Annotated in this window: 118 protein-coding genes, 2 tRNA genes and 1 pseudogene (2 of these 121 cut by a window edge); 54 read left to right on the top strand and 67 right to left on the bottom strand. The window is 40.6% G+C overall.

Annotation, left to right across the window (positions count from 1 at the left end):
- The 38 genes from OWEHO_RS15260 to OWEHO_RS15080 all read right to left on the bottom strand — a co-directional run.
- Positions 1-65, bottom strand: partial view of a hypothetical protein gene (locus OWEHO_RS15260; protein WP_014203392.1) — the 5' portion only. Its footprint begins 1,363 nt before the window's first position; the window shows 65 of its 1,428 coding nt (coding positions 1-65); the start codon lies at positions 63-65; the stop codon falls past the left edge of the window.
- 210 nt (positions 66-275) lie between these two features.
- Complete coding sequence (locus tag OWEHO_RS15255; RefSeq protein ID WP_041628313.1) at positions 276-1,583, bottom strand: citrate (Si)-synthase, eukaryotic; 1,308 nt, start codon at positions 1,581-1,583, stop codon at positions 276-278.
- Between the two features lie 23 nt (positions 1,584-1,606).
- Complete coding sequence (eno, locus tag OWEHO_RS15250) at positions 1,607-2,896, bottom strand: phosphopyruvate hydratase (protein ID WP_014203390.1); 1,290 nt, start codon at positions 2,894-2,896, stop codon at positions 1,607-1,609.
- Positions 2,896-4,005, bottom strand: coding sequence for a glutamine-hydrolyzing carbamoyl-phosphate synthase small subunit (carA, locus tag OWEHO_RS15245; RefSeq protein WP_014203389.1), 1,110 nt, complete (start codon positions 4,003-4,005; stop codon positions 2,896-2,898). Before carA ends, eno begins: the two co-directional genes overlap by 1 nt.
- Before the next feature lie 109 nt (positions 4,006-4,114).
- The gene (gene rplQ / locus OWEHO_RS15240; protein WP_014203388.1) at positions 4,115-4,648 is read right to left on the bottom strand and encodes a 50S ribosomal protein L17; all 534 of its coding nucleotides are present in this window, start codon (positions 4,646-4,648) and stop codon (positions 4,115-4,117) included.
- 6 nt (positions 4,649-4,654) lie between these two features.
- Complete coding sequence (locus tag OWEHO_RS15235) at positions 4,655-5,647, bottom strand: DNA-directed RNA polymerase subunit alpha (RefSeq protein ID WP_014203387.1); 993 nt, start codon at positions 5,645-5,647, stop codon at positions 4,655-4,657.
- Between the two features lie 29 nt (positions 5,648-5,676).
- Positions 5,677-6,282 carry a 30S ribosomal protein S4 gene (gene rpsD, locus OWEHO_RS15230; RefSeq protein ID WP_014203386.1) on the bottom strand — a complete coding sequence of 202 codons (606 nt, stop codon included), beginning with the start codon at positions 6,280-6,282 and terminating at the stop codon, positions 5,677-5,679.
- Between the two features lie 21 nt (positions 6,283-6,303).
- On the bottom strand, positions 6,304-6,699 hold the full coding sequence (rpsK, locus tag OWEHO_RS15225; RefSeq protein WP_014203385.1) for a 30S ribosomal protein S11: 396 nt from the start codon (positions 6,697-6,699) through the stop codon (positions 6,304-6,306).
- 12 nt (positions 6,700-6,711) lie between these two features.
- Positions 6,712-7,089, bottom strand: a complete 378-nt coding sequence (gene rpsM / locus OWEHO_RS15220; protein ID WP_014203384.1) for a 30S ribosomal protein S13 — start codon at positions 7,087-7,089, stop codon at positions 6,712-6,714.
- Positions 7,090-7,107: 18 nt separating this feature from the next.
- Entirely contained in the window at positions 7,108-7,224 is a 117-nt protein-coding gene (gene ykgO / locus OWEHO_RS18260) for a type B 50S ribosomal protein L36 (RefSeq protein ID WP_014203383.1), read from the bottom strand.
- A gap of 29 nt (positions 7,225-7,253) precedes the next feature.
- Positions 7,254-7,469: a translation initiation factor IF-1 gene (gene infA / locus OWEHO_RS15215; RefSeq protein ID WP_014203382.1), complete on the bottom strand. Its 216-nt coding sequence runs from the start codon at positions 7,467-7,469 to the stop codon at positions 7,254-7,256.
- 21 nt (positions 7,470-7,490) lie between these two features.
- Entirely contained in the window at positions 7,491-8,828 is a 1,338-nt protein-coding gene (gene secY / locus OWEHO_RS15210) for a preprotein translocase subunit SecY (protein ID WP_014203381.1), read from the bottom strand.
- An 11-nt stretch (positions 8,829-8,839) separates the two neighbouring features.
- Positions 8,840-9,289 (bottom strand): 50S ribosomal protein L15, encoded by a 450-nt coding sequence (gene rplO / locus OWEHO_RS15205; protein WP_014203380.1) that lies wholly within the window; start codon positions 9,287-9,289, stop codon positions 8,840-8,842.
- 20 nt (positions 9,290-9,309) lie between these two features.
- Positions 9,310-9,492, bottom strand: a complete 183-nt coding sequence (gene rpmD, locus OWEHO_RS15200) for a 50S ribosomal protein L30 (protein WP_014203379.1) — start codon at positions 9,490-9,492, stop codon at positions 9,310-9,312.
- Between the two features lie 13 nt (positions 9,493-9,505).
- Positions 9,506-10,030 (bottom strand): 30S ribosomal protein S5, encoded by a 525-nt coding sequence (rpsE, locus tag OWEHO_RS15195; protein WP_014203378.1) that lies wholly within the window; start codon positions 10,028-10,030, stop codon positions 9,506-9,508.
- A gap of 9 nt (positions 10,031-10,039) precedes the next feature.
- A complete protein-coding gene (rplR, locus tag OWEHO_RS15190; RefSeq protein ID WP_014203377.1) occupies positions 10,040-10,393 on the bottom strand; it encodes a 50S ribosomal protein L18 in 354 nt (117 codons plus the stop codon).
- 6 nt (positions 10,394-10,399) lie between these two features.
- Positions 10,400-10,951, bottom strand: coding sequence for a 50S ribosomal protein L6 (rplF, locus tag OWEHO_RS15185; RefSeq protein ID WP_014203376.1), 552 nt, complete (start codon positions 10,949-10,951; stop codon positions 10,400-10,402).
- Between the two features lie 29 nt (positions 10,952-10,980).
- Positions 10,981-11,382 (bottom strand): 30S ribosomal protein S8, encoded by a 402-nt coding sequence (rpsH, locus tag OWEHO_RS15180; protein WP_014203375.1) that lies wholly within the window; start codon positions 11,380-11,382, stop codon positions 10,981-10,983.
- Between the two features lie 15 nt (positions 11,383-11,397).
- Positions 11,398-11,667: a 30S ribosomal protein S14 gene (rpsN, locus tag OWEHO_RS15175; protein ID WP_014203374.1), complete on the bottom strand. Its 270-nt coding sequence runs from the start codon at positions 11,665-11,667 to the stop codon at positions 11,398-11,400.
- A 2-nt stretch (positions 11,668-11,669) separates the two neighbouring features.
- On the bottom strand, positions 11,670-12,218 hold the full coding sequence (gene rplE / locus OWEHO_RS15170) for a 50S ribosomal protein L5 (RefSeq protein WP_014203373.1): 549 nt from the start codon (positions 12,216-12,218) through the stop codon (positions 11,670-11,672).
- Positions 12,218-12,535, bottom strand: coding sequence for a 50S ribosomal protein L24 (gene rplX / locus OWEHO_RS15165; RefSeq protein WP_014203372.1), 318 nt, complete (start codon positions 12,533-12,535; stop codon positions 12,218-12,220). The genes rplE and rplX overlap by 1 nt, the downstream gene beginning before the upstream one ends.
- A 10-nt stretch (positions 12,536-12,545) precedes the next feature.
- Entirely contained in the window at positions 12,546-12,914 is a 369-nt protein-coding gene (rplN, locus tag OWEHO_RS15160; RefSeq protein ID WP_014203371.1) for a 50S ribosomal protein L14, read from the bottom strand.
- 2 nt (positions 12,915-12,916) lie between these two features.
- On the bottom strand, positions 12,917-13,180 hold the full coding sequence (gene rpsQ / locus OWEHO_RS15155; protein ID WP_014203370.1) for a 30S ribosomal protein S17: 264 nt from the start codon (positions 13,178-13,180) through the stop codon (positions 12,917-12,919).
- A gap of 7 nt (positions 13,181-13,187) precedes the next feature.
- Positions 13,188-13,391, bottom strand: a complete 204-nt coding sequence (gene rpmC / locus OWEHO_RS15150) for a 50S ribosomal protein L29 (RefSeq protein ID WP_014203369.1) — start codon at positions 13,389-13,391, stop codon at positions 13,188-13,190.
- 14 nt (positions 13,392-13,405) lie between these two features.
- Complete coding sequence (gene rplP, locus OWEHO_RS15145) at positions 13,406-13,828, bottom strand: 50S ribosomal protein L16 (protein WP_014203368.1); 423 nt, start codon at positions 13,826-13,828, stop codon at positions 13,406-13,408.
- Between the two features lie 23 nt (positions 13,829-13,851).
- A complete protein-coding gene (rpsC, locus tag OWEHO_RS15140) occupies positions 13,852-14,580 on the bottom strand; it encodes a 30S ribosomal protein S3 (RefSeq protein ID WP_014203367.1) in 729 nt (242 codons plus the stop codon).
- Between the two features lie 4 nt (positions 14,581-14,584).
- Entirely contained in the window at positions 14,585-15,013 is a 429-nt protein-coding gene (gene rplV / locus OWEHO_RS15135) for a 50S ribosomal protein L22 (RefSeq protein WP_041628312.1), read from the bottom strand.
- A gap of 10 nt (positions 15,014-15,023) precedes the next feature.
- Positions 15,024-15,305 carry a 30S ribosomal protein S19 gene (gene rpsS, locus OWEHO_RS15130; protein ID WP_014203365.1) on the bottom strand — a complete coding sequence of 94 codons (282 nt, stop codon included), beginning with the start codon at positions 15,303-15,305 and terminating at the stop codon, positions 15,024-15,026.
- Positions 15,306-15,310: 5 nt separating this feature from the next.
- Positions 15,311-16,135, bottom strand: a complete 825-nt coding sequence (gene rplB, locus OWEHO_RS15125; RefSeq protein WP_014203364.1) for a 50S ribosomal protein L2 — start codon at positions 16,133-16,135, stop codon at positions 15,311-15,313.
- 5 nt (positions 16,136-16,140) lie between these two features.
- Positions 16,141-16,431, bottom strand: coding sequence for a 50S ribosomal protein L23 (gene rplW, locus OWEHO_RS15120; protein WP_014203363.1), 291 nt, complete (start codon positions 16,429-16,431; stop codon positions 16,141-16,143).
- A gap of 2 nt (positions 16,432-16,433) precedes the next feature.
- The gene (rplD, locus tag OWEHO_RS15115; protein ID WP_014203362.1) at positions 16,434-17,063 is read right to left on the bottom strand and encodes a 50S ribosomal protein L4; all 630 of its coding nucleotides are present in this window, start codon (positions 17,061-17,063) and stop codon (positions 16,434-16,436) included.
- Positions 17,063-17,680, bottom strand: coding sequence for a 50S ribosomal protein L3 (gene rplC / locus OWEHO_RS15110; RefSeq protein WP_014203361.1), 618 nt, complete (start codon positions 17,678-17,680; stop codon positions 17,063-17,065). The genes rplD and rplC overlap by 1 nt, the downstream gene beginning before the upstream one ends.
- A 36-nt stretch (positions 17,681-17,716) precedes the next feature.
- Positions 17,717-18,022: a 30S ribosomal protein S10 gene (gene rpsJ / locus OWEHO_RS15105; RefSeq protein WP_014203360.1), complete on the bottom strand. Its 306-nt coding sequence runs from the start codon at positions 18,020-18,022 to the stop codon at positions 17,717-17,719.
- A 23-nt stretch (positions 18,023-18,045) separates the two neighbouring features.
- Positions 18,046-20,145, bottom strand: a complete 2,100-nt coding sequence (fusA, locus tag OWEHO_RS15100; protein ID WP_014203359.1) for an elongation factor G — start codon at positions 20,143-20,145, stop codon at positions 18,046-18,048.
- Positions 20,146-20,165: 20 nt separating this feature from the next.
- Entirely contained in the window at positions 20,166-20,642 is a 477-nt protein-coding gene (gene rpsG / locus OWEHO_RS15095) for a 30S ribosomal protein S7 (RefSeq protein ID WP_014203358.1), read from the bottom strand.
- 16 nt (positions 20,643-20,658) lie between these two features.
- The gene (rpsL, locus tag OWEHO_RS15090) at positions 20,659-21,039 is read right to left on the bottom strand and encodes a 30S ribosomal protein S12 (RefSeq protein ID WP_014203357.1); all 381 of its coding nucleotides are present in this window, start codon (positions 21,037-21,039) and stop codon (positions 20,659-20,661) included.
- Positions 21,040-21,345: 306 nt separating this feature from the next.
- The gene (locus OWEHO_RS15085; RefSeq protein WP_014203356.1) at positions 21,346-22,029 is read right to left on the bottom strand and encodes a hypothetical protein; all 684 of its coding nucleotides are present in this window, start codon (positions 22,027-22,029) and stop codon (positions 21,346-21,348) included.
- A gap of 38 nt (positions 22,030-22,067) precedes the next feature.
- Positions 22,068-22,778 carry a hypothetical protein gene (locus tag OWEHO_RS15080; RefSeq protein ID WP_014203355.1) on the bottom strand — a complete coding sequence of 237 codons (711 nt, stop codon included), beginning with the start codon at positions 22,776-22,778 and terminating at the stop codon, positions 22,068-22,070.
- 136 nt (positions 22,779-22,914) lie between these two features.
- Between OWEHO_RS15080 and OWEHO_RS15075 the strand changes: the two genes are divergently transcribed.
- From OWEHO_RS15075 to dnaJ, 6 genes are all read left to right on the top strand, one after another.
- Positions 22,915-25,293 (top strand): ATP-dependent helicase, encoded by a 2,379-nt coding sequence (locus OWEHO_RS15075; RefSeq protein ID WP_014203354.1) that lies wholly within the window; start codon positions 22,915-22,917, stop codon positions 25,291-25,293.
- A gap of 168 nt (positions 25,294-25,461) precedes the next feature.
- Positions 25,462-26,091 (top strand): DUF4290 domain-containing protein, encoded by a 630-nt coding sequence (locus OWEHO_RS15070; protein WP_014203353.1) that lies wholly within the window; start codon positions 25,462-25,464, stop codon positions 26,089-26,091.
- A 24-nt stretch (positions 26,092-26,115) separates the two neighbouring features.
- Positions 26,116-27,423 (top strand): UDP-N-acetylglucosamine 1-carboxyvinyltransferase, encoded by a 1,308-nt coding sequence (gene murA / locus OWEHO_RS15065; RefSeq protein ID WP_014203352.1) that lies wholly within the window; start codon positions 26,116-26,118, stop codon positions 27,421-27,423.
- 105 nt (positions 27,424-27,528) lie between these two features.
- Complete coding sequence (locus OWEHO_RS15060; protein WP_014203351.1) at positions 27,529-28,095, top strand: TlpA family protein disulfide reductase; 567 nt, start codon at positions 27,529-27,531, stop codon at positions 28,093-28,095.
- Positions 28,096-28,228: 133 nt separating this feature from the next.
- Entirely contained in the window at positions 28,229-28,795 is a 567-nt protein-coding gene (locus OWEHO_RS15055) for a nucleotide exchange factor GrpE (RefSeq protein ID WP_014203350.1), read from the top strand.
- A gap of 9 nt (positions 28,796-28,804) precedes the next feature.
- Positions 28,805-29,953 carry a molecular chaperone DnaJ gene (dnaJ, locus tag OWEHO_RS15050; RefSeq protein WP_014203349.1) on the top strand — a complete coding sequence of 383 codons (1,149 nt, stop codon included), beginning with the start codon at positions 28,805-28,807 and terminating at the stop codon, positions 29,951-29,953.
- Positions 29,954-30,030: 77 nt separating this feature from the next.
- Here the strand turns inward: dnaJ and OWEHO_RS15045 are convergent, their stop codons facing one another.
- Positions 30,031-30,684 (bottom strand): hypothetical protein, encoded by a 654-nt coding sequence (locus OWEHO_RS15045; RefSeq protein ID WP_014203348.1) that lies wholly within the window; start codon positions 30,682-30,684, stop codon positions 30,031-30,033.
- A 15-nt stretch (positions 30,685-30,699) separates the two neighbouring features.
- Complete coding sequence (locus OWEHO_RS15040; RefSeq protein WP_014203347.1) at positions 30,700-31,290, bottom strand: papain-like cysteine protease family protein; 591 nt, start codon at positions 31,288-31,290, stop codon at positions 30,700-30,702.
- A 221-nt stretch (positions 31,291-31,511) separates the two neighbouring features.
- On the opposite strand from OWEHO_RS15040, the gene OWEHO_RS15035 reads away from it, so the two are divergent.
- The 9 genes from OWEHO_RS15035 to OWEHO_RS18065 all read left to right on the top strand — a co-directional run bounded on the left by OWEHO_RS15035 (position 31,512) and on the right by OWEHO_RS18065 (position 39,745).
- Positions 31,512-32,408, top strand: a complete 897-nt coding sequence (locus OWEHO_RS15035) for an ABC transporter ATP-binding protein (protein ID WP_014203346.1) — start codon at positions 31,512-31,514, stop codon at positions 32,406-32,408.
- Positions 32,408-33,718 carry an ABC transporter permease gene (locus OWEHO_RS15030; protein ID WP_014203345.1) on the top strand — a complete coding sequence of 437 codons (1,311 nt, stop codon included), beginning with the start codon at positions 32,408-32,410 and terminating at the stop codon, positions 33,716-33,718. The genes OWEHO_RS15035 and OWEHO_RS15030 overlap by 1 nt, the downstream gene beginning before the upstream one ends.
- Positions 33,718-34,566, top strand: a complete 849-nt coding sequence (locus tag OWEHO_RS15025; protein ID WP_014203344.1) for a mechanosensitive ion channel family protein — start codon at positions 33,718-33,720, stop codon at positions 34,564-34,566. Before OWEHO_RS15030 ends, OWEHO_RS15025 begins: the two co-directional genes overlap by 1 nt.
- Positions 34,563-35,507, top strand: a complete 945-nt coding sequence (locus OWEHO_RS15020) for a Ppx/GppA phosphatase family protein (protein ID WP_014203343.1) — start codon at positions 34,563-34,565, stop codon at positions 35,505-35,507. Before OWEHO_RS15025 ends, OWEHO_RS15020 begins: the two co-directional genes overlap by 4 nt.
- Positions 35,486-36,649, top strand: a complete 1,164-nt coding sequence (locus OWEHO_RS15015; protein WP_014203342.1) for a sigma-54-dependent transcriptional regulator — start codon at positions 35,486-35,488, stop codon at positions 36,647-36,649. Before OWEHO_RS15020 ends, OWEHO_RS15015 begins: the two co-directional genes overlap by 22 nt.
- A gap of 33 nt (positions 36,650-36,682) precedes the next feature.
- The gene (locus tag OWEHO_RS15010; RefSeq protein ID WP_014203341.1) at positions 36,683-37,369 is read left to right on the top strand and encodes a hypothetical protein; all 687 of its coding nucleotides are present in this window, start codon (positions 36,683-36,685) and stop codon (positions 37,367-37,369) included.
- Positions 37,370-37,617: 248 nt separating this feature from the next.
- Positions 37,618-37,851, top strand: coding sequence for a hypothetical protein (locus OWEHO_RS15005; RefSeq protein ID WP_014203340.1), 234 nt, complete (start codon positions 37,618-37,620; stop codon positions 37,849-37,851).
- Between the two features lie 30 nt (positions 37,852-37,881).
- On the top strand, positions 37,882-39,216 hold the full coding sequence (locus OWEHO_RS15000) for an MATE family efflux transporter (RefSeq protein ID WP_014203339.1): 1,335 nt from the start codon (positions 37,882-37,884) through the stop codon (positions 39,214-39,216).
- Positions 39,209-39,745: a biotin transporter BioY gene (locus tag OWEHO_RS18065; RefSeq protein WP_014203338.1), complete on the top strand. Its 537-nt coding sequence runs from the start codon at positions 39,209-39,211 to the stop codon at positions 39,743-39,745. The genes OWEHO_RS15000 and OWEHO_RS18065 overlap by 8 nt, the downstream gene beginning before the upstream one ends.
- Before the next feature lie 9 nt (positions 39,746-39,754).
- On the opposite strand, the gene OWEHO_RS18060 is transcribed toward OWEHO_RS18065, so the two are convergent.
- Positions 39,755-40,288 (bottom strand): plastocyanin/azurin family copper-binding protein, encoded by a 534-nt coding sequence (locus tag OWEHO_RS18060; protein WP_169312801.1) that lies wholly within the window; start codon positions 40,286-40,288, stop codon positions 39,755-39,757.
- A gap of 70 nt (positions 40,289-40,358) precedes the next feature.
- On the opposite strand from OWEHO_RS18060, the gene OWEHO_RS14985 reads away from it, so the two are divergent.
- Positions 40,359-41,426: a glycosyltransferase gene (locus tag OWEHO_RS14985; protein WP_014203336.1), complete on the top strand. Its 1,068-nt coding sequence runs from the start codon at positions 40,359-40,361 to the stop codon at positions 41,424-41,426.
- Positions 41,423-42,511 carry a DUF1972 domain-containing protein gene (locus tag OWEHO_RS14980; protein WP_014203335.1) on the top strand — a complete coding sequence of 363 codons (1,089 nt, stop codon included), beginning with the start codon at positions 41,423-41,425 and terminating at the stop codon, positions 42,509-42,511. The genes OWEHO_RS14985 and OWEHO_RS14980 overlap by 4 nt, the downstream gene beginning before the upstream one ends.
- Positions 42,512-42,513: 2 nt before the next feature.
- On the opposite strand, the gene OWEHO_RS14975 is transcribed toward OWEHO_RS14980, so the two are convergent.
- Together OWEHO_RS14975 and OWEHO_RS18055 are read right to left on the bottom strand one after the other, a co-directional pair.
- Complete coding sequence (locus OWEHO_RS14975; protein ID WP_014203334.1) at positions 42,514-43,896, bottom strand: undecaprenyl-phosphate glucose phosphotransferase; 1,383 nt, start codon at positions 43,894-43,896, stop codon at positions 42,514-42,516.
- Positions 43,896-46,250, bottom strand: coding sequence for a M1 family aminopeptidase (locus OWEHO_RS18055; protein WP_014203333.1), 2,355 nt, complete (start codon positions 46,248-46,250; stop codon positions 43,896-43,898). Before OWEHO_RS18055 ends, OWEHO_RS14975 begins: the two co-directional genes overlap by 1 nt.
- A 97-nt stretch (positions 46,251-46,347) precedes the next feature.
- Between OWEHO_RS18055 and recG the strand changes: the two genes are divergently transcribed.
- From recG to OWEHO_RS14950, 4 genes are read left to right on the top strand one after another with little or no spacing between them, the layout of a single operon-like run.
- Positions 46,348-48,447 (top strand): ATP-dependent DNA helicase RecG, encoded by a 2,100-nt coding sequence (gene recG / locus OWEHO_RS14965; RefSeq protein WP_014203332.1) that lies wholly within the window; start codon positions 46,348-46,350, stop codon positions 48,445-48,447.
- A 3-nt stretch (positions 48,448-48,450) separates the two neighbouring features.
- Positions 48,451-49,206, top strand: a complete 756-nt coding sequence (locus tag OWEHO_RS14960) for a sulfotransferase family protein (protein ID WP_143764631.1) — start codon at positions 48,451-48,453, stop codon at positions 49,204-49,206.
- Positions 49,196-50,026, top strand: coding sequence for an ABC transporter permease (locus OWEHO_RS14955; protein ID WP_041628306.1), 831 nt, complete (start codon positions 49,196-49,198; stop codon positions 50,024-50,026). The genes OWEHO_RS14960 and OWEHO_RS14955 overlap by 11 nt, the downstream gene beginning before the upstream one ends.
- Entirely contained in the window at positions 50,023-51,201 is a 1,179-nt protein-coding gene (locus OWEHO_RS14950) for an ABC transporter ATP-binding protein (RefSeq protein ID WP_014203329.1), read from the top strand. Before OWEHO_RS14955 ends, OWEHO_RS14950 begins: the two co-directional genes overlap by 4 nt.
- Before the next feature lie 30 nt (positions 51,202-51,231).
- Here OWEHO_RS14950 and OWEHO_RS14945 read toward each other — a convergent pair whose 3' ends face one another.
- Positions 51,232-51,921, bottom strand: coding sequence for a sulfotransferase family 2 domain-containing protein (locus OWEHO_RS14945; protein WP_014203328.1), 690 nt, complete (start codon positions 51,919-51,921; stop codon positions 51,232-51,234).
- A 6-nt stretch (positions 51,922-51,927) separates the two neighbouring features.
- Between OWEHO_RS14945 and OWEHO_RS18050 the strand changes: the two genes are divergently transcribed.
- Genes OWEHO_RS18050 through OWEHO_RS14930 form a run of 3 tightly spaced genes read left to right on the top strand, consistent with a single transcriptional unit; the run spans position 51,928 to position 54,515 of the window.
- Positions 51,928-52,581, top strand: a complete 654-nt coding sequence (locus OWEHO_RS18050; protein ID WP_014203327.1) for a sulfotransferase — start codon at positions 51,928-51,930, stop codon at positions 52,579-52,581.
- 24 nt (positions 52,582-52,605) lie between these two features.
- The gene (locus tag OWEHO_RS14935; protein WP_143764629.1) at positions 52,606-53,652 is read left to right on the top strand and encodes a glycosyltransferase family 2 protein; all 1,047 of its coding nucleotides are present in this window, start codon (positions 52,606-52,608) and stop codon (positions 53,650-53,652) included.
- Positions 53,649-54,515, top strand: coding sequence for a glycosyltransferase family 2 protein (locus OWEHO_RS14930; protein ID WP_014203325.1), 867 nt, complete (start codon positions 53,649-53,651; stop codon positions 54,513-54,515). Before OWEHO_RS14935 ends, OWEHO_RS14930 begins: the two co-directional genes overlap by 4 nt.
- Here the strand turns inward: OWEHO_RS14930 and OWEHO_RS14925 are convergent.
- Positions 54,512-56,434 (bottom strand): O-antigen ligase family protein, encoded by a 1,923-nt coding sequence (locus tag OWEHO_RS14925; protein WP_014203324.1) that lies wholly within the window; start codon positions 56,432-56,434, stop codon positions 54,512-54,514. The two genes, OWEHO_RS14930 and OWEHO_RS14925, sit on opposite strands and share 4 nt — an antisense overlap.
- A 301-nt stretch (positions 56,435-56,735) precedes the next feature.
- Here OWEHO_RS14925 and OWEHO_RS14920 point away from each other — a divergent pair, with 301 nt between their 5' ends.
- A complete protein-coding gene (locus tag OWEHO_RS14920) occupies positions 56,736-57,179 on the top strand; it encodes a YqaA family protein (protein ID WP_014203323.1) in 444 nt (147 codons plus the stop codon).
- 18 nt (positions 57,180-57,197) lie between these two features.
- Positions 57,198-58,385 (top strand): aspartate aminotransferase family protein, encoded by a 1,188-nt coding sequence (locus tag OWEHO_RS14915; protein WP_014203322.1) that lies wholly within the window; start codon positions 57,198-57,200, stop codon positions 58,383-58,385.
- A gap of 184 nt (positions 58,386-58,569) precedes the next feature.
- Here OWEHO_RS14915 and OWEHO_RS14910 read toward each other — a convergent pair whose 3' ends face one another.
- The 5 genes from OWEHO_RS14910 to OWEHO_RS14890 form a co-directional block, all read right to left on the bottom strand.
- Positions 58,570-60,015, bottom strand: coding sequence for a T9SS type B sorting domain-containing protein (locus OWEHO_RS14910; RefSeq protein ID WP_014203321.1), 1,446 nt, complete (start codon positions 60,013-60,015; stop codon positions 58,570-58,572).
- A complete protein-coding gene (locus tag OWEHO_RS14905) occupies positions 59,984-60,643 on the bottom strand; it encodes a hypothetical protein (protein ID WP_041627661.1) in 660 nt (219 codons plus the stop codon). The genes OWEHO_RS14910 and OWEHO_RS14905 overlap by 32 nt, the downstream gene beginning before the upstream one ends.
- Positions 60,644-60,881: 238 nt before the next feature.
- Positions 60,882-62,456: a T9SS type A sorting domain-containing protein gene (locus OWEHO_RS14900; protein WP_014203319.1), complete on the bottom strand. Its 1,575-nt coding sequence runs from the start codon at positions 62,454-62,456 to the stop codon at positions 60,882-60,884.
- Between the two features lie 161 nt (positions 62,457-62,617).
- Positions 62,618-65,041 (bottom strand): T9SS type A sorting domain-containing protein, encoded by a 2,424-nt coding sequence (locus OWEHO_RS14895; protein WP_014203318.1) that lies wholly within the window; start codon positions 65,039-65,041, stop codon positions 62,618-62,620.
- 109 nt (positions 65,042-65,150) lie between these two features.
- Positions 65,151-66,554, bottom strand: coding sequence for an FAD-binding oxidoreductase (locus OWEHO_RS14890; protein ID WP_014203317.1), 1,404 nt, complete (start codon positions 66,552-66,554; stop codon positions 65,151-65,153).
- A 48-nt stretch (positions 66,555-66,602) separates the two neighbouring features.
- Between OWEHO_RS14890 and OWEHO_RS14885 the strand changes: the two genes are divergently transcribed.
- Together OWEHO_RS14885 and OWEHO_RS14880 are read left to right on the top strand one after the other, a co-directional pair.
- Positions 66,603-68,786, top strand: coding sequence for a S9 family peptidase (locus tag OWEHO_RS14885; protein WP_014203316.1), 2,184 nt, complete (start codon positions 66,603-66,605; stop codon positions 68,784-68,786).
- A gap of 73 nt (positions 68,787-68,859) precedes the next feature.
- Positions 68,860-70,416 carry a peptide MFS transporter gene (locus tag OWEHO_RS14880; RefSeq protein WP_014203315.1) on the top strand — a complete coding sequence of 519 codons (1,557 nt, stop codon included), beginning with the start codon at positions 68,860-68,862 and terminating at the stop codon, positions 70,414-70,416.
- A gap of 63 nt (positions 70,417-70,479) precedes the next feature.
- Here the strand turns inward: OWEHO_RS14880 and OWEHO_RS14875 are convergent, their stop codons facing one another.
- The gene (locus tag OWEHO_RS14875; protein ID WP_014203314.1) at positions 70,480-71,025 is read right to left on the bottom strand and encodes a hypothetical protein; all 546 of its coding nucleotides are present in this window, start codon (positions 71,023-71,025) and stop codon (positions 70,480-70,482) included.
- Between the two features lie 185 nt (positions 71,026-71,210).
- On the opposite strand from OWEHO_RS14875, the gene OWEHO_RS14870 reads away from it, so the two are divergent.
- From OWEHO_RS14870 to OWEHO_RS14845, 6 genes are all read left to right on the top strand, one after another.
- Positions 71,211-71,726, top strand: a complete 516-nt coding sequence (locus tag OWEHO_RS14870) for a thioredoxin family protein (RefSeq protein ID WP_014203313.1) — start codon at positions 71,211-71,213, stop codon at positions 71,724-71,726.
- A gap of 215 nt (positions 71,727-71,941) precedes the next feature.
- A complete protein-coding gene (gene pheT, locus OWEHO_RS14865; protein WP_014203312.1) occupies positions 71,942-74,368 on the top strand; it encodes a phenylalanine--tRNA ligase subunit beta in 2,427 nt (808 codons plus the stop codon).
- Positions 74,369-74,494: 126 nt separating this feature from the next.
- Positions 74,495-75,577: a serine hydrolase gene (locus tag OWEHO_RS14860; protein WP_041627659.1), complete on the top strand. Its 1,083-nt coding sequence runs from the start codon at positions 74,495-74,497 to the stop codon at positions 75,575-75,577.
- A 52-nt stretch (positions 75,578-75,629) separates the two neighbouring features.
- Positions 75,630-76,532 (top strand): histone deacetylase family protein, encoded by a 903-nt coding sequence (locus OWEHO_RS14855; RefSeq protein WP_014203310.1) that lies wholly within the window; start codon positions 75,630-75,632, stop codon positions 76,530-76,532.
- 80 nt (positions 76,533-76,612) lie between these two features.
- Positions 76,613-76,999, top strand: coding sequence for a hypothetical protein (locus tag OWEHO_RS14850; protein ID WP_014203309.1), 387 nt, complete (start codon positions 76,613-76,615; stop codon positions 76,997-76,999).
- A gap of 206 nt (positions 77,000-77,205) precedes the next feature.
- Entirely contained in the window at positions 77,206-78,243 is a 1,038-nt protein-coding gene (locus OWEHO_RS14845; RefSeq protein WP_014203308.1) for a COX15/CtaA family protein, read from the top strand.
- A gap of 10 nt (positions 78,244-78,253) precedes the next feature.
- Here OWEHO_RS14845 and OWEHO_RS18255 read toward each other — a convergent pair whose 3' ends face one another.
- Genes OWEHO_RS18255 through mutY form a run of 5 tightly spaced genes read right to left on the bottom strand, consistent with a single transcriptional unit; the run spans position 78,254 to position 81,904 of the window.
- A complete protein-coding gene (locus OWEHO_RS18255; RefSeq protein WP_014203307.1) occupies positions 78,254-78,457 on the bottom strand; it encodes a putative signal transducing protein in 204 nt (67 codons plus the stop codon).
- Positions 78,436-79,020 carry a gliding motility lipoprotein GldD gene (gldD, locus tag OWEHO_RS14840; protein ID WP_014203306.1) on the bottom strand — a complete coding sequence of 195 codons (585 nt, stop codon included), beginning with the start codon at positions 79,018-79,020 and terminating at the stop codon, positions 78,436-78,438. Before gldD ends, OWEHO_RS18255 begins: the two co-directional genes overlap by 22 nt.
- Positions 79,001-80,314 carry a gliding motility-associated protein GldE gene (gldE, locus tag OWEHO_RS14835; RefSeq protein WP_223252694.1) on the bottom strand — a complete coding sequence of 438 codons (1,314 nt, stop codon included), beginning with the start codon at positions 80,312-80,314 and terminating at the stop codon, positions 79,001-79,003. The genes gldD and gldE overlap by 20 nt, the downstream gene beginning before the upstream one ends.
- Positions 80,315-80,363: 49 nt before the next feature.
- Positions 80,364-80,804, bottom strand: coding sequence for a single-stranded DNA-binding protein (locus tag OWEHO_RS14830; protein WP_014203304.1), 441 nt, complete (start codon positions 80,802-80,804; stop codon positions 80,364-80,366).
- Between the two features lie 38 nt (positions 80,805-80,842).
- Positions 80,843-81,904 carry an A/G-specific adenine glycosylase gene (gene mutY, locus OWEHO_RS14825; RefSeq protein ID WP_014203303.1) on the bottom strand — a complete coding sequence of 354 codons (1,062 nt, stop codon included), beginning with the start codon at positions 81,902-81,904 and terminating at the stop codon, positions 80,843-80,845.
- A gap of 123 nt (positions 81,905-82,027) precedes the next feature.
- On the opposite strand from mutY, the gene OWEHO_RS14820 reads away from it, so the two are divergent.
- From OWEHO_RS14820 to OWEHO_RS14795, 6 genes are all read left to right on the top strand, one after another.
- A complete protein-coding gene (locus OWEHO_RS14820) occupies positions 82,028-82,333 on the top strand; it encodes an HU family DNA-binding protein (protein ID WP_014203302.1) in 306 nt (101 codons plus the stop codon).
- 67 nt (positions 82,334-82,400) lie between these two features.
- Entirely contained in the window at positions 82,401-82,844 is a 444-nt protein-coding gene (locus OWEHO_RS14815; protein WP_052301147.1) for a tetratricopeptide repeat protein, read from the top strand.
- Positions 82,845-83,076: 232 nt separating this feature from the next.
- Positions 83,077-84,624 (top strand): Rne/Rng family ribonuclease, encoded by a 1,548-nt coding sequence (locus tag OWEHO_RS14810; RefSeq protein WP_014203300.1) that lies wholly within the window; start codon positions 83,077-83,079, stop codon positions 84,622-84,624.
- A 250-nt stretch (positions 84,625-84,874) separates the two neighbouring features.
- On the top strand, positions 84,875-87,415 hold the full coding sequence (locus tag OWEHO_RS14805; protein WP_014203299.1) for a T9SS type A sorting domain-containing protein: 2,541 nt from the start codon (positions 84,875-84,877) through the stop codon (positions 87,413-87,415).
- A gap of 120 nt (positions 87,416-87,535) precedes the next feature.
- Positions 87,536-89,578: a S9 family peptidase gene (locus OWEHO_RS14800; RefSeq protein ID WP_014203298.1), complete on the top strand. Its 2,043-nt coding sequence runs from the start codon at positions 87,536-87,538 to the stop codon at positions 89,576-89,578.
- Between the two features lie 128 nt (positions 89,579-89,706).
- Complete coding sequence (locus OWEHO_RS14795) at positions 89,707-90,288, top strand: T9SS type A sorting domain-containing protein (RefSeq protein ID WP_014203297.1); 582 nt, start codon at positions 89,707-89,709, stop codon at positions 90,286-90,288.
- A 38-nt stretch (positions 90,289-90,326) separates the two neighbouring features.
- On the opposite strand, the gene OWEHO_RS14790 is transcribed toward OWEHO_RS14795, so the two are convergent.
- A complete protein-coding gene (locus OWEHO_RS14790; protein ID WP_014203296.1) occupies positions 90,327-91,742 on the bottom strand; it encodes a carboxypeptidase-like regulatory domain-containing protein in 1,416 nt (471 codons plus the stop codon).
- Between the two features lie 155 nt (positions 91,743-91,897).
- Between OWEHO_RS14790 and OWEHO_RS14785 the strand changes: the two genes are divergently transcribed.
- The 4 genes from OWEHO_RS14785 to OWEHO_RS14770 all read left to right on the top strand — a co-directional run bounded on the left by OWEHO_RS14785 (position 91,898) and on the right by OWEHO_RS14770 (position 94,068).
- Positions 91,898-92,782, top strand: a complete 885-nt coding sequence (locus tag OWEHO_RS14785; protein WP_014203295.1) for a M90 family metallopeptidase — start codon at positions 91,898-91,900, stop codon at positions 92,780-92,782.
- 154 nt (positions 92,783-92,936) lie between these two features.
- Entirely contained in the window at positions 92,937-93,146 is a 210-nt protein-coding gene (locus OWEHO_RS14780; protein ID WP_014203294.1) for a (4Fe-4S)-binding protein, read from the top strand.
- A gap of 43 nt (positions 93,147-93,189) precedes the next feature.
- Positions 93,190-93,816 carry a hypothetical protein gene (locus tag OWEHO_RS14775; protein ID WP_014203293.1) on the top strand — a complete coding sequence of 209 codons (627 nt, stop codon included), beginning with the start codon at positions 93,190-93,192 and terminating at the stop codon, positions 93,814-93,816.
- 57 nt (positions 93,817-93,873) lie between these two features.
- On the top strand, positions 93,874-94,068 hold the full coding sequence (locus OWEHO_RS14770) for a hypothetical protein (RefSeq protein ID WP_014203292.1): 195 nt from the start codon (positions 93,874-93,876) through the stop codon (positions 94,066-94,068).
- 390 nt (positions 94,069-94,458) lie between these two features.
- Here the strand turns inward: OWEHO_RS14770 and OWEHO_RS14760 are convergent.
- From OWEHO_RS14760 to mutS, 3 genes are all read right to left on the bottom strand, one after another.
- A tRNA-Leu gene (locus OWEHO_RS14760) sits at positions 94,459-94,544 on the bottom strand.
- Between the two features lie 105 nt (positions 94,545-94,649).
- Positions 94,650-94,725: transfer RNA gene (locus OWEHO_RS14755), tRNA-Gly, on the bottom strand.
- A gap of 65 nt (positions 94,726-94,790) precedes the next feature.
- Positions 94,791-97,349: a DNA mismatch repair protein MutS gene (gene mutS / locus OWEHO_RS14750; RefSeq protein WP_143764625.1), complete on the bottom strand. Its 2,559-nt coding sequence runs from the start codon at positions 97,347-97,349 to the stop codon at positions 94,791-94,793.
- 73 nt (positions 97,350-97,422) lie between these two features.
- Here mutS and OWEHO_RS14745 point away from each other — a divergent pair, with 73 nt between their 5' ends.
- From OWEHO_RS14745 to OWEHO_RS14735, 3 genes and pseudogenes are all read left to right on the top strand, one after another.
- Positions 97,423-97,950: an RNA methyltransferase gene (locus OWEHO_RS14745; RefSeq protein WP_014203289.1), complete on the top strand. Its 528-nt coding sequence runs from the start codon at positions 97,423-97,425 to the stop codon at positions 97,948-97,950.
- A gap of 140 nt (positions 97,951-98,090) precedes the next feature.
- A complete protein-coding gene (locus OWEHO_RS18670; RefSeq protein WP_014201344.1) occupies positions 98,091-98,516 on the top strand; it encodes a helix-turn-helix domain-containing protein in 426 nt (141 codons plus the stop codon).
- A pseudogene (locus OWEHO_RS14735) lies at positions 98,513-99,382 on the top strand (IS3 family transposase); the annotation flags it as partial. The gene OWEHO_RS18670 and the pseudogene OWEHO_RS14735, both read left to right, overlap by 4 nt.
- A gap of 74 nt (positions 99,383-99,456) precedes the next feature.
- Here OWEHO_RS14735 and OWEHO_RS18045 read toward each other — a convergent pair.
- Positions 99,457-100,839 carry an OmpA family protein gene (locus OWEHO_RS18045; protein WP_014203288.1) on the bottom strand — a complete coding sequence of 461 codons (1,383 nt, stop codon included), beginning with the start codon at positions 100,837-100,839 and terminating at the stop codon, positions 99,457-99,459.
- 384 nt (positions 100,840-101,223) lie between these two features.
- Positions 101,224-101,730, bottom strand: a complete 507-nt coding sequence (folK, locus tag OWEHO_RS14725) for a 2-amino-4-hydroxy-6-hydroxymethyldihydropteridine diphosphokinase (RefSeq protein WP_014203287.1) — start codon at positions 101,728-101,730, stop codon at positions 101,224-101,226.
- A gap of 75 nt (positions 101,731-101,805) precedes the next feature.
- Between folK and sppA the strand changes: the two genes are divergently transcribed.
- The 3 genes from sppA to OWEHO_RS14710 are packed head-to-tail and all read left to right on the top strand — an operon-like array spanning position 101,806 to position 105,259.
- Entirely contained in the window at positions 101,806-103,572 is a 1,767-nt protein-coding gene (sppA, locus tag OWEHO_RS14720) for a signal peptide peptidase SppA (RefSeq protein ID WP_014203286.1), read from the top strand.
- A 9-nt stretch (positions 103,573-103,581) separates the two neighbouring features.
- The gene (locus tag OWEHO_RS14715; RefSeq protein WP_014203285.1) at positions 103,582-104,271 is read left to right on the top strand and encodes a queuosine precursor transporter; all 690 of its coding nucleotides are present in this window, start codon (positions 103,582-103,584) and stop codon (positions 104,269-104,271) included.
- Between the two features lies 1 nt (position 104,272).
- Positions 104,273-105,259, top strand: coding sequence for a lysylphosphatidylglycerol synthase domain-containing protein (locus tag OWEHO_RS14710; RefSeq protein ID WP_014203284.1), 987 nt, complete (start codon positions 104,273-104,275; stop codon positions 105,257-105,259).
- Here OWEHO_RS14710 and OWEHO_RS14705 read toward each other — a convergent pair.
- Positions 105,219-106,016 carry a DUF2797 domain-containing protein gene (locus OWEHO_RS14705; RefSeq protein ID WP_014203283.1) on the bottom strand — a complete coding sequence of 266 codons (798 nt, stop codon included), beginning with the start codon at positions 106,014-106,016 and terminating at the stop codon, positions 105,219-105,221. The two genes, OWEHO_RS14710 and OWEHO_RS14705, sit on opposite strands and share 41 nt — an antisense overlap.
- A 39-nt stretch (positions 106,017-106,055) precedes the next feature.
- On the opposite strand from OWEHO_RS14705, the gene OWEHO_RS14700 reads away from it, so the two are divergent.
- The 4 genes from OWEHO_RS14700 to OWEHO_RS14685 all read left to right on the top strand — a co-directional run bounded on the left by OWEHO_RS14700 (position 106,056) and on the right by OWEHO_RS14685 (position 110,490).
- Entirely contained in the window at positions 106,056-107,588 is a 1,533-nt protein-coding gene (locus tag OWEHO_RS14700; RefSeq protein ID WP_014203282.1) for a GH3 auxin-responsive promoter family protein, read from the top strand.
- A complete protein-coding gene (locus tag OWEHO_RS14695; RefSeq protein WP_014203281.1) occupies positions 107,585-108,400 on the top strand; it encodes a hypothetical protein in 816 nt (271 codons plus the stop codon). The genes OWEHO_RS14700 and OWEHO_RS14695 overlap by 4 nt, the downstream gene beginning before the upstream one ends.
- A 114-nt stretch (positions 108,401-108,514) precedes the next feature.
- The gene (locus tag OWEHO_RS14690) at positions 108,515-109,129 is read left to right on the top strand and encodes a deoxynucleoside kinase (RefSeq protein ID WP_014203280.1); all 615 of its coding nucleotides are present in this window, start codon (positions 108,515-108,517) and stop codon (positions 109,127-109,129) included.
- Positions 109,130-109,194: 65 nt separating this feature from the next.
- On the top strand, positions 109,195-110,490 hold the full coding sequence (locus OWEHO_RS14685; RefSeq protein WP_041627657.1) for an O-antigen ligase family protein: 1,296 nt from the start codon (positions 109,195-109,197) through the stop codon (positions 110,488-110,490).
- On the opposite strand, the gene OWEHO_RS18040 is transcribed toward OWEHO_RS14685, so the two are convergent.
- From OWEHO_RS18040 to OWEHO_RS14670, 4 genes are all read right to left on the bottom strand, one after another.
- A complete protein-coding gene (locus OWEHO_RS18040) occupies positions 110,458-111,228 on the bottom strand; it encodes a class I SAM-dependent methyltransferase (protein WP_014203278.1) in 771 nt (256 codons plus the stop codon). The two genes, OWEHO_RS14685 and OWEHO_RS18040, sit on opposite strands and share 33 nt — an antisense overlap.
- 131 nt (positions 111,229-111,359) lie before the next feature.
- Positions 111,360-113,846, bottom strand: coding sequence for a sodium-translocating pyrophosphatase (locus OWEHO_RS14675; protein ID WP_014203277.1), 2,487 nt, complete (start codon positions 113,844-113,846; stop codon positions 111,360-111,362).
- A 243-nt stretch (positions 113,847-114,089) separates the two neighbouring features.
- A complete protein-coding gene (locus OWEHO_RS18520; RefSeq protein ID WP_014203276.1) occupies positions 114,090-114,263 on the bottom strand; it encodes a hypothetical protein in 174 nt (57 codons plus the stop codon).
- A gap of 301 nt (positions 114,264-114,564) precedes the next feature.
- Positions 114,565-115,343, bottom strand: the 3' portion of a protein-coding gene (locus OWEHO_RS14670) for a pyruvate dehydrogenase complex E1 component subunit beta (protein ID WP_014203275.1). The gene runs 205 nt beyond the window's last position; only the last 779 of its 984 coding nucleotides appear in the window; its start codon lies beyond the right edge, outside the window; it ends in the stop codon at positions 114,565-114,567.

Here is a 115,343-nt window from a genome sequence, read left to right as displayed (position 1 = left end):
ACACCAAGTAATGTATAAAGGCTTGCCAAAGCAAGTGAAAAAAATGCATTAGTTTTTAGTAACATGTTTGATGATTTAAAAAGGGTTAAAACTTGCGATGCCCTTTTCCAAAGACTAGGCCATATTTAGCCTCTTAACAATTTCTTCATACATAAAAAACCAAACACCATTACGTATCAAGCATTTAACCATTTTTTAACTTAAAATAAAACAATAAAAACCAAAAAAGCCGCCACGAAATTTCGAGGCGGCTTAATATTTATATCAGTAGAAAATTACTTCTTTCCGTACTGCTCTTTCAAAAGTTCAGTAGTAGTACTTCCTGGTCTTTCAAGTGGGAAACCAAGAGCTCTATCCCAAATAAGGCTAGCCAAAGTACCCAATGAACGACTCACTCCAAATAATACAGTGTAGAAGTCATATTGAGTAAGACCATAATGCATCAACAGTTGACCTGAATGTGCATCTACGTTTGGCCAAGGGTTTTTCACCTTTCCAGTTTCCTGAAGGATTTCCGGAACTACTTCATAAACACGACTCACAATCTGGAACAAGTCATCATGCGGCATGTGCTTTTGAGCAAAATCACGTTGCGCAGTGTAGCGAGGGTCTGTTTTACGCAATACAGCATGACCAAATCCTGGTACTACTTTACCATCATTCAAGGTTTGACGCACATAGTTTGCAATCTGCTCTTTTGATGGAAGTCCACCACCTAATTCATCACGCATAGCAAAAATCCAGCGTATTACTTCTTGGTTTGCCAATCCGTGCAATGGGCCAGCAAGTCCGTTCATACCAGCAGCAAATGATTGGTATGCATCAGAAAGTGCAGAACCTACCAAGTGAATAGTGTGTGCTGATACGTTTCCACCTTCATGGTCTACGTGAATGGTCATGTACAAACGAAGCAATTCATGGAACTCTTCATTATCAAAACCAAGCATGTGAGCAAAGTTACCTGACCAATCTAAAGATGGATCTGGCTCAATATGATCACCATTGTGGTACATTCTTCGGTAAATATATGCTGCCACACGTGGAAGACGAGCAATAAGGTTCATCGCATCTTCATATGTAGGCTCCCAATATTCTGATTTGTTGATACCGTTGCGGTAAGCTTTTTTAAACTCACTCTCGGTGCGAAGAGCCATAATACCAACAACAAACTGAGTCATTGGATGTGTGTGCATTGGCAAAGCATCAATCACCTTAAATACGTGCGGTGGAATTTGCGCTCTACGTGCCCAGTTATTACTTACTCTACGTACAGTATCATCATCTGGTAGCTCATTGTAAAGCATCAGATAAAAAATACCTTCTGGCAGAGGCTGCTCGCCACCAGGGTATTTTGGTAATTTTTCCTGCAACTCAGGAATGCTATAACCTCTGAAGCGAATACCTTCAGCTGGATCCAACTTAGAAGTTTCGGTAATCAAAGCTTGCATACCTCTCATTCCTCCGTATAGTTGGCTGATTTTAATTTCGCCAATTACAGTATCACCGTGAGCGGCAATAAAGTCCTTTACTTCTTTTTGAGTTGATTCAATTTTTTCGCTAAAAAGTTCTTTTAATCTCTGCATCTTAGACGTATTTTCTTGTGCCATTACTTAATATACTTAAATTCTTTACCAGGATATTTTGCCGTATCATTTAGCATTTCTTCAATACGAAGAAGCTGGTTGTACTTTGCAATCCTATCGCTTCGAGAAGCTGATCCTGTTTTTATCTGTCCACAGTTCAAAGCTACTGCAAGATCTGCAATTGTGCTATCTTCAGTTTCGCCCGAACGGTGACTCATTACACAGGTGTATCCGTTTACCTGCGCTCGTTGTACGGTATTGATGGTTTCGGTTAAAGTACCGATTTGGTTCACTTTTACAAGAACCGAATTAGCAATACCTTGTTCGATACCACGCTTCAATCTTTCTTCATTGGTTACAAAAAGGTCATCACCCACCAGCTGTACTTTATCGCCAATGGCATCGGTAAGTTTTTTCCAACCTTCCCAATCATCTTCTGCTAGTCCATCTTCAATAGATATAATCGGATATTTTTCTACCCAGCTAGCCCAGTAGGCTACCATTTCATCTGAAGTAAGCTTTAGACCACTACTTTTATGAAAGCTGTACATTCCGGTTTTTTCATCGTAAAACTCAGTTGCCGCAGCATCCATAGTAATGAATACATCATCACCAGGCTTATATCCTGCTCTCTCAATAGCGGTAAGCACCGTTTCTATAGCCTCTTCGTTTGACTTGATGTTTGGTGCAAAACCACCTTCATCACCTACATTGGTGCTATATCCTTTTTCTTTCAACACTGCTTTTAGGTGATGAAAAATTTCCGTTCCCATTTGAAGACCTTCTGCAAAAGTGCTGGCGCCAAAAGGCATCACCATAAATTCCTGAAAATCGATAGAGTTATCAGCATGTGCTCCTCCGTTCAAAATATTCATCATTGGAACCGGTAACACGCGAGCATTAACACCACCAATGTAATTAAACAAAGTCTGTCCACTTGCTTGTGCAGCAGCTTTAGCCACAGCTAATGAAACCGCAAGGATAGCATTTGCACCAAGATTTGCTTTGTTTGGAGTTCCGTCCAAATCAATCATGGCCTGATCAACACCTGCCTGATCATTCACATACATACCCACAACTGCCTCGGCAATGGCCTCATTGATATTATTGACCGCTCTTAGCACACCTTTACCAAGGTAAGTTTTATCATCACCGTCTCTAAGTTCTACCGCCTCGTGAATTCCAGTTGAAGCTCCAGATGGCACTGCTGCGCGGCCCATGTGACCACGATCTGTGTATACATCTACTTCTACAGTTGGGTTTCCCCTACTATCCAAAATTTGTCTGGCGTGAATTCCTGAAATAATTGCCATTACTTTTTATGGGTATTAATTAAGTTAATGAAGTCGTCAAAAAGGTAGCTAGAATCATGAGGTCCTGGGTAAGCCTCTGGGTGGTACTGCACCGAGAATACCGGCTTATCCTTAATTCTAATTCCTGCCGGAGTATTATCATTCAAATGAATATGTGTAAGCTCTACTGTTTCGCTTGCTTCTACATCTTCCATTTTTACCGCAAAACCATGGTTTTGGGTAGTAATCTCTCCTTTTCCGGTAAGGAGATTTTTTACAGGGTGATTGATACCACGGTGACCATTAAACATTTTGTATGTACTCAATCCCATTGCTTGTGCAATAAGTTGGTGCCCCATACATATTCCGAATACTGGAAGTACGCTGTCTATCATTTGCTTTACCACCTTCACTGTATTCATCATTGCGGCAGGATCTCCAGGGCCATTGGTTACAAAAAGACCATCAGGATTCCACTCCATCATTTCTTCAAAAGAAGTGGTCATTGGGAACACTCGCATTGAAGCACCGCGCTTGGCAAAGTTTCTAAGGATGTTTAGCTTTACGCCAAGGTCCAAAACTGCAATTTTCACATCGCCATTTTCTTCACCATAGTCAAAGGCCTCTTTTGTAGAAACTTTACTTGAAAGCTCTAACCCTTCCATAGATGGAACTTCGCTAAGCTTTTGCTTAAGCTTATCAATATCTTCTGTATTGGTACTGATGATTGCGTTCATCGCACCTTTGTCTCTAATGTGACGCACCAAAGCTCTGGTATCCACATCAGAAATAATCAGCTTATTCTGATCATCAAAATAATCGTACAAGCTTCCATCGGCAGATGGACGGCTCTTGTATTCGCTGAAGTTTTTACAAACCAGTCCGGCTATCTTAATGCCTTCTGATTCCACTTCATCAGCTTTTACACCATAGTTACCAATATGAGCATTGGTAGTCACCATGATTTGCCCAAGGTAACTTGGGTCAGTAAAAATTTCTTGATACCCGGTCATCCCGGTGTTAAAACATACTTCTCCGGTAGCCTCTCCTTCAAGCCCGGTTGATTTACCCCAAAATAGGGTTCCATCTTGCAAAAGTATTACTGCTTTCTTTTTTTGGTAATGTGCCATTATTCTATTTGTAGTCGCCTTTACTATCGAAAAAAATTTCCAAAAAAAAAGGATAAGAATGTATACACCCTTATCCTTTCAATATCAAATCAGATTAACAGTCCAACTATTAGTCTTTCTTGTCTTCACTGCTTGTATCTTCAGTCTTAGCCTCTTTTTCAGCTGGTGCTTCTTTTGTAGCCTCCACAGCTTTAGCCTCAGTAGCTGCTGCTTCGGTTTTCTTTTTACCCCCTCTACGGCTACGACCTTTAGCTTTGCTAGCTTCTTTGCCGTTGGTGTAGATGTCGTTAAAGTCAACAAGCTCGATCATACACATTTCTGCGTTATCACCAAGACGGTTACCAGTCTTGATAATACGAGTGTATCCACCCGGACGATCGCCAACTTTAGCAGCTACTTCTCTGAAAAGTTCAGTTACAGCATGCTTATTTTTAAGGTAGCTAAATACAGTTCTTCTACTGTGAGTACTATCATCCTTTGATTTTGTAATCAAAGGCTCCACATATTTTTTAAGCGCTTTGGCTTTAGCAACAGTGGTATTGATACGCTTGTGCTCAATCAGTGAAGATGCCATATTCGCTAGCATCGCCTTACGGTGAGCTGCCGTACGACCGAGATGATTTATTTTCTTTCCGTGTCTCATCGATCCTTATTCCTTATCCAATTTATACTTTGCGATGTCCATACCGAAGTGAAGACCTTTGCTTTCTACCAATTCATCCAATTCAGTAAGTGATTTTTTACCGAAGTTTCTAAACTTCATCAAGTCACTCTTAGTAAAGGTTACCAAATCTCCCAAAGTCTCTACTTCGGCAGCTTTTAGGCAGTTTAATGCTCTTACTGAAAGATCCATATCTACCAGCTTAGTTTTAAGCAACTGACGCATGTGAAGAATTTCTTCATCATAGTTATCAGTTTCGGTAGTCTTACTGTCCTCTAAAGTGATCTTTTCGTCACTCACCAACATAAAGTGGTGGATCAAAATCTTAGCAGCTTCAGTAAGGGCTTTCTTAGGATGAACACTACCGTCTGTGGTAATTTCAAAAATCAACTTTTCATAGTCAGTCTTTTGCTCCACACGATAGTTTTCAATGCTATACTTTACATTCTTAATAGGAGTGTAGATAGAGTCAATAAAAATAGTACCGATTGAGGCATTACTTTTCTTGTTCTCTTCAGCTGGTACATATCCTCTACCTTTTTCTACGACAAGTTCCATTTCCAGCTTTACAGAAGGATCCATGTTGCAGATAACCAAGTCAGAGTTTAACACCTGGAATCCTGAGATAAATTGTCCCAAATCACCAGCAGTTAATTTGTCTTGACCAGAGATGCTAACGTTAATCTTTTCCTCCTCCTGATCTTCGATTTGTCTTTTGAAACGAACCTGCTTCAGGTTAAGGATGATTTCAGTTACATCTTCTACCACCCCTTTGATAGTAGAAAACTCATGCTCAACACCTTCTATTTTTACTGAAATAAAAGCAAAACCTTCAAGCGAAGAGAGCAATACTCTGCGAAGAGCATTACCTACGGTCAATCCGTATCCTGGTTCTAAAGGTCTGAACTCAAACTGACCTTCAGTCTCAGAAGCGTGATTCATTATAACCTGATCAGGCTTTTGGAAGTTTAAAATTGCCATAGCAAAATTTATAGAAGTTTATATTATGATTATTTAGAGTACAATTCCACAATAAGCTGCTCCTTGATGGTCTCAGGGATCATTGCTCTTTGTGGCGTACTAAGGTAAGTACCAGTCATGGTTGAGTTATTCCACTCTACCCACTCGTACTGATCCTTGCGGCTGCTTATCGCATCCGTAATTACTGAAACTGACTTTGACTTCTCACGAACGCCAATTACATCCCCAGGTTTTACATGATAAGAAGGAATATTTACCAACTCACCATTTACGGTAATGTGGCGGTGTGATACCAACTGACGGGCAGCACGTCTTCCTCCAGCGATTCCAAGTCTGAAAACCACGTTATCTAAACGAGCTTCACAAAGTTGCAAAAGAACCTCACCAGTAATACCTTTTGAGCTAGATGCTTTCTTAAACATGTTAGAAAACTGACGCTCAAGGATACCGTAGGTATATTTTGCCTTTTGCTTTTCAGCAAGCTGAATAGCATATTCTGACTTTTTACCTCTTCTACGTCCGTTACCATGCTGGCCGGGAGGGTAATTCTTTTTCTCAAAAGAACCGTCAGGTCCGAAGATAGGATCTCCAAACTTTCTTGCGATTTTCGTTTTTGGGCCTGTATATCTTGCCATTTCTTCGCTTTCTTAATTTACTTAAACTCTTCTTCTTTTCGGAGGACGACAGCCGTTGTGTGGCATTGGGGTAACATCTACAATTTCTGATACCTCGATACCATTATTGTGTAGGGTACGAATCGCTGATTCTCTACCGTTACCTGGACCTTTCACATAAACCTTCACCTTCTTAAGGCCTAGTTCCATCGCTGTTTTTCCGCAATCCTCAGCTGCCATTTGAGCTGCATAAGGAGTGTTTTTCTTTGATCCTCTAAAACCCATTTTACCGGCAGAAGACCAACTGATTACCTGACCTTTGGTGTTGGTAAGAGAAATAATGATGTTGTTGAAAGTAGCATTGATATGGGCTTCACCCGTTGCTTCAATGATTACTTTTCTTTTCTTGGTACCTTTACCTGACGCTTTCTTTGCCATTACTCACACAAATTATTTAGTTGCCTTCTTCTTGTTGGCAACTGTTTTACGTTTTCCTTTTCTGGTACGAGAGTTGTTTTTGGTTCTCTGTCCACGAAGTGGTAGTCCATTTCTGTGACGTACACCTCTGTAGCAACCGATATCCATCAAACGCTTGATGCTCAATTGTACTTCAGAACGAAGTTCACCCTCTACTTTATACTGCTCAGTAATTACGTTTCTGATAGCTGTAAGCTGATCATCATCCCAGTCCTGAACCTTAGTGTTGTAGTCAACACCCGCTTCGTCTAGGATTTGTCTTGAGCGACTGTTTCCTATACCGAAAATGTAGGTAAGGCCAATCTCACCTCTTTTGTTTTTTGGTAAATCTATACCAGCAATCCTTGCCATAGGTAATCCGTTATAATATTATCCTTGTCTTTGTTTGAACTTAGGGTTCTTTTTGTTGATCACATAAAGAACTCCCTTCCTGCGCACGATTTTGCAATCTGCACTTCTCTTTTTGATTGATGCTCTTACTTTCATCTCTTTATTCTCTCTTTATTGGGGCACACCTAGTATCTGTAGGTGATTCTTGCTTTAGTTAAATCATAAGGAGACATATCAAGCTTCACTTTATCTCCTGGTAATAATTTTATATAGTTCATCCGCATCTTACCGGATATATGAGCTGTAACTATGTGTCCGTTTTCCAACTCTACACGAAACATCGCATTAATCAATGCCTCTATAATTGTTCCGTCTTGCTCAATCGCAGATTGCTTAGCCATAAGTTCCTTTATACTCTATTTTTAAAATGCGCTTACTGTACGTCCTTTTAGCTTACCTGACTTCATCAAGCCATCGTAATGACGGTTTAGCAAGTAACTTTCTATTTGTTGCAGAGTATCCAAAACCACTCCTACCATAATCAGCAAGCTCGTACCTCCGTAGAAATAAGCAAACTGAGTATTTACACCAGCTACCATTGCGAATGCTGGCAAAATAGCTAGCAAGGCAAGGAATATAGATCCCGGTAGCGTAATTCTTGATAGAACCGTATCTAAGAACTCAGCAGTACTTTTTCCTGGCTTAATACCTGGAATGAATCCACCATTACGCTTAAGGTCTTCCGCCATTTGGTTTGTGTTTACCTGAATAGCCGTATAGAAGTAAGTAAACAAGATGATCATTACAGCAAACACGAAGTTGTACCAGAAACCTTGAATATCACTAAACATAGAAACTAACCAGTTAGCATTTCCGCTTTCCAAACCTGCATAGCTTAATACAGTTACAGGGATGAACATAATTGCTTGTGCAAAAATGATTGGCATTACACCAGCAGCATTCACTTTAAGTGGAATGTACTGACGAGCCATATTTCCTGAGTAAGTTCTTCCGCCTGTAGTACGCTTGGCGTATTGCACAGGCACTCTTCGTACTCCTTGTACTAAAGCTACTGATAGTAGAATTACAAATAATAGAACTGCAATTTCTACGATGAATAGTACAAGACCACCACCTCTATCAATTTTTGAAGCAAACTCCTGAAGGAAAGCCTGAGGCAAGCTAGCGATGATACCTACCATAATAAGTAGTGAAATACCATTACCTACACCTTTATCAGTAATTCTTTCTCCAAGCCACATTGCAAATACAGTACCTGCAGTAAGAACAATGATAGAGGTAAACCAAAACAAACTAGGTGAAATGGTAACCCCAACATTCTGACTCATAAGGTTAGCAATGTATCCAGGAGCCTGTGCTGCTGTAATTGCTATAGTAAGAAAACGAGTGATCTGGTTGATCTTTCTTCTTCCGCTTTCTCCTTCCTTCTGCATTTTCTGTATAGTAGGTACAGCCATTCCCAGCAACTGAATAACAATAGATGCTGAGATGTAAGGCATGATACCTAATGCCAAAATTGAAGCGTTTGCAAAAGCACCACCGGTGAAAGCATTAAGGATTCCTATAATACCACCATCGGCCTGATTCTGAAGGTTAGTTAAACTTTCAGGATCAATTCCTGGAAGAACTACGTTTGAACCCAAACGGTATACGAGCAAAAGACCCAGAGTAAGTAGGATCTTTTCTCTGAGTTCTTCAATCTTCCAGATATTTTTTAATGTTTCTATAAAACGCTTCATTCAATAATCTCTTAAAGAGTTGTTGCAACACCACCTTGCGCTTCGATAGCAGCTTGGGCAGTTTTTGAATAACCGTGGGCTTCGATGGTAAGCTTAGCTTTAAGCTCTCCTCTACCCAAAATTTTAATGCGATCGCTCTTGTCAGCAAGACCATTGTTTACCAAAGTAGCAACATCAATCTTATCTGTAGCTTTTCCTTCGTCAACCAAAGTTTGCAAAGTATCAAGGTTGATACCATGGTATTCTACACGGTTGATGTTACGGAAACCAAACTTAGGTACACGTCTTTGCAATGGCATCTGACCACCTTCAAAGCCGATTTTGCTTTTGTATCCACTTCTAGACTTGGCACCTTTGTGACCACGTGTTGAAGTACCACCATGACCAGAACCCTCACCGCGAGCAATACGCTTGCGAGATTTGGTTGATCCTGATGCTGGTTTTAAATTACTCAAACTCATAACTTAATATCTTAAGAGTGTTACTTTACTTCTTCTACTTCGATAAGGTGAGAAACCTTTCTTACCATACCCAAAACCTGTGGAGTAGCTTCGTGCTCTACCACTTGATTCATTTTGCGCAATCCTAGAGCCGCCATAGTTCTTTTTTGAACTTCCGGACGGTTAATTTTGCTGCGCACTTGCTTAATTTTTATAGTAGCCATGTCGGTTCTTTCTTTATCCGTTGAATACCTTTTCTACACTAATACCGCGAGTTCTGGCGATGGTTCCTGCGTCACGCATCTTTAGCAAGCAGTCAAAAGTAGCCTTTACCACGTTGTGTGGGTTAGAAGATCCTTTTGATTTTGCCAATACATCGTGTACACCTAAACTTTCAAGTACAGCTCTCATTGCACCACCTGCAATTACTCCTGTACCATTTGAAGCGGGGCGCAAAAATACTCTAGCTCCACCAAATTTCCCACTTTGTGGGTGAGGAATTGTGTTTTTTACCAAAGGAATACGAACCAAGTTCTTTTTAGCGTCCTCAATTCCTTTCTGAATCGCTTCAGAAACTTCCTTAGATTTTCCAAGACCAAAGCCTGCAACACCTTTCTCATCTCCTACTACAACGATAGCTGAAAATCCGAAAGTTCTACCACCTTTAGTTACCTTGGTTACCCTTTGAATACCTACCACACGGTCAGTCAATTCCAATCCGCTAGGCTTTACTCTTTGTACGTTCTTATGACCTTTAATCATCTCGGTATCTTAAAATTTTAGTCCTCCTTCTCTGGCACCCTCAGCCAATGATTTTACTCTTCCGTGGTAGAGGTATCCTCCACGATCAAAAGCACATACTTCAAAGCCTGCAGCAGTAGCTCTCTCAGCTACCTTCTTGCCTACAGCTTTCGCCATATCGCTCTTATTTCCTTCTTTGGCAAAGTCTTTTTCAAGAGACGAAGCAGAGGCTAACGTTTTTCCATCAACATCGTTGATAAGCTGAGCGTAAATCTCCTTGTTACTTCTGTATACAGCCAATCTTGGGCGGTCAGCAGTTCCGTTAATGCTTTTTCTAACCCTGCGCTTAATGCGCAATCTTTTTTCTGATTTGGTAAGTGCCATCTTCTATTATTTACTAGCGGTTTTACCGGCTTTTCTTCTAATGTATTCGCCCACGTATTTCACACCTTTACCTTTGTAAGGCTCTGGCTTACGGAATCCGCGAATCTTTGCCGCGATCATTCCTACTAGTTGCTTATCGTGGCTCTTCAATATCACGATAGGGTTCTTTCCTTTATCTGAAACTGTTTCCAATTTCACTTCACTTGGAATTTCAAAAAGAATGTTGTGAGAGTATCCCAAAGAAAGATCTAATTTTTGACCTTGATTTGATGCTCTATAACCTACCCCTACAAGCTCAAGCTTCTTTTCAAAACCTTGACTTACACCTTCTATCATATTAGCGATCAACGCGCGGTACAATCCGTGATAAGCACGGGTTTGTTTCTCTTCGTTTGCACGCAATACGGTAAGTTCAGTTCCTTCTTGAGAAATAGTGATGCTTTCTGGCAAAGTTTCTGACAACTCACCTAGCTTCCCTTTTACAGAAACTACGCTTCCAGAAACCTTAATCTCTACGTCTGCTGGAACATTAATAAGTGCTTTTCCTACTCGTGACATTGTAAAATGCTTTCTTTAATTTCTCTTAATTAGTAAACGTAGCAAAGTACTTCTCCACCTACGTTTTCCTTACGGGCCTGCTTATCTGTCATCACACCATGAGAGGTAGAAACGATAGCAATACCTAGTCCGTTAATCACCCTTGGTAAATCTTTACCAGATGAATACTTTCTCAAACCTGGCTTACTTACTCTTTCAAGTGAGCGAATAGCTGGCTCTTCAGTAACACGATCATACTTCAAAGCAATTTTGATAGTGCCTTGAGGACCACGATCTGCGTCCACTTTATAATTTGTAATGTACCCTTGGTCTAGCAAAATCTTGCTCAACTCTACCTTCATATTTGAAGATGGAATTTCCACAACTTTGTGTTTCGCTAGCATCGCGTTTCTAACGCGGGTAAGGTAATCTGCAATAGGATCTGTAACCATTGTACTAAATATAATTTACCAACTTGCCTTTTTAACTCCAGGGATCAAGCCTTTGTTAGCCATCTCTCTAAACATAACTCTCGAAAGTCCAAACTGACGCATGTAGCCTTTTGGACGTCCGGTAAGTTTGCAACGGTTGTGCATTCTTACTGGAGATGCATTCTTAGGAAGCTTTTGTAAAGCTTCATAATCGCCTGCAGCTTTAAGAGCAGCACGCTTTTCAGCATATTTTTCAACAGTTTCTTTCCGCTTCACTTCGCGGGCTTTCATCGATTCTTTAGCCATGTCTATTTCTTAAAGGGAAGTCCGAATTTTTGTAATAATGCTTTTGCCTCCTTATCGGTTTTACCGGTGGTTACAAATGTAATGTCCATACCTGTAATACGATTAGTTTTATCGATATCAATCTCTGGGAAGATAATCTGCTCAGTGATACCTAAAGTATAGTTTCCACGTCCGTCAAAACCATTCTTTTTGATACCGTTAAAGTCACGAATACGTGGCAAAGAAGACCATACAAGACGCTCAAGAAATTCATACATTTTCTCACCTCTCAAGGTTACTTTTGCCCCAATAGGCATACCTTTTCTCAACTTAAAGTTTGAGATATCCTTTTTGGAGTAAGTAGCTATCGCTTTTTGTCCAGCAATACGGCTCATCTCATCGATGGCGTAATCTACCAGCTTCTTATCAGCAGTAGCAGCTCCAATACCTTGTGAAAGTACAATCTTCTCCAAGCGAGGTACTTCCATTACATTAGCGTAGTTAAACTCTTCTTTAAGAGCCACAGCGTACTCGCTATTGTACTTTTCTTTTAGTGTGGGAACGTAATTCATTACTTAATGATATCTTCTGTTTTCTTAGAATATCTTACAAGCTTTCCATTCTCATCAGCCTTACGACCAATTCTTGAAGCCTTACCATCTGCATCTACATACATCAGGTTTGACAAGTGAATAGGAGCTTCTTTCTCTATAATTCCTCCTTGAGGATTTGAAGCACTAGGCTTCTCGTGTTTTTTCACCACGTTGATACCTTCTACCAATGCTTTGTTTTTTTCACCAAGCATTTCGATTACCTTACCAGTTTGTCCTTTGTACTCACCAGCAAGAACCTTTACGGTATCTCCTTTTTTAATGTGAAACTTTGCCATCTTCAATTATTTACAGTACTTCTGGTGCCAGAGATACTATTCTCATATATTGTTTATCACGAAGCTCACGGGAAACCGGTCCAAAAACACGGGTACCGCGCATTTCGCCCTGGGCGTTTAACAACACGCAAGCGTTGTCATCAAAGCGGATGTATGATCCATCTGCTCTGCGTACTTCTTTACGAGTACGTACAACTACTGCGGTAGAAACAGTTCCTTTCTTAACGTTACCAGCAGGCGTAGCTTCTTTTACAGAAACAACGATCTTATCGCCTACAGAAGCATACCTTCTTTTGGTTCCGCCTAACACTCTGATACAAAGTACTTCCTTTGCTCCGGTGTTATCTGCTACTTTTAATCTTGACTCTTGCTGTAACATTATTACTTAGCCCTTTCAATGATTTCTACTAGTCTCCAATTCTTCGTTTTGCTCAACGGACGAGTTTCCATAATGCGAACAGTGTCGCCAATGTTGCACTCATTCTTGTCATCGTGAGCATGGAACTTTTTAGTAAGCTTAATAAACTTACCGTAAATCGGGTGCTTCTTTTTACGTTCTACAGAAACAGTGATAGATTTCTCCATCTTGTTACTGGTCACTACACCAATTCGTTCCTTTCTTAAATTTCTTTTAATTTCTTCCATCAGAAATTTATTGCTGTTCACTGGTTAATTGACGACTGCGCAACTCAGTGGACAGTCTTGCGATATTCTTACGAGCCTTCTTCAATTCCAAAGGATTTTCCAAAGGTGAGATGGTGTGTCCCATCTTAGTTTTTGAGTAAGTCAACTTAAGCTCCTCAAGTTGCTCTTTTATCTCCTGGGTGGTCATTTCTCTAACAACAGATGCTTTCATAGTTCTATAGTGTTTTAGGCACCTACGTAATCCCTTCTAGTTACAAACTTAGTTTTTACCGGAAGTTTTTGAGCCGCCAATCTAAGGGCTTCTTTTGCGATTTCTGAATTCACACCATCCAATTCAAAGATGATTCTTCCAGGTCTTACAACAGCTACCCAGTGATCCAAAGCACCCTTTCCTTTACCCATACGTACTTCAGCAGGCTTCTTGGTGATAGGCTTGTCTGGAAAAATTCTAATCCATAACTGACCTTCTCTCTTCATGTACCTCGTAGCAGCAATACGGGCGGCCTCAATTTGGCGTGAAGTGATGAACTTTTCGTCCAACGCCTTGATGGCAAAACTTCCAAAGGCTATCTGAGATCCGCGTTGTGCATTTCCCTTCATTTTGCCTTTAAACTGCTTTCTGTGCTTTGTTTTCTTAGGTTGTAACATTGTAAAATGCCCTCTTTAAAATCCTATTTTCTTTTTCTTCTACCTGCGCCACGGTTATCTCTACCGCCACCACCTTGTTGCTTACCACCTTTACCGGCAGTACCAAGTAGGTTGCTTAGGTCTCTCTTTCCGTATACTTCGCCTTTCATAATCCATACTTTGATACCAATGATACCGTATGTTGTATGAGCTTCAGCTAAAGCATAATCAATATCTGCTCTAAATGTATGCAGAGGAGTTCTTCCGTCTTTGTACATTTCAGAACGTGCCATCTCTGCACCGTTCAATCTTCCAGAGGCTTGAATCTTGATACCTTCAGCACCCATTCTCATGGTTGCAGCGATACCCATCTTAATTGCTCTACGGAAGCTAATACGACCTTCAATCTGGCGAGCGATGCTATCTGCTACTAATTTCGCGTCAAGCTCTGGTCTTTTAATTTCGAAGATGTTGATTTGAACTTCTTTCTTGGTAAGCTTTTTAAGCTCTTCCTTCAGTTTATCAACTTCTTGTCCACCTTTACCGATAATAATACCAGGACGACTAGTGGTAATGGTTACGGTTACCAATTTTAGTGTACGCTCAATAATGATACGTCCTACACTTGCTTTTGATAGACGAGCGTAAAGATACTTTCTGATCTTATCGTCTTCGGCAAGTTTATCACCATAATCTCTACCACCATACCAGTTACTGTCCCATCCGCGGATAAAACCTAATCTGTTACCTATCGGGTTTGTCTTCTGTCCCATTCGGTTATGAATTACTATCGTTAACTACTTCTTCTTGCTTCACTTTCGCATCTACAATCACAGTTACGTGGTTGCTTCTTTTGCGAACGCGGTGTGCACGACCCTGGGGAGCCGGCTGAATTCTCTTAAGCATACGAGCGCTATCTACTGAAATTTCTTTCACATATAGTTTAGCCTCTTCCATACGCTCACCTTCATTCTTCTGTTCCCAGTTGTTAAGTGCAGAAAGCAACAGTTTTTCTAACCTGCCACTAGCTTCTTTACTGCTATGCTTTAGCAAGAAAAGTGCTTTTTCTACTTCTAAACCGCGAATCATGTCAGCCACTAATCTCATCTTTCTGGGAGATGTAGGGCAATTGTTAAGCTTTGCGATGGCTACGGTTTTCCTAGCCTCCTTTATAGCTTCTGCTCTGTTTCTTTTTCTGGCACCCATGTCGTGAAAATTAGCGCTTACCTTTATCTTTTTTATTACCTCCATGGCCTCGGTACGTTCTGGTTGGCGAAAATTCACCAAGCTTATGTCCTACCATGTTTTCTGTTACAAATACAGGCACAAAAGTTCTACCGTTGTGTACTGCTATTGTTTGTCCTACAAATTCTGGAGAGATCATTGAAGCTCTAGAGTAAGTTTTTACAACTGACTTGCTACCTGCTTCAACATTCGCAAGAACTTTACGCTCCAGCTTATAATGTATATATGGACCTTTTTTAAGTGACCTTGCCATCTTAATTATTTTTTCCTTCTTTCAATAATGTACTTGCTAGACTCTTTCTTTGGTGCACGAGTTTTGTAACCTTTTGCAGGTATACCATTTCTCGATCTTGGATGACCACCTGAAGCTCTACCTTCACCACCACCCATTGGATGATCTACTGGGTTCATCGCTACACCACGTACTCTTGGTCTTCTTCCTTGCCATCTCTTACGACCGGCTTTTCCGCTTACCTCTTGAGCATTGTCAGAGTTACTAACCGCACCAATCATTGCCATACAGGTAATCAAGATCATTCTAGTCTCTCCACTTGGCAACTTAATGATAGCGTATTTACCATCTCTTGCTGCAAGCTGTGCAAATGAACCAGCACTACGAGCAATCACAGCTCCTTGTCCAGGTCTCATTTCGATACAGCTAATTACAGTACCCAATGGAATATCAGAAAGGTACATTGCGTTACCAATCTCAGGTGCTGCTTCTCTACCGCTTACTACAGTTTGACCTACTTGCAAACCGTTTGGCGCTATCATGTATCTCTTCTCACCATCAGCATAGTAAAGCAAAGCAATACGAGCTGTACGATTCGGATCGTATTCTACAGCCTTTACAGTTGCAGGAACACCTTCCTTATCACGTTTGAAGTCTACAACACGGTATTTCTGCTTATGACCTCCACCTACATTGCGGATTGTCATTTTACCTGTGTTATTTCTACCACCGCCTTTCGATTTCCCTTTTACAAGAGATTTTTCAGGTTTAGCAGCTGTAATAGTACTGTTGTCATTTACAATTCTAAAACGCTGGCCGGGGGTTACCGGATTTAATTTTCTTACTCCCATTGGTCTTAAATATTACTATAGAGATCTATGGTTTCACCACTTCTTACTTCTACAATAGCTTTTTTGTACATTCCGGTTGAACCAGATACTACACCATTTTTAGTGAAGCGGCTTTTCTTTTTTCCTGGAACCAACATAGTGCGTACCTTTTCGATATTCACACCATAAAGCTCCTCTACAGCTTTCTTAATCTCTACCTTGTTTGCCTTTTTATCAACAACAAAGGCAAATCGATTGCGATCTTCGCTATCAGCTGTTGCTTTCTCTGTAATTACAGGTCTAATCAAGATGCCCATTGTTATTTGCTTAAAAGGTTTTCAAGTTTTCCTAACGAATCTTCAGTTAAAACCACATTTTGAGCATTCATAATGCTGTAAGTGTTTAATTCTGAAGCGATTACAACGTCAGACCCCTTAAAATTTCGGGACGACAAATATACATTTTTATTTGAGTCTCCAAGTACTATGATAGACTTTTTTGCATCAAGCCCTAAAGCAGTGATGATATTGATGAAGTCTTTCGTCTTTGGAGCGGCCATTTCAAGGTTTTCAATTACTTGAATTTTCTTGTCAGAAGCCTTAAGTGTAAGTGCTGATTTACGAGCAACAGCTTTCACTTTTTTATTCAATTTGAAACCGTAGTTTCTTGGACGTGGACCAAAAGCGGTACCACCACCTCTTTGCAACGGAGATCTAAGTGATCCTACACGTGCATTACCAGTTCCTTTTTGGCGGAAAAACTTTTTGGTAGTACGAGAGATTTCTCCTCTTTCTTTCGACTTGTGCGTACCCTGGCGTTGGTTAGCCAAGTATTGCTTCACATCAAGGTAAATAGCGTGATGATTTGGCTCCACAGCATAAAGCTCTGTGCTCAAGGTCACCTTACGACCTGTTTCCTTTCCTTCTTTGTTTAATACTGCTAATTCCATCACTTGGTAATTATTACGATTGAATTTTTAGCGCCAGGTATAGAACCTTTTACTACCAAAAGATTTTTGTCTTTATCAACCTTAAGAACTTGAAGGTTTTCTACCATAGTTCTTTTTCCTCCCATACGGCCGGCCATTTTCATGCCCTTAAATACACGTGATGGATCAGAACCAGCACCAATAGAACCAGGTGCTCTTAGACGGTTGTGCTGACCGTGGGTAGATTGACCTACTCCACCAAAGTTGTGACGCTTTACAACCCCTTGGAATCCTTTTCCCTTAGAGTTACCAGCTACATCAACAAACTCTCCTTCAGCAAACATATCTGCTGCAAGCTCGTCTCCGAGTTTTACTTCTCCGTCAATCGAATCAATTTCGATAACGTGTTGCTTTGGAGTAATGCCAGCTTTTTTGAAATGTGCAATTTGTGCTTTTGCTACATTTTTCTCTGACTTGTCACCGTAAGCAATCTGAACTGCTTCATAACCATCGGTCTCTGTGGTTTTAATTTGAGTAACCACACAAGGACCCACTTCGATGACAGTACATGGTAAATTTTTACCATTTGCATCAAAGAGGCTTGTCATACCGACCTTTTTACCGATCATTCCAGGCATTTGATTTCCTTTTTAAAGGTTAATTATTTAAAAAACTTAAACTTTTATTTCTACTTCTACTCCACTTGGCAACTCTAATTTCATTAGAGCGTCAATTGTTTTTGAAGAAGAAGAGTAGATATCCAATAGTCTCTTGTAAGATGACAATTCGAACTGCTCTCTAGCCTTCTTATTCACGTGTGGTGAACGAAGTACCGTATAGATTCTCTTGTTTGTAGGAAGAGGAATTGGTCCGTTTATAATGGCACCGGTACTCTTTACGGTTTTTACGATTTTTTCAGCAGACTTATCTACCAAGTTGTAATCGTATGATTTTAATTTAATCCTGATCTTCTGACTCATCTTCAATTATTGTCTTATGCAGGTTACTTACTACCTTTTACTGTTGCTATTACTTCATCGGCCACATTCTTAGGAGCTTCTGCAAAGTGCGAGAATTCCATAGTTGATGTTGCACGTCCAGAAGACATGGTTCTCAAAGCTGTTACATATCCAAACATCTCAGACAATGGAACTTTTGCTTTGATTACTTTAGAACCGCTTCTATCACCCATACCTTCCATCACACCTCTACGTCTGTTAAGGTCACCTACTATATCTCCCATATTTTCTTCTGGAGTAAGCACCTCAAGTTTCATAATAGGCTCAAGCAATACTGGGTTTGCTTTTGGAAGAGCTTCTTTGTAGGCAAGTTTAGCTGCCAATTCAAATGAAAGCTGATCAGAATCCACCGCGTGGAAAGATCCATCCTTTAAAGTAACCTGAAGGCTATCTACAGGGAAACCTGCCAATACACCATTCTTCATAGCTTCTTTAAATCCTTTCTCTACAGATGGAACAAATTCTTTAGGAACGTTACCACCTTTAATAGCGTTCACAAAGATCAAACCTGGCTTTTCTGGATCTCCTGGCTCGATAGTTACAACGATATCTGCAAATTTACCACGACCACCAGACTGCTTCTTATAAACCTCTCTGTGATCAACTGTACCGTTGATAGTTTCTTTGTAAGATACTTGTGGGGCTCCTTGGTTTACTTCCACCTTAAACTCACGCTTAAGACGATCCATAATAATATCCAAGTGAAGCTCACCCATTCCGCTAATTACTGTTTGACCAGAATCTTCGTCAGTCTTTACAACAAACGTTGGATCTTCTTCAGTAAGCTTAGCTAAAGCCATACCTAGTTTATCCACATCAGCCTGAGTCTTAGGCTCAATTGCCAATCCGATTACTGGATCTGGGAAGTCCATTGACTCAAGCACAATTGGGTGCTTTTCATTACAAAGTGTATCCCCAGTCTTAATATCTTTAAATCCTACCAATGCACCAATATCACCAGCACCAAGGGTGTCAATCTGGTTTTGCTTGTTAGCATGCATTTGGAAGATTCTTGAAATTCTTTCTTTCTTACCCGTTCTGGTGTTCAATACATATGAACCAGACTCAAGAGTACCTGAATAAGCACGGGTAAAACATAGACGACCTACAAATGGATCTGTTGCAATCTTAAATGCAAGACCTGCAAAAGGATCATCAAATGACGGCTGTCTCTTTTCTTCTTCTTCTGTTTCTGGGTTGGTACCAACGATAGCCTCAACATCCATTGGAGAAGGAAGGATTTCCATTACCATATCAAGCATAGCCTGTACACCTTTGTTTTTAAAGGCAGAACCACACATCATAGGCACCACTTTACCAGAGATAGTAGCTTCACGCAATGCGTCAAGAATTTCTCTTTCAGTAAGTGATTCAGGATCTTCAAAGTATTTTTCCATCAAAGTATCGTTAAACTCAGCTACTGCTTCCAATAACTTTTCACGGTACTCTGTTGCTTCTTCTAATATATCTGCAGGAATCTCAATTTCCTGAAAGGTCATTCCTTGATCCTCATCATTCCAAGTAATTCCACGGAAGTTGATCAAATCAACCACTCCTTTAAAATCAGCTTCTGCACCGATTGGAATTTGAAGAGGAAGTGCATGGCTACCAAGCATCTCTTTTACCTGACGGGTTACGTTAAGGAAATCTGCTCCCTGACGATCCATCTTGTTCACGAAACCAATACGTGGAACATTGTAGTTGTTAGCAAGTCTCCAGTTAGTTTCTGATTGTGGCTCTACACCATCAACAGCACTAAACAAGAAAACCAAACCATCCAATACACGAAGTGAACGGTTTACCTCTACGGTAAAATCAACGTGTCCCGGAGTATCAATAATGTTTACGTGATATTCAGTACCACGGTAAGGCCACTTTAGGGTAGTAGCAGCAGAAGTAATAGTGATACCTCTTTCTTGCTCTTGCTCCATCCAGTCCATAGTAGCTGCACCATCGTGCACCTCACCAATTTTGTGACTTACACCACCGTAATAAAGAATACGTTCCGTGGTAGTGGTTTTACCCGCATCAATATGCGCAGCAATACCAATGTTTCTTGTATATTTTAGATCTCTTTTAGCCATGGCTTATAGTAACCTTCTAATTATTTAAATCTACCAAAGTGAGCAAATGCTTTATTCGCATCCGCCATTTTATGAGTATCCATTCTTTTCTTCACAGCAGCTCCCTCTTCTTTGGCAGCAGCCATTACTTCGTTAGCCAATCTCAAAGCCATAGACTTTTCGTTGCGCTTACGTGAGTAGCTAATCAACCACTTCATTGCTATAGAAACTTTGCGATCCGGACGAATCTGCATAGGAATCTGGAAGGTCGCACCCCCTACTCTTCTACTACGCACTTCTACATGAGGCATTACGTTATTCAAAGCTTCTTTCCAAAGCTCTAAACCGTTACCTTCCTGAGTTTTCTCAGATACGATTTCAATCGCATCGTAGAATATTTTGTAAGAAGTACTCTTCTTACCGTCCAACATCATCATGTTTACAAAACGAGTTACCAACTGATCGCTAAACTGCGGATCTGGCAACAGGGGTCTTTTTTTTGCTCTGGTCTTTCTCATGGTACTCTATCGAGAATTATTTCTTATCCTTTGGTTTCTTAGCACCGTACTTACTTCTACGCTGAGTACGACCAGTAACACCGGCTGTATCCAATGCACCACGTACGATATGATATCTTACACCCGGAAGATCTTTTACTCTTCCTCCGCGTACTAATACAATACTGTGCTCCTGCAAATTGTGTCCTTCTCCTGGAATGTAAGCGTTCACCTCATTACCATTTGTCAACCTTACCCTTGCTACTTTACGCATAGCTGAGTTAGGCTTCTTAGGAGTAGTTGTGTATACACGAGTACACACTCCTCTTCTTTGTGGCGAAGATTGAAGGGCTGCAGACTTGCTCTTCTTAGTGAGCTTTACCCTTCCTTTTCTTACTAATTGCTGTATCGTTGGCATATACCTTTTATCTATAAGCTGTTAAAAATCAACAGATACCCGTTTTTTCGGGGAGTGCAAATGTAAAACTATTATTTATACCCACAATAGCTTGATAAAAAATGTTTTAGGAATTTTAAAATCAACCTTTAATGCAAAAGCTCAACCCGCCCAAATTACTGGCATTACAAAAGGTTTCACGCATCTCAACTTTAGCTCCTCAACATTTCTAACATCACTTATCAACACCCCTCCAGATATCCTTTAAATAAATGAAGCCCGCAAAAGTACACTTTGCAGGCTTTACTATTATATATTAAGGAGTGATTAAAGCGCAACCCCAAAAACCAGATTCGCACTAACACCTCCCGAAAGGCTTACACCCTCCAACTTAGAACCTCCAGCACTACGCCACTTCTGCTCACCTAGTCGTGGAGTATAGCCAGCATGAATACCTAGCGTAAAAGCAGCGTCATCAGATTTAGACGAAAAATCCCATAAGGCATATAAACCAGCCGAGCCGAGAAATCCCCATACATCCATATTTTGAGAATAAGGAGCATTCGTAATATATCCAGGTACTGTATTTACCGAGGGGTCTTCCATTTGAACCAATTCCAAACTACCATAATCAAAGCCTACTCCTAAATATGGAATAAGAGACAAATGCTCGCGCTGAATGACCCCATAACCTAAACTAAGCGCAAAATCCCCAGTCTCATATTTTGTAATTGCGCCATTTTCAGCTTGACGAGAATGTGATCCAAAATCATATATAAAATGAAGTCTATCTGAAGATATCCATAGCTTGATCGCCCAGTCCCATCCAATATTATCTAAAGAAGGATAGCCAGATTGATCAAGGGCTTTATTCAATTCACCAAAATCCATACTTGCAGCACCAATGCCAAACATTATGCGCCCCTCAATTTCATCCTCATCCTCTTGCGCAAAAGCAAAAGTGCTGACCCCAATAAAAATCAGCAGAAAAAAATACCTTGAGTTAATCATAGCTGTAGTTTTTTGATTTATGGGTGACAAACTTAATATTAAAAAGAAAGTCCGATCAATGTGCTTAAGGCAAATACACCACCCACGCTGGCTCCATTAAAATCCAAAGTAGGAAGCCAAGCTCTAACCCCGTAATGACCTTCGTTTAATGCAGATGTAAAGCTTCTTGAATACTGAGCTTGAGCTCCTAATAAAAACGAAAGCGTTTTAGGTTTCAACTTAATCCGATAGCATGAGCTAAACCCAAGTTGCCCTGTAAGATTTCTTACAGCATAATCTCCCTCAATTTGGTAATCATAGGTCGTTCCATCAGGGTTAACCATCCGGCCAATTCCATTGAGCCTTAATTTCTCAAATTGGCCACCAACACCCACAAATGGCACAATTGAAACCTTTCCTTCTTTAAGTAAGTTATAACCAACTGAAGCCCCCAAACAAGTGATTCCCCACCAGTTGTAATTATTGTCTTCTGAAAAATGCTCCTGATTACTCCCAGTCATGCTTAGTTTTATAAAAATCCGCTTAATGGGTATCACTCCTTCAAAGCCTGCATTTGCTGACCAATTATTCAACTTGGCAAATACATTATTTGTCAAAACCTTATTGTATTCATCATGATTAGCGTAAATAGCTCCACCCACAGCAAACACAGCCACTTCCTTTTCGCCAAGCACATACTGAGCATGCATTTCACCAGCCAATAGAAACAACCCTATAAATAGGTTAAGCGCTCTCAAAACAGAAATCATTTTTATGGTACTTAATTATCCGGTTTGATAAACGAAGCTTCTCATCCCTTATTACTGCACCATGCAACTTTAACATTTCGCTGTTCATTTGATGTTCACATCCTATCCACAAACTATTTGCCCCTTACCTATATATATGAGTACTTTGCGCCTGCAAAAGAATACATGCGTGCAAGATTATATTAAACAACTCAATCCATCACAGCGCGAAGCTGTAGTAAACACCGAAGGCCCCGTAATGGTAATTGCTGGTGCTGGTTCCGGAAAAACCCGTGTGCTCACCTACCGCATTGCCTATTTGATGGACGAAAAAAAGGTAGATCCTTTCAACATACTTTCACTCACATTTACCAACAAAGCCGCCAAAGAGATGAAGGAGCGTATTGGCAAAATCGTGGGTGGCAATGAGGCCAAAAACCTTTGGATGGGAACCTTCCACTCGGTGTTTGCCAAAATACTTCGCTTTGAGGCCGACAAACTGGGTTTCCCTAGTAACTTCACTATATATGATGCTGAAGATGCCCGTAAGGTGATTGCCAATGTGATCAAGGAAAAAAACCTTGATAAGGAAGTATATAAAGTAAAGAGTGTGGCCTCACGTATTTCTTCTTTCAAGAATGCCTTGATTACGCCAAAGGAATATTTACGCAGCCCCGAGCTTCAGGAAAATGATGCCGCAGCTCGGATGCCCATGATGGGCGACATTTATCGCGCTTACGCGGAAAGATGTTTTCGCTCCGGAGCCATGGACTTTGACGACCTCCTGCTCTATACCTTTATATTATTGCGCAAGTTTCCAGATGTACTGGCGAAGTACCAAGACCGCTTCCGCTACATAATGGTAGATGAGTACCAGGATACGAACCACGCGCAATACCTTATTGTAAAGTCACTGGCTAACCGCTATGGAAACATTTGTGTAGTAGGTGATGATGCGCAGTCGATTTATGCCTTCCGTGGTGCTAACATTAGAAACATCTTAAACTACCAGCGTGACTATGAAGATGTACGCGTATTTAAGCTGGAGCAAAATTACCGTTCTACAAAAACTATAGTTGGTGCCGCCAATAGCCTTATCAAAAAGAATAAAGAGCAGCTAGACAAAAATGTATGGACTGACAATTCTGATGGTGAGCAGATTGTAATTAATAAAACGGTAAGCGATACAGACGAGGCTAGTTATGTAGCCCGCACCATTTTTGAAAAGAACATGCAGGAGCATATTCCCTTTTCTGACTTTGCTATTTTATATCGCACCAATGCCCAGTCGCGGGCGATGGAAGAATCTTTTAGAAGAAGAAACATTCCTTATAGAATATATGGAGGACTTTCATTTTACCAACGCAAGGAGGTAAAAGACCTTTTGGCCTATGTACGCCTAACAATTAACTCCAATGATGAAGAAGCTTTCCGTAGGGTGATAAATTACCCCAAGCGTGGAATTGGAGATACCACTTTAGAAAAAATAACTGTGGCAGCTAATGCCAATGGAGTTAGCGTTTGGGAAATTTGCAGTAACCTGGGTTACTACCAAAGCGTGGGATTGAATAAACCTACCACTGTTAAGATTCAGGATTTCGTTACCAAAATTCAAAGCTTTAAGGCCTTGGCTAAAGAAGCCGAAGCATTTGATTTGGCCACGCATATTGCTAAGACTTCAGGATTACTGCGTGAACTCAGTCAAGATAAAACCCCTGAAGGAATAAGCCGCACGGAAAACATTCAGGAACTTTTGAACTCGGTAAAAGAATTTACCGAAAACCAGAAGGAGATTGAAGATGGCAACCCCAGTCTTTCGGGCTTTATGGAAGATGTGGCCTTGCTTACAGACTCTGATAATACTACGGACGAAGACAACGAAAAAGTATCCCTAATGACCATTCACCTGGCCAAGGGGCTTGAGTTTCCAATTGTATTTATTGTGGGCATGGAAGAAAGTCTTTTTCCAAGTATGATGGCGATGAGTAGCCGAGCCGACTTGGAGGAAGAGCGTAGACTTTTTTATGTAGCCCTTACCCGTGCCGAAAAGGAAGCTTACCTTACCTATGCACAAATGCGCTATCGCTGGGGAAAGTTGATCGATTGTGAGCCAAGCCGCTTTTTACAAGAAATTGATGAATCATTCCTTAATATAAACACTCCTGATTTTTCTCCCTTTACCGGAGCGTATGGTGATAGTGATGAACCTTCAGCTTCAAGAAGACCTTCGCCACGAAGAGCGCCTACTTCATCTGCACCATCACGAAGCAGGCAACCGCAACGCACCATGCCGCAGCGTAAAAACCTGAGAAAAATAGAAAGTTCACTACCTTCGGCCAATTCTGACTCGGTAGCCGACACCAATCCATCCGACATTAATGTAGGTGATAGAGTAAAGCATCAACGCTTTGGTCATGGTAAAATAAAAGAAATGGAAGGTGCCGGCCCCAACAAAAAGGCTGTTATACAGTTTGATAATGTTGGTGAAAAGAAATTATTACTCAAATTTGCCAAACTTGAAAAAGTAAGTGGCTAGAAAAAGTATTTAGTAGTTAGTAATAAGTATTTAGACAGCTACACTTTTCGAAAAAGTACTGTGGAGCGAGTATTAATACAGCTTCTCTTTGAAGGAAAGCACAACTGACCCAATACTAACTACTCAATACCAATAACCCATTACCCTCACCGGTAACACAGATAAAAAATGGAATACAACACAAGCTTACCCCACCTTATAATACCGGAATACGGTAGAAATGTACAGAAAATGGTAGGGCATCTTTTGACGATAGAGGACAAAGAAGAGCGCAATAGACAAGCTCAAAACCTCATTGATATTATTGGTAACCTGAATCCACAAATCCGCGATGTGCCGGATTTTAAGCACAAGCTTTGGGACCACCTTTTTATAATGTCTGATTTTAAATTGGACGTTGACTCTCCATACCCAAAACCTTCTGAGGAATCCTTAAAGGAAAAGCCAGAGCTGGTTCCTTACCCACGTAACAACCGCAGGTATCGCCATTACGGAAACGTTATTCGCAAGATGATTGACTACGCTGTGGAGCAACCTCCGGGTGAGGAAAAAGAAAAGCTGAAAATTGCTATCGCCAATCATATGAAAAAAACCTACCTGATCTGGAATAAGGATACGGTGGATGATGAAGTGATTTTGATGGAAATGAATGCTTTGGCCAATGGTAAACTAAAGCTTGATGACATGAACCTGAAGCACAAGCAGGAATTGGTAAAAGACATGCCAAACAACAAGCGTCAGCACCATAGCTCAAACAATAAGAACCGCAGAAGCGGCAAGAAGAGATACAAGAAATAATCACCCCAATAAACTTCAACACCCTTGGGAACATTTCAAATTACTGGCGGAAAAAAACTTAAAGGAAACATCATCCCGCAAGGCGCCAAAAACGAAGCACTACAAGTAATCTGTGCAGTGCTCCTTACCGATGAAAAAGTAACTATCAGCAACATTCCTGACATCAGGGATGTAAATAAGCTAATTGATTTGTTGGCTGATCTTGGCGTAAGCATTCAGCGCCAAGGACCGGGCAGCTACAGCTTCAAAGCTGATGACCTCAATTTAGATTACATGACATCTCCTGAATTTAAGGAGAAAGGTGGTGCCCTTCGTGGCTCCATCATGATTGTAGGTCCACTTTTGGCAAGGTTCGGCAAGGGTTTTATTCCCAAGCCTGGTGGCGACAAAATTGGAAGACGCAGATTGGATACCCACTTTATAGGTTTCCAAAAGCTTGGCGCAAAATTCCGCTACAATCAGGATGAATCATTTTACGGTGTAGAAGGCAAAAAATTGAAAGGTGCCGATATGCTGCTTGATGAAGCTTCTGTTACCGGAACTGCCAATATCATAATGGCCGCTGTTTTGGCCGAAGGCACCACAACTATTTACAATGCCGCTTGCGAACCATACATTCAGCAGCTTTGTAAAATGCTAAATAGCATGGGGGCTAATATTAAAGGTATCAGCTCCAACCTTCTTACCATTGAAGGTGTAAAAGAATTAGGTGGTTGTGAGCATCGCATTTTGCCAGACATGATAGAGATTGGATCATGGATTGGTATGGCAGCCATGACCGGCTCAGAGATTACCATTAAAGATGTGTGCTACGATGAGCTTGGCGTAATCCCTACCATGTTCCGCAAGATGGGAATTAAGCTTGAGCGAGTAGGTGATGATATTCACATCCCGGCACAAGATCACTACGAAATAGAAAACTACATTGATGGTTCCATTTTAACCATTGCCGATGCACCATGGCCAGGTTTCACACCTGATCTTTTGAGCATTGCTTTGGTAGTTGCCACACAAGCCAGAGGTAGTGTTTTGATTCATCAAAAGATGTTTGAGAGTCGTCTTTTCTTTGTAGACAAACTGATAGACATGGGTGCCCAGATTATACTTTGTGATCCACACCGTGCTACTGTGATTGGTATCGACAAGCAAGTTCCGCTAAAAGCGACCACCATGACCAGCCCTGATATACGTGCGGGTATTTCACTTTTGATTGCTGCGCTTAGCGCAGATGGCGTGAGTACCATTCACAATATTGAGCAAATCGATCGTGGTTACCAAAACATTGATGAGCGACTTCGCGCAATTGGCGCAGAAATTGTAAGGTTGGATTGATCGTCTATCCTGCTATTTCCACAAACTCATTTTAATTTTGAAAAATCAACTTGTGGTTGTATGTTGCGATAGACATTTGAAATCATTTGAAATAAACATATTTACATGAACGTATTTAAGAAACCATTATCACTTATCGCTTTAGCTTTTGTCACTTTCGTGGGATTAGGATTTGCTTCTGATTGGAACTCTCACCCTGAAAGATATGGCAACGAAGACCAAAGCAAAGTGCTAAACATTGGCGACCCAGCCCCTGAACTTTCATTTACCGATCCTGAAGGAAATGTGCGCAAACTTTCTGACCTTAAAGGCAAAATTGTATTAGTAGATTTTTGGGCCAGCTGGTGCCGACCATGCAGAATGGAAAACCCTAATGTGGTAAAAACCTACAATAAATTTAAAGACGTAAAATTCAAAAGCGGAAAAGGTTTTGAAGTATATAGTGTGTCTTTAGACCGCAACAAAACAGACTGGACAAAAGCAATTGCAGCTGATGGTTTGGTTTGGGAAAACCACGTAAGCGACCTTAAATTTTGGCAATCTGCAGCAGCAGCTACTTACAATGTAAATGCTATCCCTGCTACTTTTTTGGTAGATGCTGACGGAGTAATTATTGCAAAAAACCTTAGAGGTGCAGCTTTGGAAAACACACTTTCCAAGTTGGCAAAGTAGAAGAATCATATTTACATAAATGACACTCAGACACCGGTGGATAATCCATCGGTGTTTTTTTATGCCACACTGACATTTTTTAAGTGATGGCAAGGCTTTTGACTATAGGTGTCCTTTGAAAAATAAGCTGAAAATGAGCGATAATCAGGAAGTGAAAGATCAACACAACGAAGAAACGGCTACACAAGACCAGCCGGTGAATGAGACTACAGAAGATACCAATGATGCTTCTGAAACCTCTGATAGCAAGATAGAAGAAGATCCTTTAGCAAAAATGGAGCAAGAGCTCAAGGATGCTAAAGACCAGCAGTTGAGACTATTTGCCGAGTTTGAAAACTTTAGAAAGCGTACTGCAAAAGAGCGCATTGAAATGTTTAGCACTGCCAATCAGGAATTGATGACAGCTATGCTACCTATTTTGGATGATTTTCAGCGTGCCATAAAGGCACAAGGTGATGATGCATCTGTAGAGGGCTTGAAGCTAATTTCACAGAAGTTTGAAAACACCTTGAAAAACAAGGGGCTTAAGCCAATGGACGAGACTACAGGAAAAGATTTTGATGCTGACACTATGGAAGCTGTAACTCAAATTCCTGCGCCAAGCAAAAAGCAGAAAGGCAAAGTAATAGACGAGCTAGAGCGTGGATACATGCTAGGAAATAAGATTTTGAGATACGCCAAAGTAGTAGTTGGTCAGTAAAATATAGCAATGGCAAAGAGAGATTATTACGACATATTAGGCATCAGTAAGGGTGCTTCGGCAGATGAAATAAAAAAGGCATATCGCAAGATGGCCGTGAAATTTCACCCGGACAAAAACCCTGATGACAAAGAAGCTGAAGCCAAATTTAAGGAAGCAGCAGAAGCCTATGAAGTACTGAGCAATGCTGACAAACGTGCACGCTACGACCAGTTTGGCCATGCCGGAATGGGCGGAGCAGCCGGAGGTGGCGGCTTTGGCGGTGGCGGAATGAACATGGAAGACATCTTTGAGCAATTCGGAGATATTTTTGGTGGAGCATTTGGCGGAAGCCGCGGTGGCGGTGGATTTGGAGGTTTTGGTGGTGGCCGTGGAGGCGGTGGCCGCAGAGTCTTCAAAGGAAGCAACCTGAGAGTACGCGTAAAAGTTACTCTTGAAGACATTGCCAATGGTGTAGAAAAGAGACTTCGTATTAAGCGCCAGGTTCCTGCCGACAATATTAGCTTTAAGAACTGTACTACCTGTAATGGAACTGGACAAACGTACCGCGTTACCAATACCATACTTGGGCAAATGCAAACCAGCACGACCTGCCCTACTTGTAATGGTTTAGGACAGACAATAGATAAAAAGCCTGCCGAAGCTGACGAGTATGGAATGATTCGCAAGGAAGAAACCGTATCTGTAAAAATACCTGCCGGAGTAATGGATGGTATGCAGCTTAAGGTTTCTGGCAAAGGAAATGCTGGCCCTATGGGCGGTGTAAATGGTGATCTTATTGTAGTAATAGAAGAGGAAAAACATCCAGACCTTGAAAGGGATGGTAACAACCTTCACTACGAACTATACATCAGTATGCCGGATGCTGTTTTGGGAACCAAAGCCGAAGTAAGTACGGTGAGTGGTAAAGCTCGCATTAAACTAGATGCCGGGACTCAACCAGGAAAAGTACTTCGCCTGCGCAACAAAGGTTTGCCAAGTGTAGAAGGCTACGGAACAGGTGATCTTTTGGTACACATAAATGTGTGGATACCTAAAGATATTACCAATGAGCAAAAGCGCATTTTCGAAAAAATGCAAGGAGAAACTGAGTTTGTACCAAACCCAGGAAAAGGTGAAAAGTCATTCTTTGATAAAGTAAAAGAGATGTTTACCTAAAAGGTAGATTCATAAATACAATAAGGGCGCTCAAATGAGCGCCCTTATTATTTACATCAAAATGCCTCGCAAATTATTTATTTCACCAACTCTCCTTTTTGAAGAGCCGCGCCATATTCTTTTTGGAAGCGAGCTGCTGCCTTTTGCACAGCAGGCAGCAACAAAGCTACCGTCATAGGCCTTTGCAATGAGTTACCTTCAAAATTGGTATAGTACATTTCCTTCCCTTGCTGATTCACAGCATAAATCACAGTTTGAAGATTGGGTACTTCATACGCAGTTATCGTTTTACTACCAGAAGCTTTCATAACTGTATTCAGATCATTGGCAAATGACATACCTCCAAGGCCCACAACTTTATATTCGCCCTTCATATTTCCCACGGTTATCACTGTTACCACATTTCCTCCATTCATCAATGGCACAATAGAAGTCGCAGAGGCTTCTTTATCTACCATATCACCAAGGCGGCTTGTACTATCCGCCTTGGTTAGTTTGTCAAACGAAAGTACCTGATGCGCTACAGGGGTTCCTGCTTGCGCACTTCCTAATTCATCTGCACTAACGCCCAGATTGATATCACGCCCGCTTTTCAAGACTTCCATCAAATCTTGCTTGCCCTTGTTAGCAGCTTCCATTATTGCTTTGTCATTATTTTGCCCGCTTAGCGCTGAAGAAACACATACCACAACAGCCAAAAAGCCAAATTTTATTTTTCTATACGTCTTCATCTCTCAAGTTTTTAATTAAGGTTTTTTAGCTAAATCATACCACGTCCTCCAGTGTGTGCTACTTCCTGCAGGATCCATATAGTGAGAATAGGTAATCAATCTTTCTTCTCCCACACATGGGCTCCAAGGATCGTTCAAAATCACATAATCAGTACCTGCTACAGTTATGTAACCTTTTACAACCAATACATGCCCCACCACTCCAGGTGTACCGTAAGCATAGCCCATTGGTTTCTTTTTGCAATAAATCTGCTTTTTGAGATTATCCCATGATAGGGCCGTGGTGGTCTCACTAAAAGTGAGTCCGGCAAAATCAAGCTCTAACCAGCCCGGTCTGTTACAGTCACTATTTTTGGGACATGAAGAGCCTTCATTGGCTGGGTCACAGCAATCGGTTTCACCAAAACGATGATTAGCCAAATCGCATTGCTTTACAGAAATGTCAAAATGCTCGGCAAGCATTTGCGTGGTAGCCGCCCAACACCAGTTGTTGGTTTCCTGATCGCGGAGTGTGTTGGGCACACTTCCAACAACTTCGGGCGTACAGCAGCTTGACAAGGCCATGCTGCCTATAAACATTGTTAAAAAAATTACTAGCTTTTTCATAGTAGATATTTGGATTGGTTTAGTGTAAAAGTACCCTATCTACTAGATCTATTCAAGTTTGATTTTCCATAAAGATCTAAATAACAACAAACTAACACTTTCGAAATTGAGTATTTGGACAAAATTGTAATGTAACCCGCAAGCTGTCTGCAAGTATCTTTTATTAATGCGTCATACTTGCATCACACTTCTTAAATTCACCTCCCAAAATAAAACAGCACATGAGCATCCTTTCCATTCGAGAGGTTTCAAAATATTACGGCAGCTATGCCGCTCTCAACAAGGTAAGCATCGAAATTCCCAAGGCCAGTATATTCGGTTTATTAGGGCCCAATGGTGCCGGAAAAACTTCCTTAATCCGAATTATAAACCAGATAACCGCGCCCGATAGTGGCGAGGTGCTACTTGATGGCAAAGCTTTAAAACCTGCGGACATTGCCCGCATTGGTTATTTACCGGAAGAGCGTGGCCTTTATCCCAAGATGAAAGTTGGTGAACAGCTCTTGTATTTGGCCAGACTTAAAGATTTGGACAAACAGGAAGCCATCAAAAGAATTAAGGATTGGTCAGAGCGATTTGAAATTGAGTCGTGGTACAATAAGAATATTGAAGAGCTCAGTAAAGGAATGGCGCAAAAGGTGCAGTTTATCGCCACCGTAATTCATCAGCCAGACTTGTTGATTTTTGATGAACCCTTTACGGGATTTGACCCCATCAATACCAATCTTATAAAAAGTGAAATCCGCAGATTGAGGGATGAAGGTGCCACCATCATTTTCTCTACCCACCGCATGGAGTCTGTAGAAGAAATATGTGATGAAATAGCACTAATCAATAAAGGAAACAAAATATTAGAAGGTCGTATAAAGCCCATCAAAAAGGAATTTGCTACCAATATATTTGAAGCTGAGCTAGAAAACTATACTGCATTCAGCAATCTGAATTCTGCTGACATTTTACAGCAAACTGAAGTTGACGGACATCTCTCGCTTCGCCTTTCGGCAAAAGCGGAAGCAAACGATTTAGCGCAAGAGTTGATGCAGTTTGGAAAGCTCACCCTCTTTAAAGAAGAAGTGCCGAGCCTCAATGATATTTTCATTCAAAAAGTACAAAACTGATGAACAAGACTTGGCTAATAATACAGCGTGAATTTAAAACACGCGTTCGCAAAAAGAGCTTCATCATCATGACGATTTTGGGCCCCATACTTTCGGCAGCACTATTCATACTTCCCGCTTACTTGGCTACCCTTCCGGAGGATACGCGCACCATTATGGTTTTGGATGAGCCTATCCTTATGGATTTTGACAAAGGGAAAGAAGACGTGAAATTTCGCTACCTCCCCCCCGACCAGTTTGATTTGGATAGAGCCAAAGACTTCTTTTCTAAACAAGAGGATTACGCATTTTTATACATCCCTACCAGTACCAATCCTGACCCGGATGTGATTGGCAGAAATGTGATTCTCTTTAGCAAAGGAGATGTAAATATGGGTGTGGAGAATTACGTAGAAAACATCCTTGAAAAGTACATTCAGCGCGAGAAAATGAAGGCTCAAGGCGTGGATCCGGCCATACTCGCTCAAACCAAAACCAATGTAAAATTACGAACCGTAAACATGGACGAAGGTGGCGAAACTGCCAGCCTGGCTCCCGTAAAAATGGGTATCGGCTACATTGCTGGTTTCCTGATTTATCTTTTTGTATTTGTATACGGAGCTCAGGTTATGCGTGGAGTTATTGAAGAAAAAACCAGTCGCATTGTAGAAGTTATGATTTCTTCCGTAAAACCATTCCAGCTAATGGCAGGTAAGATTTTTGGACTGGCAGCCGTGGCACTCACTCAGTTTTTAATTTGGGTGATTTTTGGAATAGGCCTTTATCTGGTTGCCGTTCATTTTATTTTAGGTAATGAAATTGATGCCGCAAATGTTGCCTCCCAAGGCATGATGACGCCTGATAATGACAATATGATTTTTAGCATCATCAACACTATTGATGCCATTAACTTCCCATACATCATCGGCTGTTTTATTTTCTATTTCCTTTTTGGATACTTGCTTTACGCAGCCATGTTTGCCGCCATCGGCTCTGCTGTAGACAAGGAATCAGACACCCAACAGTTTATGTTTTCAGTGAGCTTGCCGCTGATTGCAGCCATCATTGTTTTAATCAGAGCTTTGGACAACCCTGATGGCAGCATTGCCTTTTGGTTTTCGATGATTCCACTCACCTCCCCTATTGTGATGATGGCTCGAGTGCCGTTCAATATTCCTATTTGGGAGCTGGCACTTTCAATGTCTATTTTAATAGCCTCATTTATATTTATGACTTGGCTTGCCGGACGCATTTATAGAACCGGAATTTTGATGTATGGCAAAAAGCCTACTTTCAGAGAACTACTAAAATGGATCACCTATAAAAAATAATGGAGAGGTTTAAGCACTTTTTGGAATACACCATTTTTGAACTTGGAGAATTTTCGCTCCATGTGTTCAATATTTTCAACCTATTGGTAATATTCCTTCTTGCGCGCTTCGTACTATGGATTATCCACTTATATTTTAAGCGAAAGCATAAAGAAGGTAAAATTGACCACGGTAAGAAGTACGCCATTATTCAGCTGCTCACCTACCTTATTTATGTAATTGCTATTATTGTTGCGGTTGACAGCCTCGGCTTTAAAATCACCGTTATACTTGCAGGGTCCACAGCTCTGCTTGTTGGTCTGGGCTTAGGTCTACAAGATTTCTTTAGAGATTTAGTTGCCGGATTTATCATCCTTTCTGAAAGAACAGTAACCTCTGGCGATATTGTAGAGATAGGCGGAATAGTGGGGAAAGTAAAGGATGTGGGGCTGCGGACCACGAGCCTCATTACCCGCGAAGATATTGTAATGATAGTACCCAACACAAGACTCACCAACGAGCATGTTATCAACTGGTCTCAAAACAACAGTAAAGTAACCCGTTTTGAAATTAGAGTAAATGTGGCATTTGGGAGTGATACACAAAAAGTATGCACGCTTTTGACACAATGTGCCGAAAATCATGAGGATGTCATGAAGATTCCTGGGCCGGACGTATTGTTTCGTGAATTTGAAAAAGGCTCTTTAGACTTTGGTCTCACTTTTTATTCCAATAACCTATTTAGAATAGAACGAACCAAAAGCGATCTACGCTTTGCCATTGATAAGGCATTCCGTGAAAACAATATTGTTATTCCCTTTCCTCAGCAAGATGTTTGGGTTCGCCAATTTCCACAAAAAGAAGAATGAAAACAGCTGTAATAGATTTAGGCACCAATACTTTTAACCTCCTTATAAGAGATAATGAAACTGCGGAAGTATTAATAAATACCAAAATTGCAGTAAAACTTGGTGAAGGAGGCCTCAATAAAAATGAAATTGCCAAGCCAGCTTTTGACCGAGGCATTGCCGCTTTGCGCAAACATAAAAAAACCATCCTTGAATTTGGAGCGGATCAAACCTATGCTTTTGCCACCTCTGCTATCCGATCTGCAAGTAATGGCAATACTTTTGTAAAGGAAGCCTTAAAAGAATGCAACATTAGCGTGAATGTAATTGATGGACAAAAGGAAGCTGAACTGATATACTTTGGCGTAAAACAAGCTTTACCCCTACCTGTGTCTACTTCTCTTATTATGGATATTGGTGGCGGCAGTACCGAATTTATAATTGCTGACTCTAGCAAAGTTCATTGGATACACAGCTTTAATTTGGGCGCCAGCCGACTGTTGGAAAAGTTCCAACCTTCAAACCCAATTACCACTGCTGAAATCAAGTCAATTGAGAAATACTTAGACACAGAGCTTTCTCCTTTGTGGGAGGCATGTGCCGATCATTCAGACATCACACTCATTGGTAGCAGCGGTTCATTTGATACCATGGCGGCAATGGTGCAAGCGGCATTTCCCAATGCAGGATATAACCCCTTGAATACTACTTATACTTTTGAAATAGGCCAGTTTGAAGCTGTGGCTCAAAAAATGCTAGACTTTACTTTAGAACAAAGATTAGCGACTCCAGGGATGATTCCAATGCGAGCCGACATGATTGTAATGGCCTGCATTCAAATAAACTTTGTACTGCAAAAGCTGGGAGTAAAATCCCTCAAATTATCAACTTACGCTTTAAAAGAAGGCGTATTTTTTACTTTAAACGAAACTAAAAACCCATGGCAAAAATCCTTATTGTAGAAGACGAAAAGGCCATTAGAAATGTGCTCAAAAATATTTTGAGCGATGAGGACAAAACCTTTGAAATAGATGAAGCCGAAAACGGCAAAATGGCCATTGACATGGTAGAAGAAAAGGAATATGACCTTTTGCTTTGCGACATAAAAATGCCGGGAGTTGATGGCATCGAAGTGCTTGAACATGTACGTGAAAAACATCCAGACACAGCCATCATTATGATTTCCGGACACGGAGATTTAGATACAGCTGTGGACAGCATGAAAAAAGGGGCTTATGATTATATCTCTAAGCCACCAGATTTAAACCGATTACTTACCACTGTTCGAAGAGCCTTAGACCGAACCGATCTTGTAAAAGAAAACAAAACCCTAAAAAAGAAGATTGCCAAAGGCTTTCAGATGATTGGTGAATCAGACGCTTTGGAGCAAATTAAAAGCATGATTGAAAAGGTAGCTCCCACCGATGCCCGTGTTTTGATTACCGGCCCAAACGGTACAGGGAAAGAGCTGGTAGCACACTGGGTTCATCAAAAAAGTGAGCGCAACAAGCAACCACTAATTGAGGTAAACTGCGCGGCCATTCCTTCTGAACTTATAGAGAGTGAACTTTTTGGACACAAAAAAGGAGCCTTTACCTCAGCAGTAAAAGACCGTAAAGGAAAATTTGAGCAAGCCAATGGTGGTACCCTGTTTTTGGATGAGATAGGCGATATGAGCCTTAGTGCTCAGGCCAAAGTGCTCCGAGCTTTGCAAGAAGGTAAAATCACCCCTGTAGGTGGAGACAAAGAAGTAAAAGTAAACGTACGCGTGCTAGCTGCTACCAACAAAGACCTTACTGAAGAAATAAAAGAAGGAAGGTTTAGAGAAGACCTTTACCACCGTCTTAGCGTAATTGTGATAAAGGTGCCTGCATTAAACGATAGAAAAGAAGACATACCTTTACTAACAGAGCATTTTGCTGGCAAGATTGCTGAAGAGCATGGTAATGCAGCCAAACAGTTTACTGAAGATGCAATCGTTGAACTTCAAAAGATAGACTGGACAGGTAACATCAGGGAACTTCGTAACGTGGTAGAGCGCCTGATAATATTGGGTGGCAAAGAGATTAATGGTTATGACGTGCGAACATTTGCTAGCAAATAGTGTAATTTACGTTGTAATCAACATCAAGTAAATATGAAATCTAAGCTACTAGTATTCGTGCTTTTTGCAGCATCCACAGCCGCATTTGCACAAATCCCTGGAGGCACATGGTTTGCCTCAGGCGGAATCTGTTTTGACAACAGTAAATCCACGAATCCAACCTTTAATGGAACAGACTTCACTGACTTGGAGAATAGCACAACTCAGTTTCAACTCAAACTTGGAGCGGGTTATGCTTTTAAAGAAAACCATGCTGCAGGATTGGGGTTTGGTATTGATAACACCAAAAACGTGAATGAATCCTTGAGCCAACCTGGTTCAGTACTTGTCACTAGCACAAATAAAACCAATAGTTTTTTTGTTGCTCCGTTCTACCGCTATTATTATTTCTGCGCTCCGCAATTGGCCATCATTGGCCAGGTTCATGTACCTATAGTATTTAGTGGAGGTGAACAAGTAACAGACTTTAGTGACAACACACCCTCTATCCGAAACGAAAGCCCGGGAAGCTTTGGAATTGGAGGGTGGGTAACTCCAACCTTTGCTTGGTTCCCTAAAAACACATGGTCTCTGGAAGCCAGTATAGGTCAAGTTGGTTTTTACAACGAAAGTTACAAAGATGATAATGACAACAGGCATAGCGATTCAGACTTTACCGCAAAACTTTGGTTGTTTCAACCTACACTAGCCTTTACTTATTATTTTAGAAGCAATGATTAAAACCTAATTATCTAAGATACATCTAAATAAAAGTGGCGTATGCAAATTGAAGTATGTGCCACTTTTTTTTGTTAAAAATATTTCAATAAAATCGCGGCCCCAGGTATTCTTGGCACCCGTTTTGAATTAGGTTTACCAACTATAAATTTTTGATTATTTACCCTAAAAAACAACCGCTCTGAAAAAATTTTCATCATCGGTTCAACCTGTTAGGGGTTTTATTATATTTAATGACAATACTGTAAATCATGGAGATACCTCACTTTTTATTAGCCGACAATACCGACATGCCAGATGATATCTTTATCGTGCATACTGAGTACCCTCGTTTTATATGGAATGTAAACCATGATGAGCTTGAATGGATTGATGATATTGAAGGCGAAGAAGAAGAGTTGGTAAATGATATCGCTTATCTTTTGGAGTGTGCCGAGTCTTTTTACGAACGTGAAATGAAACGCCACGAAGCCGAATTAATCTAATACTTTCGCAGGATATTATATCATCCTGCTTTGACCACAAAAGAACATATTAGCAAAAACTTCCATTTGGCCTGGCCAGTAATGCTTGGGCAATTGGGGCACGTAATGGTTGGCCTGGCCGATAGCATCATGATTGGGCAGATTGGTACTATTCCACTGGCGGCCGCTGCTTTTGCTAATTCCATATTTGTAATCCCCATGGTTTTTGGGATGGGCATGGCCTTTGGGCTCACTACACCTATTGCCAATGCTGATGGTGAAGGGCGCGCAGATAAAGCTGGAAGTTACCTGAGGCATGGCTTGGCGCTAAATATGTTTGTGGCGCTACTTATATTCTTGATTCTTCTCGGCTTTTCACAAATCACCCATCTATTGGGCCAAGAGCCTGAGGTGGTATCACTTTCAGGGTCTTACCTGATGATTATTACGTCCAGCATATTTCCCTTCATGCTATTTCTCACCTTCAAGCAATTTGCCGAAGGACTTTCACTTACTCGATTTGCCATGGTAGCCTCCATACTGGCAAACCTCCTCAATGTTCTATTTAATTATATCCTGATTTATGGCCATTGGGGCTTCCCTGCCTTAGGGCTTGATGGTGCTGGAATCGCCACCCTTACCTCAAGGATAATAATGGCTGCGATGATGTATTTATATGTTTTTAAGGGAAAACAATTCAAAAGCTATTTACAGCATTATAAGCACATAGAGTGGAAGCGCAAGCAGTTTAGAAAAATTACTCAAGTTGGGGTTCCTTCGGGACTGCAATACATTTTTGAAGTTTCAGCATTTGCCATTGCAGCCGTAATTGTTGGTCAAATTAGTGCCGAAGCTTTGGCTGCCCACCAAATTGCGATAAGCTTAGCCTCACTAAGCTACATGATGGCTACAGGCCTTGGTGCTGCCGCGGCTGTAAGAGTAGGCAACCAATTAGGAAAACGAGATTATCCAACTCTGCGTGCTGCTGCACGTACCACCTTTGCTATGACACTTGTTTTTATGGCGGCATGTGGCCTCCTATTTTTCTTTGGCAGAAATATGTTCCCTCTTTTCTACACAGATGATCTTTATGTAGCTGGCATTGCTTCTCAACTTTTGATTATTGCTGTGGTCTTTCAGCTGTCCGATGGAGTTCAAGTGGTAGCTCTTGGCGCTTTGCGCGGAATGAGTGACACCAAAATACCAACTTTCATTTCCTTCTTTTCGTATTGGGGAATGGGGCTATTACCTGCCTATTTTATGGGGATAACATTAGATATGGGACCACAAGGTGTGTGGTACGGATTGGCACTCGGCCTAACTGTGGCTTCTATCCTGCTCTATTGGCGCTTTGAACATAAAGTAAAACAATTGATTCATGAATAAAACTCAAATAACAGTTGGCCTTGTAGCCTTACTCATCACCTGCCTTTTGGCGCCCTTCTTCTTTTACATAGGTCCGATTCCTATGACTTTGCAAACGCTTGTTTTATTTACTATGGCAGCCGTGCTTGGCAAAAGAATGGGATTTTTAATAGCTTCCATATACCTAATTCTTGGTGCGATTAGCCTACCTGTATTTGCAGCTTGGCAAAGTGGCTATGAGCACTTGTTAGGACGCACAGCAGGTTTCCTTTGGGCTTTTCCTTTTGTATGTTACTACATAGGCTGGCAAGTAGAAAAAGGAGAAAAAACTTATATCCACACCATTATTTATTTTTTTAGGGCGCATCTCATTTTATTAATCCCTGGGGCCATTGTAGCTTACGGTAATTATGGTGGTGAGCTCGTAGACGGAATAATCAGGCTTTTGCCAGGCTTACTTATAAAATCTGGTGTTGGAGGACTTTTGAGCTTTTGGCTCATAAAAAAACTCCCATCCAAATGGACGGGAGCTAGTTCTATTCAGCAGTAAACTACTGTTTTACTTTACCAAGAAAACACCTTTCATAGCGGTGTGTCCCGGATAAGTACAAATGTATTGGTATGTACCCGCTTTAGTAGGAGCTGTAAATTCCACTACCACAGTTTCGCCTGGATTAGCCATACTAGTAGCAGCTAGCACATTGCTATTTTCTGATATATAATCTTTATCAGGGCCAGCTTCCAGGGCTTGCGTAGCCACTTCTTCTTGAGTACCGGCATTGATAAGCACAAAATTGTGAATCATTGCCTCACTTTTAGCCGTATTCATAAGAGTTACTTTCACCTTGGCTCCTGCCGGAACCTCCAATCGCTTAGGCTCAAAAGCCATATCGGTCATCAGTTCTCCGGTTGTTTTCACTTCCAAAGATACTTCTTTGGCCTCCATGGTTTCAGTTTTCACTGGAGTTGTTTCTTCCATTTTAGTCTCCGTTTGGTCGGTAGACTTTTCTTGGGTTTTGTTAGCATCTGCATCACCACCTCCACAAGAAGCCATGAATGCTGTAATTACCAACATTGAAATTATTCTTTTCATTTGTTTGAAATTTGATTTAATAGATTCGTACTCTTGAACACCCCACATCAAGTAAGGTTCAAGCAAACTTATGAATGTTTTATTTACAAGCCGATCTACATTATTTACCCAGCCCGGTGGCGATACTTTGCAGGTAGAGCAAACCGCCAAATATTTGAGAGACTTGGGGCATACGGTGGATATAAAACTGTGTGGAGAGAGGATTAATATTAATGATTATCAGTTAGTTCATTTTTTCAACATCATTCGCCCTGCGGATCTTAGGCTTAATATTCCAAAACAGATTCCTCTGGTGGTAAGTTCCATCTATCATGATTATTCTGAATATGACAAACTGTATCGAAGCACTAGCAGCAAACTCTTGTACCGCTTGTTTGGAAAATTCGGGCTGGAATATATAAAGGTAAACCTGCGCTGGCTGAACGGTAGCGATACATTTCCTGGTTTGAAATTTCTCCTTTCGGGTAACCGAAAAAGCATAAAAGCATTGCTCAAGCAATCACAATATATGTTTACCACTTCTCACCAGGAAGCTGAGTTGATAGAGAGAGAGATAGGTTTGGTCCCTCCATATAAAAAGGTAAATCTAGGTAGTGAGCACATTTCCGTTTCTCCATCAAGTTCCCGTGAAGGGGTGCTTTGTGCAGCGCGCATTGAAGGTTTCAAAAATCAGCTCAACCTCATCAAGGCATTAAAAGACACCAACATTCCATTAACCATAACAGGAGCGGCAGCGGCAAATCACTCAGCATATTATGAAGCATGCCAGCAAGAAGCAGGTGAAAATGTGTCTTTTTTAGGAAGGGTATCAAAGGAAGAATTGGAAAAGCAGTTTGGAAAAGCAAAGGTTCATGCACTCATCAGCTATTATGAAACCACAGGGCTTTCCACTTTAGAAGCTTTAAAAGCCGGCTGCAATGTGGTGATTACGGATAGAGGAGCACAAAAAGAAATATTCGGAAACCATGCGTATTACTGCGAACCCAATGACATTGCTTCCATAAGAGAGGCTGTGGAGACCGCTCTGGCAGGTGAAAGTAATCATCAACAATGGGTAGAAGAAAACTTTAGCTGGAAGAAAGCTGCAAAGGAAATTTCTGATATTTACCAATCTCTAATGAAGGACTCTACAACATGAAAATTGGGATAATTGGCACCCGAGGTATTCCGAATTACTATGGTGGTTTTGAAGAATGTGCGCAGCAAATTGCTACACGCATGGCTTCGCGCGGACATCAAGTCATTGTGTACAATTCGCATAGCCATCCCTATCAGCAAAAAGATTTTGAAGGTGTTGAAATCATTCACAAATATGACCCAGAGCACAGAATAGGAACAGCCGGTCAATTTATTTATGACTTAAATTGCATACTTGATGCCCGATGGAGAAACTTTGACGCCATACTTATGTTGGGCTATACTTCAAGCAGTATTTGGCAACGTTTGATTCCTCATAAATCGGCTATCATTACCAATATGGATGGCTTGGAGTGGAAGCGCAGCAAGTATTCACCGCGGGTGCAGCGATTTTTAAAAAGAGCCGAAAAATGGGCTGCCAATGGTAGTCATGTTTTAATAGCCGACTCCGTAGAAATTCAAAATTACCTCAATAAGAAATATAAAAATCAGGTAATCTTCATTCCATACGGAGCTGAAAAATTCAAAAGTGCCAACCCGAACATTCTAGAAAAATATGGTGTAGAACCCGGAGAATATAACTTGGTTATTGCTCGGCTGGAGCCAGAAAATAATCTGGAAACTATATTGGGAGGCATTCAAAAAAGCAAATCTCCAAAAGTAACCTTGGTGGTAGGAAATCACGAAACCAGCTATGGCGAGTACCTTAAATCAACCTTTAAAGACAGCCGAATTCGCTTTATAAAAGCTACTTACAAAAAGGAGAATATTTACAACCTCCGTTATTTTTCCCACATTTTCTTCCATGGCCATTCAGTGGGGGGAACAAATCCATCATTACTTGAGGCCATGGGCTGTAGTTCCATGATTTGTGCCCATGACAATCCTTTTAACAGAGAAGTGCTAGGCGATGATGCCACCTACTTTATGGACGTAAACGATGTGGCCAATGCAGCTGATTTATTGGAAAGAAACGACATCCAGATTCAAAAGATTAAAAACAATATTGGGAAGCTAAATAACCGCTACAACTGGGATTTGGTGAGCGAACAGTACGAGTTGGTTTTTCAGCAGGCTGCTATTTAAAACTATTCGGAACTACCTTTCAAAGTGCTGAAAATAGTAAGCCCAATTATCTTCACATCTAATAGCACAGACCAATTTTCAATGTAGTACACATCTGTTTTTACACGAGCTTCCATCTCTTCCGTAGTTCGGGTTTCCCCTCTGTATCCACTTACCTGCGCCAATCCGGTAATTCCTGGTTTAGCAAAATGGCGCACCATGTATTTATCAATTAGTGCTGTATATTTTTCGGTATGTGCCAACATGTGCGGTCTTGGCCCTACTACAGACATTTCTCCTTTCAATACATTAAAAAACTGAGGCAACTCGTCAAGATTATGCGTGCGCATAAAACGCCCAAAGGACGTCACTCGCGCATCGCCTACCGTAGCCTGAAGCGAATCCGCAGCTTCATTTACCACCATACTCCTAAACTTATAAATAGTAAAAGCACCATCCTTGAGCCCTGTTCGCTTTTGCTTAAAAAATACCGGTCCTTTTCCAGAAAGCTTTACACCAACAATCAATATCGAAAATAGCCATGGGAAGATTGTGAATATTACAAATAGAGAAAAAGTAATATCCCCAAAACGCTTTAAAAGTCTGCTGTGCAAATACTCTAGCGGTTCTTTACGTTGCACTAAAATCGGCACATCGTGGTAAAAATCAATTTCTACTCCTGTGGCGTGTTCCACTCCCAGGTCTGGCACAATTCGGAAACGAATCAAATTTTCATCAGCAAAATGCAGCCACTTTAAAAGCCTCGGATCTCCCGATGGGTAGGCACAAAATATTTCGTCCACCTCATTCTTTTTCAAAAAAGCCAACACATCTTCTTCCCTACCCTTGGTGGGAATGCCTTCAATGGGAGAATCTGAAAAATAACCGCTTATGGCCAAACCATACTCTGGATGGGATTCTACAGCTTTGTAAAACCGTAACAAACCTGCTCCAGAACCTAAAAGCAAAACAGGTCTAAAGTGAGATCCCCTTTTGCGATAAGCACGTAAAAAGCGCAGAAAATAAAATCGCCAGGGAAGCACACTCACAAAAAAAGCAATGTAAAAATACGTGAGGAATAATCGCGAGTACTCGTCTTTTTTGAGACTTACCAATAAGAGCAAGAGTATAAAGAGATGAATGAAGAATACATTCAGCACTTTGGATGTAGCCTTTCGTGGCTCCATCGTTCGGTGCATATCGTAGGTGCGAAATAAGAAAGCAAGAAGCACCCATGAAAAATTGAAGAATACCGCCAGCTGCACATAATAGTCGTAATACTCGGTATTTTGAAGCTTAAGCTCATCAAAACGGAAAGCCACCGCCAAAAGGTAGCAACCATTCAGCAGGAGCAAATCGCCAAGTATAATTATGAACTGAAAAAAACGTGCGTAGCGCGACTGCATTATTCGAGATTTAGGCCAAATGTACGGTTGACCAAGCGTTTCTGGAAATCATCCCAAACATTCATTTGGCTTTCAACATATTTATCAATCACCTCCTTGCCCGATTCTGTAGAATAATTGGCATTTAAATTTTGTCTGGCATTTCGGCTTAAAGTTCGGTTTAGACTAAAAAGTGCATCAAAATAATTGGCCGCAACCTCATCATCAAAATACTGTAATGCTCCCAAAGCTTGCATGGCATTGATGCGCGTTAAAAAATCATAGCCCGAAGAAGTGTAATCAATCAAATCCTGTAAAGCTTCTTTATCTTGAAAAATAGCCGTGCGATAAAGCAGAACGACCACCGCTATTTTATTATCCGGTACCCCTGGGTTTTCCATCCAAAACTCATCGTTTAGCCATGCATTTTCTTTTGGGTCAGCTCCTGCTATACTTGTATTTATTGCGCTTTCGCGTAATTCATAAGAATCACCTTTTCGCAATTCAGCCACAGCTTTCATTAATTTCCCTTCTGGATTCTTTACAAGCTTAATTGCTTCTTTTTGAAGTTGCACATCTTTGCTTTGCAAAGCCAGCAAAAGCAGTTCATCTGATTTTGGGTAATTGGCTTCTACCAATTGTTTAAGGGCTTCTGCTCGTACCGAGAAAAACTCGCTTTCGTTTTTTGTAACCTCTATCAAAAAGGTTTCTTTTTCTTCAAGAGAATGCTGCTCTGCATTTCTCACAGCATAATACCTATCAAGTAGCGCCAATGATTCCTCGTATTGAATTTGTAAATATTCAATTGGCTTGTTTTCTGTTATATCAGCTAATACGTGCATATTAGGATTGACAATCCAGTATTTGCATCTATGATTTTGACCCGGCATAGATGTAAACTCCGTACTAGCACTATCTGTAATCAGCCATAGTTCATTTTTCGATGGTTCCTGACCTTCAATCGCAAGCTTCATATCAAAAAACATATTCAAGTATGAATCACTTGTATGATTAAAAACCATTACACCATCTTCTTTGACCTTTGAGGTTACTTTTGCTGCTGGTTCGCCCGAAGAGTAAACCCATTTTTGAAAAAAGTAAGAATAATCTGTTCCAGCAACCTGTTGAATCGCACTATTCAAAGAATCCGTGGTGACCAACCCAAAAGCATTTTGCTCCAAATAGTATTTAATAACCTTATCAAACTTTTCTTTACCCAAACTTTCGCTCAGCATATAAAGCACCCAAGCCCCTTTTTGATAAAACCGAGCTGAACCCGCTTTTCCACTTCCCAAAGGCACCGTATCAATTTTTGAAGCTTCAAAAACCATTTGAGCGGCTTTGTATCGCTCCCAGTCAAAAAAGTCTTGACCATACAAGTGCTTCTCTGAAAGCCATTGGTAATATGTTGCAAAACCTTCGTGCAACCAATGTTCGTCACTACCTGTGGCTGTCACCAAATTGCCAAACCACTGATGCGCCAGTTCGTGGGCATTCACGTAGGTGTAGTTTCTATCGTTAAAAGCTACCTCATCCACCAAAAAGAAATCGCCAAAAATGGTGGCCGTGGTATTTTCCATCGCCCCATGCTGAAAGTCCTGAACGGGCACTTGCTTGTAGTTTTCCCATGGATAAGGCACGCCTATTTCCTTTTCCAGAAAATTGAAGATCTCTTCATTTTTATAATAGTACCACTTGTAATCTTCCTCCCTATCGGGGTAATAATATTGCCAAAGCGAAACACCTGATTTGCTCACGGTTTTCCTCAAAGCGTATTTCCCAATTGCCAACATCATAAGGTAGCTACTGTGTGGTTTAGCCATTTTATAATGCCAGCGAATTTGATCGCCTTCTTCTTCCTTTGAAACCAAGGAGCCATTCGAAATCACCTCGTACTTGCTATCAAAAAGCACTTCAATCTCGGTAATTAGTTTGTCCGTTTGTTCATCAAAATGTGGTACCCAGTGGCGATTGTCTATCCCTTGGCCTTGCGTCCAAACTTGCCTGCGGCTTAGCCCCGTTTCATCATTCCAGCCAATAAAAAACATTCCTCTTCGCGGGTGAGCGGTGTATTTTATAGAAATAGAATTGGAATCTAACAGCTCTTCTGGCCACAGCCAAATACCTTTGTTATCTGAAGCATATTTCACCTCTGCATTATTTACCGTCACTTTTTCAAACTCCATATTCACGCCATTCAAGTAAATAGAATCAGTTGTAGTGTCCGCTTTAAAAGCTAACTGAACCTTGCCATAGACAGCGCTTTTGTTTGTATCTAGTTCGAGAGAAACATGGAGATGGGTGAAATCTATTGACTGGGCAATAAGAAATCTAATAGCACCCAAAAGGAATAAAAAGCAAAATCTAATTTTCATGTGGCTAAATTTAGCTTTTGTAGTAAAGATGATAATGTGGAAAACAACATTTTTCCAACATCCTCCATTCCATTGCTCTTCCTATTTTTGACCATCTATGCAAATCCTTCAAACACCCATAGAATATTTAAAGGGAGTAGGTCCGGCCAAGGCTGATCTGCTGAAGAAAGAATTGCGCATTTTCACCTATCGTGATTTGCTCAATCTCTTCCCTTTTCGCTATGTGGATAGAAGTCGGTTTTACAAAATCAATGAAATTTCTTCTACCGAAACAGAGGTTCAGATAATTGGTAAAATCACCAAATTGGAAGAAGTGGGCGCGGCTCGTACCAAAAGGCTTACCGCTCACTTTGTGGACGAAACTGGGAGTGTAGAATTAGTTTGGTTTAAGGGTGTTAAATGGCTCAAAAATTCGCTGAAGCTTAATCAGCCCTATGTGCTATTTGCCAAGCCGAGTATGTTCAACAACCGCTACAACTTTGCGCATCCTGATATAGAATTATTAGAAGAATTTAAAGCTAGTCCGCTACAAGGATTGCAGCCTGTATATCCTTCTACTGAAAAGCTGAACGGCAGAAACATTAACGCGAGGACGCTGGCCAAGCTTACGCAAACATTGCTTCCACAGCTCAAAGGTGCATTGCCAGAAATCTACCCCCCAGAATTTCTTAAAGAAAACGGACTCGCCCCTCGCGAGGCCTCTTACTTTGAAGTTCACTTTCCTAAAAATGTGGAGCGGCTTGAGAAAGCAAGATACCGCTTGAAATTTGACGAGTTCTTTATGCTTCAGCTGGATATGATTCGCCAAAAGAAAATACACCAGATAAAGCAGCGGGGTTTTGCTTTTTCCGCTTTAGGCGAAAACTTCAACAACTTTTACAATAATGAATTGCCTTTTGAGCTTACCGGAGCACAAAAAAAGGTACTAAAGGAAATCCGTAAGGATATAATGCATGGTCTGCACATGAACCGCTTGGTACAAGGAGATGTGGGAAGTGGCAAAACCATAGTGGCACTGATGTGTATGCTGATGGCTATTGACAATGGTTTTCAGGCTTGCCTAATGGCGCCCACTGAAATACTAGCCACCCAGCATTATAACGGTTTGAAAGAGTTGGTTGAAAATTTACCAGTAGAAATTGCTTTACTCACTGGCTCTACTAAAGCTGCTGCTCGAAGAGAGCTTCATGCCAAATTGGAAGACGGAAGCCTAAACATCCTCATTGGCACCCATGCTTTGATAGAAGACAAAGTGAAGTATAAAAATCTGGGCATGGCGGTAATTGATGAACAGCACCGTTTTGGCGTAGCCCAACGTGCTCAACTTTGGAAAAAGAACACTCTTCCTCCGCACATTCTTATCATGACAGCCACTCCTATTCCGCGCACATTGGCCATGTCTGTTTATGGAAATCTTGATATTTCGGTGATTGATGAATTGCCTCCTGGAAGAAAACCCATAACCACGGTGCATCGCTATGATTCCAACAGGCTAAAGGTTTTTGGTTTTATGAAAGATGAAATTGCCAAAGGCCGACAGGTGTATGTAGTGTACCCCCTAATTGAAGAATCCAAGCAAATGGATTACAAAGATTTGCAGGATGGCTATGAAAGTATTGTTCGAGCTTTCCCCAAATCAGATTATCAAGTAAGCATTGTACATGGCAAAATGAAAGCCGCTGACAAAGAGTGGGAAATGCAGCGATTTGCCAAAGGTGAAACCCAAATTATGGTGGCCACCACTGTAATAGAGGTTGGTGTGAATGTTCCCAATGCATCGGTAATGGTAATAGAGAGTGCTGAGCGATTTGGCTTAAGCCAGCTGCATCAGCTACGTGGACGAGTAGGTCGTGGTGCGGAGCAGTCTTTCTGTATTTTGATGACCAGCCACAAACTGAGCAGCGATGCCAAAACAAGGATTAAAACTATGGTAAGAACCAATGATGGTTTTGAAATTTCGGAAGTAGACATGAAGCTTCGTGGACCTGGAGATTTGATGGGAACACGTCAAAGTGGAATTTTAAACCTCAACATTGCTGACCTGATGAAGGACGGAGCCATTTTGGAACAAGCCCGAAATGCCGCTATTACCCTTTTAGAAAAAGACCCACAGCTACGACAGCCTGAGCATTATGGTATTTTACAACACTTTAACAGCCAAGTGAAACGTAAAATGCAGTGGGGAAGAATCTCCTAAATCTTGACTACTTTCGAAGCCATGTTTAAAAAGCGAAAAATTGACTTCCTGGTAATCGGTGCCCAAAAGTCGGGGACAACTTCGCTTTATGAGTATTTAACAGCACACTTGCTTATTGATTCTGCTAAAAAAAAAGAGGTTCATTACTTCGACTTCAACTATGACGAAGGAGTAAATTGGTATCATAAGCGATTCCTATGGAAACGTAATCACTTGCAGGGGGAAGCAACACCTCATTATCTTTTTGATGCAAATTGTGCAGCTCGAGCCTTTAAATACAATCCAAACCTAAAGCTCATTACTATCTTGCGGAATCCAATTGGCCGTGCTTTTTCACATTATAAAATGAACGTCAATCGAGGAGCCGAAAATTTATCCTTTTTAGATGCTTTAAACAAAGAAGATGAGCGTATTTTGGAAACTAAGAAGCTGGAATATGGAAGTTCGAAGGCCGTGTATTCGTACAAATCGCGAGGACTTTATGCCAAACAGCTGAACGGGTGGTTGGAACATTTTCCTAAAAACCAATTGATGGTTTTAGACTACGAACGGTTCTTCAAAAACCCATGGGACGAAATCCAAAAGGTGTATCGTTTTTTAGGCTTACCAGATTATCATGGCTGTTTGAAGGATTTTACCTCCAATAAGAATGTTGGTAACATGAGTATACCTGAGGATGCAGAAACCCAATTAAGGCAGTATTTTGCAGAACCTAATAGAATTCTTGCTCAGCAATACGGGATCAATTTTGAAGAGTAATACAAAAACCATAATTACGTCCAAAGGGTCGAGTATTTCAAATGCACTTACCGAACTTTGGCGCAGCCCTGCCCTTATTAGAGCATTTGCCTCAAGAGACCTTTATGTCCGTTATGCTCAAACCTATTTGGGTTTTGCCTGGAGTATCATTCAACCCCTATTTGGCCTTGCCACATTATTTGTCTTATTCAACAAAATTGCAGGCATACCTACTGATGGTATTCCATTTTTAGCCTTTGCTTTAAGCGGTTTGATTTTTTGGAATTACTTCAATTATGTGCTTTCACAGTCAGCGGGGGCAATAGTAGCCATGCAAGCCATGGTGAAAAAAATATACCTCCCAAGGTTAAGTATCCCTACCGCCAAAGCACTTGTAGGACTTGTTGATTACTCCGTTGGACTTGTTTTACTTATCGGCACCTGCCTGTATTATGATATAAGCTTGAAAGGATTGCTTTTCCTTCCAATTATTTTAGCTGGCACTGCCATGGGAGCTTTGGGTATTGGTCTCACTATTAGTGCCATTTCGTTACGATATCGCGATTTACAGCAAATTATTCCATTTGCTCTTCAGCTATTATTTTTTCTCACTCCAGTAGCTTACCCTACTTCTATGCTGGTCTCACTCTTAGGTAAAGAGTGGCAATGGTTAGTGTACCTCAATCCTTTGGCTGGAATGCTAGAGCTATTTAGAGGTTTTTTGTTTGGTACCGATTTTAGTACCATGGCCTGGCTTTCAATTATCATAACTCCCGTATTGCTTTTTATAGGTTTATTGAGCTTTGTAAAGGCAGATAAAAAAATGGCAGATATTGTATGATAGAAGAGTTTGGCATACATATCAAAGACCTTGTAAAGGAATACGAAATTAACAAAGGGGGAAATAAACGAAAGTTTAAAGCCCTGCAAGGGGTTAGCTATTCAGTAAAGCGAGGAAAGATTACAGGGATAATTGGCAGCAATGGCTCTGGAAAATCTACCCTTCTAAAAATACTTTCGCGCATCACCTACCCCACATCTGGTTCGGTAGAAATTACCGGAAATGTTGCTTCTCTTCTTGAAGTTGGCACAGGCTTTCATCCAGAGCTAAGTGGTAGGCAAAATATTTTCCTCAACGGCTCTATCCTTGGGATGTCACGCTCAGAAATAAAAGCCAAGTTTGATGATATTATAAATTTTAGCGGTGTAGCCGATTTTATTGATACCCCTGTAAAACACTATAGCAGCGGCATGTACGTTCGTCTAGCATTTTCTGTAGCTGCAAACCTTACCCCAGATATACTTTTGGTGGATGAAGTACTGGCAGTGGGAGATGCCACGTTTCAGCAAAAATGTTTGGAGAAAATGAATGACGCCAGTACAAAGGATCATCGAACGGTGGTGTTTGTAAGCCACAATATGAGTGCCGTACGCCAACTATGTGATGAAGTAATTTGGCTAAAAGAAGGACAAATTGTTCAGGTTGGAAGTCCTGATGAAATAACAGCAGCGTACCTTCAAAGCATGGATATCCTGAGCAAGGAGCTACCCATTGGTTTACGCACAGACAGAAAAGGTGTAGGAGGAGCAAAAATCACTAAGCTTCAATGGAAGAATCAGGAAGAACTTTTGCAATCTGGAAAGCCTGCAGCGTTAGAAATTGAATATGAAGCAACCGAAATGCAGGAGATAGCCAATCTAAATTTCAGACTTAATATTTTTAATGAAAATGGCGAGTATCTTACTTCACTGAGTAACCAAATGGCTAATTTTCCTTTTCAGCAGGTTGCGGCCAAAGGCCGCTCTGTGTGCCGTTTTGATAGGCTTCCATTAGCTGAAGGCTCCTACTATATTACTACCAATTTGTTTATTAATGGAATAAAGTGCGACCGGGTTGAGCGCGCCTTAAGCTTTAAGGTTATTCAAGGAGATTATTACGGAGCCGGCCTAACAAGCTTTAGAGATAGTCCTGGGGTATTTATTGATCAGGATTGGATTTATGGGAAAGAGCTTTAGAGTTGGCCCTTATTAAGGTGGTTGATTGTATCAGCACAAATTTAACCTAGTTAAGCCCGCTTCATAAAGCTGCAAATCATATTGGTTTTTCGCTAAAATGACCGCCTCATATTTTAATGCCATTTCATGTTCTTTTGCTTTTTCGGGATTTACATTTTTTCGTTTTACATCGCCAATATCAATAGAAAGTTTTTTGCTTAAAATAGCTGCACTTTTATCCATCTCTTCGGTAATCCCTACAAATTCGAAACGAGACTTCACGTTTTTTAAAGCCTCCTCGAAACAAGCTTTACTAGTAAGGGAAGTGTCATACAAGCCGCCACCCAATCTTTTTGTTTGCCAATCTTGGGCAAAGGATGTTTCCAAAAAATCTTCAAAACTCATCCCTTTCAAATATTGATCACCCTCAAGAGTAGAACGCTGAAAATGCCAGTAGTGTGAAATAACTCTAGCAACAGGATGCCTTAAGAATGTGATTTTAAAGGCATCTTTAAACATGTTCTCCATCTCTGGTTCCCACCCAAAATGACCAATACCTAAGCTCTTTTTGTTTGTCGCAAAATCGCGCACACCCGTTTTAAAGTTTTCAAATCCATAAATAAGCTGAAGTTCTTTTGGCTTAAATTTTTTCTTCAGCGCTTTTTTTACTGCCGTCCCCCCTGTTTTAGGTATATGCAGAAATAGTACTTTCGTCTTGTTTCTAAAAATCTTTAAAATCATTGGCGTATTAAATCACCCATTATCATAATAGGAATGCACCGAAGCGGTACTTCTTTGGTAGCTAAAGTACTTGAAAAGGCCGGAATTTTTATGGGCGTTATCAAAGACCATAATTATGAGGCTATGCACTTTTTGAGTCTCAACCAACAGACTTTATGGGCGGCAAGCGCTAGTTGGCTGGAACCCAAAGTACCAGAAAAATTATTTTGGAAAACCATTCCTGCGAAAGCTTTATATAATGAACATTTTAAAATAAACGGGAAACTTCAGCAACTGAGTTATGCGTTAAAATCTCCAGCTTGGGGATGGAAAGATCCGCGAAATACATTTACATTAAATATGTGGCTAAGCCTTTTCCCTAATGTAAAGGTGATACATGTAACACGTGATTGCGAAGAAGTAGCTAAAAGCCTTTCCAAGCGAAACACTGTAAAAGGTGAAGTAAATGATCCACGACTAAATGATATGAACTTTAACCGTGAGCTTTGGAAAAAGTACATTGATCAAGGAAGAAGTTATAAAAACCTACTTGGAGATAGATATTTCGAAATTGACTATCACGAGATTTCTACATTAAATAAAACTGCCATTACTCAACTTGAAAAATTTACAGGAAAGCAACTCAGCCAACTTTTTGCTCATTACGTAAAAACGTCATAAACCTTTGTTTGTAAATCACGTATTTTGCCCTCTTTAGCCACTATGCCCAAAGTATCTGTAATAATTCCAAACTATAACCACGAAGCCTATTTGCCGCAGAGGATTGAAAGTGTGCTTGCACAAACTTTCACCGACTTTGAGCTTATCATATTGGATGATAAATCACCAGACAATAGCCGTGAGGTAATAAATGAATATGCTGGATTAAATCCGAATATCAAAACCGTTTTTAATACCGAAAACACGGGTAGCACTTTTTCTCAATGGAATAAAGGTGCGGAGATGGCTAAGGGCGAATATCTTTGGTTTGCTGAAAGTGATGACTATTGCGAGTCCACTTTATTGGAAGAGCTAGTCCCACTTTTGGATAATAACCCTGATGTGGGTATTGCTTACGCTCAAACGTATTTGGTAAACGAAGAGAGTCAGATAATGAATAGCTACTCCAAAAATTTGGAGTTTATCTATAAAACTAAAGAGTGGGAAAAGGATTTTGTAAAACCAGGGAAGGAAGCAGGGAAAGACTGGTTGTACTTCCATAATCCGATCCCCAATGCTAGTGGAGCCATTATCCGTAAATCTGTTTATATGGATATTGGCATGGCTGACACTTCCATGAAACTCAACGGAGACTGGTTTCTCTATGCTAAAATATTAACACATAGCAACCTTGCATTTTGCGCTAAGCACCTCAACTATTTTAGAGTACATGAGCACACGCAGCGTCACCGTGCTCGAGCTACAGGACAAGTTTACAATGAAATAATTACCATCAACAACTATTTGCGTGAGCACATCCCAGGTAGTGATGAAAATGCAGATAAAGCCATGGCTATAGTAGCTAGATGGTGGATTGGTAGCTTATTTTTTCAAAAGCGAAATGCGGGCTATGTGCGCACCAACTGGAAACTGTACACTACTTTCAGAAAATACTATCCCTGGCTCCTGCCTCGCATTTTGTATCACATCCTCTTTTTGATGGTGCGATTTGTTATTAGGGCAACCGGATTGCTCAAGCTTGCCAAGCAGCTCAGAAACTGGTTATTCCCTAAAAAATACTTTCAACATTGAGTGTAACTTTCTCCATTATAATTCCAGTGTACAATGCCGCGAAAACTTTAGCGGACACGCTGCAAAGTATCGCTGCCCAAACTTATCCTCACTTTGAAGTGATTTGCGTGAATGATGGAAGTACCGACAGATCTGCGGAGATTTTACAAAAGTGGAACAAGGCCAATCCCAAAATAGATTTCACATTAATAAATCAGGAAAACGGAGGGCTCGGCAATGCACGTAACCGTGCTATCCGTGCTTCTAAAAACCCTTGGGTGGCTTTTATTGATGCCGATGATATTTGGCTTCCAAATAAGCTAGCCGAAATATCCAGCAATCTCACCAAAAATCAAGCAGATGTTATTTATCACAGTTTTACCACTTTTGGCGGCAGCCGTGATAGAAACAGGGATATCTTTCCTATTCACTCAATCGAAGACCTTCTTACAAAAGGAAACCCATTAATGCCTTCGGCTGTGGTGATTCGAACTGGCTTACTTTTAGAATTTCCATTTAGCGAAAATCCAACTGTGCATGGAGCTGAAGATTTTGACCTATGGTTAAGGTTGCTGCAAGCCGACAAAAAATTTAAACACCTCGATAAGCCCCTAACCAAATACCGAGAGACTGGTGGTATGAGCACTCGTATTTTGGAGCATTTAAAGCACGTGGTGAATGTGATTTCAAAATACCACGAACTAGCTTGGTTTGATGATTCAATTTATCAGAAAGCCATAGCTCGCAAAAACTGGGAGGTAGGCCGATTTTATCACAAAAACGGAAAATTTGAAGAGGCAAAAAAGTTTTATAATAAAGCCGGTCTCCTTACTCAAAACCAAAAGCTAATTCAACTTTTAGCTATATTAAAAATCTCCCGTTAATGCTTTTTCCACTCCCGATAAAAGGCAAGCATTTGTGCAGGTGTTTTAGGGTTTTTACTTCGTAAGTATTGAACCAAAGAATTATATTCACCATGCTCTTCAAAATTACCAACCAGAGCTGGAAGTATGGCTTCCATTATTTTTTGATACCTCGGCCCTTTGGTGTTTCTAAACATATATTTCATTTCGCCATAAGCAGAAATATAATCGCCTTTGTCCAAATATATTTCTGCTGAGCTCATGCGCGCAGCTTCCATCACTGGCGATATTTCGGTAGCTTTATCATAAGTTTCCAAAGCCAAATCTGTTTGCTTTTGGGCCTTGTATACATTGCCTAATTGGTTAAGCGCAATAATATTGTAAGGGGCCACATCCACAGCTTCTAAACCATCTTGCATAGCACCATTAATGTCTTTCAACACTAACTTGCCTAAAGAGCTGTAATAGCGAATTGGGTTGGCGAAATTATCCATGTTGTAGTAAGGGTTCAGGGCTTCTTCCGCAGCGGGAATCATGCGCTGAGCATTTCGCTGAGAGTTGGCGTCCAGTACCTTCACACTTGCCTTTTCACCTTGCCAGCGATAAGCACAAACCGTGGTAGAAAACACCCCCAGCCCCAATATTATTACCATAAGTGCTCTTGCCGAAACATTGGATCCCTTAACCTGATCAAGCTGAACGTTTCTAAAAACCAAAGCCAGCATAGCAACCACCAAAAGCCCATGACTCGTACGTTCAAGTGGAAAATCTGTTAATGAAAAAACAAGGTATGCCATCAAGCCAAAGCCAACCGAAATATCTATTGTCAAATCCTTTTTATTGAGGGGCTGCTTAAAGCTTTTAGCTAATTGTAAAAAAGCTAAAGCAAAAATTCCAACATAGAAAATAAGCGCCAATGGACCCGCCTCGGTAAGCACCCATAGATAGTCATTGTGTGGTCGCTGAACATGAGTTATCCCTTGGAGCACACTATTCTCAAGACCTTGTAAGCCATATTTTGGAAAGTTGATTTTCCAGTTACCAGGCCCTACGCCAAGTACAGGGTTTTCTTTCAGCATTTCCAGGCTGTTGTTCCAAAAAACAAATCGGTTCTCCAAGTTAGTCGTATCAGAAACAGAACTGCTCACTTTAGCTGCAGAAAACAATGCTATCAAGAGCACAACCGCCATACCCGCAGCCAACCCAATTTGTTTGATAGGAAATTTAACATCCAAAGATTGGCGTTTACGTAAAGTGAAAAACATTAAAAGAAATGCAAAGGCCGAAATAAAAACTGCCAACCATACTCCACGAGTACGGAGCACGAAAACTTCCGCTATCAATAAGAACGTTAGAAAAAGACTTAAGCTCTTCCATCCTTTTTCTAGAATAACGGCTCCCATTATAGCGAAAGGCAGACAGAGCATTATCACCGATGACAAAAGGTTTTTATGACTAAAAGTACCGGACACCACATATATATTAGAAATGAAATCTCCACTACCAAGCGCTTTCAATATTTCAAATAATGTGATTACACCGGCAATAGTGCCAAAAATAACAACACCTTTTATTAAGCTTTCTGGGTTCAGTTTTTTTGCTTGAAACAAAACAGTAAGAGCCGTAAGCACACCAAACGACAGCATATATCTACTTATTGTAGCCCAGCTTTCAACTGGGTTTATGGCTGCGGAAACAGCTATCATATTTATTACTAAAAAACCAACAAAACTCAGAAGCATCCAACCAACCTTAGCTTTAGAAATACTCTTATTTGCCAACATAGCCAAGATCAAAAGCACAAGCCCCACTGAACCAAACAATTGGTGCGGAATTAAGGTTTTATCTACTAAAGTCTTTACATACACCAATGGCATTAGTGCAAAAAGGAGCATAGTAATTGTGGAAAGAATGTTGTTTTTTTGCTTCGCTTGAGCCATAAAAAATTCAATTTGCGGCTAAAAGTAAACATTGCGGAGCATTGTATTAATTTTGAAAGCTTAGTTTTTCACTTTCGCCCATTTACCCTCATTTAGATAAAAATTTGAAGCCATAGGCAACGAGAAATCAAATAGAAACAAAGAACGCACCTGGAAGGAGCATAGTTACCGCGTTCACAACTATTATAAGCGTACTGGGCGATATACTTTTATTGGTAAAAACCTGCTTCGCCTATTTGCTGTTTTAGTAGGGTTTGCACTTTTTGTATGGCTCTTTACCCGCTACGTAATTGATTTGGATATGATGGAGGAGCTTATCTTTTCACATCTTCCCAATTGGCTTATTGTAGGTACACTTTTTATCAGCGAATGTTTTACAGGCATACTCCCTCCAGATATGTTTATACTCTGGGCCAAAACCTTTAAGCATCCCTATTTGGTGGTTTTTATTTTGGCATTGAGTTCTTACATCGGTGGAATTGTGTCATGGACTATTGGCACTCGTCTCCATCACCTGAAAAGGGTAAAAAGATGGGTAGATGGAAAGTTTGCAGAGCAGTTTAAAATCTTTAGAAAATACGGAGGTCTTGTTATTTTCATTTCAGCTCTCACTCCCCTGCCTTTTTCACCAATCAGTGTAGTGGCTGGTATGGTTGATTACCCTTTCGGGAAATACCTTCTCGTAGCTTTGAGTCGCTTTTTAAGGTTCTTCCTTTATGCCTATGTTTTTTATCAGGTGCTTTAGTACACTTACATTTGCCAAATGGCAATTACACAAAGACAACTTTTTTTAGATCACCTTGCACAAACCACTGATTTCCCGATGAGCTTGGAAATAGTGCGTGCCGAAGGTTCGTATATGTATGATCCTGATGGAAAATCGTATTTGGATTTAATCTCAGGAATTTCAGTAAGCAGCATTGGTCACCGCCATCCCAGGGTGGTGGAAGCTATCAAAAATCAAGTGGACCAATACATGCACCTGATGGTGTATGGGGAGTATATTCAAACTCCACAAGTAGCGCTTGCACAAAAATTGGCAGAGCTATTAGGCGAAGGCTTAGACTCTACCTATTTTGTAAACTCTGGTTCAGAGGCCAATGAAGGTGCAATGAAATTAGCGAAACGCGCCACAGGACGTGCTGAAATTATCAGCATGAAAAAGGCTTACCACGGTAGCACCCAAGGTGTGCTTTCCATCATTGGTGATGAAGATTTTAAACGTGGATTTCGCCCTTTACTTCCCGGAACGCGCAGTATACAATTTGATTCTGAAGAAGAACTTGAGCGTATCACAAATAAAACCGCAGCCGTAATTGTAGAACCTATTCAGGGTGAAGCCGGGTACAGTCCCCCATCGCAGGAGTACCTTGGTGCTTTGCGCAAAAAGTGCAACGATACTGGAACTTTACTAATTTTTGATGAAGTGCAATGTGGTTTTGGGAGAACAGGGAAAATGTTTGCTCATCAGCATTATGGCATTAAGCCAGACATAATTACCCTTGCCAAAGGAATGGGCGGTGGTATGCCCATCGGTGCATTTATCGCTTCACGCGAGTTGATGGCGCACTTTAAAGACAATCCTATCCTTGGACACATCACCACATTTGGGGGCCACCCTGTTTCTTGTGCAGCCTCTTTGGCTTGTGTAAATGTGATCGTTGACGAAAAACTTGCTGAAGGGGTAAAAGTCAAAGAGCAACTTTTTCGAGAGCTACTGGTTCATAAAAACATTAAAGAAGTACGGGGCAAAGGACTCATGCTAGCCGTGCAACTAGACACTTTTGAAAATGTACAAACGGTAATTGATCATTGCCTTAAAAATGGTGTGATAAGCGATTGGTTCCTATTCTGCGACAATGCAATTCGCTTGAGTCCACCATTAAATATCACCGAAGTAGACATTCGCAAGGCTTGCAAAATTTTGCTTGAAGGAATTGATTTAATATAAGCCAAAGTCCTGTCAGGTTTTGAAAACCCGACAGGTCTCTTAAATACAAAACCCTCGCTCTAAAAGATTTCGAAGCGAGGGTTTTTCAATCATGGATTATTTCAAAACTACTTAAATAACACCTTTTGCAGTGATGTAGTATTTGAATTGCACATTTTAACAAAACATAATCCTTAAGGCAAACTCATCTATTCAACAAAAGATGCCCTTTAAACTCTTCCTTCCCTATTCTCAGCACATAGAAATAAGTTCCATCTGAATGTTCTTCACCTGTCCAGCAATCTTCAGGGTTTGTTGATTCAAATACTCTTTCTCCCCAGCGATTATAGATGCTCAAATCAAAACACTCCGCAAAACCTTCCTTACCCGAAACGTAGAAGCAGTCATTTATTCCATCGCCATTAGGCGTAAAAACATTAGGCACAATAAGCTCATTCAAACCCTGTGTATCTGGTTTTACATTTTTTGCGATTTCATTACTACATCCTGCGTCATTTTCTACGCTTAGACTAACAGTTAAGTCATCACTATTCTCAACTAAAAACACGGGCGATTCGTCATTACTAACTTCTCCATCCGGCAGCTGCCATTCATATTTGGTAGCACCCTGAGATTTATTTACAAACTGAACCTCCAAACCATCACAGGTCATTTGGCTGGTATAATCGAAATCGGCTACTGGCGAATCCACCACTTCTACTTTTACGCTATCAGGCGGTGAGCAGCCAGCGGTATCATTTACATAAATCCAATATGTACCGGGTATAGTATAACTATGCGAAAAACCCGCGCCCTGCTTTTCATTAATTACCTGCACGGTATCCTGGCCATCATCAAAACTCCACTGCCAGCTTACATGGCGTGCCGCTGGTGGGTACACCAGCAATTGCTCGCCCACGCATACAGGGCTATCAAAGTCTTCAAACTTTACTTTTTCGCCTTCTTCTCTTTTTATATAAAAAGAAAGCGAATCCTGGGGAACAGGTTTGCTCTCCACAAGACAATAACCATAGGATGGCATATAATAATAGTTGGGTGTTTTTTTCATGTAGCTGTAGTGATAGCCTACAAAACCCTCACCCGTACTTTCCAGTATATGTGTTTTGTCGCTGATCTCTATTTGGGCATGGCTCCAGCCCGGGCGGGTGGCATAGGCCTGCCAACTACCAGCCGGCAATGGCTGCCCATTTACAGTAAAATCAGCAGTGGAAGCCGTAGGCGTAAACAAAGCCACTACATAGGTCATCCCATAATCGCCACCAAAAGGTTTTAGCACACTGCGCTTGATGAGCTCATTGCTGCCGGCAAGGTTTATGGTAAAAGGAGACAAAAGTGATGAATTAGGGCTATTGGTATCCACTATACCTGGTGCGCTACGGGTAAGCATTACCTGTACTGGTTTATTGGCAGTAATCACCACATCGCCTGCCCAGCAGGTATCCACTTGGTAACTCCTATCCCTTATATCAAGCAACTGCCCATTAATATAAACAGCCGTACTATCCTCCACCGGCATTATGCTATACAGGTTGGGATAATTGTCTTGTATTTGCGCAGCCATAAACAAGGTATCTCCCACATTATCCGGCTTTACCTGCTCAAAGGTTTCTTGCCCCCCCCAAAAAATCACTAACGTTATTTACACAAAACCTACCCCATACCCATGATGGTGTTCCTGCAAAAAGCAAAATGGGCTCATTAAGCCCTATTACATCACTACCGGAAAAGCTCCTTCCCCAATCCAATGGGGCGGGTGGCATACTAGCCTGCGAGAACAAGTAATATACATCACCCTCATCTAAATCCTTATAAAAAAAAGTATCTATAGGGACACCATTGAAAGAAGTTGTATTCAACCGCATACCCAATCTGGTTGAGTCGTCAATAGCATAGGCCCAAAAATGCATTTGTCTCTCCCTTTCATCCGCCAATTTAAAGTTGGGTCCATTAACCATATAATTACTTTGCGAGGCTAAAACAGGACTAATTGCCGTTGCCTCTGATATGACACAATCTCTTGGCCAGGTATGCATCCCTTTTAGGGAATCAAGCAAGCCCACATCCGTAACCTGTACCACCTGTACCGGGTATTTGCTCGTGACTTTTATGCCAGCCTCAAGTACCTGATTTCCCCCCAGAGTAAATCCCGGTAATAGCACTAACATGGAGCTGTCTTTCTCTATGCTGAAATCTAATCGGTATCCTTTGGATGGAACCTCTATACTGCCACAGGTAGTATTGGCAGCCGTTACTTGCACATATCTATCTGTATGTAACGCATTAAGCCCCCCCTAAAAAAGGCAAAGAAAACTCAGTATCCGAAGTAAAGAAAGGCTGGTTTTGCCCACAAGAGGTAAAAGCTATAAGCAATAAAACCCCTATCCTAAGAAAGGATAGGGGTGTGATATGTGAAGCTTTTGAAGTCAATTATTTAAAGAGAGTGGTTTAGATTGAACGCAATACTGCGAAAGTATACTAAATGATTAGTTTTTAAACTTACTCAAACATCACCTTTTGTATAGATGTAGTATTTGAATCTGATATTTTAACAAAGTACATTCCGGCCGGTAAATTTTCTCTTTGTACTTCAAGGTTCCTCTCCGTACCTGTATAGCTTTTAATAAGCTTCCCTTGAACATCTAACAGTTGAACCACACTTTTACCAACAAGCCCGTCTATCGTAAAACTTTCTTTAGCTGGGTTTGGGTAAATATTCACATTGGTATCATAAAATTCACTTACTCCAACACCTGAAGAAGTTGTGTCTTTTAATGCCTCTAATCCTATTACTACAGAAATACTTGTACGCCCATTAAAGTCACAATTATTGTCTGTAAAGCTAAACTTAAAAGTGTGATAAGCATTACTTATACTATCCACCAAATCTGGAGATATAAACCATTTAAAATCTACCACATTATTACCAGAAGACACAAAACCTGTTTGACCTGGCCCAGGTGTTATTTCAGGAATACTGCTATATAATTCCCAGCCACCCCAAGTACTATCCAATGCCGCTCCACTTGCCTCAAAAGTGGTTGTTTGTAAAACAAAGTTAGAATCCAAATCAGTATCAATAGCCTGTATCCTGAACCGAACTGTATCGCCGACAGAAGCCTTTACCCCATAAGCAGATGCTGTTCCTTGATAAACATTTCGATATAGGGCCGTATCAATAGATACAAGAGGAGCTGTATTAACTGAAGAATTGTTAGTTATGACTGGTATCAAATTATCTTTTCTTACCTCGCTCACTTTTACCGGTAAGGTCATTTGCCCATTATCTATTATCTTCCACTGTTCTACCGCCACGGTGTAGCCGTAGTAACCATCCGTTGCATTTTGAACATCTACTTCAATTTCTCCTGTATATGGATTAAATACCATGGGGCCGTTTGCCGGATCATTCGTAGCAGTAGGAAAAGGTGTTAAATAATTGTAGCCAGATGTAAATGTGTAAGGACTACTATTATTCGAAATAGGCGCTACCAGTTTGTAATACAGAGAGTCTCCACTTTGATTTGAAAATGCTTGATTTGTGAGTGTTTGATTATAGGGAGTTATACTTTCAGCATAGGTATCCACAAAATCAGGAGATGACAAATTATGCAATACAGTTTCGGGATACATCATTGCAAAAATGTCGGTTTGAACTGAGGCTCCTACCTGCAGGTTTATAGTACTTGAAGGGCGGCTTTCCTCTAAATAATAAATTTTCCATCCCGATGCCGGAGGAGTACCGCTCACAGTAATTGTATCGCTGTAATAAACCATTGTGGTAAGTGCCCAAACCGAGTTAAATGAATAGCACCACAAACCTGGAGCTAATTCACAAGTGGGGGTATAACCCTTAGATTCTTTTAGAGTTAGCTGTATTACCCCAAAAGGAGTCTGTAAATCTCGAACACTGGCAGGGTATGCTGTTGGTCCTAAACATTTCTGCACTCTTTTTAACTGAAACACAAATTGATTAGGACCTACGTTTTCCCACGAAATCGTTCCGCCTATGGAATGGGACCCAGAGGCAAATGCGCTAAAAAGAATAAATACCGAGGCATAAAAATTTTTCATAATATAGGACTATGGTTGTTTGTGATAACATAATTAAGCATTTCAATGAGATATTTACAAGCAGATTATTTTAAGCCCAACATTGATAAGCAGACGTTAATAAAAGACGTCCTGATCCGATTGCTCGAAGCAGGACGTTAAATAAAGTTCAAAAACTAGTCTTACTCAAACATCACCCTCTGTATCGATGTAGTATTTGAATCTGATATTTTAACAAAATACATTCCTGCAGATAAATCGCCTCTCTCTACGGTTATCGCATTTTCTACAGAGCTTATTTCAGAAACCAACTTTCCGTTTACATCCACAATTTGAATTTCACTTTTTCCTATTAATCCTTCCACGGTAAAATGGTTAGCTACAGGATTTGGATAAATCCTAAAACTTGGAGCCTCATTTTCATTTATGCTTACCACCTGAACATCTGTATTTAATGTAAATGGGAGTAGATAGCTTGAAGGCTGTGTTGGGAATTGCTCAAAGCTCCCTTCATATGACCCCTTTACTGTAATTCCATTATTAAATGGAGTCATCGGATAGCTTAAGTTTTCGAGCATACTAAAAGTGTATGCGGAATCACCACTTATTACCACGGTATAATCTGTATTTGCAGAAAGGCTATAATTCACCGGAATAGTAACCAGCCCATTCATAGGGCGTTGTAGAGTAACATCAGTAGTATAAACCTCCGTTTGATTAGCATCATAAACCTTAAGGTTTAAATTATAACCGCTGGATTTTTTTGCAAACAAATCCATCAAACCAGGAATACTTACCGACTGTAAGTTGGCCGATTGACTCAAGTTGAAAGTCATTCCATGACTTCCCGCAACTGGTAAATTAGTACCATTATAGTTTCCCATACTTGGGTCAGAAACTGAAAAGGAAGAACCGGTATTAATAGTTACTGTATCAGAGAATAAGGTACATGCTCCTACCTCACCCTTTACCCAATAGTTACCATACCCTAAAATGGGCAGAGTATCATGGGGATAGTAAAATGGAACACCATTATAATACCAAATAGTGCTAGTAGAAGGATTAGCATCAGTCAGTTCAATTAAGCCTCCATTTTGGACTAGAGTAAATGCAGCCGGACTTGTTACTTCCACGTACACCGAGTCACTAACACCATTTACCGGATCATTCAAATAATAATAACCCGATGCACTTGGTGATGCCTTTGGGCTAGCCACAGTTGGATCAGACAAGCCTGCAGTTGGCATCCAAGAATAATTACCGCTTTTGGTATATCCTTCAAGCATCACTGAATCTCCCAAACATATTGATAGAGTATCTGCAGAAATTTCGGCAGCTTTCCGCACAACCACCTGAAGGGTTATGTTGGAAACTCCCGGATACGGGCAATGATCGTCTCTAAAACTAAAATTAAAAAAGTGTGAATTGTTGGAAGCACTATAATGAGCTGAAGTTACTGCCCAATTGAAGTTGATATTATTATTTAAACTTTTAACATACCCAACTTGCGGAGCTACAGGGCTAACTAATGCTCCTCCTGAAATTCCAGTAAAACTGTACGAAACATCTAAACTTGAGCCAAAGGCATCAAACGCAATTTGCTGTGGAAGCAATGTAGATTGATTTATATCCGTGTCAGTACTTCCCATGCTAAAGTCCAAAGTATCACCAACAGTTACAATAGCTTTATAAGCGTATGGAGACAATTGTGTCACGGCCTTGTACACTGAGGTATCGATATAGGTAATAGGGCTTGAATTGGTGGCAGAACTTCCACCATATACAACCGAGAAATCACGGTAAACTTTACTAAACAATGTACCGTTTCTCCATTGTTCCACCTCTACAGCAAGCACGTAACTTCCATTTGTCGCCACTTGTATATCATATGTTATCAAACCTGTATTACCATCAATGGAGACTGCTCCGTTCCCAGCATTTGTTAAAGAGCTTGGAAACGGACTTGAACCACTATACCCCGGACTGTAAGAAGCCAAACCGCTTTGAGACGACCTCGCTGGAACTAAATTATAATAAAGAGAATCCTCCATATTATCAGACTCTGCATGCACTATGTAAGTACTGTTATAGTTCGTTAAAACCTGATTTACCGTGCGCGTAAATTTCGGTGAACTAGAGGCTGCGCCTGGGTACATTGTGGATTTTAAAAAATAGGCGGCACTTGTGGGGTTTGTCAAATTAACGATTCCAGCAGGTCTGCAACAATGACTAAAATAAAAATCCCAACCAGCCGCTGGAGGCACTCCTGTGAGCGTTACGGGGGTTGTATTTCTATAGGTGAACATTTCTACCGCACCTTGCCCTGTAGTTGATGTATTGCAAGCAATTTGACCAGAACCTAAACAAACTGGAGAAATATCCAATTGACTTTGCAACGAAACCGTAATAGTATCATTGGGCCCTATTATTGTTTGAATAGAACCCAGACCAGCCGCAGTTCCTCCACATTCTTTGTAAAGTCTTAACTCAAAAATAAACTGACCAGTAGATGTCTTCTCCCAGGTGATTTCCCCACCTAAAACATGGCTTGCAAAAGTACTAGAAGCAAAAAGTGAGAGTGCTAATAGAAGTAGTGATTTTTTCATACAGTATATTTATGTTAGTTGAATTTTTCACAAGACTACTAAAAAAAACGTAGGAAAAACACTTCAAACTATTATAAGGTAATACTCGACAATTTATCGGTATTTGCTCTTAATTGAACACCTTCCCCGGGTTCATAATTCCAGCAGGGTCAAAAGCTTGCTTTATACTCCTTTGCAAATCAAGCACTTTATCAGAAAAAACCACATCGAGATAATCTTTTTGAACATAACCAATTCCATGTTCGCCACTTATGGTTCCCCCAAGGCTTTTTACCAATTCAAATATTTCACGGATGCCTTTGGGCAGTTCATTTTCCCAGGCATCGTCACTCATATCGGCTTTTACAATGTTTACGTGCAAGTTGCCATCACCAGCATGGCCGTAGCACACAGACTTAAAACCATACTTCGCACCAATCTCTTTTACACCTTTTAGTAGTTTGGGCAATTCAGCTCTTGGCACCACGGTATCCTCTTCTTTATATACAGAATTTGACTTTACGGCCTCTCCTACTCTTCGCCTCAATTTCCATAAGGCATCTTTATCATTTTGGTTATCAGCAAATAGCACTTCTCCTGCATCAAAATCTGCTACTATTTCTGTTATTTTTTCGCAGTCTTTAAAAAGCACTTCTTCATGATCTCCGTCTACCTCTATTAATAAATGCGCCTGCACTTCTTCGCCAATGAGAAGCTGAACATCTTCCACATATTTTAGAGTCCAATCGATAGCATCGCGCTCCATAAACTCCATGCCGCTTGGCGTGATTCCTGCTCTAAAAATTGCAGATACAGCTTCACATGCTTTTTCCGCGGAAGCGAAAGGAACCAACATCAACAAGTTTTGCTTTGGGTAAGGAATTAGTCGAAACACCGCTTTAGTGATTACACCAAGTGTTCCTTCACTTCCCACCATAAGTTGTGTAAGGTTAAAACCTGTACTGTTCTTTAAAACATTGGCTCCGGTCCAAATTATTTCTCCCGTGGGCAGAGCTACTTCAAGATTTAGAACATAAGCATTGGTCACTCCATATTTTACCGCTTTGGGGCCACCAGCATTTAGGGCAAGGTTGCCACCTAAAAAACAACTTCCCCAGCTACTTGGGTCAGGTGGGTAAAAAAGGCCTTTCTCTTTACATGCTTCATGAAACACTTGATTGATAACCCCTGGCTCTACGGTAGCTTGAAGATTTCGCTCATCTATTTCAATAATTTTATTCATTCGCTCCAGCGAAAGGTTTACACCTCCAAATAGAGGAAGTGCTCCACCGCTCAACCCCGTTCTTGCACCAGAGGGGGTAACCGGAATTTTATGCTCTGTACAAATCTTGAGAATAGTCGCCACCTCATCCGCTGAAGCCGGCTTTACCACAAGCTCTGGCAAAAAGCTAAAATCCTCAGTTTCATCATGTGAGTATTTCTCAAGGTCTTCATTTGAGGTGTAGACATTATCTTTGCCCACTACCCTTTCAATTTTGCTACTCAGCTCCGGAGTGATACTATTGTAGTGCATCTCTTGTAAATATTCTATTTTCGTCAATCTTTTATTAAAAATCCAAATATGATAAGGACTACATTTTCTGTACTAATGCTTGTTGGAATGTGCTTTCAAGCTTCCGCCCAAGGTAAAAAAGTTACCCTTGAAGATGTGTGGAAACGCTATGAATTTGCAGCACGCAGTACCTCAGCTTTAAATTCAATGAATGACGGACTACACTATACCGCCATCACCAAAACAGACAATGGCCCAACACTTGAAAAATTCAGCTACAAAACCGGTGAATCGGTAGGCCTTATTATTTCGGCAAATGTAATTGAAGAGCAAACCGGAAAGCGTGTAAATTTTGTGGATTATGAGTTTAGCCCAAATGAAGACAAAGTTCTTTTGGCTACAGACCAGGAGTCGATTTATCGCCACTCCAGCAAAAGCCGTTACTACGTTTATGACCTTAAAAATGGCAAGCTAGATTCACTGGCAACTGAAGGAAAACAACAATTGGCCACTTTTTCACCTACGAGAAATCAAGTAGCTTTTGTAAAAGATAATCGTCTGCACATTCAGGATTTTGATAGCGGCAGTCGTGAGCTTATTTCTTTTGGAAAAGGAGAAGATGACGCCTTTATTGCTGGTGCCGTTGACTGGGTTTACGAAGAAGAATTTAGCTTTCACAAAGGTTTTGAGTGGTCTCCTGACGGAGATTACATAGCCTATTATCAGACTGACGAAAGGGAAGTTCCACAGTTTACCATGGACATCTATGGTAAAGGTCTTTATCCATCAGAAGATGAATTTAAATACCCAAAAGCAGGTGAACCAAATAGTGATGTAAGCATTCACCTTTTTGATGTAAAAAAGAAGGCTGACACTAAGGTAGAATTGACAAATGATTACGAATACATTCCACGTATAAAGTGGACTACAGAAGATGATGAGCTGGTAATTTACAGCATGAATCGTTTGCAAAATCAGCTTACCCTTTGGAAAGTAGATGCTAAAAGTGCTGGTGCAAATGTGCTTTATCAGGAAAATGCTCCTGCTTACCTTGAGATTAACGACAACCTTAGATTTTTGAAAGACGGCAGTTTTATTTGGACCAGCGAGCGTGATGGCTTTATGCATATTTACCATATGGGTAAGGATGGTTCTATTAAAAAGCAAATCACCAAAGGAAATTGGGACGTAACCGAGTTTTACGGATTTGATGAAGATGGCAAAACTTTTTACTATCAAGCTGCTGAAGAATCGCCAATGGAGCGAGCAGTTTACAGCATCAAATTAAACGGAAGTGGAAAGAAAAAGCTTTCTACACAAAAGGGCTGGAACGATGCTGAATTTAGCAATGGCTTCAAATTTTACATCAACACCTATTCTAGTAAGGATGTGCCAACGCTGGAAACTTTGCACAATAGTAAAGGTGAAGTACTAAGAACCATCACTGACAATGCTGCGCTTAAAACCAAACTGCGCTCATATGACATCGCTCAAAAGAATTTCTTCAAGTTTGAAAATGAAGAAGGAACCGAACTTAACGGCTGGATGATAAAGCCTCAAAACTTTGAAGAAGGCAAAAAGTATCCTGTACTTATGTTTGTGTACGGTGGCCCTGGATCACAAACTGTGAAAAATCAATATGATGGTTTCAACCACTTTTATTACCAAAGCTTAGCCAACCAAGGTTACATTATAGTATCCGTAGACAATAGAGGTACTGGCGCTCGTGGTCGCGATTTCCGCACCGTTACGTACAAGCAATTGGGGAAATATGAAATCGAAGATCAAATTTCGGCAGCCAAATATTTAGGCGGACTTCCTTATGTAGACAAAGGCCGTATCGGGATTTGGGGATGGAGCTATGGTGGCTACATGAGCAGCTTGGGCCTTACCAAGGGTGCCGAAGTATTTACAATGGCCATTGCCGTGGCTCCTGTTACCAACTGGAGATTTTATGACAGCATCTATACTGAGCGCTACATGGATACCCCACAAAACAACGGTAACGGATACGATGACAATTCGCCCATCAACCACGTAGAAAAAATGCGCGGAAAATATCTTTTGGTACACGGATCAGCCGATGATAATGTGCACGTGCAAAACACCATGCGTATGGTTAGTGCACTGGTAGCAGCCGATAAGCAATTTGACCTTTTCATTTACCCAGACAAGAATCACGGAATATATGGTGGCAACACGCGCTTCCACCTTTACAAAATGATGAATGATTTCATTTTGGAAAACCTATAGTGCGGGAATTTTGATATTTTGGCGCGCTCGTTTGGACGAACAAAAACAACAAATACACTTTTAAAATATACTTATGGCAAACGCTATAGCAGCATCTAAGCAGGAACTTTGGGGACACCCTAAAGGATTATACGTTCTCTTTTTAACAGAGATGTGGGAGCGCTTTTCATACTACGGTATGCGCGCAATCCTTGTAATTTATATGATTGCCACCGCTACTGACCCCAACGGCCCAGGCCTTGGTTGGACAGACTTGCAGGCGTACCAATTGTATGGATGGTATGTAATGTTGGTGTACGTGGTTTCCATTCCCGGAGGTATACTCGCGGATAAGCTGCTAGGGCAAAAGAAAACTGTCCTCTTTGGTGCCATCACGCTGGTGCTGGGTCATGGTACTCTAGCCATTGAACAAGACTGGGCGTTCTTTGCTGGTCTGGGTCTTATTATTTTAGGAGTAGGTATGCTTAAGCCCAATATCTCAACTATGGTGGGTGGTCTTTATAAAAAAGGCGACATCCGTAGAGATAAAGGATTTAGCATTTTCTATATCGGTATTAACCTTGGGTCACTTTTGGCGACAACCCTTGTAGGATTGGTAGTAGCTGAATGGGGATGGCATGCAGGTTTTGGTATGGCCGGAGTTGCTATGCTTCTTGGACTGCTCGTGTATATTGGTGGTCAAAAATATCTGGAAGGAGTAGGTAACAAGCCTACTGAAGAAAGTAAGGCTGACGATGTTTCTATTCCTGAACTGTTTGGAAAACTTCTAAAATCACCATTGCATTTAGGCATTGTGGTTGTCCTATTGGCTTTGTCCATTTATGCTGGTTTCACCTTTGAAGGTGTTGATCATTGGGGTTACGGAGCTCTATTTATCTTCCTTTCACTTGTGGTAGGTATGATGATGATGATTTACAAAGAGCTAAAAACCAAAGTGGATAAAGACCGCTTTATTGTACTTCTACTTTCTTTCCTTATCGTAATTGTATTCTGGGGAGCGTTTGAGCAAGCCGGTGGTTTGATGTCTGTTTACACAGAAACAAAAACTGATAGAATGCTATTTGGCTGGGAAGTTCCTACTCCTATGTTCCAAGGGTTGAACGCGGGTTTTATCACACTATTTGCTGTATCTGTTGCAAGCTTTTGGGCACGCAGAAAAATGAAAGGCAAGGAAGCTTCTTCAATTTTTAAAATGGCCGTTGGTACCATTATCATGGGATTAGGTTTTGTATGGATGGTAGCGGCAGTAAAAGATTACGAAGCAGGTGGCAGCTCTAGCATGATTTGGTTGGTGCTAGCTTATTTCTTCCACACTATTGGTGAATTGAGTTCATCTCCGGTTTCTCTATCCTTTATTACCAAACTGGCTCCAGCAAAATTCGCATCACTTATGATGGGTCTCTACTTTGCTGCAACAGGTTTGGGAGGAAAAGTAGCGGGTATACTTGGTGAAAACTCTGCCGAATATGGCGAGTACACCATATTCGCAGGAATCACCATTTTCACCGTTCTATTTGGTCTTTTGGTAATTGCTTTACTTAAACCTCTAAAGCGCCTTACACATGGTGCAGAGGAAGAAGAGAAAGACATGAGCCGAGACGAAGCCGAAGTGGTAATGCACGAGAACTAAAAACTCTTTCTTTACAAAATTGGAAAGCCCTGCCATTTGGTGGGGCTTATTTTTTTTTAATACCTACTTACCCACTACAAAACCCATAATTAAAAGTGTGGTAAGCACCACACCTGTCGCTGCACTTCCCAACGCCACCCCTCCTCCTATGGCAAAATTCCATGGAGATTGTTTCACAAAATCAATATCCCTAACGTCATGATACAGGACGAATTTCACTTGTGATGCACCCAACTTTGTATAGCCATCCAGAAAGAAATGAATCTGATTTGTAGCTGGGCCAGATTCTCCTCCAAATGGACGTTTGATATTTTCCCCAGGATAATCAACCGCATCTTTGAAATATTCTAACGGTAAACCGGCAAAGGGTTTTATACTACCCGAAAGTTCTGAATTGTGGTAGGTTACATCAAATAGCTCTACAGTGTCATTATCATAATGTAGAACAAGACAATACCGTGCATCAACCTGTCTCCATTCTTCTGTATCAAAGCTTTGATACTCCCATCGCTCCAAGCCTAAATCTGGTCGATATTGATAGTATTTACATCCCACAGACATCCATAGAAAAAGGGGGACAACAAACCATTTGATAAAAATGCGCTTCATAGCTTTTAGTTTTTCCTTGTTGTAGAATACATAAATACACGTTTTCTCTATTCAAAGGTTGGGTCAGTTTGAGTGGCTTAATTTTTCGTTTTTTCACAAGTGTCATCTACCCTACTTTGGCACTCTTATAATCCTCTTATATTTGGAACAGCTTTTGAATAAAAGCAGAACTAAAATATTTTGACATGAAAAACCTATTTCTACTTTTTGCTCTAGTCGCTTCTACTTTCACTTTTGCTCAGGAGAGCATAAATTGGATGAGCATAGAAGAAGCCGAAGCTGCCGCCAAAGAAAACCCAAAGAAGATTGTGATTGACGTATACACTGACTGGTGTGGCTGGTGCAAAAAGATGGATAAGGATACCTTCAAAAATGAAAAGATTGCCGAGTATGTAAACGAAAACTTCTACGCTGTAAAGTTTAATGCCGAGCAAAAAGACTCCATCGTTTTTCAAGGTCACACTTTCAAGTTTGTAGCTCAAGGCAAAAGAGGCTACCACGAATTGGCTGCAGCTCTTCTAAATGGAAAAATGTCTTACCCGCACATGGTATACCTTGATGAAGAATTAAAAATGATTCAGCCCATCCCTGGCTATATGGCTCCTGCCCAGTTTGAAGAAGTTATCAAGTTTATCGGCAGTGATAGCTACAAGAAAACTCCTTTTGACGATTATAAGAAGACTTTCGTTTCGGAGCTTTAGATTTCCATTTTCGACCTCAATGTCAGTCTGAGTTTCGTTTTCTGCGACAGCAGGAAAATGAAGTATCGAAGACTGGATTCGTTACTCCCCCTTCGATAAAACCTCCCTTTGGTCGGTCACTCAGGGTGACACTGCATTTCATTAGCTAATATTCGAATTTTCAAATCCGTTAATCCCAATCTAATTTTACCTTTGCCAGCTAAAATTGCGGATACATGAAAATTTCCTACAACTGGCTTAAGGAATATATCAATATAAATCTTGAACCGGCAGCTGTTGCCGAAATTCTTACCGACACCGGACTTGAGGTGGAAGGTGTAGATGAAATTGAAACCATAAAAGGTGGACTAAAAGGCGTGGTGATTGGCGAAGTGCTTACTTGCGAACAACACCCCAATGCTGACCGTCTTCGCAAGACTACAGTAAATGTAGGTGGAGAAACTCCATTAGAAATTGTGTGTGGTGCGCCAAATGTGGCAGCTGGCCAAAAGGTAGTTGTGGCTACCGTAGGTACCATCATTTACACCGAAGAAGGTGATTTCACAATTAAGAAAAGTAAAATCCGCGGTGAAGTTTCAGAAGGAATGATTTGCGCTGAGGATGAGCTCGGAATGGGGCAATCTCACGATGGCATTATGGTTCTTCCCGCTGAAGCGAAAGTTGGAACTCCAGCTGCTGAGTATTTCAAAATTGAAAGTGATTTTGTTTTCGAAATTGGCCTTACGCCAAACCGTACCGATGCCATGTGTCATTTTGGAGTAGCTCGCGATTTACGCGCTGCTCTTATCCGCCAAGGAAAAGAAGGTGTAGAATCTGCTTTACCAACTGTTTCTTCATTTAGCGTTTCCGCAAAAGATTTACCCTTTACCATAAAAGTAGAAGACACCGATGCTTGCCCTCGCTATGCTGGTGTTTCGCTTAAAAATATAAAAGTTGGCCCATCACCTGACTGGTTACAAAATCGCCTTCGTGCGATTGGCATTGGCCCTATCAACAATGTGGTGGATATTACCAACTATGTACTTCACGAAACAGGGCACCCGCTTCATGCTTTTGATGCCAAGGAAATTGCTGGCAACACCATCGTTGTAAAGCATCTTCCGGCAGGGTCCAAGTTTACCACTTTGGACGACAAAGAGCGCGAACTTGATGCTAACGACTTAATGATTTGTGACACCGAAAAACCTGTAGCCATCGCTGGTGTAATGGGCGGTTTGCATTCAGGCGTAAGCGAAAAAACTACTGAGGTGTTTATTGAAGCAGCTTATTTCAATTCTGTTTCGGTTCGTAAAACGGCCAAGAGACACGCTTTGAATACCGATGCTTCATTTAGATATGAGCGTGGCGTAGATCCTGAAATGACAATTTACGCGCTAAAGCGTGCGGCTATTATGATGCGCGACATTTGTGGTGGTGAAATTTCGATGGACATCAAAGATGAATATCCAACTGAAATTGAGCACACCGAAATTGAGGTGAATCTAGATCGCATCAATACTTTGATAGGTCAGGAAATAGAACCGCATATGGTTCGTAAAATCCTTAATGCACTTGACATTCAAATAAAGTCGGATAATGGCAATGATACACTTTTGCTTTCCGTGCCTCCATACCGTGCAGATGTAACTCGCGAAGCTGATATTGTAGAAGAAATACTTCGCATTTATGGTTTTAACGCCATTGATATCGGGCACAAAATGCACATTTCTGTAGCGCAAACGGATCAAAAAAGTGAGGCGCGTTACCGCGAAAAAGTTAGCTCGGCACTCAGTGCCCGTGGTTTTAATGAAATCATGAACAACTCTTTAACCAAGAGTTCATACTACGCAGGCAATGGCTTTAAAGAAGAAGAATCTGTAGCTATGCTAAATCCGCTTAGTCAGGATTTAGGCGTGATGCGTCAGACTTTAATTTTTGGAGCTTTAGAAACTGTGTCTCGCAATGCTAACCGCCAGCGCCCCAACCTTAGCTTGTACGAGTTTGGAAAGGTGTACCAAAATATTGATGGCAAATACAGCGAGCAACAACGCTTAGCTATTACTAAAACCGGAAATCAGCAGGCAGAAGTGTGGAAAGCACCAGCCGGAAAAACTGATTTCTATTACTTAAAAGCAGAAGTAGAATTTATCCTTACTTCTCTTGGTTTCAGCAACTGGTCGGAGCAAGAAGTAGAAAACCCGATGTATGATTTTGCCTTGGGTATTTTCATCAATAAGCAGGAGGTGATCACTTTGGGTAAAGTAAATTCGGCTGTAGCCAAAAAAGCAGAGGTAAAACAAGACGTTTTTGTAGCTGATTTCAACTGGGAATATTTAGCCAAAAAAGCAAAGAAAAACACCATCATGTTCCAAGAGCTTCCAAAGTATCCGGAGGTTCGCAGAGATTTAGCTTTGCTTTTGGATAAAGGTGTAAACTACACAGACTTGAAGCAGACCGCAGAACGTAGCGAAAAGAAGATTCTCCGTAAGGTAAACTTGTTTGATGTGTACGAAGGCAAAAATCTGCCAGAAGGCAAAAAGTCATACGCCATGAGTTTTGTGATGCGCGATGATGAAAAAACCCTGAACGACAAACAAGTTGATAAAGTGATGGAAAAAATTCTTGGTAGCTTTAAGCACCAATATGGTGCAGAGCTTAGATAGAATTATTTTACACACATAAGTTATTTTGAATCCAGACTTAGGTTAAAAACTGAGTCTGGATTTTATTTTTCAAGCTGCTCGGCAAATACATTTTTGAACTACTTTGCATCGTTATTCTTAGAGTATTTGAAAAACAAACCCGCCCCCATAGAGAAGAAACCATCCAAGGGATTGTACCTTCTCATTTTTGCTGCCGGTATTCTTATTGGCGTTGCAGCTATCTATTTTTCAGGCAACAAAAAAGAACCTGCCCCAACGGTATCCACTGTCAAAACGGTTGAACAAAAACCAGTTTCTACATTCAAGAAAAAACGCTTTACCAATCCTCTGGCCGACTCACCCGAGTATCATGAATACGATATTCGTCCTGTATCTGACTTGAGCAGCATTATTCAGAATAGAGTGGACAAGCAAATTGCAAAAGGAGCGGCTAATTCCATTTCTGTTTATTACCGTGATCTTACCAACGACCAGGTGATTGGGATCAATGAAAAAGAAACATTCTCCCCTGCTAGTCTGCTTAAAGTTCCTCTGCTCATTACCGTTTTAAAATATGCCGAGCAGAACCCTAGCACTTTGAAGTACCCTATTTCATACAACTTACCATCAGAGCAAATTTATAAGGCCAAAGGAATTAGCGATAAAAGTGCGCTAATACAAGGCCGAAGCTATACTGTGGATCAGCTTTTGGAAATTATGGTGGTGGCTTCTGACAATGAAGCAACCATACTCCTACTGCAATTTATAGACGAGGTAGCACCTGGATTTCGTCATAAAGTAGAGACCGACTTAAAACTGGAAACACCGAATAACTTAAACTATACTGACGACTACATCACGGTAAGACGTTATTCTTTCTTTTTCAGAACGCTTTTCAACGCTTCATACTTATCTCCCGAAATGTCGGAGAAAGCATTGAGCGTGCTTGCAGAAACAGGTTACGGCAACGGCATTCGCCAAGCCATCCCAACTGAAATACAGGTTAGTCAAAAATATGGCCATCGCAAGATTGACGAAACTCATCATCAGTACCATCATTTTGCCATTGTCTACCACCCTGTCAAACCCTTCCTTATCGGAATAATGACCAAAGGCAAATCACCAGAAAGTTTACAATCTGTAATTGCCGCCATTGCAAATACCATTTACATAGAAGTAAACAGGCAATCCAATCAAAAAGCCAGCTACCTTTCACGCGATGTAGATTAATTTATACTGCGTATCTGAACATCTTTTATACAAAAAGCATTATTTCGCAGTAATGCTAAAAATCGCTTATTCTCCAATTTACCACCACCCTTTACCTCCTGGTCATCGCTTTCCCATGGTCAAATATTCGCTTATACCTGAACAACTTTTGTATGAAGGAACCTGCAGCGAGGACAACTTTTTTACCCCAGAGAAGCTCAGCGAAAAGCAAATACTACGAACGCATACCGCAGAATACTGGGAGAAACTCAAAACCAATTCCCTCACCAGACAAGAAGAACGTAAGACTGGTTTTCCGCTTACACCAAAATTGGTTGAGCGTGAAATCACCATTTGCCAGGGTACTATAGACAATGCCAAACATGCTTTGGAGCATGGCATTTCTATGAATATTGCGGGCGGCACACATCACGCCTATGCCAATAGTGGTGAAGGTTTTTGTTTGCTTAATGACATTTGCCTGGCATCCCACTGGCTTTTGGATAATAATCTCGCGAAGCAAATTCTTGTGGTAGATTTGGATGTTCACCAAGGAAATGGAACGGCCAAGATTATGGAAAATGAAAGCCGTGTATTTACTTTTTCCATGCATGGAGAAAAAAATTACCCGATGCACAAAGAATCTTCAGACCTTGACATTGAACTACCCGATGGCACAGAAGACAGCCTTTACCTTCAAACTTTAGAAAACAACCTTCCACGACTTATTGACGAAGTTCAGCCTGATTTTATCTTTTTTCAAAGTGGTGTAGATATATTAGCCACCGACAAACTAGGCCGACTTGGACTAAGCATGGACGGCTGCAAACAGCGCGATAAATTTGTGTTGGAAAGCTGCAAACAAAACAACATTCCCGTGGCAGTAAATATTGGCGGTGGTTATTCGCATAAGCTGTCTGACATAGTTGACGCGCATGCCAATACGTTTAGGCTGGCGCAGGAAATTTACTTTTGATAAACTTTGATAGTCCTTTCTACGCAACCATTCCTGCTCTATTCGCATCAAATAGGTAAACCCCGTAAAAAATTTACACCATGAAAAGAGCAGCCCTATTTCTCCTGATCCTTGGAACAATTACTTCATGCTCCAAGGATGATGACAAACAAACCGAAACAGCCACCGGAGACACCTATAAATTGATTGAAGTATTAGCCGACCCAGGAGATGGAAGTGGAACCTTTCAGCCTGTAAGCAGCAACAAAACTATCGAGTTCAAAACCAACGGTACAGTTGTAAGTAATGGTAAACTTTGCGACATGTCCATTTCCTCAAATTCATCTACCACAGGTACCTATTCTTTTACCGACTCCACTATTACATCGGCAAATTGCTCTAAGCTTCCCTTTGAAATTACAGGAAATCATTTGATCATTTTCTACCCTTGTATTGAACCTTGCCAGGGAAAATTTGAGAAGCAATAGGTGTCTTTTCTGAAAGTCATTTCAAATCCAAAAACGTAGAAACCTGTCACATTGAGTAAATTTTCAAGGAAATTTGTATCGAAATGTAACAAGTTTCGATATAAAATTCTTTCAGAATTTCACTCAACCTGACAGGTGAAGGTTAAAACAAAATCAGGCTATTTAGAATCGTTCCGTATCACTTCCTACCTTAATTTTGCGCCACTATGAAAAAGTGGATACGCAAACTCACCAGGTTAGAATTAGTACTTATTTACTTCGTAATCATTGCTGGTAGCGTGGTGCGGATGACTGGCTCAGGGATGGGGTGCCCGGATTGGCCAAAGTGCTTTGGTCACTTAATTCCACCAACCGAGCGCGACCAAATAGAATGGCACCCAAACCAAGAGTTTGTAAAAGGGCAAATCATAATAGTAGATGAAAGTCTGCAAGTAGCTCGTGAAGACTTTACCTCGGCCAGCAGCTTTTCGCCTGAGCATTGGGAAAAATATACCAAGCATGACTATGCCATTTTCAACCCTTTTCACACCTGGACAGAATACATAAACCGTTTGTTTGGTGCCCTTTCGGGCATACCAATGCTTATTTTGGTTTTTATTACGGCACTCTACATCCGCAAAGATTGGCGCTATTTTGCACTTTCCTTTATGGGTCTTTTTATGCTGGGTTTTGAAGCCTGGCTCGGAAAATTAGTGGTAGATGGAAACCTTATCCCCGGCAGCATTACCATCCACATGATGGGCGCTTTGCTCATTGTTGCTCTGCTATTGGTTCAGCTTGCCATGAGCAACAGAGAGAATTTACCCAAGATGAGCTTCACCCCTCTTTTCAAAAATCTATTTTTCCTCAGCATTATTCTTACCCTTATCCAAATTGTGATTGGCACTCAGGTTCGAGAGCAAGTGGATCACCTCAACGAAGCCGGAATAGCCCGTGGCAGTTGGATTGAAAACTTAGATTGGCAATTTTATGTGCACCGTAGTTTTTCAATCATTGTGTTGGTTCTCAATTATTGGTTGTGGAAATTCAATAAGAAACACCAGCTAGGCTTTAAAGAATTGAATGCCGTAATGATACTAATTGGGCTGGAAGTACTTTTAGGAATCATCCTAAACTATGCTGACGTTCCCAAGTTTGCACAGCCTTCACATTTGCTTTTAGGAACTATACTTTTAGCATTTCAGCTTTACGCGATTATCAGGTTTGCTTTAGCAGAAAAGAGCCGAACAATTTTAGTTGATTAAACTCTCAACCTTACTCCTCATACAACACGTCCATCGCTCTAAAAGAGTCATTCAGGTCTACCTGAACCTTTACCATAGAAAAGGCTCCGGGAAGTATGGAATTTAGATTTTCATTGAGGAGATATACTCGAATACCTTCAGACTGTAGACGTGCTTTGAGCACATGCGCCTGATTCACATTGTCAAATTCGGCTATGGTAACGAGCTCTGCCATTGGAGGGTTTCTATAAGATGTACTACCTCCTGATACATATAGTCATTCACAGGTCGTAATGAATCTTCGTTTGGTTCTGCATAAAAGTACAAAACCCCACGCAGGAAATGCTCCGTGCTATCCGTTACAAAAAACTGAGTGTTGGTAGCAGCTTCTCCCCTTATGTTGTAAAGAATTCCATGTATACCTCTCACATCATCAGAATATAGCTTTTCAGCAATTCCATCCGCTTTTACTACGTGCTTAAAGGCCAACTCATGGCCATCGCTTAGTAAAGTATCAAGGTTTTCGGGAGTAACAGGTTTGTAGGTAAGCTGCAAACGCGCTTTGATAGAAGGGTAATATACATCTCCCCAGCAGTCGTGCTTCTTAAGCGGCTGCCATTCTGCAGCAGCATTTATATCAAAAGTAAAAGGGCAATCTATGTCCAGTTTTTCATATTTCTGCTCTGGAGTAGCTATTCTAAAATAACCCCGAGGCTTTGGTGTATAATCCTCTTCACCACCACAGGCGGTCAATATCATTGATACTAAAAGGTAGCTGCTAATCTTTCTCAGGCTCATCTTCTGCAATTTCTGGCAAGCTCACTTTAATGCGCTTTATTCTACGGCCATCACGGCTTTCTACTTTAAAAACGAAAGAGTCAAACTCTATCTCCTCATTCTTTTCAGGGAATTTACCCGCTATCTCCAGCAAAAATCCGGCAAGGGTATCTGCTTCACCACGCTCTTCATCAAACATGGCTACGTCCAACTCTAATACTTTAGCAAAATCCGTCAGGTGAATTTTTCCTTCAAACACGTAATTTTTATCGTCCAATTTGGAGTACACCAATTCATCGTCATCAAACTCATCACTGATTTCGCCCACGATTTCCTCAATCACATCCTCAAGGGTAATAATTCCAGATGTTCCCCCAAATTCATCCACCACCACTGCCAAGTGAATCTTCTTCTCCTGAAATTCCTTCAGCAGGTCATCTATCTTCTTATTCTCAGGAACAAAAAATGAATCACGCATCAAGGCATTCCAGTTAAAGTCATCCTCAGCATCAATGTGTGGGAGCAAATCTTTTATATAAAGCACACCTTTCACATTGTCAAAGTTGTCCTCATATACTGGTATTCGGCTATAGCCGGAATCCAAAATTATCTTTAAAATCTTACGGTAGTCCCAGCAAATATCGATGCACACCACGTCCATCCGTGGCTTCATAATTTGACGAACATTGGTATTTCCAAACTTCACAATACCCTCCAATATCTTCTGCTCGTCATTGGTGGTATCTTCATTGGTGGTAAGTTCCAATGCTTGGCTCAAATCATCCACCGAAAGGTTATCCGATGTATTGTTAAGTCTCCTCTCAATAAAACTAGTACTACGCACTAGCATCAAGCTTACTGGTCTAAACACACTTCGCATAATCATCATAGGACGACTCATAAAAGTGGCAAACACTCCTGGACTTCTCGTGGCGTACACCTTTGGCAATACCTCTCCAAATAGTAATATTAAGAATGTGATGAGCACCACCTCAAGCACAAAACCAAACGTGGGGTTTGAGGAAAAGTCAAACAAGCCACCCGTGATATAGGACGAGAGTATTACGATTCCCACATTCACAAAATTGTTACTAATAAGGATAGTTGCCAATAATGTCTTCGGTCTATCCAAAAGATCTACAATACTGTCATACGTAGTTTTACTCTTTTCCTTTAAAGCATCAAGGTCTTGAGACTTGAGCGAGAAAAAAGCAACTTCAGAACCGCTCACCAAAGCGGAAGCTACCAAAAGAATGAGTAGTATAACTAGGGGAACAATAAGACCTGGGTCAAAAGGTCTTAGAATATCAAGCAAAAATAAACTCGGGGGTTCAGGATCCAATTCAGGGAGGAATTAGTTAATACTAAAATGGTAGATCATTATCTTCATCACCACCACTTTTGGCAAAATCATTAGCGGGCTTATTTCCTCCAGTAGAAGAATCCCCGCCATTTTGCTGGCCATCGCGCGGACTGCCAAGCATGGTCATAGTGTCTGCATGTATTTCAGTCGAATATTTTTTCTCTCCACTGGCATCATCCCAACTTCTAGTTTTTATTCGTCCTTCAATGTACACTTTATCACCTTTATGCAAATACTTTTCAGCGATTTCAGCAAGCCCTCTCCTACACACTACATTGTGCCATTCGGTTTGGGTTACCTTTTCATTTGTTTGTCGGCTTGTGTAGCTTTCAGAAGTAGCCAAAGGAAAACGAGCCAGCATATTACCGCCTTCAAAGGTTCTCACCTCTGGGTCTTTGCCCAAATTTCCAATCAACATTACTTTATTTAAACTTCCAGCCATAGTATACCGTTTCAAACAAATTTAGAAAAATACGCTCTCTAATCAATGGGCAAAGTTAGCTGTTTTCTATCCAAATAAGCCCGCAATGGCTTTGGAAAAGCATATTCAATCAACTTCTCTTTTGCCACCCATTGTGCATCCTTGGCTATAGACAGTTTCAAATTCTTATTTATATCTATCAGCACAATTCGGCAATGGATAGTTTGGTGACTCAATTTATGTGGCTTTAAGTCCACCACTTCCTTTACTAATAATCCATCCTTGTTAATTGATTCAATAACTTCAGCCGGGTTTAATAAAGCATCTGCTTCAATAAGTGGGAATTGAAAAAGCTGTCTCCAAATATCTTTTTCCACTCTTTGCTGCACGGCAATCTTCCCTCCATTATTAATAAGCAAATAAGTAAGGTATCGCTGGCGATCATACTTCTTCTTTTCCTTTACGGGAAAGTCAGTCACATTTCTTTCCGCGTAAGCGGTGCAACTTTCGTTTAATACACATTCGCCACATTTAGGATTTTTAGGAACACACTGTACCGCTCCAAACTCCATTATTGCTTGATTATAGTCTGCTGGAGATTTGGTGTCCAGCATTTTATTCGCCAGTTGTTCAAACTCCTTCTTACCAGTTGTTGTATTTATTGGTGTGCTTATCGCAAAATATCTGGACAGAACCCGAAATACGTTCCCATCCAAAACAGCCCTAGGCTCGCCAGCCACAAAAGAACTAATAGCTGCAGCTGTATAACTGCCCACTCCTTTTAGTTTTAATAGCTCATCATACTTTTTTGGAAAATCACCATCGAGGTTTTCAGAAACATGTTTTGCTGTAGCATGAAGATTGCGAGCTCTACTATAATACCCTAAACCTTCCCAATCTTTTAAGACTTGATCTTCTTTAGCTTTCGCTAAATCCTCAACTTTAGGGTAATTCTTTACAAACTTTTCAAAATAAGGCAAACCTTGATTTACTCTCGTTTGCTGCAAAATTATTTCAGACAGCCAGATGATGTAAGGATCGTTCGATTTTCTCCATGGTAAGTCGCGCTTATGACGGTAATACCAGCCTAAAATGGAAGATTGAAAAGTAGGTTTCTGCAAAATATTTGTTTTTGAAGGACTTACGAAAAAAAATTTGGGTCAGTCCATTTCCCAAAACCATAAATTCACTTTATATTTGCACCCCTCAAAATTAAGGAGTTTAATAATTAATTAATAGATATAATGACTAAAGCGGACATTGTAACCAGGATTTCTGACAAGACTGGTATGGAAAGAGCTGACGTTCAAGCCACTGTAGAGGCTTTCATGAAGGAAGTAAGACATTCTTTGGAAACTGGAGACAACGTGTACTTGAGAGGTTTTGGTAGCTTTATTATCAAGAAGAGAGCTGAGAAAACCGGACGTAACATCTCAAAAAACACAACGATTATCATTCCTGCTCACAATATCCCATCTTTTAAGCCTGCAAAAACTTTTGTAGAAGCAGTAAAGAAAAAGGTGAAGGTAAAAGAAACAGCAAACGCTTAAGCTCATTTTGAATAAAGGTCTCTTCATATTGATCCTATTTGGAATGCTCCTACTCGCATTCTTATACATGTCACCGGTAACACCCGCCACTTCTGTAGCTGCAACTGATGAAACAACAGTTGTATCTGAGGAAGAAACTTCAGAAAACCAAGGCGACCCAGATGCTATGGTTGATGAAGCTTTGAGGCAGTTGCAATCCGGAGAAGTACCCCCTATGCAAGGGATTTTGAAGATAAGAGAAGTTGCCGAAAAGTACCCGGGAAATGTAAAGGCCAACTTTACTCTTGGAATGCTTTCGATGCAAACCGGACAATATGCTAAAGCTGTTGGTAGATTTGAAACAGTAATTGAGCAGCAGCCTGAAAATGCTGACGCTTGGTACCTGCTCACTAAATCCCAATTAAACATTGGAGATACCATCAATGCCAAGCAAAGTTTTGAGAAGACCCTAACCCTGGTTAATGAAGAAACAGGGAATGAGTACAAAAAGGAATTACCAGAATTAGAATAGTATTAATTTAAAGATTTAAGAATTATGCCAAGCGGAAAGAAAAGAAAAAGACATAAGATGGCTACTCACAAACGTAAAAAGCGTTTAAGAAAGAACCGTCACAAGAAGAAATAATTTCATTCCTATGAAATTGTTGGATTTCTAAACCTCAAGCACCTCTTTGCAGGTGCTTTTGGTGTTTCATTGTATCCATAGAAATTCAGTCTTTCACACGGATTTAAAAAAACATAAGGTGAGTACAGAATTAATAATTAATTCAAGTACTGCCAATGAAGTAGCCATAGCGCTACTTAGGGATGGTAAACTTACCGAGCTGCATTATGACAATGCGGAAGACTTTGCTGTAGGCGACATTTATCTGGGAAAAATCAAAAAGGTTGTTCCCGGACTTAATGCTGCATTTGTAGATGTAGGCTATGAAAAAGATGCATTCTTGCATTATCATGACCTTGGTCCGCAGATAAAGTCGCTCAATAAATTTACCAAGAGAACCCTTACCGGTAAACAGCGATGGTCATTAACTGACTTTCAAGCTGAATCGGACATTGATAAAAATGGCAGTATAGACCAGGTATTAAAAACCGGTCAAACACAAGTGGTGCAAATAGCCAAAGAACCTATTTCCACCAAAGGACCTCGAATTACTTCTGAGCTTTCATTAGCCGGACGTTTTATCGTACTAGTTCCTTTTTCAGAAAGAATTAGTGTAAGCTCAAAGCTGCGCGACAGAGAAGAAAAAGATCGACTGCGCAGATTGATTCAAAGCATTAAGCCAAAAGGCTTTGGTGTAATTGTAAGAACCGCTGCGCAGGATTGCTCAGTGGCCGAACTGGATGCCGATCTTCAGGATTTGGTAGGAAAGTGGAAACAGCTACATCGCCAAATACAACGCGTAAAAGCACCGGAGCGTGCGCTTCGTGAGCTAAACCGCGTATCTTCCTTACTTCGCGACATCCTCAATGATTCTTTCAATAGCATTGTAACCAATGACAAGGATCTTACCGAAGAAGTAAAAGCTTACTTAAAGTCTATCGAACCAGGAATGGAAGATATGGCCAAATATTATGATGGCCGTGTTCCAATTTTTGAACACTTTGGTATCGAAAGACAAATCAAAGGTTCATTCGGACGCTCAGTTTCTATGGGTAAAGGTGCCTACTTAATTATAGAGCACACGGAAGCTATGCACGTAATTGATGTGAATAGTGGTAACAGAACCAACAGTAATGACAACCAGGAAGCCAATGCACTTACGGTGAATTTGGCTGCAGCCGAAGAAGTAGCGCGTCAGCTACAACTTCGTGATATGGGAGGAATTATTGTGATAGATTTTATCGACATGCACCGTGCCGAAAACCGCAAGAAGCTTTTTGAGAAGCTGAAAGAGGTAATGAAAACGGACCGTGCTAAACATAAAATCCTTCCAGTAAGTCGCTTTGGACTAGTAGAAATTACACGCCAGCGTGTACGCCCCGAAATGAATATCCAAACCAGGGAAGAAAACCCTGATGGAAATGGAGAAGTAGAAGCTCCAATTCTTATAATTGATGAGATAGAAAATAAACTTGACCTGATTTCTACTCAGGAAAAGGACAAGAATATTTTCCTACACACCCACCCATTTATTGCTGCTTACCTTACTAAAGGTATTTTTAGCAGTGTACGTAGAAAGTGGTCTAAGAAATATCATAAGAACCTTAAAGTCATTCCCCGTGACTCCTTTAAGTTTTTAGAATACCACTTCTATAATACCAAGGACGAAAAGTTCGAGTTTAACTAATTGATTATAAAGCCCCTCACATTGAGGGGCTTTTCTTTTTCTAATAAACTGACCTTTTTTTCTCTCAAAATTTCTTGCACTTTTTTTCTGCTGATTTTCCACCAATCAGCAATATTGATTTTCAAGCAATTACATTCTCTTTAATTCTATTTTGAGTTTTTAACTTTCTGTTTTTCAATGAATTAGGATTAGGATTTGGAATAAAGATTTCTAATTTAGCCCCAGTCATTGAAATTTAAAACTACTCAAAATGAATCCAACCAAATCAAGTTGGCAGCTTTTCGGCTGCTTGTTACTCAGTACAAGTTCTCTTTTTTCGCAATGGAATAGAAACGCAGGTGTAAATCCATCATTAACCAGAACGGCAATTGTCACTGCCTCATCTGAAAACGGGGCAAAAGTAGCCGCCAACAGTGTAGATGGAGACGAGAGTACCACTTGGGAATCCAAAAGTCCTCTGCCTACAGGTTTTTTTTCTGACGGAAATCAAAACTTGCTACTTGCCCTTCAGCCCTCAAGAAACAGCACATCGACTGACATTGCCAAACTTACAGACGGTAGCAACAGTGGCGCAGCCAACTTTGCAACAAATACTAACGGGAAAAGCTTTGTAAAGCTAAATTTAGCTTCAGCGAGTAAGCTTTCGCTTATCACCTTTAAGGCATACATCAGCAGTGGCAATGTAGATCTTACAGTTTTTGAGCCTAACGGAGATAGTACAATTATTGGCCAGTTCACTTCAGCCAGTAATTATTCGTATGAAAAATTTTATACTCCAAAAACGGTTTCAGCGATAAAACTTTCTAGTAATACTTCGTTTTCCGTTGAGGAATTGGCTGTAATGGCCCCGATTGTTTTTGAAGACCTAGATATAGATTTAGGCTCTATCCAAAATATTGGCTGGGTTTATCTTCAAGCTTATTCAAGTCCAAATGCTGACTCGGTGATCGTTTATTCCAGTTCAGACCAAACCACTTGGACAAAAATTATCACAGCAAATAATGACTTGTATTTTTCCATTCCATATGAAGTAAAACCAACTGCACAAGGCAGGTATCTCAAGATAAGAACCTATATGAAGCTACTTGATTATAAAAGGGCTGCCGTTAGTGAAATAAAGGTTTTTGACCAAAATGGGCTATTTGGAGCAATGCCTTCTTCCAAACCATCAACTAGACCATTTAAAGACATGTTAGGAATAAACGCCATTTGGGGCTGGGGCACCTCCGACTACTCTGATCTTGCCTCTAGCAACAAAGCAACAAACCTATATAGCCGTGTGGCTAACCATGCGCGCAATTATCATAACATGGTATGGGACGTTGCCGACCCAGATATTACCCCTACTTACACAGGAATGCCAGGGTCCTTAAACCAGTCATGGTTAGATTGGGACAGAGAATATCAACACTGGAAAAACGCGGGTCTTGTAGTTCAGACTTCAATACAGTTTACTTCGTCATGGCTTCCTGAAAATCTATGGAATAACCCTTATCAAGCGGCATATAATTACGGCTATTCATTTGCATCCTATTTTGGGCCAACAAATGGGAATGGCCTAGTAACAACCATGGAGGTAGGTAACGAGCCTTGGGACTATGATTCAACTTTTTATAAAAATGTGCTGTTAGGAATGGCCAAGGGAGCAAAAGATGCAGACCCAGCTATGGAAGTTTTCTCATGCGCTCTGCAGTCTGCAGATCCTCATTCAGAAAAAACGGCTACAGGCCGAAACTACATGGGGGTTCGCCTACCTAAAAGTACCGCACAATACCTTGATGGACTAAACGTGCATCACTATAGCTACATAAATGATGGCACTACAGGGTACCGAGTAGCAACATTCCCTGAAAACCCTGCTTCCACCATGCGCGGCATTGTGAGCGACATAAAGTTTAGGGATGCAAACATGCCTGGCAAAAAAATATACATGTCAGAGTGGGGATGGGACTCAGATGGTGCCGGAGAACCTTGCTCACATAATGAATGTGTAAGCGAAGAAGCACAAGCTATGTACGCTGCCCGAGGACTTTTTATGCTAGATAGACTAGGAATAGATAGGGCAACCTGGTTTTTTTATGGAAACCTACCCTTTGGCTCCAGCTTATACACTCGTAGTGGACTCACGGGCTCCAAAAATGTAAATTTCGCTCCCAAAAAAGCATTCTACACTGTAGAACATCTTCTAGAAAAGATGGGTGACTCCTATTTTCTTGAAGTAATTTCAGAAACGGATGATGCTTGGGCTTACCTCTATGGTGACTCTTTAGGCAAACCAACTCACGTGGTAGCCTGGAAACCAGTAGATGCTAGCAGCTCCTCCACTACTTCTCTTCAAGTAAACAAAGGTTACGAAGCTGATTCAGTATGGGTTTATGATGGGCTGTCTAATGTACCAGCATTGACCACCCTTCCTAAAAACAAAAACGGTGAAATGACTTTAAATCTGTCTGCGGCTCCAATACTAATAAAGCTTGACAGTAATACCGTAAGCTCTTCTGTTTCCCTTCTAGAAAAGAGAACCTACAGTAACCATGTTTCAATTTTCCCAAATCCGTCAAAAGGAAACTTTAAAATAAAACTAAGTCTGGCTAATGGTGGTAAAGTAAACACTCGTCTATATTCTCTTGATGGACGTACTAATCAGCAGTTGCAAACTATTGACGCCAACAGTGGCAATAATATTCATGAATTCAGTCTTGACGACCTTGCACCTGGGTGCTACATTTTTGAAACCATTCAAGAAGAGCATTCTTTTATAGATCGTCAACAGATTATCATTACTCCTTAAAAAGTCTTATTCGGTTATTGTGTTAAATTGTGAAAGCCCTTCTTTACCGAGAAGGGCTTTCTGTTTTCGCCTACTCATTGCTGTAGTTTGTTTAAATTCGGGGCTCCAAAACAAATTTCAATGAAAAATATATTAGCTCCAGCATTAGCAGCGTGCGCATTCACACTTAGTGCGCAGCAAGTAATGACGCCTGAATTACTTTGGGATTTAAGCCGAGTAAGTTTAGAAACCGTTTCGCCTGACGGAAAAAATTTCATCTATGGTGTATCTCAATACAACACCGAAGACAATTCATCCAACCGTGACCTATATCTTATGGGCACAGATGGTAAAAGCAAAAAGCAGCTTACTGATATGGAGGGCTCAGAATATGGAGCTACCTACCTCATGGACGGAAAAAAAATTGGCTTTTCTCACAAAGGTCAGTTTCATATAATGAATGCTGATGGCACCGAGCGCAAGCAATTGACCAATATAGAAGGTGGGATTTCTAACATCAATGCTTATGATTTACCTGACGGGCGAATTGCATTGGTTTTCTCCAAAAGTGTAAAGCTTGAAAAAACCACGGCAGACCTATACCCTGATTACACCAAGGCCGAAGCTGTGGTAATTGACAACTTGATGTATCGCCATTGGGACAGTTGGAGCGATGCGGACTATAACCATGTGTGCATAGCTTATGCTAACGAAGGAGATGAAAACATTACAGAGCATCAAGATCTAATGGAAGGAGAAAAGTTTGACGCTCCTGTAAATCCTTTTGGAGGAGGTGAATCTTACTCACTTAGCCCTGACGGAAAATCGGTGGTGTATGAAGCCAAAAAATTGAGCGGTAAAGATTGGGCACAAAGCACCAACTCCGAACTCTATATGGTAGATTTATCTACAGGCAAAACCACCAACATCACCGAGGGTATGGAAGGCTATGACAAAGAACCCAAGTTTTCGCCTGATGGTAGCAAGCTTGCCTGGATGAGCATGAAAACCCCGGGTTATGAAAGTGATGTGAATGATATTATCATTATGAACGTAGCTACTGGCGAGAAAACCCATTTGCTACAAGCTACCAACAAATATGACGAGATGACTTTCCAGAGCTTTGCGTGGAAGGACAATAACAACATTTTTGCAGGTGTACCTACCAATGGCAGCAATCACGTTTATCAAATCACTTACTCATCAAAAGGTGTAGACTATAAGAAAGTTACTAAAGGAGACTTCAACTACAACCACTTCGAAATTGCAGGAAGATCACTGATAGTAGACCGTCAGGATATGAACCATGCAACGGAAGTGTATAATGTTTCCCTGAAAAAAGGAGAGGCCAAACAGCTTACTCATGAAAATGATGAAATCTACAGCACACTTTCTACAAGTAAAGTAGAAAAGAGAATGGTAAAAACGAGTGACGGAAAAGACATGCTGACTTGGGTAATTTACCCCCCGGATTTTGATCCAAACAAAAAATACCCAACACTACTTTACTGCCAGGGTGGACCACAATCTCAGGTTTCACAGTTTTACAGCTTCCGCTGGAACTTTCAATTGATGGCCGCAAATGGTTATATTGTAGTAGCTCCAAACCGAAGAGGACTTCCTGGTTTTGGTAAAGAATGGAACGAGGAAATTTCTGGTGACTGGGGCGGCCAAGCCATGAAAGATTACTTAGCTGCTATTGATGATGTGAGCAAAGAAAGTTATGTAGACGAAAGCAAGCTTGGAGCCGTGGGTGCTAGCTATGGTGGATATTCTGTGTACTACCTTGCCGGAAATCACGACAAGAGATTCAGCGCATTTATTTCACACTGCGGACTTTTTGATTTAGAAAACTGGTACCTAACTACCGAAGAACTTTTTTTCGCAAATCAGGATTTAGGCGGACCATTCTGGATGCCTGAAAACAAAGAAACTTACTCCAAGTTTGACCCAAAAGATTATGTTCAAAATTGGGACACTCCTATTTTGGTAATTCATGGTGGTAAAGATTTTAGAGTTCCCGAAGCGCAAGGAATGGCTGCATTTCAAGCTGCTCAGCTACGCGGAGTGCCTAGCAAATTCTTATACTTCCCAAATGAAGGACATTGGGTGCTAAACCCACAGAACGGGCTTATCTGGCACGATCAATTTTTTGGTTGGTTAGATCAGTGGTTGAAAGATTAAGCTTCAACTTAAAATAACTTCTAAAAGGTCACCCAACGGTGGCCTTTTTTTATTCGTAAACAAATTGAACCCCAACAATGTTAATTCATTGAAATTCACTACATTCTAATAATTCTAAACTTAATCACATGAAAAAATTACTATTCTTACTATTTGTCAGTTTTATGGCTGTAAGCCTACATGCCCAAACTTCTCACACTATTGCAGCCGTAGGTGTAGAGTACACTCCTGACACCGTTATTGTAAACTTGGGTGACACTATAATTTTTGATGTAGGAAGTACTCACCCTACTACCGAAGTTGATCTTACCACCTACAACTCAAACGGCAGCTCAGCTCTTCCCGGAGGCTTTTCATTTCCAAGTGGGCAGGGTTTATTTGTAGCTTCCACCCTTGGAGCAAAATATTACATCTGTGATAACCATATATCTCAAGGTATGAAAGGAATGATAATGGTAAACCCAACTGTTGGCGTTTCTGAAGTCCACTTAGGAAGTCATACTTTGTACCCAAATCCTGTAGAAAGTGAGCTTCACATTAATCTTTCAGCGCCACAAGATGTTTTTGTTTATAGCCTTGATGGCAAAGTAGTAAAGCGCTTTGAGAATGTAACTGAAACTATAAATGTAACCGAGCTCAATGCCGGCACATACATTTTAGTGCTAGGAGAAGGTGAAAACATTGAACGAATTCGCTTTATGAAGAAATAGAGAATTTGTTTGGATAAACTACAATCCCCGACCAGTTTTCAAAATCTGGCGGGGATTTTTATTTCTCGGTTTTGTAGCAACGAAGTACTCCTCGGGTTTATCTTCCAGACCCCATCTTTGTTTTGAAAATAGAATAGTTTATCCTTAAGTTTTAATCCAAAAATAAATCTCTTCCCATCGGAAGGTTTCAGGTTTTGAAGCTCTGCTTCTAATGAACTTAACAAGACCTTTACATTCTCAATCTCCTTTTCCGTCAACCGAGCCTCCCCTAGGGTATCCTTCATACTTTCCAAAAAAGCCATGGTTTCCTCTAACTCATCTTTATCATCATAATAAACGAGATAACTGCAAGCATACGCCAAGTCATTGGCTTCAAAAGCTTGCTTTAATGAACTCAACAAATAAGAAGGAATAGACTGCGGATATTTCAAAGTGTTCTCATCAGGACGATCAAAAACCTTCTTCACAGCTCTCTTAGTTTTCAGGTCTTTGACCTTTAATTTTTGGTCAGCATAATAATTGATTTCGGCTTTTATCATTAGGCTTGAGGCTCTTCCTGAAGTGATACCACTACTTACAGAATCTAGCTTTGGATAATTATCTCTCCAAAACGGCCTCCAACCTCTACCTTCATTATAGTAGCTCCAATTATCCCTTGCGGCATCAGCATAAGGCTCAAAAGAATAACCAAAAACGGGAGCTGAAGTCTTAACTTCCCACTCTTCAAAATCTGGCAACCTTTCTTTGTATTCCTCTAACTGAATAGAATCGATGGGTAGAGACTGTACGACAACAAAGAAACCTTCAGTAGGAAATATGATTAGTTCCTGATGAAATTCAATAGTAACCCATTCATTTCCCGGTTCGACCGCTTTTGTAATAAAGTCTCTTTTAGCCAAAGGCTCCCCAGGCCCCCCAGTTTTTCTATCTACCTTTAACAAGTTCACCCTGAATGGGGCTTCAGGAATTCCCTGCTTTCTAACGTACACAGCAATACTCTTAACAAAACTGCTCAATTGATATTCGTTTGGAATAAAACGCGCTTCAGGTTTATCCACCCAAGTTCCATTTCCAGTGGATGCTCTCGATTTCACCAATCCTGCCTCATAGCTTTTCAACTTTCGCGGAAGAACTTTCACTTCCTTCAATTCCTCCTGAGTTGGCTCTAGCTTAACAGTTACAAACTTTTTGTTGATGACACTTGGCAGAAAAAGAGACTTGGGCTCATAGCCAATAATCGAAAAGATTATGCTGTCATGAGATGCACTATCCAGCTTTAAGCTAAAGCTACCATCACGAAAAGCTGTAGTACCAATTGGTTGATTTTTCAGGTAAACATTTGCATAAGGAATGGTTTCTCCAGACTCTGCATCTGTAATCTTTCCCTTTAGTTGGACTTGAGAAAAAGCTGGATAAAAGAGTAATCCAAAAAGTAGGAGCAATAAGTTTTTCATTATAATGTTAAGCGTTCGAGAAGTTAGTTTAGTTTTCTTGATTACAAATTAACGCACGTAAAAAACAGATATTCTTAAAATCTGAAATATAAGCCTTGCCTACAATGTCAGCACTATAGTTTAGTAAATTGCCACTCCAAAAAATATTTACTCCCTTGACTACATTCTCCCTCCTATTATTTGTAGCCCTCATCGTTTGGTTAATTTTCCGCCCAAAAGGCAGAAAAAGCGGTTTTCCCATTCCAGAGACTTTTCCACAAAAGTGGCGGACGTTTTTATTTAGTGAAGTAAATTTTTATGCCAGCCTTTCGGCAGAAGATAAAGAACGTTTTGAAAAAGATATTCTGAGATTTTTGGGCCGTGTGCGTATAACTGGCATCAAAACAACCATCGACATTGAAGATCGGCTTTTAGTAGCTTCAAGTGCTGTAATCCCTGTTTTTGCATTTCCTGAGTGGGAATATCGCAGCTTGCATGAAGTTCTCTTATACCCCGACCTTTTTGACCAAAATTTTGATTTTACTTCAGAAAAAAGAACCATAAGCGGAATGGTAGGCAGCGGGGGTGTAATGAACAATATTGTGATATTTTCCAAGCCTGCCTTGCGCCTAGGTTTTGACAATACAAGCGACAAGAAGAATGTAGGCATACATGAATTTATACACCTGTTTGATAAAGAAGATGGGACCACTGATGGTATTCCTCACGTAATAATGAAAAACCAAGCTGTAATGCCATGGTTGAAATTAATACGAGACAACACAGAGCAAATGCTTGAGGGCAAAAGCGATATCAATATTTATGGAGCCACCAATAAGCAAGAGTTTTTGGCTGTTGCAGGAGAATACTTTTTTGAACGGCCAAAACTCCTAAAAGACAAGCACCCTGCACTATACGAGGTGCTTTCAATGGTGTTTCAAAATAATCTTGCCAGTAGCTTTAAAAATGAAAATACAACTCAGCGCAGAATCGGGCGCAATGACAAATGCCCTTGCGGTAGTAGTAAAAAGTTTAAAAAGTGCTGCATGACCCAAGATTGAAACTTAATATTTAATCAACCATGAAACAGGGTCTACATTAATAAGTATCAAGGATGGCAGAACCGACTTTGCAGTAGAACAATTAAATTGGCTTCAAAATCACTCTCGTTTTGGATTGGTTTTAATTAAATTTAGATGATAAAAGCAAACTGTGATGAGCCAAAAAGAATACTCCAATGAAAATCTTACTGTAATATGGCGACCCGAAAGATGTGCTCATGCAGGAATTTGTGTCAAAATGCTTCCCCAAGTTTACAATCCCAAAGAGAGACCTTGGATAAAGGCTGAGAATGCCAGCATTGAGGAACTCAAAAACCAAATTGATCATTGTCCTTCTGAGGCTTTAAGCTATAGAGAAAACTAAGTTGGCCTGTCAGATTATACGCATATCAATAAAAACTTATTAGATGGGATGGGGCGGCTCAGCACAAGCCATGATTCATACGCTAAGGGCTAATAAAGACCTTTTGCGTAAGCGGAAGATTCTATTTGAGCGCGATAGAACATTTGGAGAAATAAAGAAACGATACACTAAGGCTTCGGCTGGTATCCTAAAAGCCCCTTCTCCAAGCCAATCTGACCTAAAAAAAATACGTGATCGGATTGTAAAACAGCGAAAAAAGGAAATTATAATAACTGTAATAGCTACAATAATTTCAACCACGATTATTACAATAGGTATTCATTTGATTTATACAAATTTGGTTTCGCAAAATCTTCAAAAATGGGAGGAGAAAGAGGTTTATTATAAAAGGCAGCAGTCTGAAGAATATAAAACCAACATTAAAGAAGGGTTAGAAAAAATGGAAGCTGGGAATTACTTTTTTGCAATTGGTAATTTCAGTGAAGCTTTGGACAATGCTCCTAATGATTCATTAGCCGAATACCACCTAGCTTACGCATATTGCTTGCTTTGTAAAATCGAAAAAAAGGGCTGCTCCCGAGCATTTAGACTAGTAGAGGAACTTAGCCTTAAGCACCCAAAAAATCTACACTATCCTTTATTAGAAGTTAACTACCTACAAAGTCACTAATCTGAACAAATATAGGTTTCAGTTGTCATCAAGTCATTCACTTTAAAAATCAACCTCATGAAAATTTTAGGAGGAATACTTACGGTAGTTGGACTTATCACAAGCATCATTTTTGGTATTCAGGCAATTAATGATTCTGAAAGTTTTAACTTTTTAGGACTGGATATAGCAATTAGTTCCGCCAATTGGACCCCACTCATAATTAGCTTAGCCGTACTAATTATAGGGTTGGTTATGGTAAGAAAAAAGTAAGTAATAATTATTTCAAGGCTCGGATATTATAATTACCCAAATTCAGGGATGTAAAGAATTCAGAGTATGGGTAAATTAGCTTTCCATCAAACCCCATAACATTATGATAACCACCGAAAAGGATCTTATCCATAGATTAAATTGGATAACGACAGAACTGCTAGACAAAAAGCGTAGGCTCCAAAAATCTTCTCAACTCAAGATTAATTATAGAAAAAAACTACTATCACAAATCAATGAGCTGAGTGGACAAAGACAAACTTTGGAAAACCTTCTAGTAATAGGTTAGGCTCTTATAGTTCTAACCGAGTATAACCTAAGACAAATACTGATAATGTCTATAAAGGGCATAAAGCAAAAAGCCGAAGTATTTCTACTTCGGCTTTTTCGTGCCCCGGGCGGGACTTGAACCCGCACGACCATTGCTGATCACAGGATTTTAAGTCCTGCGTGTCTACCAATTCCACCACCAGGGCGACTCTACTATTAAAAGCAGAGGGTTGAGATTTTAATGCTTCAGGTTTACACCTTCTACATTTTACTTTTAAACTAAAAACCCCTCATAAAGAGGGGCTTTAATTTGGAGCGGGAGACGGGATTCGAACCCGCGACCCCGACCTTGGCAAGGTCGTGCTCTACCAGCTGAGCTACTCTCGCATTTCACTCTCCCCGTAAACGGGAGTGCAAATATAATATACTTTTTTAAACCTGTGCAAACATTTTTATACCCCTCCTAACTTTTTTTTGATGCCGTTTAATTTCATTAAAGCCTCTACTGGCGTTAAGGTATTGATATCCAAATTCGTAATCTCTTCTTTCAATTCTTCTAAGATCGGATCATCCAACTTAAAAAAACTTAATTGCATCTCATCTTTTGCTTTTCCGTTCTTTTTATCACCCGAACTTCTACTCTTTTCAAGCTCCTTTAACACCGATTCGGCCCGATTAACAACTAAGCCAGGCATACCAGCCATTTTGGCCACATGAATACCAAAACTATGTTCGCTGCCTCCTGGTTTTAGCTTACGCATAAATATGATGCTGTTATTTACCTCTTTTACACTTACGTTAAAATTGCGAATGCGCTCAAAAGCTCCCTCCATTTCATTGAGCTCGTGATAGTGCGTTGCAAACAAAGTTTTTGCCCTACTTGGATGCTCATGTAAAAACTCAGCTATTGACCACGCTATAGAAATACCATCATAGGTGCTTGTCCCTCGTCCAATTTCATCAAGCAGCACAAGACTTCGATCGGATAAGTTATTCAAAATAGAGGCTGTTTCGCTCATCTCTACCATAAAGGTTGATTCACCCTGACTTATGTTATCCGAAGCCCCTACCCTTACAAATATCTTATCTACCACACCTAAACTGGCCGCCTTTGCGGGAACATAACACCCTATCTGAGCCATTAGGCTTATCAATGCCGTTTGCCTAAGCAATGCTGACTTACCGGACATGTTAGGTCCGGTAATCATCAATATCTGAAACTCCTCCCTATCAAGAAGCACATCATTACTAATATAATCCTCACCTGCGGCAAGCTGTCGCTCAATTACAGGATGACGACCTCCTTTGATGTCAAGTTTATAGCTATCATCCATCGAAGGCTTTACGTAATTCATACTTTTAGCTAAAAGCGCAAAAGACAAAAGGCAATCTATTCGGGCAAGCACTTGGGCATTTTGCTGAATTTGTGGCAAGTAGGACAGCGCCTTCTCCAATACATCATTGTAAAGCTTTTGCTCAATAGCTAAAATTTTGTCTTCAGCACCAAGAATTTTCTGTTCGTATTCCTTAAGCTCTTCTGTAATATATCGCTCAGCACTTACCAGAGTTTGCTTGCGCACCCATTCAGCAGGCACCTTATCTTTATGCGTATTTCTTACCTCCAGGTAATAGCCAAACACATTATTAAAAGCAATCTTGAGGTTGGAAATCCCCGTAGCCTCAGCTTCTCGTTTTTGAATAGCAAGAAGCTTATCCTTGCCGGAATTTAAAATATCTCTAAGATCATCAAGCTCTGCTGATACACCATCAGCAATCACATCTCCCTTTGAAATTTGAACTGATGGGTTTTCCTTTATAGAAGTGGAAACTAATTCAATTAGCTTCAGACATTCATGCAGCTGGTCCGCAATGAGGGAAAGCTGCTTTACCTTAGCACACTTTTTCTTTATAGCGTTAGAAAACTCCAACCCTTTCTTTAGCTGAAGCAGTTCTTTGGGGTGAATTTTACCAGTACTCAGCTTACTAACCAATCGCTCTAAATCATGTATTTCCTGAAGCAATTGAGCTATATCTTCCGCCAGCTCGTGCTTTTTCATAAAAGCCTCAACGGTAAGTTGACGATCCTCAATAGCTGCCACTTTCTTAAGTGGCATAGCCAACCATCTCTTTAACAACCTACTCCCCATAGGAGATTGTGTATGATCTATCACATCGAGAAGTGAAACACCGTCAGGAGAATTGCTATTAAAAAGTTCAAGGTTGCGAATGGTAAAACGATCCATCCATACAAACTCTTCACGCTCTATGCGACTAACCCCTGTAATGTGCCCTAGTTGATCATGCCGCGTTTCTTTTAAGTAATGAAAAATGGCTCCTCCGGCTATTATTGCCAGATCCATTCCCTCTATACCAAAACCTTTTAAAGACTTAGTTTTAAAATGATTATTGAGACTTTCATTGGCAAAATCACTCTTAAAAATCCATTCATCTAAAGCGAAAGAATAATGACGATTGCCAAAAAGCTCAAAGTATTTTGCTGATTTATTCTTTTGAAAAAGAATTTCGCTTGGTGCTAAACTCTGAATTAGCTTGTCCACATATTCATGATTTCCTTCTGCCACCAAAAACTCTCCTGTAGAAATATCGCAAAAGCTAATTCCAAAGCGCTCCTTTTCCATGTAAATGGCCGCCAGGAAGTTGTTGCTACCTGACTTTAAAACTTGGTCACTGGTAGTAACCCCCGGAGTAACCAATTCGGTAACACCGCGTTTCACAATGTTCTTGGTAAGCTTTGGATCTTCCAACTGGTCGCAAATAGCAACGCGCTGACCGGCTCTCACCAATTTTGGTAAATAGTTATCCAATGAATGGTGGGGAAATCCGGCAAGCTCCATATCGGCTGCCGCTCCATTAGATCTTTTGGTAAGTACAATTCCTAAGATTTTACTAGCCTTAACTGCATCTTGCCCAAAGGTTTCGTAAAAATCACCAACTCTAAATAGCAAAAGAGCATCAGGGTATTTAGACTTAATTTGATTGTATTGCCTCATTAAAGGCGTTTCTGCACTCTTTCCGGCCAAAATTCATCCTATTTTTGGTGAGCCGCTAAGATAGAAATAGAGCATGAGAAAGTTAAGAATGAGCGAGCTGAATAGGCTTAGCACCGAAGAATTTCAGGAAGCACCGAAAAACCCAATAGTATTGGTGCTTGACAACGTTAGAAGTTTACTAAATGTAGGCTCTGTTTTTAGAACTTCCGATGCCTTTAGGGTAGAAGAACTTCACCTTTGTGGACTCACCGCCACACCACCACATCGTGAAATGAACAAAACTGCGCTTGGTGCCACTGAATCTGTAAGTTGGAGACACTTTGTAGAAACCAGCGATTCTTTAAAAGATCTGAAGGAAAAAGGCTACACTCTTATTGCTATCGAGCAAACCAGTGGAGCTATTTCTTTAGAGCAGTTTCCCTTTGAACAGCACGATAAAGTTGCTTTAATTTTTGGCAACGAAGTAAAAGGTGTGAGTAATGAAGCTCTTGCTCTTTGCGACTTCGCTATTGAGATTCCACAGTTTGGCACCAAGCACTCCTTAAACATTTCTGTAAGTGCTGGAATAGCCCTTTGGCAAGCTGCCCAACGTTTTATCTAAAGCAGCAAACCTCTGCTTCTTCCATACAAATTTCCTCCACCCTTCTAAATGAAAAATCCCCCTCAGCATCAGCCGAGGGGGATTTTTTATAAGTTACCTGTGTCACGTCCTGAAATAGCGTTACACAAATTTGTAACCTTATGAAAGACAATGGCTACGTAAAGCGTACACAAAAAGATTACAGCTTAAACTTCAAGCTGCAAGTTGTCCAAGAAATAGAACGGGGCGAGTTAAGTCAGCATGGAGCAGTCCGAAAATATGGCATTCAGGCTCGCAGTACTGTGCTGAGTTGGTTAAGAAAGTATGGTAACTTTGATTGGGAAAATCAAACTCCAATACAAATGCCCAAAACTCCAGAACAAAAACTGATGGAACTAGAGCAAAAAGTTCGGCTATTAGAAAAGCAGAAAAAGCAGCTGGAACATCAAATAGAACGAGCCGACAAAAAGGCGATCATCTTTGATATGATGATAGATATAGCCGAGAAAGAGTACAATATTCCAATCAGAAAAAACTCCTTACCCGAACAGTCAACCAATACAAAGAACACTACCAAGAAAGCCTAACGGCTACCTGTAGATTGTTCGGGTATAGCCGTCAAGTTTATTATCGCGCCATTAAAGCCGAAGAAGCCAAAAAGCAACGTGCGCAAAAAGTAGTATCACTCGTGCAGGAAAAGCGCATGTCCATGCCTCGGCTAGGCACACGTAAACTTTACCACTTGCTACAGCCAGAGCTGCAAGCACTGGGCGTGGGTCGCGATAAATTGTTCCACATTCTAAAAGCAAATCACATGTTAATACAACCCAAGAAATCATACCATATTACCACCAACTCACACCATAGGTTCCGCAAACACAAAAACGTGATTGCAGACTTACCCATTACCCGGCCAGAGCAGCTTTGGGTGGCCGATATAACTTATGTGGGTACCCGAGAAAACCCCATGTACCTGGCTCTAGTTACCGATGCCTACTCAAAAAAGATAGTAGGCTACAATGTATCAAACAGTTTGAGTGTGGATGGTGCGCTATCTGCCTTAAAGCAAGCTATCAAAAATCGAAAATACCCTAGCCAACCTCTGATCCATCACTCAGACAGAGGCCTACAATATTGTAGCACCGATTACCAAAAACAACTGGCTAAAGCCAAAATAACCTGTAGCATGACAGAGTCTTATGACCCATATGCCAACGCCATAGCGGAACGTATAAACGGTATTTTAAAGCAAGAATTTATTGAAGTAGTAAAGGCCGATAAACTAGACATCATGAAGCCTTTGGTGGAAGACAGTGTAAGCATTTATAATAAACAAAGGCCACACCTCTCCTGCCAAATGAACACTCCAGAACAAATGCATAAACAAGATCAGGTCAAAATAAAATCCTATAAAAAACAAAACCTTGGTGAAGCTAGCTTCACCAAGGTTTAATTACTATGTTTAATCTATATAAAAACCTGTATCGGTTATTTAGGACGGGACACTGTATTATATACTATATATAATTACTTAATGGTAATATCAGCTCTTCTGTTGATATCGTTACGACCGTTAGCAAATTGCTCGCTTTCGCCTACAGACTTAGCTTCAATTCTTGCTTCATCGATACCGTAAACTTGTGAAAGTTGTTTCTTCACAGCTTCAGCTCTTCTCATACCAAGGTTCTTGTTATATTCTTCAGATCCTCTTGGGTCAGCAGAACCAGTAACTACAATCTTAGTATTTGGATTGTTTTTCATCAAACGAGCGATTGTAGCTAAACGTTGGTGGTTAGCTGCAGAAATACTCGCGCTGTTGAAAGAGAAGTATACAGAAGGGATAAACGCATTATCCATTCCACCTTTGATAGTCTGACCTTGGAAGTTCACCATAGTTCCAGCTGGAGTGTTAGCTTCTTTGTCCATGTAGTCAGCTACACCGTCACCGTCAGAATCAACTGCACGACCGTTAGCATCAACTTTAGCACCTTTAGCAGTAAATGGATCTTCATCCATGTTATCAGGAATACCATCCTGATCTACGTCAAGAGCTTTACCACTTCCATCAACCACAGCTCCTTCTGGAGTGCTGTTGTCTTTGTCAAAGTAGTTATTCACACCATCCTTATCATCATCAGTGGTAAGTTGGTCGAAATTATCTTTAACCTCAGCAAGGTCAAAATACATTCCGTCAAGTGGGTTTGTATAAATCACAGCGGTAGATTCTTTTGGACCTCCAAAGTTGAAGCTAAGACCTACATGGCTGTAAACAATCATATCGTTGTTACGTCCTCCTGCAAATCCATCAGCGATATCAGAGAAAAGGTATTTTCCTTGTACACCAAAATCAAGATCCAATAGGTTGCTCAAACGGTACTTAAAAGTAACATCCATAGGGATGAAAACTTCATTAGTCCAGTTCTCGTCACCTACTTTACCATACTGAGCTACCTCAACACCGTTGAAAGAACGAAGAGCCTGAGTTTGAGACATTCCGATACCCAAAGACACTAGAGTTGCCCATCTTCTATCATTTTGCTTAGCTCTAAGTACAAGTGAGTTAAGATTCATTACAGCGTTTAAGCTATAATCGAAATACTTGCTTTCAAAACTATTTAATCCATTGGTTCCAGAAATGTTACCGTACATTCCCTGTGCTTTAATACCCCAAACACTATTAAGGTATTTTGTAACGTCAAGACCGAATCCTAGCTCAAATTGGAAATCATTGTCTTCGTCATTAAAACTAAAGCTAGAAAGGTCTCCACCGGTAAACATGTTTCCCACATGCACCCCAACGGCCCAATCACGGTAATTAGATACGTGAGCATCACCAATCTTCTCAGTAGTCTGAGCAGAGGCAAATGATACTCCCATAGCTAACATTAAGAGTAAACTATACTTTTTCATAAAAATCAATTTTAGGTAACTATTTTGGTTCATAATATTTCAGACTTCTTGCAGCTAGACCCTTTTAGAAGTCTTGGCAAAAATATAAATAAGTGGAGACTACAAAACGTTTTTATGACAATTTAGATTATTATTTGTTCATTACTCCGAGGCCTTTCTCCATGTAAAGATTAATTTCCACCATATAAAGCCCTACCATAGCTACATACAGCTGTTTTAAAAACAGAAGATAGCGCTTTAAACTATAGTGCAATTCTACTTTTAACTAGTCAAAATCAGCATCTTTTAGCCAAATTTTCACTGAAATTCTTGTGATATTTTCTAACAAAAACATGGGTTAACACTTCTCACCCCACTCAGCTTCCGCATTGTTGATCTTAAGCTTTACGATTCATCCACAGCTATTACCTCCAGAGAATCGATGCTTTCCTCTAAGATTTGCTTCACCGATTTGCCTAAAACTGGATGCTTCCAATTTTCAGCAATTTCTACCAAAGGCACTAACACAAAGTTCCTCTCTTGCATTCTAGGGTGAGGAATTGTTAAAATTTCACTCCTTATTATATAATCCTCAAAAAAGATAATGTCAATATCAATGGTCCTAGACTCATAGTCGTCCCCATTTTTCCTAACCCTTCCAAAGTCCAGTTCTATTTGTTGAAGCTTGCTTAACAATGCTTCAGGTTTCAGTGGAGTACCCACAATCACGGCTTGATTGATAAAATCTGGTGTACCCTCTTCCATCCCCCAGGCTTTTGTTTTATAAAGTCCAGATGCTTTTAGCACATCTGAGAACTCTTCCATTTGTGCCAAAACCTGAACAAAAGTGGATTGAACATCGTTCATGTTTCCTCCTAAAAGCAAACAAGCCTTATAATCTTTGCCTTTCAAAATATGCGGATAATGGGGATTGTTTAATAATATTGCGAATAATTGCGTCAAAACTAATCATAGACCACCTGATACATGAAGACTTTTCTAAAAATGTTATTGGCTACCATTTTAGGTGGAGCCATCTTGCTTTTTATCGGCTTTATCATTCTTGCTTCTTTTGCCTCATTGGCAAATAAAGAAGTAGTGATTGAAAAAGGATCCGTTCTTACCATTAACCTTAATAATGTAATCTACGAACGAGCCGATGACAATCCTTTTGGAGCTTTTAACCCATTGAGCCAAGAGCCATCTTTTCCACTAGGGCTGAATGACATCTTAGCTTCTTTAAAAACTGCAGCCAATGATGACAACATTGTTGGTGTTTATCTTAAAGGAGGCATACCAATGACTGGAAATGCTACTTTAGAGGAAATCAGAAATGCCCTTCGCACCTTTCGTGAAAGTGGAAAGTTTGTTTACAGCTATTCAGAAATAATGACCCAAAAAGGTCTTTTCTTAACTTCAGAAGCTGATTCTATCTTTATGAACCCTGAAGGATTTTTTGAGTGGAATGGTCTTAACGCCTCTGTAACTTATTATAAGGATGCTCTGGACAAAATTGGAGTAAAACCAGTTGTACTTCGCGCTACAGGCAATAAATACAAAAGCGCTGTGGAGCCTTTCCTTCGTCAGGATATGAGCCCTGAAAACGAAAAACAACTTTCAGATTTAATCAGCTCTGTATGGGGCGACTACCTTGCTGAAATTAGCAAATCAAGAAACCTTGACGCCAATACCCTTAATACGCTGGCGGACAGCATGGCTATTACCAGCCCAATTACCGCTGCTAAAAATGGCCTTATTGATGCCCCGCTTTATGAAGATGAAGTGTTAAACCTGATGCTTCCGGCCACTGGAAAAGATGACATTAAAGACATTGACTTTGTTTCTGTTCACACTTATGCATCTGATGCTAAGCTTGGAAAAGGCGGGTACAACGACAATAAAATTGCTGTGGTAATTGCCCAAGGAGACATTGTGAGCGGTAAAGGAAGTGAGTACCAAATTGGTTCTGAAAGAATTGCTGAAGCTATACGTAAGGCCCGTAAAAATGACAAAGTAAAAGCCATAGTACTTCGCGTAAATAGCCCTGGTGGTAGCGCCTTGGCTTCTGAAGTTATTTGGAGAGAAGTAGACCTTGCACGCAAAGAAAAACCTGTAGTAGCTTCTATGGGTAGCGTGGCTGCCAGCGGTGGTTATTACATTTCTTGCTTTGCTGACACTATTGTTGCCCAACCAACCACAGTTACTGGTAGTATTGGTGCCTTTGGTCTTTTCTTTACTGCTGAGGAGTTGATGCACAACACCCTTGGGGTGAATATTGAAAATGTAAAAACCAACAAATATTCAGACTTAGGAACAATTGACCGCACGCTTACAGCTTCTGAAATGCGCATGCTAATCAGACAAGTTGACCAAGTATATGGCACCTTTAAAAAACGCGTAGCTGAAGGTCGTGGTTTTACCGAAGAATATGTGGACAGCATTGGCGGTGGACATGTATACTCTGGGCGTGATGCACTTGAGCTTGGTCTGGTGGATGTTTTGGGTGGCCTTGAAGACGCTATTCAAATAGCGAAAAACATGGCCAACATTGAAGGTAGTGAATATCGCGTAGTAGAATACCCAGAACTGGAAGATCCATTTGTACGTTTGATGAAGCAAATTAATGGAGATTTTGAGGCCAAGCTTATAAAAGAAAAACTAGGACCTTACGCCAATTATATAGACATGGCTGAAAATGCCAAAACTATGCAGGGTTATCAAACCCACCTTGGTTACGACCTCACAATAGACTAATCTATTTCTTTGAAGTCACTTCAAAATAAAAAGCAGCAGCAAGCCGGGTTTATTTACCTCGTGCTTGCTGCTTTGTTTATAGCCTCTTTGGTTACTTGCAACCTTATTGCCAATAAGTTTGTAGAAGTAGACATGGGCTTTCATGTATTTCAAGTTTCAGCAGGCGTTTTGCCTTACCCTATCACCTTTCTCATTACAGATATCCTTTCGGAGATATATGGACGTAAGCGCACCAACCAAGTTGTGCTTGCCGGTTTCTTTTCTACACTTTTAGTTTTGGGAATTCTATATGTTGGACACAGTTTTCCGGCTATAGAAAGCAGCCCTGTTTCAGAGCAAGATTATTCCTCAGTTTTTCAAAACTCATGGAAAATAATAATGGCCAGCATGGTAGCTTATCTGGCTGCTCAGTTTTTAGACATTCGCATTTTTCACTTTTGGAAAAGAGTGACCAAAGGCAAGCACCTTTGGCTTAGAAACAATTTCTCTACGGTGATTTCTCAATTGGTGGACACCACCTTAGTAGTGGGTATTATATTTCTGGGCGTAGTCGAAGTTTCATTTATTACTGGGCTTATAGCTGATGGGTGGCTTTTTAAAATACTTTTTGCGTTAGCTGATACAGCACTAATCTATCCTATAGTAATAGGTTTTAGAAAATACTTTGAGCTAGAACCCGGTGAAGAACTCAACTTTTAATATGAACAAGGCCTGGCTAAAAAGCACTTTGGAATTATTGCTGAAATTGGTATTGATTGGAATAGCCGTCTATTTCATATTTTCAAAGTTGCAAAGCACCGAATACCACGGTGTTTTCACCTATACCTGGCATGACCCCTACATTTATCTTTCAGTATTTTTTGCCCTGTGGGTCGCCAACCTTCTGTTTGATGCTATCATTTGGCAAGTGGTCAACAACTTTGTGGAAACCATTAGCCTGAAGCGGGCCTTCAAAACCAACTTCATTTGCTACGCCCTGGCTTTTATCACACCTGCCAATAGTGGCGAATTAGCCGGAAGGTATGTAATGCTCAATCAAAAAGGTGATAGGCAAAAAACAGTTTTCCTCACATTCTGGTCGCACTTCCCACGGTTTATCACCAAATTTCTCCTTGGCGGAAGTGCATTACTTCTACTCGCTTATTACGAATCAAAAATCACTTTAACCTACGCTCTACTGGGGATACTACTAATCTCTGTAGTGCTCATCACCATCTATCTTTCCATTTTAAAAATTCAAAAATGGCTCAATGAGCGAAATGCAGGCAAATGGGATATTTCAAAATACATATTGAATAACCGACCGATTCTCAGCGAAAAAATCACCTTACTTTTTCTTTCTATTGGAAAATACCTGAGCTATAATTTGCAGTTTATTGGCCTACTAGCCATGTGGAATCCGGAAATTCTGGGCATAGAATTATTCCTATCCGTAATAGTTTTTTATTTCATCACAGCTTTGATTCCAACTTTTGCAGCGGCAGACTTTATTATAAAAGGAGCATTAGCCATCTATATTTTTGACAGCTCTTTAGCCAGCGAAGCTGAGCTTATTAACGCCTCCTTCATTATTTGGATTTTCAATATTGCCTTACCTGCCCTATTTGGAACAGGTATTATTTTAAAGACAAATCTTCTTCATTCTATTAAAATGAGATTTTCACGCGGTAACCGGTATGGCCTCTAAGATTAAGAACTCCCCCACCTTCAAATATTAAGTACTGCCCGCGTATACCCTGAAGTACAGCTTTCACCTCCGCATTTTTATCCAAGTTTATCGCTTTCACTTTCGTGGGATAGTGCTCTACTGGATAATCCATCGAATGAATCTCATTATCATCACACACAAAATGCTGTAAATCGGCACTCAGCAATCCGGCCAATCTTTCCTTTTCTTCCAGCAAATTCACCTCAGCATCTTCATTTTTCAACATTCGCTGCCAAGCGGTTTTATCAGCTACATGATTTTTCATGTCTACCTCAATCATCCCCGCTTCATAGCGATTACTGGTTTTGGCAAGAATAATGGCTTGTGCTGCACCCTGGTCAATCCATCGAGTGGGCACTTGCTGCTGGCGCGTAACTCCTACTTTTAAACCTCCACTATTAGCCAGGTAGACCACATGCTCCTGAAGCTGATAGCCTTTTTCAAAAGCTAAATCCCTATCTTCTTCATCTAAGTGGGCACGGCTAAGCTCAGGGCGAATAATACTTTCACCTGCCATAGGGCTCGTAAAAAAGCAGTTTTTACAAAATCCCATTCGATACAAATCCGTAAATTGATTACCACAAGACGCACAATATTTTTCACCAACAAACTCAATAGAAAATTCACGACCTATGCAGTCATTTATTTTCAGAAAGTCATTGTCTGTCTTTAATAGATAATGAACCTGCCCATTAATGTAAGCGGGCATTTTGGAAAGTGTTGTATTTAATTGCATTTTGCTAAAATTGTAGTCTCAAACTAATTAACACCAAACATGAAAATCGATTTAGTCAACTCCTTTATTAGCTGGCGGATGAAGAAAAGATTTCATCAGATCGAGCTTTTCATGAAGTACCCCAATGAGGTACAGCAGGAGGTTTTATTCACGCTTTTGGATACTGCCAAAGGTACAGAATGGGGCAAGAAATACGATTTTGAAAGCATTACTTCTTACGAAGAATTTAAATCCCGTGTTCCCCTTCACTTTTATGAAACCTTACAACCGGAGGTAGACAGGATGCGTGCGGGTGAGCAAAACATCACCTGGCCAAGCGAAATTCGCTGGTTTGCAAAATCCAGTGGAACCACCGATGCCAAGAGTAAATTTATACCTGTAAGTCAGGAAGCCATTGAGGATTGCCACTTTAAAGGTGGCAAGGATTTGTTGAGCATTTATTGCAACAACAACCCGGAGACCAAAATATTTTCAGGGATGAGCCTTCGCCTCGGTGGCAGCTCATTTATCAATGACCATAAAAATCAAAGTTTTTACGGTGACGTATCAGCTATCATAATAGAAAACTTACCCTTTTGGGTAGAAATGCGAACCACTCCTAACAACAAGATTAGCTTGATGAATGAGTGGGAAAGCAAGATTGAAGCCATCGCAAATACCACTATTCAGGAGGATGTGAGCAGTCTTGTGGGTGTACCTTCGTGGATGCTTATTTTGGCAAGAAAGGTTTTAGAAAAAACAGGTGCTACCAATTTGCATGAAGTGTGGCCAAACCTTGAAATGTATATGCATGGTGGGGTAAACTTCAACCCATATCGCAAACAGTTTGAAGAAATTATACCTCAACAAAATTTCAGTTTTGTAGAAACCTACAATGCCTCAGAAGGATTTTTTGGCATTCAGGATCAAGCAAATAGCGAAGAGCTTTTACTAATGCTCGACTTTGGTATTTTCTATGAATTCATCCCGATGGATAAATTTTGTGGAGAAGACTCTGAAACTATTCCGCTAAGTGAGGTAGAAATCGGGAAGAACTACGCAATAGTAATTTCCACCAATGCCGGGCTTTGGCGCTACATTTTAGGTGACACGGTTAGATTCACTTCCACATTGCCCTACCGCATACAAGTTTCGGGTCGCACCAAGCATTTTATCAATGCCTTTGGTGAAGAGCTAATTGTAGAAAATTCTGAATCTGCCTTACATGCAGCTTGCATGGCTACCAATGCGCAAGTGAGGGAGTACACGGCTGCTCCGGTATATATGAGTAATAATAGCAATGGAGCGCACGAATGGCTCATTGAGTTTACTCAAACACCAAGTTGTTCAAACACGTTCAACACGGTACTTGACGCCAAACTAAAAGAACTAAATAGTGACTATGAAGCGAAGCGTCATAAAGACATGGCTTTGCGTCCACCGGTACTCCACATTGCTCGCGAAAACCTGTTTTATGATTGGTTAAAGTCAAAAGGAAAACTTGGTGGACAGCACAAGGTACCGCGCTTGAGCAACAATAGAACTCACTTGGAAGAGTTATTAGCCATGAACTCTTTACAAGAAGTAGGATGATTCGATCCACACTTTTAGCTATCTTATTTTCCACAGTCACCTGCTTTGCGCAAAGTGAAGTTAATGTCCCAATTGCCAGTTATAAGCTTAGCAAACTAGACAATTTTTATGTAGATCAGTTTCAAAATTTATACGTGGTAAATAATGCTGAATTGCGAAAGTATGACCCCACTTACAAGCAATTGTACTCCTACAGCAATCCTTTAAAAGGCACCATCAATCAGGTTGACGTAATGAACGCCTTGAATCCTTATATTTTTTACAAAGACTGGAATGAAGTGGTAGTGGTTGACAATAGATTAAACGCCAGCACCGCTATCAATTTTAACGATTACGGTTTTCTGGATGTACTCTTTATTTCTTTTGCCGATCAGGACAATGTGTGGTTTTACGACCAAGGCACCGACAAAATGTACCTTTTTAACCTACAGTCAAAAAAGGTGGTGAATAGTAGCCTGAACATCACACAGATTATTGGGGCAGAGAATATGCCTCATAGCATGATTAGTACCATCAACAAAGTGTATTTAAACATTCCCGAAAAGGGTATTTTACTTTTTGACGCACTGGGCTCTCTTCAAAAAACCATTCCCATAAAAAATGTGGAATCCTTTTGCGTGCAAGGAAAGGAGCTTTACTATGTGCAGGGGGGGAAGGTATTTTTATACAGTCTAACTACTTCTCAAGTTGATGCTATTGACTTAAAGGATAAGGATTTAAAAAATGTACGAGTGGCGGGTAAGCGACTTTATACCAGCAACAAAGAAGGCATTGGTGTATATCAGCTTCCGGCAAGCATCTCAAAGCAGTAATATCACGATTTTGGGCTTCTCTTATTAATGTAAAATGGTAGATTTGTGCGTTAGGCAAAATTTGCACACACGTCATTTTAGCCTTCTATTCACAATTATAATTTCAGAAGATTCATGCACATCGCAGTATCCGGCAATATAGGTTCAGGAAAAACCACTCTTACAGAATTATTAGCAAAACATTACCATTGGGAACCTGAGTTTGAAGAGGTTGACAACAACCCTTACTTGGATGATTTTTACCGCGAAATGCAGCGCTGGTCTTTCAACTTGCAGATATTCTTCCTCAATTCTAGATTGAAGCAGGTAAAAGAGATTCATGACTCGGGCAAAAACGTGGTGCAGGATAGAACCATTTACGAGGATGCGCACATCTTTGCCCCCAACCTGCATGCTATGGGCCTTATGCCTAGCCGTGATTATGAAAATTACCTCTCGCTTTTTCACCTTATGGAATCGTTTGTAAAAGCACCCGATTTGTTAATTTACTTACGTGCATCCGTACCTACCTTGGTGGGGCAAATTCAGCAGCGTGGCCGCGATTATGAAAACAATATTCGTTTGGATTATTTGAATAGGCTAAACGAGCGCTACGAAGCTTGGATTAGCAGTTATGACAAAGGAAAGCTACTTGTTATAAATGTAGATGAAAACAAATTCGCTCATAACCCTGAGCATCTGGGAGAAATTATAAATCGCATAGATGCTGAGCTAAACGGACTTTTCTAAAATTAGTCCGAAGCAGTCGTACCAATGAGTGCTATTTCATCGTTTTAGATTTCTAATACCAGTACTTGAAGCCACACACCAGATACCTTGTAGGAGAGAAAATAATGTATTTCAGCATGATATACTTTGCTGCAGTACTGCCTTTTCAGTTCAGAGCACTATCTCCCACCATTGGTATTATTGGCATTTTGTTGGGTTGGCTGATTTCATTCAGGCCTAAACAGGCATTGCTCTGTTTTAAGAAAAATGTTCCGCTTTGGTTTGTTTCAGGACTTTACCTACTGGGGGCATTGAGCTATTTTTACACTGAAGACAAAGACACGTGGGGGCGCCTGATGGTATTAAAAATGCCTACTTTATTACTGCCTCTTGCATTAGGTACCTCTGCCAAATTTGGACAAAAGCACTACAAACATTGGCTCCTCACCTTTGCCTTTTCTACAGCATTGAGCTGTTTGGTTCTCTTTTCTATCGGGCTTTACCGCCAAGCTTTAGATCCCTCACAAAACTATCTTTATCATCAAAACTTTGTAGCCTACCACCTTATTGCCGTGCACTACTTTACCATGTATTGTAGTTTCGCTTTTATAATCCTACTCTATTACTATCTTAAAGCAAGACCCAAAGCTTTTGGCAAAAAAGTAATATTCTTTCTCTCACTTTCTGCTTTAGCAGCCGCTATATATGTAGGTGCGGCACGTATGCAAATTGTAACATTCTTATTAATATCTATCATATTTATCACTTGGTATTTTGGCAACAAAAAGAGCTGGAAAAAACTCCTAATTTACCAAATGATTGCGCTCGGGGGTATTGTTGGTTTGGCTTTAATCATACCCGGTTCTCAAAAAAGAATAATTGAAACTTACAGGGAATGGATGGTTTATGAAGGCAAAAGCGATGATTATCAAACCAACCACCGAGTATTTATATGGCGTGACGCGATGAAAGTGATTGAACAAAATCCTTTACAGGGCGTAGGTCTTGGCTCAGCAGACAATGAACTAAATGAATATTTAAAGCTGGAAACAGCCAAGTTTTGGCGCGGCAATAGACCTTATACTTTAGGAGAAACAAATTACAATTACCACAACACCTACTTACAACATTGGGCAGCTTTGGGAATACTTGGCCTCACCTTCTTAGTAATGGCCTTTCTCTGGCCTTTTATAAAAATGGGAAAGTATTCGTTTTTGGGGTACGCTATGCTCTTCATTCTGGGAACAAGTTTTATTACAGAATCGATGCTTGAAAGGCAAGCCGGCACACTTTTCTTTGCCTACTTTTTTGCTATGCTTATCGCAAATGCCAATAACTCCTTTAGGCCATCAGCTCTTAGTGACTACAAAAAGCCTGCTTAGATATCCGGATGCAGCTTCATCGTCTTTCAGAAATTTCACATCACCATTATAATCTGGCTCAGTTTGATTAGTATTCACAGCTAGCTTAATTTCTCCACCGGCTTTCTTTACTAATTGATTTATCGCACCTTCACTTACAGGGTGCATATCCATATTAAAACCTTTTCCAATACCAATTAAAGCAAGGCGCTCTCTTATTCTCAAGAAAGTACGGATGCGCTGCATTAAACTAAATTTCCTAACATCTTTAGTAGGGATTTGAAACACGGCCAATCCTCCTGGTTTTATCAATCGTATAAATTCGGTAATAAAACCAACCGACTGCGCTGAAGGTATGTGCTGAAGCGTAATTACAGTAAAGGTCATTGAAAAGCTGTTGTCAGGAAATTGCCCTAAATCTTCAACTTGATTAAGCTTAAAACTAACCTTATCGGCAAATTCTTCGTTTTCTTTTTCTGCCAAGGTAATCATAGTAGGACTGGCATCCACTCCTACCACTTTATTAAAATGCTGAGAAAGTGCGCGTGAAATACGACCAGCACCACAGCCAAAGTCCATTACTAATTCAAAGTCTACGGGCTGAACTTGCTGCTCCTTTAGGTAAGCTAAAATGTTTTCTACCTCTTGTTTCCCCGAGTTAAAAAATTGAGACTTATCCCACTTTTCACCTCTTAGTTTTTTATCGGTAAGGATAGACCACAAAGCATCATTTTGCGCCAAGCCTTCCCAGTTTTTCATCGAAGTTTTATACCCCATTTTCCTCTCTTAATAAGCTGTCAAAGATAGTGTAATACTCTCTGCAGCCTTATTACAAAATGCAAAGACCCTCCTTAATGGAAGGTCTTTTTAATAACGTTAATCCTTTTCTTTTATCGAAGATGAATTCGACCACTCACCACTTTATCATGGGTCACTGTTACTTCAATAATAGCTGGAATTTCACCAGCTTCACTTCGCACCAAAGCGCTACCCGTAATGAAGCCATTCAAATAGCTAGCCGCACCTGGAACAAAAACCTGAGCTGACTCAAAACCAGTCATATCCTTTTGATCTGGAGATCCTAGAGTTTGCATTTCAAACTTTAACTCATAAATACGATCGCCCTCTAATGATGCATATTCAATTTCTGAAACTGTGGCCGAACCAACTCTTCCGTCTTGAAGAACTATCATTATAGATCCTTGAACATCACCCGACATTGCATGACCATTCATATTGTGACTAGCCTCTCCTGTATTCAAATGAGGTGCGATTACCAACGAAACTATACTCATCAATTTGATAAGTATGTTCATAGAAGGACCGGAAGTATCCTTGAAAGGATCACCCACAGTATCTCCAGTTACAGAAGCTTTGTGTGCTTCAGAACCTTTATATTCCATTTTACCGTCAATCTCTACCCCCTGCTCAAATGATTTCTTGGCATTATCCCAGGCACCACCAGCATTATTCTGGAAAATCCCCATAAGCACACCACTAACGGTAACTCCGGCAAGCAATCCACCAAGCATTTCTGCTGAAGAAGTTTCTGGGAATACATCTTTAAAACCAAAACCAACAAGAACTGGCGTAATCAAAGCTATGGCACCAGGTAGCATCATTTCACGAATAGATGCTTTGGTAGAAATTTCAACACATTTTTCGTACTCAGGCTTAGCCTTGTATTCCATAATGCCGGGAATCTCCTTAAACTGACGTCTTACTTCATGCACCATAGCCATGGCCGCACGGCCTACAGCCGAAATTGCCAATGACGAAAAGATGAAAGGAATCATCCCTCCCACAAATAACATTGCCAAAACTGGCGCCTTATAAATATCGATTGCTTCGATACCTGCAATACCCACAAAAGCGGCAAAAAGTGCCAAGGCCGTAAGTGCAGCAGAAGCAATGGCAAAACCTTTTCCAGTAGCAGCGGTAGTATTTCCTACAGCATCTAAGTTATCTGTACGTCCACGAACTTCTTCTGGCAAACCACTCATCTCAGCAATACCCCCTGCATTATCCGCAATTGGGCCAAATGCATCAATAGCCAGCTGCATAGCGGTAGTAGCCATCATACCAGCTGCGGCAATTGCCACTCCGTATAATCCTGCAAAAGAATAAGATGAAATAATACCGGCAGCCAAAATCAAAATTGGAATTACAGTAGACTGCATACCCATGGCTAAACCACCGATAATGTTGGTAGCATGACCTGTAGAAGATTGTTGAATAATACTATTCACTGGTTTTTTACCCATAGAGGTATAAAACTCGGTAATCCAACTCATCAACGCACCAACTATGGAACCTACCAGAATAGCCCAGAAAACATCAAGATTCGAGAAATCATACCCTCTCAATGAAAGACTTTCCGGAAGCATCCAAAGACAAAGTGGATAAGAAGCAATCACCACCATGATGATAGATGACCAGTTACCAATATTTAGCGCATTTTGTACTGAGCTATTTTCATTGCTAATACGAACAAACAACATGGATATCACAGAAAAGATAAGTCCCATCCCTGCAATTACCATTGGTAAAAGGATTGGTGCCATTCCATTAAAATTGTCAGCTGATGAAATTTCCTGACCCAAAACCATTGTTGCCAAAATAGTAGCTACATAAGAACCGAAAAGGTCAGCGCCCATACCAGCCACATCACCTACGTTATCACCCACATTATCAGCAATAGTTGCAGGATTACGAATGTCATCTTCAGGAATACCAGCTTCTACTTTACCTACAAGGTCGGCACCCACGTCAGCGGCTTTGGTATAAATACCACCACCCACACGGGCAAAAAGCGCAATAGACTCAGCTCCTAATGAAAACCCTGCCAATACCTCAATGGCTGTTTTCATTTCGTGACCCGTCATCAATGCTCCTTCAGGCACAAACATATTATAGAATACGATGAACAGACTCCCCATACCAATTACTGCAAGACCGGCAACACCAAGGCCCATTACCGAACCTCCGGTAAATGAAACTTTGAGGGCTTGTACCAAACTGGTACGTGCAGCCTGGGTGGTTCTTACGTTAGATTTTGTAGCGATACGCATACCTATATATCCTGCCAAAGCAGAAAGAACAGCTCCAATAACAAATGATATAGCGATAACAGGACTTGAGTGCTCTACCAAAGTTCCGGAATAGCCCAAAAGAATAGCGGCAATAATTACAAAATAGCTCATCACCTTCCATTCTGCTTTAAGGAAAGACATAGCTCCATCGGCAATATAGCCGGCCAACTCTTTCATATTAGCATCTCCCGCATCTTGCTTAGATACCCAGGCAGATTTAATAAGCATTACAATGATTCCAACAACCCCTAAAGCCGGGATCAGATAAAGTAACCAGTCGTTCATATTTGTATGTTAATTTAGGTAGGGAAAATCACCCTAGGTTATGAATTAGAAAGCCTCCCGGAGTTTCAGGAGGCTTTCAAATGTAAAAGAAAATTTGATAGTAGTGTAGTTAGCTCGAAATTCAGCCCTACAAATTTCTGCCCTCAGGATTTATAAATCGGGAGCGTTTAGAAGTAAGCAATTAAATATCATAGAGCACATAAATTTTCTGAACCACACTTCAAAAAACTCAATGAATTAGATTTAAGCTATCGTATCAGTTTCCAGTTCTCGCTCAAAATAAACTACATCCTTGTGATCCAAATCGTCCTGAATTTTACAATAGTATATTCTATCAACGTAGCGTCTTACAATCAGTTTCTGCTCTGGGTTCGCTTTTGAGTGAACCACCTCTCCCTCTCTGTATCTATTTTCCATAATAACTGTTTAATGTAAGATTAGCTCCCATAATACATGGAAGGTGACATAATCGGACTACCATGTGCCTACCTAGATTAAAATTTCTTGATGATCCTTTAGATGTAGGCAGATCTATGTCTTGTCCAAAGGTGGTGATATTAATCCCCTAAACCTTCACATCATTGTGCAAATAACTTACCTGCATAAACGGATTTTGTGTGTGTGTCTAAATAGCTGGAAACGTCCATGTTTTGCAAAAAACAAAAAGCCCTCTCAGTTTAAACCAAGAGGGCTTTTCAATATTTATAAAAAAGTATTTCTACTTCTTGTACATCACACCATTTACGGCTTCTATGATTTGGTCTACCTGTGGCAAAAATGCTTCTACCAAAGTAGGTGCATAAGCCATTGGGGTGTCAGCAGTGGTAATTCTACGTACTGGGGCATCTAGGTAATCAAAAGCTTCACGCTGCACTACATAAGTTACTTCTGTAGCGATAGAACCCAGAGGCCAGGCCTCTTCTACAAACACCATACGGTTGGTTTTCTTTACAGATTCCAACACGGTAGCGTAGTCAATAGGACGTACAGAACGAAGATCAATAACTTCTGCTTCTACACCATCTTCGGCTAATTTATCAGCAGCTTTGTAAACTTCCTTCAAAATCTTACCAAAAGAAACGATGGTTACATCTTTTCCTTCGCGCACCACATTGGCTTTACCAATTTCTACCAAGTATTCTTCTTCAGGTACTTCGCCTTTGTCGCCATACATCTGCTCGCTCTCCATCACCAATACCGGATCATTATCACGGATAGCGGATTTCAAAAGCCCCTTCATATCATAAGGATTGGAAGGCACCACAACCTTAAGACCTGGAGTGTTGGCATACCAGCTCTCCAAAGCTTGTGAGTGTGTAGCTCCTAGCTGACCAGCAGAAGCCGTAGGCCCACGGAATACGATTGGCACATTAAGCTGCCCACCAGACATCTGGTACATTTTGGCAGCGTTGTTTATTATTTGATCAATAGCCACCAACGAAAAGTTGAAGGTCATAAATTCTACTATGGGACGAAGGCCATTCATAGCCGCACCCA

Origin of the sequence: Owenweeksia hongkongensis DSM 17368, from assembly GCF_000236705.1 — a bacterium.
GTDB lineage: Bacteria > Bacteroidota > Bacteroidia > Flavobacteriales > Schleiferiaceae > Owenweeksia > Owenweeksia hongkongensis.
Note: the sequence above shows the minus strand (reverse complement) of the source record. Positions and strands in the feature narration are given on the sequence as shown.

Coding starts and splice junctions, on each gene's coding strand:
- OWEHO_RS14770 (WP_014203292.1), top strand. CDS start 93,874: ATGAAAATTTTAGGAGGAATACTTACGGTAGTTGGACTTATCACAAGC.
- eno (WP_014203390.1), bottom strand. CDS start 2,896: ATGGCAATTATTTCAGGAATTCACGCCAGACAAATTTTGGATAGTAGG.
- OWEHO_RS14950 (WP_014203329.1), top strand. CDS start 50,023: ATGATAGAAGAGTTTGGCATACATATCAAAGACCTTGTAAAGGAATAC.
- rplO (WP_014203380.1), bottom strand. CDS start 9,289: ATGAGTTTGAGTAATTTAAAACCAGCATCAGGATCAACCAAATCTCGC.
- rpsJ (WP_014203360.1), bottom strand. CDS start 18,022: ATGAGTCAGAAGATCAGGATTAAATTAAAATCATACGATTACAACTTG.
- OWEHO_RS14800 (WP_014203298.1), top strand. CDS start 87,536: ATGAAAAATATATTAGCTCCAGCATTAGCAGCGTGCGCATTCACACTT.
- OWEHO_RS18065 (WP_014203338.1), top strand. CDS start 39,209: ATGAATAAAACTCAAATAACAGTTGGCCTTGTAGCCTTACTCATCACC.
- rpsL (WP_014203357.1), bottom strand. CDS start 21,039: ATGCCAACGATACAGCAATTAGTAAGAAAAGGAAGGGTAAAGCTCACT.
- recG (WP_014203332.1), top strand. CDS start 46,348: ATGCAAATCCTTCAAACACCCATAGAATATTTAAAGGGAGTAGGTCCG.
- rpmC (WP_014203369.1), bottom strand. CDS start 13,391: ATGAAAGCATCTGTTGTTAGAGAAATGACCACCCAGGAGATAAAAGAG.
- OWEHO_RS14880 (WP_014203315.1), top strand. CDS start 68,860: ATGGCAAACGCTATAGCAGCATCTAAGCAGGAACTTTGGGGACACCCT.
- OWEHO_RS15080 (WP_014203355.1), bottom strand. CDS start 22,778: ATGATTTCTGTTTTGAGAGCGCTTAACCTATTTATAGGGTTGTTTCTA.
- OWEHO_RS14820 (WP_014203302.1), top strand. CDS start 82,028: ATGACTAAAGCGGACATTGTAACCAGGATTTCTGACAAGACTGGTATG.
- OWEHO_RS14850 (WP_014203309.1), top strand. CDS start 76,613: ATGAAAAGAGCAGCCCTATTTCTCCTGATCCTTGGAACAATTACTTCA.
- OWEHO_RS18045 (WP_014203288.1), bottom strand. CDS start 100,839: ATGAAAAAGTATAGTTTACTCTTAATGTTAGCTATGGGAGTATCATTT.
- rpsQ (WP_014203370.1), bottom strand. CDS start 13,180: ATGGAAGAAATTAAAAGAAATTTAAGAAAGGAACGAATTGGTGTAGTG.
- OWEHO_RS14795 (WP_014203297.1), top strand. CDS start 89,707: ATGAAAAAATTACTATTCTTACTATTTGTCAGTTTTATGGCTGTAAGC.
- OWEHO_RS14705 (WP_014203283.1), bottom strand. CDS start 106,016: ATGCAATTAAATACAACACTTTCCAAAATGCCCGCTTACATTAATGGG.
- rpmD (WP_014203379.1), bottom strand. CDS start 9,492: ATGGCTACTATAAAAATTAAGCAAGTGCGCAGCAAAATTAACCGTCCG.
- OWEHO_RS14900 (WP_014203319.1), bottom strand. CDS start 62,456: ATGAAAAATTTTTATGCCTCGGTATTTATTCTTTTTAGCGCATTTGCC.
- OWEHO_RS15075 (WP_014203354.1), top strand. CDS start 22,915: ATGAGTACTTTGCGCCTGCAAAAGAATACATGCGTGCAAGATTATATT.
- OWEHO_RS15235 (WP_014203387.1), bottom strand. CDS start 5,647: ATGGCAATTTTAAACTTCCAAAAGCCTGATCAGGTTATAATGAATCAC.
- OWEHO_RS15055 (WP_014203350.1), top strand. CDS start 28,229: ATGAGCGATAATCAGGAAGTGAAAGATCAACACAACGAAGAAACGGCT.
- OWEHO_RS15060 (WP_014203351.1), top strand. CDS start 27,529: ATGAACGTATTTAAGAAACCATTATCACTTATCGCTTTAGCTTTTGTC.
- secY (WP_014203381.1), bottom strand. CDS start 8,828: ATGAAGCGTTTTATAGAAACATTAAAAAATATCTGGAAGATTGAAGAA.
- OWEHO_RS15005 (WP_014203340.1), top strand. CDS start 37,618: ATGGAGATACCTCACTTTTTATTAGCCGACAATACCGACATGCCAGAT.
- OWEHO_RS14805 (WP_014203299.1), top strand. CDS start 84,875: ATGAATCCAACCAAATCAAGTTGGCAGCTTTTCGGCTGCTTGTTACTC.
- rpsM (WP_014203384.1), bottom strand. CDS start 7,089: ATGGCAAGGATTGCTGGTATAGATTTACCAAAAAACAAAAGAGGTGAG.
- OWEHO_RS15025 (WP_014203344.1), top strand. CDS start 33,718: ATGGAGAGGTTTAAGCACTTTTTGGAATACACCATTTTTGAACTTGGA.
- OWEHO_RS14975 (WP_014203334.1), bottom strand. CDS start 43,896: ATGCAGTCGCGCTACGCACGTTTTTTTCAGTTCATAATTATACTTGGC.
- OWEHO_RS15020 (WP_014203343.1), top strand. CDS start 34,563: ATGAAAACAGCTGTAATAGATTTAGGCACCAATACTTTTAACCTCCTT.
- rpsG (WP_014203358.1), bottom strand. CDS start 20,642: ATGAGAAAGACCAGAGCAAAAAAAAGACCCCTGTTGCCAGATCCGCAG.
- OWEHO_RS14890 (WP_014203317.1), bottom strand. CDS start 66,554: ATGCACTACAATAGTATCACTCCGGAGCTGAGTAGCAAAATTGAAAGG.
- rplQ (WP_014203388.1), bottom strand. CDS start 4,648: ATGAGACACGGAAAGAAAATAAATCATCTCGGTCGTACGGCAGCTCAC.
- OWEHO_RS15015 (WP_014203342.1), top strand. CDS start 35,486: ATGGCAAAAATCCTTATTGTAGAAGACGAAAAGGCCATTAGAAATGTG.
- sppA (WP_014203286.1), top strand. CDS start 101,806: ATGAAGACTTTTCTAAAAATGTTATTGGCTACCATTTTAGGTGGAGCC.
- OWEHO_RS14845 (WP_014203308.1), top strand. CDS start 77,206: ATGAAAAAGTGGATACGCAAACTCACCAGGTTAGAATTAGTACTTATT.
- OWEHO_RS14745 (WP_014203289.1), top strand. CDS start 97,423: ATGAGAAAGTTAAGAATGAGCGAGCTGAATAGGCTTAGCACCGAAGAA.
- OWEHO_RS14885 (WP_014203316.1), top strand. CDS start 66,603: ATGATAAGGACTACATTTTCTGTACTAATGCTTGTTGGAATGTGCTTT.
- OWEHO_RS15085 (WP_014203356.1), bottom strand. CDS start 22,029: ATGATTAACTCAAGGTATTTTTTTCTGCTGATTTTTATTGGGGTCAGC.
- rplB (WP_014203364.1), bottom strand. CDS start 16,135: ATGGGAGTAAGAAAATTAAATCCGGTAACCCCCGGCCAGCGTTTTAGA.
- OWEHO_RS14700 (WP_014203282.1), top strand. CDS start 106,056: ATGAAAATCGATTTAGTCAACTCCTTTATTAGCTGGCGGATGAAGAAA.
- OWEHO_RS15070 (WP_014203353.1), top strand. CDS start 25,462: ATGGAATACAACACAAGCTTACCCCACCTTATAATACCGGAATACGGT.
- rplV (WP_041628312.1), bottom strand. CDS start 15,013: ATGGGTGCCAGAAAAAGAAACAGAGCAGAAGCTATAAAGGAGGCTAGG.
- OWEHO_RS14675 (WP_014203277.1), bottom strand. CDS start 113,846: ATGAACGACTGGTTACTTTATCTGATCCCGGCTTTAGGGGTTGTTGGA.
- OWEHO_RS14815 (WP_052301147.1), top strand. CDS start 82,401: ATGTCACCGGTAACACCCGCCACTTCTGTAGCTGCAACTGATGAAACA.
- rplX (WP_014203372.1), bottom strand. CDS start 12,535: ATGGCAAAGTTTCACATTAAAAAAGGAGATACCGTAAAGGTTCTTGCT.
- OWEHO_RS18040 (WP_014203278.1), bottom strand. CDS start 111,228: ATGAAAAACTGGGAAGGCTTGGCGCAAAATGATGCTTTGTGGTCTATC.
- OWEHO_RS14985 (WP_014203336.1), top strand. CDS start 40,359: ATGAATGTTTTATTTACAAGCCGATCTACATTATTTACCCAGCCCGGT.
- OWEHO_RS15010 (WP_014203341.1), top strand. CDS start 36,683: ATGAAATCTAAGCTACTAGTATTCGTGCTTTTTGCAGCATCCACAGCC.
- OWEHO_RS18055 (WP_014203333.1), bottom strand. CDS start 46,250: ATGAAAATTAGATTTTGCTTTTTATTCCTTTTGGGTGCTATTAGATTT.
- OWEHO_RS14710 (WP_014203284.1), top strand. CDS start 104,273: ATGAACAAGGCCTGGCTAAAAAGCACTTTGGAATTATTGCTGAAATTG.
- rplE (WP_014203373.1), bottom strand. CDS start 12,218: ATGAATTACGTTCCCACACTAAAAGAAAAGTACAATAGCGAGTACGCT.
- OWEHO_RS18255 (WP_014203307.1), bottom strand. CDS start 78,457: ATGGCAGAGCTCGTTACCATAGCCGAATTTGACAATGTGAATCAGGCG.
- OWEHO_RS14980 (WP_014203335.1), top strand. CDS start 41,423: ATGAAAATTGGGATAATTGGCACCCGAGGTATTCCGAATTACTATGGT.
- ykgO (WP_014203383.1), bottom strand. CDS start 7,224: ATGAAAGTAAGAGCATCAATCAAAAAGAGAAGTGCAGATTGCAAAATC.
- rpsN (WP_014203374.1), bottom strand. CDS start 11,667: ATGGCTAAAGAATCGATGAAAGCCCGCGAAGTGAAGCGGAAAGAAACT.
- gldD (WP_014203306.1), bottom strand. CDS start 79,020: ATGAGCCTGAGAAAGATTAGCAGCTACCTTTTAGTATCAATGATATTG.
- OWEHO_RS14945 (WP_014203328.1), bottom strand. CDS start 51,921: ATGATTTTAAAGATTTTTAGAAACAAGACGAAAGTACTATTTCTGCAT.
- OWEHO_RS14925 (WP_014203324.1), bottom strand. CDS start 56,434: ATGGCTCAAGCGAAGCAAAAAAACAACATTCTTTCCACAATTACTATG.
- OWEHO_RS15040 (WP_014203347.1), bottom strand. CDS start 31,290: ATGAAAAAGCTAGTAATTTTTTTAACAATGTTTATAGGCAGCATGGCC.
- fusA (WP_014203359.1), bottom strand. CDS start 20,145: ATGGCTAAAAGAGATCTAAAATATACAAGAAACATTGGTATTGCTGCG.
- OWEHO_RS14920 (WP_014203323.1), top strand. CDS start 56,736: ATGATGGAGGAGCTTATCTTTTCACATCTTCCCAATTGGCTTATTGTA.
- rplC (WP_014203361.1), bottom strand. CDS start 17,680: ATGCCTGGAATGATCGGTAAAAAGGTCGGTATGACAAGCCTCTTTGAT.
- rplW (WP_014203363.1), bottom strand. CDS start 16,431: ATGGGCATCTTGATTAGACCTGTAATTACAGAGAAAGCAACAGCTGAT.
- OWEHO_RS14830 (WP_014203304.1), bottom strand. CDS start 80,804: ATGGCTGGAAGTTTAAATAAAGTAATGTTGATTGGAAATTTGGGCAAA.
- rplR (WP_014203377.1), bottom strand. CDS start 10,393: ATGGCACTTACCAAATCAGAAAAAAGATTGCGCATTAAGCGCAGGGTT.
- rpsH (WP_014203375.1), bottom strand. CDS start 11,382: ATGGTTACAGATCCTATTGCAGATTACCTTACCCGCGTTAGAAACGCG.
- rpsK (WP_014203385.1), bottom strand. CDS start 6,699: ATGGCAAAGAAAGCGTCAGGTAAAGGTACCAAGAAAAGAAAAGTAATC.
- pheT (WP_014203312.1), top strand. CDS start 71,942: ATGAAAATTTCCTACAACTGGCTTAAGGAATATATCAATATAAATCTT.
- rplP (WP_014203368.1), bottom strand. CDS start 13,828: ATGTTACAACCTAAGAAAACAAAGCACAGAAAGCAGTTTAAAGGCAAA.
- OWEHO_RS15255 (WP_041628313.1), bottom strand. CDS start 1,583: ATGCAGAGATTAAAAGAACTTTTTAGCGAAAAAATTGAATCAACTCAA.
- OWEHO_RS18520 (WP_014203276.1), bottom strand. CDS start 114,263: ATGGAAAATAGATACAGAGAGGGAGAGGTGGTTCACTCAAAAGCGAAC.
- rpsC (WP_014203367.1), bottom strand. CDS start 14,580: ATGGGACAGAAGACAAACCCGATAGGTAACAGATTAGGTTTTATCCGC.
- OWEHO_RS14780 (WP_014203294.1), top strand. CDS start 92,937: ATGAGCCAAAAAGAATACTCCAATGAAAATCTTACTGTAATATGGCGA.
- OWEHO_RS14870 (WP_014203313.1), top strand. CDS start 71,211: ATGAAAAACCTATTTCTACTTTTTGCTCTAGTCGCTTCTACTTTCACT.
- infA (WP_014203382.1), bottom strand. CDS start 7,469: ATGGCTAAGCAATCTGCGATTGAGCAAGACGGAACAATTATAGAGGCA.
- rplN (WP_014203371.1), bottom strand. CDS start 12,914: ATGTTACAGCAAGAGTCAAGATTAAAAGTAGCAGATAACACCGGAGCA.
- OWEHO_RS14690 (WP_014203280.1), top strand. CDS start 108,515: ATGCACATCGCAGTATCCGGCAATATAGGTTCAGGAAAAACCACTCTT.
- rpsS (WP_014203365.1), bottom strand. CDS start 15,305: ATGGCAAGGTCACTTAAAAAAGGTCCATATATACATTATAAGCTGGAG.
- dnaJ (WP_014203349.1), top strand. CDS start 28,805: ATGGCAAAGAGAGATTATTACGACATATTAGGCATCAGTAAGGGTGCT.
- OWEHO_RS14790 (WP_014203296.1), bottom strand. CDS start 91,742: ATGAAAAACTTATTGCTCCTACTTTTTGGATTACTCTTTTATCCAGCT.
- rplD (WP_014203362.1), bottom strand. CDS start 17,063: ATGGAATTAGCAGTATTAAACAAAGAAGGAAAGGAAACAGGTCGTAAG.
- OWEHO_RS18060 (WP_169312801.1), bottom strand. CDS start 40,288: ATGAAAAGAATAATTTCAATGTTGGTAATTACAGCATTCATGGCTTCT.
- rpsD (WP_014203386.1), bottom strand. CDS start 6,282: ATGGCAAGATATACAGGCCCAAAAACGAAAATCGCAAGAAAGTTTGGA.
- OWEHO_RS14895 (WP_014203318.1), bottom strand. CDS start 65,041: ATGAAAAAATCACTACTTCTATTAGCACTCTCACTTTTTGCTTCTAGT.
- rpsE (WP_014203378.1), bottom strand. CDS start 10,030: ATGATTAAAGGTCATAAGAACGTACAAAGAGTAAAGCCTAGCGGATTG.
- carA (WP_014203389.1), bottom strand. CDS start 4,005: ATGGCACATTACCAAAAAAAGAAAGCAGTAATACTTTTGCAAGATGGA.
- OWEHO_RS15030 (WP_014203345.1), top strand. CDS start 32,408: ATGAACAAGACTTGGCTAATAATACAGCGTGAATTTAAAACACGCGTT.
- OWEHO_RS14855 (WP_014203310.1), top strand. CDS start 75,630: ATGCTAAAAATCGCTTATTCTCCAATTTACCACCACCCTTTACCTCCT.
- OWEHO_RS14875 (WP_014203314.1), bottom strand. CDS start 71,025: ATGAAGCGCATTTTTATCAAATGGTTTGTTGTCCCCCTTTTTCTATGG.
- OWEHO_RS14775 (WP_014203293.1), top strand. CDS start 93,190: ATGGGATGGGGCGGCTCAGCACAAGCCATGATTCATACGCTAAGGGCT.
- OWEHO_RS18670 (WP_014201344.1), top strand. CDS start 98,091: ATGAAAGACAATGGCTACGTAAAGCGTACACAAAAAGATTACAGCTTA.
- OWEHO_RS14695 (WP_014203281.1), top strand. CDS start 107,585: ATGATTCGATCCACACTTTTAGCTATCTTATTTTCCACAGTCACCTGC.
- OWEHO_RS14915 (WP_014203322.1), top strand. CDS start 57,198: ATGGCAATTACACAAAGACAACTTTTTTTAGATCACCTTGCACAAACC.
- OWEHO_RS15035 (WP_014203346.1), top strand. CDS start 31,512: ATGAGCATCCTTTCCATTCGAGAGGTTTCAAAATATTACGGCAGCTAT.
- OWEHO_RS15045 (WP_014203348.1), bottom strand. CDS start 30,684: ATGAAGACGTATAGAAAAATAAAATTTGGCTTTTTGGCTGTTGTGGTA.
- rplF (WP_014203376.1), bottom strand. CDS start 10,951: ATGTCACGAGTAGGAAAAGCACTTATTAATGTTCCAGCAGACGTAGAG.
- mutS (WP_143764625.1), bottom strand. CDS start 97,349: ATGAGGCAATACAATCAAATTAAGTCTAAATACCCTGATGCTCTTTTG.